Origin of the sequence: Microvirga zambiensis WSM3693 (assembly GCF_016735695.1) — a bacterium.
In the GTDB taxonomy this organism is placed as follows: Bacteria; Pseudomonadota; Alphaproteobacteria; order Rhizobiales; family Beijerinckiaceae; genus Microvirga; species Microvirga zambiensis.
Window position 1 is genome coordinate 112,240 of record NZ_JAERQD010000001.1, and the last position, 114,936, is coordinate 227,175.

Genomic DNA, 114,936 nt, shown 5'->3' on the forward strand with positions numbered 1-114,936 from the left:
CCTGTTCAGCAGACTCTTACCGTTTCCAGTTAACCCTCCAGATGCCCTCCAGTGTACTAAAGCCATCATCACTGTAGAGAAACTATGATTGTAGGTGATGAGGATACATGGTGATGATCATCATGATCCTTCTACTACCCACCCCTCAGGGAAATCTACAGTGACCCTTGGCTCGATCTTGCAGGAGTACTTGTAATGATCGACCAGCAGGTTCCTGCACAGGCCAACCTTCGAGGCAGGTACCAGCAAGCTGTCGTGAACAGGGAGCGCGGGGATTTGGTAGGCCTTGATCAGGTGGACCATGGTCCCGATGACAGCCTCGCTCTCCCGGAACATCAGGTCGCCCCAGTCGATCTCAACCTGCCCCCACGCATCCAAGACCGGATAGTTAGCGATCATCGCCTCCCGGACAGCCTTGATCGAGTAGGTCTCGGACAGGCTCTGACCTGTCTCCTCGACGAAGTCAGCGGCCTTGTCCTTGGGCCACCGCTTCAGATGCCCCGCGTTGCTCAAGGTTGCGACCAGCCAGCCCTTCACAATGCTTCGGGGAATCCCTGGGACATTGTAGAGGTCGCCTTCGATCTTGAGCGGCTGTCCGAGTAGCCCATGGAGAGCGGTCAGATAACTGCCGCTGATGTCGATCTCAGCCACAGATTCTCCGTCCAGGGTCATCCCCAGGCGGTCCTTCTCCTTGAGCCGCTGGTAGTTGTCGATGCCGATGCTGTAGAGACGACCACCTTTGTTCCAGTCGAAGCCGGGATGGTCTCCAAGGTTGAAGACCCGGTAGAAGCCTTTGTGGATGCCTCCCTGGATGTCGATGCCGTCGAGGAACTCGTTGATCAGCCGGACCTGATCCATCAGTCGCTCGACGGTTGCGGTTGGTGACAACGACATGGGTCGCCCGGGGATCTTGTCTCGACCGAACCGTCGCGAGGAATCCTTGAGAACGATGAGCTTGGTGGGTGTTGTCTCCTGGAAGTGTCGCCCAACATCCTGCGCCTCCACACCCATGCCAACAGCTAGATCGAGGAGATTCTTGGAGGCTCTGTACCGTGCGGCTTTCCCTTGCTGGTATCGGCTGGTCTGTCCTCCCTCCCAGCTGATGGTCTTCATTGCATTGAAACCATCGACAACCTCGATCAGCCCGAGTGCCTCCATCGTCTCCGCGACAGCTATGAACTGGCGGTAGGTGACCTCGCCACCGGAGAACGACTTGGCGTGTCGGGAACGGAAGACCCAGCCACCACGACCGATCTTGGCTCCCAACAGGAGGTCACCCAGGAAGGCTTCAACAGCCCTCAGAAATGCCGTCTGAGCGGCCTCGGTTCGCTTGCGCTGGCGAATGCCTGTGCTGGTCTCATGGCCTTCCAGAAGCCTCACAGCAGCATCAACGAACGACTGGACTTCAACGGTCTTGGCCCGTCGAGTGAGTGTTGCCATGGGGGCAGTGAGGAGATCCTGCGGATCCGGGACGTTATCGGGTTCACGGTGAGCAAATGTGGCTGCACTCTCAGCGTCCACGCACCCGGTGTGTTGGTAGGCCTGCAATCGTCGACTCCATGCTTCGGATTACAGACGTACTAATACAGTAAATTCATGAATACATCGGCGCAATTTGTCACGAGCAAACGTCGGTTTGCTGGTTGTATGGCCAGATAAACAACTATCCAACCGCAATAATACTAATATCAACTAATTTACCGCATCAGGATTTGTCCGGATTCTCGCCCAAGACAACGTTGTCGTATTGCGGCCGGGTGTGCGTACTGTCCCGTTACCAACGGCTTGCGAACGACATCCGGGTTTGAGTGTTGTTCTAGAGGCACATAGGCTGTGCCAGACCCGGGAGGCTTCCCATGAACATGAGTGACATGGCTCATAGGGTCACCGACGCCATCAAGCGACTGACCGACAGGCTGACACATCGCAGAGACACGCGCTCCCAGCAGTCACCCAGGAACGACAATGTTTCTGGAACGAGAAACCGCAGCTGGCCGGATGACGAGATGAGTTGAGAAGCTGTGGTCCTCCAAGGCGTGTTTGTTACGACGCCAGGACTCTGAACACCGACCTCTCACCCAAGCCAAGTTTCTCAGCAATCTCTCTCTTGGAGATCCCCTGAGAGGCTAGGGCTTTGATCTCGTCGGCCTTGGCCCGTGCGGTCGGAGCGCGGCCCTTGTATTTCTTGTCTGCTTTGGCCTTGGCGATCCCTTCGCGCTGCCTCTCCAGCATCATCTCCCGTTCGAACTGGGCCACGCTGCCCAGGACGTTGAGCATGAGCTTTCCTGTCGGGGTGTTGGTGTCGATGCCCAGGCTGAGGATGTGAAGGCCAACCTTCTTCGCCTCCAGCTGCTGGATGATCTGACCCAGGTGGACCACGGATCGAGCAAGGCGATCAAGCTTGGTCACGATGAGGGTGTCCCCTTCACGGACGTAGTCGAGGGCGGCTTCCAAGGCTTCCCGGGGACCGACAGAGGACGTCTGCTCCAGGAAGATCTTGCCGCACCCGAGAGCCTGTAGATCCCGCTCCTGAGCCTCCAGGCCAGCCACCTGATCGAGGGTGCTTGTGCGCCCGTAGCCAACCAGCATCGTCATCTGCGTTCCTGCCATTGATGTCTTAGATATAGAGACAGGATGTCTGCCAAAACTCAAGAAGGACTTCAGTGGCAGGCGAAATTGTCCACACCAAGCTATGCCATACGGCCAGGGTTCAGTGGCAATGTCGGGATCATCAAATCTACACAGCGATTCCTGTGGCTCTGCTTGTCGTTGGGACACCTTCGCTACAAAGTCGCACAAACTGTCGTGGGGGGATTGTGATGAATGAGGCTTTGGAAGGCCTGTTTGCTGCTGACTTCGCTGTCAAAACTGAAGCTGAAGCCGAAAAAGTTATCCAGGAACAGCGAAACCACTGGATGAGCCTTCTGCAGATCGTGCGGAACTCGCTTAATTCCCTTGGGAGTGAGCAGTATGCGGTTTCCGCTCTTGACACATTGTACAATCAACTACCGACCTTGGTGGGCCTATTCCAACGCCCACACGACATCGACAGGGGCTTCGTTATTTCCGGTCGAATACCGTTGTTGATGCGCTATGGTACAGCTTTAGAAGAGTTCGCACGAAACCACCCTCACAGGATGCTTGGTGCAATTCTGGCCGAAGCAGGTGATGGACTGTCTGATATCCTGATCCAGGCACAGTACCCGAGCGACAGGCTTCCCCACTTGTTCAGCCCTCGTGTTCAAGCTGCAGCTACGCAGTACTCGATAGAAAAACACGATGAGGCGTTGAGAACGAAGATCAGTGGCGAAGTCGAACAAGGTCTGCGAGTCCACGCCAGTATCGTTAGCGACAATATAAAAATTACCAACAGGACCATTCGAGAGTTTGAAGAAAAGAGTGCGCAACTTTTTGAGCGGTTCAATAGCCTTGGCGCTGAACAGCAGCGCATCCTTGAAGCCCTCCAGGAGAAACACCGAACGGGGATGGAAACCGCATCGCACCAGTGGTCCGCAATGATGCAACAGGCGCATCAGGATATTGATGCAGCGAAGGCTCTCGCTTTCGAAGCCGCCACGTTCAAGGGCGCTAGAGAGATTTGGGTTGGCAAAAAAAGGAAGCATAGTTGGACGTTCGGTATCGGACTGACTGTCCTAGCAATTGTCATCGCATCGGCTATTGGGGTGTTGCTTTCGAACTGGCACACAGTTCTTGCAAGTGTGCCGAGGAATACCCAAGGAGAGTTCCAGGCCAGCTTCCTAGTGTTTATTGTCGTGCCTGTAGTCGCAGCGGCTTGGGTGCTGCGCATCTTCGCTCGATGGGTGACAAATGCCCTGACGCTTGGGGAGGATGCGGAGCAGCGGCGAGCCATGCTGGAAACGTACTTCAGCCTTGTGGGCAATAAAGACGCGAAGATGGAACCTTCGGATCGCATCCTGATTTTGAATGCCATCTTCCGCCCTCTCCCTGGACATCAATCGGAAGACGTCGCACCGCCGACACTGCTTGATCTCACCAAGGAGGCTCTCTCAACCAAGAAGGTTGGCTAAGGATGCGGGGCGAAGCGCCTGTTGGGTCCCATCTGGCTGATCAGATCCCCCGGGGTGCCACCCCGCCCCATGCTTTCAAAAAAACGCTAAAGGTCTTGTTGGTGTTGTTGGACCTGCGCGAGTGGTGTTGGTTCCCGAGATCTCCATGAGCCACATACTCCTGCCCCAATTTCCTGAGGAAATATATATTGTTTCGATGGACAGGGGTGCCTGTTTGCCAGGAGTTTGAGCCTCAAGGAGGCTGGGCCGCAACCCCAGGAGACCCATATGGCGAAAGCATTCTCGGAGATGTCACCCGCAGAGATCGAGGCTTGGAACGTCGAGAACGGCCTCACAGAAGACGATGACGACTATCGGTATCCTGAGAATGGCATGACCTCTGAGGAGATCTGGATCGCAACTGGGGGCGAGGATACCTCCGACGACAACCGGAACGGGTTCACGGAACTGACCCCAGACGAACTGGTCCAGGTGTTCACGATGATGCAGGGCATGGTCTCAACGAAGAACTAGAGGCCAGCTTCCTTGGGCTGGACAGATCCTGGAGGGGCGATGATCAACAGTGTACTAGCTCGGGTGTTCTATGCTGCGGGTCTATTCTATGCTGCCTCGATCCTCTTCGACGGTGATAGTGGTCTCATGCTGGGTACCTTCGCGGCAATTACCACTCTTGGCGACCTTCGGTAGGAACGCATCAAGACCTCCACATGAAGGTGACAATGCAACCTGAAGAGATCCACTGCGACCATCCGCACGGGGCCGTTCCCTTCATCATCCAACGGCTTGCCCTGGAGAATGTCGAACCTCGGCTGATCCGTCTCGAAGGGACTATGCTTGCTGGCAAATCGAGCCTAGCCCACCGCCTGACCGAGGCACTTGGGGCCACCCGAGTGGCTGCAGACCACTTCAATGCCCTGAGGGACAAGATCGGTTTGGGTCGTTATCGGGATGCCCTTCGGAGCGCCCTGGCGTCCAAGAGGTGGGTGGTCACAGACTCAGTGCGCCTTGGAGAGATTGCTCCAGAACAACAGTTCGGTCGTGGGTACCGTGTTTACATCAAGCGTCTGAGGATACTGCTCGGAGACCGAGGATGGCCATACGGGTTCGACATTGATGACGAGGAACACAGTCCCCCAGGGGAAAATCCTCTTGAGAGATCAATCCGTCTGTATCACCGCGAGTATCGACCCCACGAAGCTGCCGACCTGATCGTGAATGTTCCAGATGAGGAGCGTGGGTATCGTTGGCCGTAAATGTCTAGAGGTGATACACGGGGTGATACCTCGACTTCCATGCTCGGGAAAAATCTAGTAGGTTCAATAACGTAGAGCGCTGCCTACACGACCCTCATGCTTCTCCTGGGCACCATCTTTCATGGATGGTTTTCTTAGCACTCTCAACAGGTTCAGCGACATCATCGGGTGCTCGTGGTCCCACACGAGGTCGGTGTCAGTTCTAACCCTTCCCATATGGCCAGTGACAAGAGCGGCCTTGGAACGGTAAGGGAAAAGGAACCAAAGTACTTTATTGGATATTACATGAGGCCATTGGAGGTAATCCAATCCCATGATCCATGTTCTAGCGTTCCATCTCTTATGTCTGGCAATGATGGCTGACCTCATCGCGCAAGCGCCTGTAGTGCCTGACGATTTGGACTAAGTGAACAGGAAGCGGTTTCGTTGGCGCTCCCTCGAGGCCGAGGGGGCGCTTTTCTTTTGTGATCCCTGCTGTCTATCGCCCGCTGTCGAGGTGTGGTGGCACGAGGAGCCGATGACTGCCCTTCCTAAGAGAGCTAGCGCGCGGATTGTGTGACGAGCTTGGTGACGAGGTACGGTTCGACCGCGTCTGATCCGCCCTCGGAGCCATAGCCGGAATCCTTGATGCCGCCGAAGGGCAGTTCCGGCAGGGCAAGGCCGTTGTGGTTGATGGTCGTCATGCCAGCCTCGACGCGCGTCCCGAGCTGATGGGCCGTATCCGTCGAGCCGGTGAAGGCATAGGACGCCAGGCCGAAGGGCAGCCGGTTCGCTTCCGCGATGGCATCGTCCAGTGTCGAGAAGGGGTTGACGATGGCCACGGGCCCGAAGGGCTCCTCATTCATCAGGCGGGCATCCTTCGGCACATTCGCGAGGATTGTCGGCTCGAAGAAGTTCCCCTTGTTGCCGATGCGCCGGCCGCCGGCCTTCACCTGCGCTCCGCGCTCCACCGCATCCTGGATCAGGCTCTCTAGGGCCGGGATGCGGCGCTCGTTCGCGAGCGGGCCCATCTGCACGCCGTCCTCCAGGCCATTGCCGACCTTGATACCCTTGGCGGCCTCGGTGAAGGCGTCGAGGAAGGGCGCGAAGCTTGCATCCTGGATCAGGAACCGTGTCGGCGAGACGCAGACCTGGCCGGCATTGCGGAACTTGGAGGCAGCGAGAACTTTGACGGCCTTCTGCAGATCGGCGTCGTCGAAGACGATCGCGGGGGCGTGTCCTCCAAGCTCCATCGTGGAGCGCTTCATATGCAGCCCCGCCAGTGCGGCGAGCTGCTTGCCCACCGGGGTCGAGCCCGTGAAGGACATCTTGCGGATGACGGGATGGGCGATGAGATATTCGGATATCTCGGCCGGGTTGCCGTAGACGAGATTGACCACGCCTTCCGGCACGCCGGCCTCGACGAAGGCGCGGATCAGCTCCGCCGGCGAAGCAGGGGTCTCCTCGGGCGCCTTCACGATGATCGAGCAGCCGGTGGCCAAAGCCGCGGACAGCTTGCGCACGACCTGGTTGATGGGGAAGTTCCATGGCGTGAAGGCGGCGACGGGCCCGACCGGCAGCTTGACGGCCATCTGCATGACACCGGGCGCGCGGGCCGGAATGATCTGGCCGTAGGTGCGCCGGGCTTCTTCCGCAAACCAGTCGATGATGTCCGCGCCGGCGCCGATCTCGCCCTTGGCCTCCGCCAGGGGCTTGCCCTGTTCACGGGTCATGATCCAGGCGATCTGATCCTTGCGCGCGCGCAGAATATCGGCGGCTCGTCGCATGATCGTCGAGCGGTCATAGGCCGACAGGCCGCTCCAGGTTGCAAAACCTTTCTCGACGGCAATGAGCGCGGCATCGAGATCTTCGCGACTGGCGTGAGCGACCGTTCCGATGGTCTCGCCTGTTGCAGGATCGAGAACTGGAATGACGCCGCCTCGCGCGGCCGGGCGCCAGGTCCCGTCGATCAGGAGCTGCGTATCTGGATAAGCCTGATTCATCGCATTCATGGTCGGAAAGTCCCACGGATTGAACTGGAGGTCTCGAAGGGAGGCGTTCTTCGAGGATGGCTTGTATCAGACAGACATGCCTGCCGTGAACCTAACAAGCGGAGAAAGCTGCCTCGATAGTTTCTTCCAGAATGTCGAGCCCTTCCGCCGGCGACACCGTCGTGGCCTCTCCACCCCTCGTTATCACCCCTGCTGAGGTTGACGAGCTGATCGAAAAGCTCGGACGCACCCTGGACGAGACGGAGCACTACGTGCGCACTCTGTAGTCCTTGGGGGAAGGCGCTTAGCTGACCTCGATCAGAATTGAATGCAGCGATGCCTTTGCCTTCCTAAACCTGATCTTGATTCAACAGAGGCTCACGACGATGGCAGGAAAGCGCGTCGTCCGGCGGTCCGGAGTTCTTCCACCGGTATCCCGTAGAGTTCGGACAGGTGCCCGCCGGTCAAAACGGCATCGCTCGCGCCGTGGTGAAGCAACGCTCCCTGCCTTAACATCAGCGTGTCGTCGGCCCAGCGCAGGGCATGGTTCGGGTCGTGGGTCGTGAACAGGATTCCATACCCGGCCTCGCGCAGCCGCCATGTCTCGCGCAGCACCACGCCCTGGTTGGCGAAATCGAGATTCGCGGTCGGTGCGTCCAGCACGATGAACGGAGCCTCCTGCGCCAGGGCCCGGGCGAACAGCACCAGTTGCCGTTCGCCACCCGAGATCAGCGTATAGGGACGCTCGCTCAGATGCGTGAGCCCCAAACGATCGATGACCCGGTCGACCACGGCATGGTCGCAGGCCGATGGCGCCGACAGGATCCCGCCATGCGCGGCCCGCCCCATCATGACCACGTCGCGGGTCAGGAATCCGAACGTTCCGGCATGAACCTGCGGCACATAGGCGATGCGGCGGGCGCGCTCCGCCACCGGCAAGGCATCGATCCGCCGGCCATTCAAAAGAACCGCACCGGCCTTGGCCGGCAAAAGTCCGAGGACGGTCTTGAGCAGGGTGGTCTTGCCGCTGCCGTTCGGTCCCAGCAGCGCAAGCGCACGGCCTTCCATGAGGCTGAAGCTCAGGTCGCGTCCGATGACGTGGGAGCCATAGCCGATCGCCAGCCTCTGCACGTCGAGCATGCTCACCAGGCTCCCCGGGAACGGGCCAGCAGGCCGAGGAAAAACGGAGTGCCGATCACCGCCGTCAGAACGCCGAGGGGCACCTCGACTGGAGCGATCGAGCGCGCGAGCGTGTCGATGAGCAGCAGGTAGGCACCGCCGAGAAGGGCCGCGGTCGGCAGCAGGCGCGGGAAGCTGGGACCGACCAGCGCCCGCGCGAGATGCGGTGTGACGAGGCCGACCCAGCCGACGATGCCGGCGACCGAGACGCTGGCGGCCGTGATCAGAGTGGCGGCTGCCACGATGACGCACCGGATCGGCCCGGTCGCGATGCCGAGGGCTCTCGCCTCCTCGTCGGGGAGAGACATGACGTTCATCTTCCAGCGCAGGCCGATCAGCACCACGGTGCCGATCAGAACCGGGAGCGCTAGCGGGACGAGGTCGGCCGGGGTCGTCGCCGCAAGGCTGCCGAGGAGCCAGAAGGTGATCGCCGGAAGCTGGTTGTAGGGATCGGCCAAGGTCTTCACGAGGCCGATGCCTGCGCCGAGCAGTGAGCCGATGACCACGCCGGTCAGGACGAGCAGGACGATGCCGTCACCACCGCGCAGCAGCGAGCCGATTACGTAGACGGCGGTCACGGCTGTGAGCCCGCCCAGAAAGGCCAGGATCTGGATGGAGGCCACATCGAGGGACAGCAGAATGCCGAGCACGGCTCCGAGGGCCGCTCCCGACGAGGCGCCCAGGATGTCGGGAGACACCAGAGGATTGCGGAACAAGCCCTGAAAGGCCGTTCCGGCGCTCGCGAGCGCACTGCCGACCAGAAGTGCGGCCAGGATGCGCGGACCGCGGATGTTCAGGACGATGGCCTCGGTAGCCTGTGGCAATCCCGATGCCTGCCCTGTCAGGCGACGCATCAGGATCGTCGCGACATCGGTCAGCGTCAGGGGATACCGCCCGACGGCAAAGGCCAGCGCGACGCCGCCGACGATGACGGCTGCCGACACACCGAGCCCAAGCCAGAGAGGGCGATCGAAACCGAATCGGAAGCCTGCTGCCGGTTCAGGCTTCATGCGGTCTGCTCGTCGCCCGGCTGCGGCGGCGCCAACGGCGTGAAGGCGCAGCGATCCGGCTTGATATCGAGCAGAGGCGTGCCGTCGAGGCAATCGAGCCCCTGGACGAGGATGTTCGAGCCTTCGATCGCAACCCGTTTCACCAGAGCCGTGCCGATCGGGTTGGGCCGGACGGGCGAACGCAGCGAGAAGGTACCTCGCGTGATGCCGTCGTTGCGGGGGCTTTGCAGCACCAGATCGCGGCGGGATCGATGCAGCCAGTAGAGCACTTCCAGCCGCTCGTATTCCTCGATCCCCGCGAGGCCCTTGTGCCACGGCGCGAAAAGCTCGATGCGGCACACGGGCCCGTCGAGCCGGCCCTGGCGCGGACATTCGAGCCGCGAGGTCCAGGGCGTGTGGATGCGGCCGATGAAGATGACGCCGGCGTCGGTGCTGACCGGCCACTCGACCGCCACTTCACCGCTTCGAATCTCGTTTTCCCTGACCATGGCGCGGGCTCAGTCGTCGACGGCGATCATGACGTCCGAAGCCTTCACCACCGCATAGGCGTTCTGGCCGACCTTGAGCGCGAGCTCATCGACGGCCTCGTTGGTGATCGAGGCGGTGACGATCGTGCCGTTGGCGATTTCCAAACGGACATGGGCGGTGGTCTGGCCTTTGGTGACCTCGATCACCTTGCCTCTGATGACATTGCGGGCGCTGAGCTTCATGAGCGGCTCTCCTCGGGTAAGGATCTAGGGCTGCGGGCCGGTGGCGTCGGCCAGCAGCTCGTCGAGCTGTGCTGGACTGAGCGAGACATGATAGAACCGGCGGTAGAATTCGGCTGCAATGTCCCGCAGGTTTTCCGGGAAGAGGTCCGGGTAAAGCACCCTGGCGAGCCAGCGGATTCCGATCAGGCGATTGACGCCGGGCGGAGCGTCGAACCAGCCGAAGGGCAGCGCTGGAGCGCGGTAGATGCGGCCGTCCCGCACGGCCTGGATGGAACCCCAGGACGGATCGGTGCGGACGGATCGGGCAAAGGCGGAATCCTGTGTCAGGATCACATCCGGATTCCAAGCCAGCACCTGTTCGACCGAGACCGTCGCCAGGGATCCTGAGCCGGCGAGGGCTGCGACGTTCTCGGCCCCGACGAACGATAGGATCTCGGTGTTGATCGAACCCTTGAGGCCGGTCTCGAGCCCACGCGGCCCGCGTCCGTAATAGACGCGGGGGCGCTTTTCCGGCGGAACGGCCGCGATCCGTTCGGCCACGTCATCGAGAGTCTCTTTCGCGTATCGGGCCAACTCCTCGGCGCGCGTCTCGGCGCCGAGAATGCGCCCCAGGTCACGCAGCATCTCCGGGGTCCTGGCGAAGGCCCCGTCGAGCAGGATGTAGGGAATGCCGGTCTGGGCCTGCGTGCGGTCGGCAAGCGAGGCATAGGTTGGATCGACGCTGCCGATGTCGAGGATCAGGTCCGGCTTGGCCGCGAGGACGACTTCGAGATTGGCCGTGTTGCCCCGTCCCGTCAGCCGCCCATGCTCGGGCAGGGAGGCATAGGGTTTAGCGAGATAGGCCTTTTCCGCGACGGATGGCGCCCGGACCCAGCCGACGAGCTTTTCCGGTGCCACCATGTAGACCGCCACCGAGGCCGGCGGACCCGCCGTGAAGACACGATCGGCGGCGGCCGGCAACGGGACCGAACGGCCGGCCGCGTCGACAACCTCGCGGGGCTGAGCAGAGGCGGAGGCGAGGAGGCCGGACAGGCTCAGTGCCAGGGCGGCCATCCAGATCCTGGTCAACATGGATCCCTCCTTCAGCCCGCGCTTGAAACGCGGTCGTTCATGCCTATCATGCCTATCGTTATAGTCGATGAACTACATCGGTCGAGAGGGAATGAGGATGAGTGCCACACGACGTTTCTGGCTGTCGCTGATGGGAGCCGGCTGGCTCGCCTTCGGAGCGGGATCAATCCTGCCCAATTCGCCTGCGCTGGCTCAAAGCCAGGATCTGGTCGTGTTCGCCGCGGCAAGTCTCAAGAACGCTCTCGACGACGCGGCCGCCGGCTATGTCCGCGAGAGCGGCAAGCCGGCGCCGAAGATCTCCTATGCGGGCAGCAACGCCCTCGCCAAGCAGATCGAGGCAGGAGCACCGGCAGGCGTCTTTCTGTCGGCCGATCTCGACTGGATGGACTACATTGCGCAGAAAAATCTCATCCGGCCCGAGACCCGCGTGAATCTCTTGGCAAACCGTCTTGTCCTAGTCGCGCCGAAGGATGCGAGCCTCGCGGTGAACCTGACGCCGGGCCTCGACCTTGCCGGCGCCCTGAAGGGCGGAAAGCTGGCGATGGCCAATGTGGATGCGGTGCCGGCCGGCAAGTACGGCAAGACGGCACTGGAGAAGCTCGGCGCCTGGGACGCCGTGAAGGGCTCCGTGGCCCAGGCCGACAACGTGCGGGCAGCCCTGCTGCTGGTCTCGCGCGGAGAGGCTCCGCTCGGGATCGTCTATCAGACTGATGCCGCCTCCGATCCCAGTGTCAGCATCGTCGGAACCTTTCCGGAGGACAGCCATCCACCGATCGTCTATCCGGCAGCGGTCCTGAAGGAGAACAGCAATCCCGAGGCCGCCGCCTTCCTGAATTATCTGCGCTCCCCGGCCGCCAGACCGGCCTTCGAGAAGCAGGGCTTCACGGTTCTGAACCGGCCCGTTTCAGGCTCGTAGCCGACGGCTCCGGCGCCTCGCCTGGGCCGGATTGTTCGCCGTTCCGCGGTGCGGATGCGATCAGCGTTTCCAGGTAAGCGACGTCGTCGCGGATCGCATGGGCGACGTTTGCCTCCATGCGACGATAGGCGTTCAGGACGAGGTGACCGGTGGGCGTCAGGCTGGCGCCTCCGCCGGCCTTTCCTCCCTTGGCCGAGTGAACCAGAGGCTCGCTGAAATAGTGGTTGAGGGTGTCGACCAGATACCAGGCGCGTTTGTAGCTCATGCCCATGCGCCGGCCCGCAGCGGCGATGGAGCCGGTCTCGAGAATTCCTTGCAGCAGGTCGGCCTTGCCGGGGCCGAGCATCGTGTCGGCATCGAAATAGATGCGGAACTTGAACGCGGGATAGTCCGACACCTGATCTCTCACGGAGTGATGGGGCCGCGAGACTGGCGCCCGGGGCCTGATCGGTCAAGTTTCTCCGACTGATCAAACGTCTCAAACCGAAATCTGCTGCGGTTCAGCCTGCGGAACATGGCAAGCTCTGCGACAAGACAATCGCTCTGAGCCCGATGAGCGACATTACGGAAACATGGAACTCATCGAAGTAAGCGGAGCCTGAGATCCGCGCAGAAATATGCCTGACCTGATTTAGGTCAAGCTATGAGAGGTCGATTGCAAGTAACCTGCGCGCCGTTTTGTATCCGCCCGCGGTTGTTTGACACTGGAAATGTTCAAAATTACCCTATTTTTCGGAAGAGCAGTTGCTGCAGTGCAAAACCATAGGGAGGGTTACCATGAATATGGAACTCTCACGACGCGGCTTCCTTAAAGCCGCCGGCGTGGGTGTTGCCGGGTCCACGTTGGGAGCCTTCGGGTTTCCGGAGCTTGAGGCGGCAGAGGCCGCAGCCATCAGGCCTTTCAAGCTCACGAACACGATGGAGACGCGCAACACCTGCCCTTATTGCTCGGTGGCCTGCGGCATCATCATGTATTCGAAGGGCGATCTGCGGAAGGGCGAAACCGCCGAGATCGTTCACATCGAAGGTGATGCCGACCATCCGACGAACCGCGGCACGCTCTGCCCGAAGGGCGCGGCGCTGAAGGATTTCGTGAAGGCGGAAACCCGCCTGAAAACCCCGATGATGCGCAAACCCGGATCGGACAAGTTCGAACGGGTTTCGTGGGAGCAGGCACTCGATCGCATCGCCCGTCTGATGAAGGATGACCGCGACGCGAACTTCATCGCCACGAACCAGGCGGGCGTTCCCGTCAACCGTTGGACGACGGTCGGCTTCCTGGCGGCGTCGGCGACCACCAACGAGACCGCTTATCTGACCTACAAGGTCGTCCGCAGCACAGGAATCGTCGCATTCGACAATCAGGCGCGCGTTTGACACGGCCCTACGGTGTCCAGTTTGGGCCCAACATTCGGCCGTGGCGCGATGACCAACTCCTGGACGGATATCCGGAACACGGATCTCGTCGTCATCATGGGCGGCAATGCCGCCGAAGCGCATCCATGCGGTTTCAAATGGGTGACGGAGGCAAAAGCCAATCGCGGCGCTAAGCTCATCGTCGTCGATCCGCGCTTCACGCGCTCGGCCTCGGTGTCCGACTTCTACGCTCCGATCCGGCAGGGCACGGACATCGCGTTCCTGCTCGGCTTGATCAACTACTGCATCCTGAACGACAAAATTCAGTGGCAGTACGTGAAGGCCTTCACCAACGTGGCCTATATCGTGAAGGAGGGCTTTGCCTATAACGACGGCCTGTTCACGGGCTACGACGAAAGCAAGCGCGACTACGACCGCTCGACCTGGGAATACGAGATCGGACCCGACGGCTTTGCTGTTGTTGACGATACTCTGCAGAATCCGCGCTGCGTCTGGAACCTGCTCAAGGCCCATGTTGCGACCTATACGCCCGAGATGGTCGAGCGCATCTGCGGCACGCCGAAGGACAAGTTCCTGAAGGTTGCCGAGATGGTCTCCGAATGCTCGTCGCCGACCAAGACCATGACGTCGATGTATGCGCTCGGCTGGACGCAGCACTCCAAGGGGTCGCAGAACATCCGCGCCATGGCGATGCTGCAGCTCCTGCTCGGCAATATCGGCGTGCGCGGCGGCGGCATGAATGCTCTGCGCGGGCATTCGAACATCCAGGGCCTCACCGATATCGGCCTGATGTCGAACCTCCTTCCGGGCTACCTGAACATTCCGGTGGAACGGGAGGCGGACTTTACGACCTATATGTCGAGCCGTGCCTTCAAGCCGCTGCGGCCGAACCAGACCAGCTATTGGCAGAACTACAAGAAGTTCTTCGTCAGCTTCCAGAAGGCGATGTGGGGCGACGCGGCGACGGTGCAGAACGACTTCGCCTATCAATATCTGCCCAAGCTCGACGTGCCGGCCTATGACGTGCTGCGCACTTTCGAGATGATGCACCAGGGCAAGGTGAACGGCTATTTCTGCCAGGGCTTCAACCCGCTGCTCGCCTTCCCGAACCGGCAGAAGATCACGGAGTCGCTGTCGAAGCTGAAATGGCTCGTGACCATGGATCCGCTGGAAACGGAAACGGCGCGTTTCTGGGAGAACCACGGCGAATACAACAACGTCAACACCGCCTCGATTCAGACCGAGGTGATCCAGCTTCCCACCACCTGCTTTGCTGAGGAAGACGGCGCGCTCGTCAATTCGGGCCGCTGGCTGCAATGGCACTGGGCGGGCGGCACACCGCCGGGAGAGGCGAAGCACGACACCTGGATCATGGCGCAGATCCACCTGCGTCTGCGTGCGCTCTACGAGAAGGAGGGCGGGCCCTTCCCGGATCCGATGCTCAATCTCACCTGGAACTACAAGGACCGGAACGAGCCCTCCGCGGAGGAGCTCGCGAGGGAGCTCAACGGCTATGCGGTCGAGACGCTCTACGATCCGGCGGATGCGACCAAGGTGGTGCTCGAGAAGGGCAAGCAGGTCGTCAATTTCTCGGTTCTGCGCGACGACGGCACGACCGCGTGCGGCTGCTGGATTTTTTCCGGCTGCTTCAACGAGGCCGGCAACAACATGGCGCGCCGGGACAATTCCGATCCGGATGACACCGGCGCCTATCCGAACTGGACCTTCTCCTGGCCGCTCAACCGGCGCATCCTCTACAATCGTGCCTCGGCGGACCTGCAGGGCAACCCGTGGGATCCGTCCCGCAAGCTGATCGCGTGGGACGGCACGAAATGGGCAGGCTACGACGTTCCCGACATCGCGCCGAACGCGAAGCCGGACACGGTCGGACCCTTCATCATGAACCAGGAGGGCGTGTCGCGCCTCTTCGCCCGCGGTCTGATGCGGGACGGGCCCTTCCCGGTGCATTACGAGCCCTTCGAGGCTCCGATCGCCAACGTGATCGCGCCGAAGATTCGCGGCAATCCGGTGGCGCGCATCTTCCAGAGCGACGTGGCGCAGTTCGCCACCTCCGACGAGTTCCCCTATGCGGCGACCTCCTATCGCCTGACCGAGCATTTCCACTACTGGACGAAGCACAACCGCGTGAATGCGACGCTTCAACCGGAGTTCTTCGTGGAGATCTCGGAGCAGCTCGCGGCGGAGAAGGGCATCGCGCATGGAGGCTGGGTCAGGGTGTGGTCCAAGCGCGGCGAAGTGAAGGCCAAGGCCGTCGTGACGAAGCGCATCAAGCCGCTCATGTGCGACGGAAAGCCGGTGCATGTGGTCGGCATTCCGCTGCACTGGGGCTTTACCGGCGCTGCGCGTAAGGGCTGGGGGCCGAACTCCCTCACGCCGTTCGTGGGCGACGCCAATATCGAGACGCCCGAATACAAGGCGTTCCTGGTCAATATCGAGCCCACGACGGCACCCGTGGCGGTCTGAGGAGAGTTGGAATGGAACCCAGTCCCCATACCGCAACCAGCAACCCGCCGGTCGCCGCCACCGCCGCGAACCTGTCGGAGCGGGACCTCGTGCGCCGCTCCGCCTCGAGCGTCCCGCCCCCGGCGCGGCAGCTGGAGCCGGTCGCGAAACTCATCGATGTGTCCAAATGCATCGGCTGCAAGGCCTGCCAATCGGCCTGCATCGAGTGGAACGACACGAATCCGGCAATCGAGACCAATGTGGGAGTCTACGAGAACCCGCACGACCTGACGCCCGACATGTTCACCCTGATGCGGTTCACCGAATGGGACAATCCGCAGACCGGCAATCTCGAATGGCTGATCCGCAAGGACGGCTGCATGCATTGCGAGGATCCGGGCTGCCTGAAGGCCTGCCCGGCGCCGGGAGCCATCGTCCAGTATTCGAACGGCATCGTGGACTTCGTGCACGAGAACTGCATCGGCTGCGGCTATTGCATCAAGGGCTGCCCGTTCAACATCCCACGCATCTCGAAGGTCGATCACACGGCCTACAAATGCACCCTCTGCTCCGACCGCGTCTCTGTCGGGCAGGGACCCGCCTGCGCCAAGGCGTGCCCGACCCATGCGATCTCCTTCGGCACGAAGGAGGACATGAAGACGCTCGCAAACAGCCGGATCGAGGACCTCAAGTCACGCGGCTATGAGAATGCCGGCCTCTACGATCCGCCGGGCGTCGGTGGGACGCACGTGATGTACGTTCTGCACCACAACGACCAGCCGGAGATCTATTCGAACCTGCCCAGGGATCCGAGGATCAGCCCCGTCGTGAATGCCTGGAAGGGCATGGCGAAATATCTGGGCTTCGCGGCCATGGGTCTCGCCGCGGCAGCCGGCGTGCTTCATTCCGCTTTTGTCAGCCCCAACCGGGTGTCGAGCGAGGATGAAGAGAAAGCCGAAGATCTTGTGAAGGAGAAGACCTGATGGCGGACAGGGATATCGCGAAGGAAGATGCGATCCATCCTGGCAGGCCGGTCGTCGTCTCCCGGTATAACCTGGGTGCGCGGATCAACCATTGGATCACGGCCGCATCGCTCATTCTTCTCGCATTGTCGGGCCTTGCCTTCTTCCACCCGTCCCTGTTCTTCCTCACCGGGCTCTTCGGGGGCGGGCAGGATGCGCGCGCCATCCATCCATGGATCGGCGTCGTCCTGTTCTTCAGCTTCGCCGGTCTCTTCATCCGCTTCTGGCGCGCCAACCTGCCTGAGAAATCCGATAAGGCCTGGCTCGCGCATGCCAATGACATGATCACGGGAAACGAAGAGAAGATGCCCGAGGTCGGCCGCTACAACCCGATCCAGAAGTTCAATTTCTGGGTCATGGCGATCTTGATCATCGCTCTGATCGTCACCGGCTTCGCGATCTGGGATCAATACTTCTTCGACTGGACCACGATTCCGCAGAAACGGATTGCGGTGCTCATCCATTCCCTCGCAGCGGTCGCGCTCATCTGCATCTGGATCGTTCATGTCTATGCCGCGATCTGGGCCAGAGGGACGCTCAGCGCCATGACGCGCGGCTCGGTCACCGGAGGCTGGGCCTGGAAGCATCATCGCCGCTGGTTGAAGGAACTGGCGGAGCGCCATAGAGTGAAGAAACCGGCGGCGCCGGCCGAGTAGGCGCCTCGACACGTGACCCGTGCGGTTCGTGAGGTTGAATGACAGATCCAGGTTCCATCGCGCCCAACCCCGCCTCCATCGGCCGCATTCCGGCTCCGCCCTTCGCCAGGCTGCCGGACCCGCGACGGCTGTTCGAGGCAAGGCGGGAGCGGCTCGAATTCCTGGCGCAGACGAGCGCGCTCGCGCCCTATCTCCGTTTCATCGCAGGCATAGCGGCGGGCCAGAATGCGATTCAGGACGAACTGCCCGAGCCACAGCTTCCACCGGCAGATGAAATCGACCGCGCGCGCGAATTCGGCATGCCGCCGCTCGACCGCAACCGGATCGAGCTGGACGATATTTTAAGCGAAACCCTCAGCCGTCTGTTCGACGCGGTCCGTCCGCTTGCCAAGCCGGATGAGGCACAAGCGGCGTTGGATCGGGTCAGCGCCGCCGAGCCTGCACAGATGCGTGACTTCGTAAGAAGCGTGCTTGCCGATGAGATCCCGGCCGACGCCCTCGCGGAACATGTCTATGTCGCTGCCGGCCTGCAGGTTCATTTCGCCCGGTTGGCGGCCAAGCTCGACAAGGACAGGCTCCCCCGGATCGGCGACGGCACATGCCCCTGCTGCGGCGGCCCGCCGACCTCGTCCCTCGTGGTCGGCTGGATGGAGGCTGAGGGCACGCGCTATTGCTCCTGCTCCCTGTGCGGCACGCTCTGGAACGTCGTTCGCGTGAAATGCGTGCTGTGCAGTTCGGGGAAGGGGATCGGCTACAAGGAGATCGAAGGCGGGCCGGGCACAATCAAGGCGGAATGCTGCGACAATTGCCGGGCTTATGTCAAAATTTTCTACCAGCAAAAAGATATGGCTCTGGACCCGGTTGCGGACGACATCGCCAGTCTCGGCCTCGACCTTCTCCTGAAGGACAGCGAATATCGCCGCGGCAGCTTCAACCCCTTCCTGCTCGGGACTTGAGAATGGCGGAAGCGGCCCCGTCGCCCCTGCGCAATCTCCCTTCGGTCGACCGGTTGCTGCGCCATCCGGACATCGCGGTTCTCCTGGAGCGGCACGGCCGCCCCGAAGTCACGCGGGCCATTCGCGAGACACTTTCGGCTTTGCGCGAGGAGGCCCGGTCCGGGATCGACGAGGCGCTGATCGTCGCCTCCGTCCTGTCCCGTCTCACCGTCCGCGCGAGCACGCGGCTGAAGCCGCTGTTCAACCTCACCGGCACGGTCCTGCACACCAATCTGGGGCGCGCAATCCTCGCGGAGGAAGCCGTCGCAGCGGCAACGGCTGCCATGCGCCAGGCCATGTCGCTCGAATTCGATCTCGACAGCGGCAGGAGAGGCGAGCGCGACGATCATGTCCGTGACCTCGTCTGCGAACTCACCGGGGCCGAGGATGCGACGCTGGTCAACAACAATGCCGCCGCGGTGCTCCTCGTCCTCAACACGCTCTCACAAGGGCGGGAGGCGATCGTCTCGCGGGGAGAGCTCATCGAGATCGGCGGTGCGTTCCGCATGCCGGACATCATGGCGCGCGCAGGCGCGCGACTGCGCGAGATCGGCACGACGAACCGCACCCATGCCCGCGATTATGAGAGTGCATTGGGGTCGGAGACCGGCCTGATCCTCAAGGTTCACACCTCGAATTACCGGATCGAAGGTTTCACGGCCGAGGTCGGCGCTCGCGACCTCGCGACGATCGCGCGTCGGCACGACGTGCCGCTGGTCAACGATCTCGGCTCCGGAACGCTCATCGATCTCTCCCGCTTCGGATTGCGCAAGGAACCCACCGTCCGCGAGGCGGTGGAAGAAGGTGCGGATCTCGTGACCTTCTCCGGCGACAAGCTCCTCGGCGGGCCGCAGGCTGGCTTCATCGTCGGGCGCAAGGACCTCATTGCCGCCGTCAGCCGCAATCCCATGAAGCGCGCGCTGCGGGTGGACAAGATCCGTCTCGCGGCCTGCGAGGCGACCTTGAAGCTTTATCGCGATCCCGACCGGATCGCAGAGAAACTTCCCACCATGCGCTTTCTGGCAAGGCCCGTCAGCGAGATCAGGCAGCAGGCGGATCGTCTCGCATCCATTCTTGCCGACGCGCTCGGGCAGGATGTGGCTGTCGAGAGCGTGCCATGCCAGAGCCAGATCGGCTCAGGCGCGCTTCCGCTCGATACGATTCCCAGCTTCGGGCTGTCCTTGAAGCCGCAAGGCGGAGGACGCGCAGTCGAGGCGCTGAGCGCCGCTTTCCGGGGCCTGCCGATGCCCATGATCGGCCGCGTCGCGGAGGGCGCTCTCGTCTTCGATCTCAGATGCCTGGACGACGAAGACCTGTTCCGGCAGAACCTTGCGCCGCTCCGGTTCGGAGCCGCTTCATGATCGTCGGCACGGCCGGTCACATCGACCACGGCAAGACGGCACTCGTCAAGGCGCTGACCGGCATCGATGCAGACCGTCTCAAGGAGGAGAAGGCGCGCGGCATCACCATCGATCTGGGCTTCGCCTACTGGCCTCAAGCCAATGGCGACGTGATCGGCTTCGTGGACGTTCCCGGCCACGAGCGCTTCGTCCACACCATGGTCGCCGGCGCAAGCGGCGTCGACTTCGTCATGCTCGTGGTTGCGGCCGATGACGCCGTGAAGCCCCAGACCCTCGAACATCTGGCGATCATCGACATTCTCGGCATCGATCGGGGCGTCGTCGTGCTGAGCAAGGCCGATCTTGCCGACGACGATCGTCGTGCCGAAGCCTCCGCGCAGATCCGCGATGTTCTCGCTGGCACAGTGCTGGCCGAGTGTCCGATCATTCCCGTTTCCGTTGTCACGGGTGAAGGGATCGAGACGCTGAAGCAGCACCTGCGAATGGCAGCCGCAGCCCAGCGGGAGCGGGACGACGCCGGGCTCTTTCGCATGTCGGTCGATCGCAGCTTCACCCTTTCCGGCGCGGGCACCGTGGTGACGGGGACCGTTCTCTCCGGAACCGTATCCGTCGGCGATCAGGTTAACGTCAGTCCCTCAGGGCGCATGGCCCGCGTGCGGTCGATCCATGCCCAGAACCGCGCCGCGGAGCGCGGCGTCGCGGGTCAGCGCTGCGCGCTCAACCTGACGGGCGAGGGGATTTCCAGGGACAGCATCGCGCGAGGCGATATGGTGCTCGCTCCCGAGCTGCATGCGCCGACCGATCGGATCGATGCGAGCCTGCGCATTCTCGCGAGCGAGAGGAAGCCTGTCGGCCAGTGGTTTCCCGTCCGGCTGCATCATGCGGCGGTGGAGGTCGGAGCGCGGATCGTTCTGCTGGAGGACGGTCCCATCCAGCCTGGCGAAAGGACGATGGTCCAGCTTGTCCTCGACCGCCCCATCGCCGCTGCGGTCCAGGATGCTTTCGTCCTGCGCGATACCTCGGCCCAACGCACCATCGGCGGCGGCTTCTTCATCGACCTGCGCGCACCCGCGCGTCATCGGCGCGGGGACGAGCGTCGTGCGCAGCTTTCGGCCCTCGCAGAGGCCGATCCTGCCGATGCCATGCGCGGTCTCGCGAACGTGCACCCGTATTATTTCGACGTCTCGACTCTCGTCCGGGACAGGGCTATGTCGCTTGCGGCCGCAAGCGACATAGCCGACAGCCTCCACCTTGTACGCCTGACGGCAGGTCGAATGATCCTCGCGCTGGCAGAGCAACGCTGGCAGGCCTTCGAGGCCGGGCTTGTCGGCATTCTCAGCGCATTCCACATCGATAATCCCGATCTTCAGGGCATGGGGCTCGAGCGGCTGCGCCTTCAATGCGAGCCGCGCCTGCCCGCGCCGGCCTTCCGCGCCGCGCTGCTGGCTCTTGTCGCGATGGACCGGGTCAAGATCGACGGGTCATGGGTGCGGCTTCCAGGTCATGAAGTGCGCCTCGACGAGCACGAAGAGCATCTGTGGGATGCGGTTCGGCCGCTCCTTGGCGGCGAAGAGCGCTTTAGGCCTCCGCGCGTACGTGACATCGCGGGTCTGCTAGGCACCGAGGAGGGCGAGATCCGCTCTCTCTGCAAGCTGCTCGGCCGGATGGGGCGGCTCGACGAGGTGGCGCACGATCATTTTTTCATGCGAGACACCGTCGCGGAGATGGTCGGGATCGTACACGATCTCAGCCGGCAGGCGCCTGACAGGCAATTCACCGCTGCGCAATTTCGCGACTGCGTGCAAAACGGACGCAAGGTCGCGATCCAGATCCTCGAATTCTTCGACCGCCATGGCGTCACCTTGCGCCGCGGCGATCTTCGTCGCATCAATCCGCATCGGCTGGATCTCTTTCGCGCGATTCAGCCGTCCGGAGCATCGTGCGAAGAGGTGGGAACCGGTCCTTCGCGACCAACGATGCTCCATCAAGCAGATGGAGCAAGCATTCTGAGCCCGTCAGAATGTTTGCTCTAAAAACGATCATGGAGGAGAAGCGTCCCCGGTGGGGCGTCCGGACTTCAAATCCGGGTGGGGCCGCGAGCCGGTCTTAGGTGGGTTCGACTCCCACTCTCTTCCGCCATCATCGGCCGCTTCGGCGCAGACCCGAAGTTAGCCTCTTGTCAGCGTGGCGCGGTGCAGCCGCCGGATGACGCAGCAGGCGCTGCCGCCGCGCTCTTCATCGGATCGAGGCCGCTTGCCGTCTTGGGATGATCCGAGGGCGATTCCGGTGTGGGCCCCTTCGGCGCGGTACCGATGAAAGACCCGCCGAGACCGCCGGTCCAGCCGGTCGACCCCGCCGTCCCCGGCGATGTGCCGGAGGCGTGATTGCCCTGATCGGGTGCCGTGGCTGCCGTGGTCGCGGGCTCTTCCGGGCAAGGATTCTGTGCTGCCGTTTGCGCCCAGGAGGGCGTCGAAAGGCCGATGGCCGCGACGGCAAGGATCAGGGAAGCACGCATGCCTCGACCTCCACTAGCTTGAGTTCTCGGAGCAACGTGGCGACGCAAGGCGGGTTCCGGAAAATCCCTAAATCACCTTGATCTGCGAAGGCCCCGCCTCCGCCCGGCCGATGATCCGGGCGGATGGATAGCCGGCCTCGACGATGCGTCCCAGAATCTGCTCCGCCCGATCCGGCGCGCAGGCCAAAAGAAGCCCGCCCGATGTCTGGGGATCGGTCAGAATCTGCCTCTGCCACAGCTCGAATCCCTCGGGCAGCAGGACCGCATCCCCATAGCTGTCCCAGTTGCGGGTCGACGCTCCTGTGATATAGCCCGCTCGGGCAAGCGGCGCAGCTTCGCCGAACAGGGGAAGAGCGGCGTGATCGATGGTGACGGTCAAGCCCGACCCGCGCGCCATCTCCAAGCCATGGCCGAGAATGCCGAAGCCGGTGACGTCGGTGATGGCATGGATATCGGGATCCCGCGCAAGCTCGGTGCCGATCCTGTTCAGGAGAGTGACCGAGTTCAGCATCTCCGCATAAGCGTCCGTGGAGAGCGCGTCTTTCTTGAAGGCGGCCGAATAGATGCCGACGCCGAGAGCCTTCGTCAGGATCAGCGCATCTCCCACCTTGGCGCCGCTGTTGCGGCGGATGTCCCCGGGCTTCGCCGTCCCGATCACCGCAAGTCCATAGACCGGTTCGGGGCAGTCGATGGAATGGCCGCCGGCCACGGGAATTCCGGCCTCGGCGCAGATCGCCGCACCGCCTTTCAGGATCTCGCGAACGGTTGCGGGCGCAATCTTGCCGAGCGGCATGCCGAGGATCGCGAGCGCCATGATCGGACGCCCGCCCATCGCATAGACGTCGGAAATGGCGTTGGTTGCGGCGATGCGTCCGAAATCGAACGGATCGTCCACCATGGGCATGAAGAAATCCGTGGTCGCGATGATGCAGGTTTCGTCGTCCAGCTTCCAGACCGCCGCATCGTCCGCCGTTTCGGTGCCGACGAGGAGTTGCTGGAACGGCCCTGCAACCGGCTGCTCGGAGAGGAGTTGCTGGAGAACGGCCGGCGCCAGTTTGCAGCCGCAGCCGCCGCCATGGGACAAATGACTGAGCCGAACATTTTGCGTGTCCATCGAAGAGTCCTCCGGTCCATGTCCATGGTTCCAGACCCGCGCGGATTATGCAAACCGTTCGACGGCTCCGCTTCGCCGGGTTGGGTTCGGGGCCTTGCGTCCGGTGGGTGAATTGGCCCTAATACGGCGGCTGTCAGGCGCATTTCCATGAGGGCGTTCGAGCGGGTCAGTCGGGGAGGAATTTGTGGTGCCGGGTGATCGCAGCGAGTCCGGTGATACGATCGGCAGGTCGCGTGACGACGGGCTGCAGGGATCGCGCGACCAAAGCCATTTCCTCCCAGCTTCGCCGCTGGACGATCCGCGGAACCCCACGGCTGTGGAGGCACCGGCGACGGTGATCGCCTTCGAGGATGGCGAACCGCACCGAGGAACAAGAGCGATCCCCTCCGAAGTTCCGGTCAATCTGGTCTATGGCGGCGTTCCGTTCGCCGTGATGATGACGACGCCCTCGGATCTTGAGGACTTCGCATTTGGCTTCAGCCTGACCGAAGGCGTGATCCAGGATCCTGCCGATATCCGGGCCATGCGTATCGAGCCCGACGAGCGCGGCCTTCGCCTTGTCATCGAGCTGACGTCGAACAGGCTGCACGAACATCTGGCGCGAAAGCGCGCCCTGTCGGGACGAACGGGCTGCGGCTTGTGCGGCATCGACGACCTGAAGGCGCTGCCTCACGCTCGGCAGCCCGAAGGGAGCGCGCCGGGCATCGCGTTATCCGCCATCCGCTCCGCGCTGGCTGCCCTTGACCGTGAGCAGGCCCTGAACGAACTGACCCATGCCGTGCACGCGGCCGCCTGGGCCGATCTTAACGGAACGATCCGGTTCGTCCGCGAGGATGTCGGCCGGCACAATGCGCTCGACAAGCTGATCGGCGCGGCTTGTCGCGCAGGCACGAAGCCGGACAGCGGCTTCGTCATCGTCACCAGCCGCTGCTCCTTCGAGCTGGTGGAGAAGGTGGCCGCGTTCGGCGCGAGAACGCTCGTCGCAATCTCGGCACCGACCGCGCTTGCCCTGGAGCGGGCCCGGCTTCTCGACATCACGCTCGTCGGCATCGCCCGCCGCGATTCCGTGACCGTTTTCCACGGCCTCGAGCGGATCGGTGTCGGGAACGGCATGGACGATCAGGAAAGCCCGTAGAAGCGCTGCGCCGTCGCGCCGAAAACGGCGTCCTTCTCCTGTGCGGAGAGCGAGGCCGTGAGCTCGTTCGCCCATTGCCACCATGCGGCATAGGGGCTGCGCAGGGTGCAGACCGGCCAGTCGCTGCCGAACATGAGGCGCTGCGGCCCGAACATCTCGAGGAGAGCCTGAACGGCAGGCACAAGTGCTTCCTTCGAGACCTGACCCCGGCACTCCGTCACGAGGCCCGAGAGCTTGCAATGGACATGCGGGATCGCCGCCAGAGCCGCCATGTCCTTGTGCCAGGAATCCAGGCTCTCGCCGATATGCGGCTTGGCGCCGTGATCGATGACGATCGGCAGATCCGGATGGCGCTCAATCATGCGCAGGAGATTGGGCAGATGCCGGGGCAGGACCAGCGCGTCGAAGCGCAGGCCGAGATCGACGATCGCGCGATAGACGGGGCTAAGCTCGCGCTTCAGCATCCAATCGTCGTCGGGGATGTCCTGCAGCATGGGGCGGATGCCGCGAAGCGCCGTGTCGGTGGCGAGGCCTTCCAGCTCGTCGACGGCATCGGGCGCGAGCATGTCGATCCAGCCGACAACGCCTTTGACCCTCTTCTCGCTTTTCGCAACCGCCAGAAGATAGCGGGTTTCCGCCACGGTTGGAGCAGCCTGGACCAGGACGGCACCATCGATGCCGGCTGCATCCCAGGCGGCGCGCACGTCGTCGATGCCGAAATCGCGATAGAGGGGTTTTAGGTCCGGCGTCAGCCAGCCGTAATCCCCGCGCGACACTTGCCAGACATGCATATGGGAATCGATGCGCGGAGCGTGAGCCATCTGTCGCCTGTCCTGGCATTATGCCTGCGGGAATGTGCGGCCTGCAATTCGTGACAGAGATCGCAGGCCGTGTCGACGGGCGGAAGACGGGGCTTCTTCAGGTCCGGCGGCCGAGCACCATGTAGGCGGCGGCGGTCCAGGAGAAGGTGTCGCCGCCGAGGCCCTCGCCGGTGGTCGGATCGAAATACTCGCAGAAGCCGACCTTCTCGATCGCCTGCACGGTGCCGCTCTCGATGCGGTGGGCAAGGTCCTCGGCACCGTTCAGGCGCAGGCCGTCCGCGATGAGCCAGTTGACCACCGCCCAGACCGGGCCGCGCCAGTAGCGCTTCGGCTCGAAGGCGGGCGAGAAGGCGGGCGTCGAAGGAACGCCGACGACCATGTTTTTGAGCCAGCGCTCGATCTCCGCGGTGACGGCCGAGCGCTGCGCCTCGTCGAGCGTAATCGCCGCGAGCGGGATGAAGGCGGCCTGCGTCGGCGTGTCGATGTCCTGTCCCGAGATCAGGTCGCGATTGACGAAGCGCGACAGGTCCGGTCGCCATTGGCGGGAGAGTCCTGCAAGAAGCCTTTCATGCATGCCCTTCAGCTCGGCCTTCTCCGCGTCGCTGCCGAAGACTTTCGCGAGATGCATGAGATCGGCGGTCGAGCGCGCCAAGGTTCCGGTCATCTGCACGTCGGCGACCTTGAAGGGCGCCGCCGTCCATTGCCGCTTCGGATCCCAGCCGCACGCGCGATAGGTGTCGACGATATGGATGAAGCGCTGATAATCCTCGTCGCGCGGACGCATGGAGGCATCCACATGACCCGTATCCTTGCGGCGGATCGCTGTCGTCGTGGTCGTGGGCACGCGGGCGAGCGCTTCGTCCCAGGCCGGCGAGTTGTCGCTGCCGCTCTCCCAGGGGTGAAGGATTGCAACAACGCCGGTTCCGTCCGGATCGCGCGCCGAAAGCCACCAGCGATGTGAGCGCAGGGCGGCCTGGAACAGAGCCTTGGTGCGCTCCTTCGTGCCGTCCGTCCCGCTTGCGCGTGCAGCCTCGTGCACATGGCGCAGAGCCATGCCGAAGACCGGCGGCTGCGTGATGCCCGAGGTCGGGACGCGGTGCCGCGTGCCCCATACGTCCGGGCCGGGGAAATAGGTATCGCTCGGCGCGTGGAACACGATGTGCGGGATCATGCCGTCATCCCACTGGCCCTCGATCAGCCGCTCCAGCTCACGATAGGCGCGGTCCACATCGAAGAGGGCAAAGCCCATGGCGACGAAGGCGGAATCCCAGTTCCACTGGAACGGATAGAGCCTGTCGGTGGGAACGGTGTAGCCGCCGCGATCGTTGCGCGCGAGAATGGCGCGCGCGGCCTCTTCCTTCGGAAGCGTGGTCATCTCAAATATCCTTCAACTACTGAATTCAAGCCCGGGCGATGGCGCGTCCGGTCGAGCCGTCGATCCAGGTCACGCGGGACGGGTCGACGTTGAGGCCGACGCGTTCGCCGGCATTCACTTTTGCCGTCGGCGGCGCGACGATGCGGGCGAGTTGCCCGTCGATGGCACCCGTCAGCAGCAGGTGCGAACCCATCGGCTCGACCACGCGCACGTCGAAGGGGATGCCGGAGCCGTTGGGGCTGAGGGCCGCATCCTCGCCGCGCAAGCCGAGCTCCAGATCCTTGCCCGCCATGGGACATGGGAGCGCGGCCTCGCCGATCCGCGCCGTGCCGCCGCTGCACGCAACCTTGATGAAGTTCATCGGCGGCGAGCCGATGAAGCCGCCGACGAAGCGAGTGGCGGGCGTGGCGTAGATCTCGAGCGGCGAGCCGATCTGGTCGATCTTGCCGCCATACATCACGGCGATGCGGTCGGCGAGGCCCATGGCCTCGGTCTGGTCGTGGGTCACGTAGATCGTCGTCGTGCCGGCCTCGCGCAGAACCGCCTTCAGCTCCGTGCGCATCTCGAGCCGTAGCAGCGCATCGAGATTGGAGAGCGGTTCGTCCATGAGCAGCACGGCGGGCTCGACGGCGAGCGCGCGCGCCACCGCCACGCGCTGGCGCTGGCCGCCGGAGAGTTTCGCCGGGTAGCGGTCGAGATAGCTCTCGATATGGAGCAGGGCCGCCGCGCGCTCGACCTTGCGCTTCACATCGGCTTGAGAGGCTTTCTGCATCCTCAGGCCGAAGGCGACGTTCTCGAACACGGTCATGTGCGGGAAGACGGCGTAGTTCTGAAAGACCATCGCGAGGCCGCGCTTGCGCGGGGCAAGGTCGCTCACATCCTGCCCGCCGATGACGACGCGGCCCGAGGTCTGCGTCTCGAGGCCCGCGATGATGCGAAGCAACGTGGTCTTGCCGCAGCCCGAAGGGCCAAGCAGGGCGACGAACTCGCCGTCGTTCACGGTGAGAGACACTTCCTGCAGGGCGCGGAAGGAGCCGAATTCCTTGACCACGCGATCGATGACGATATCAGCCATGGGACGATCCGTTACTTGCTGGCAATGCCCCACACCGCGAACAAATATCTTCTGACGGCGAAGATGAAGAGCACGGAGGGGATGATGAGGATGAAGCCGCCGGCGAAGCGGTAATGGAGCGGGCTCTCGGCGAGGATGCGCAGCAGATACGCGGTGAGCGTCCGCTCGCGCACGGTGAGGATCGAGGCCGCAAAAACCTCGTTCCACGAGATCACGAAGGCGAAGATGGCGGTGGCTGCAAGGCCCGGGAGCGCAAGCGGCAGGATCACCTTGATGAAGGCCTGGAAGCGCGTGCAGCCGAAGACCCAGGCCGCCTCCTCGTATTCGCGCGGGATGCCCATGAACAGGCTCTGCGTGACGAGCGCCGCGAAGGGAAGCGCCAGCACCGTATGAATGAGCGAGACGCCGAAGGGCGTGTCGTAGAGACCCAGACGGATGAACGAAACCGTGAGCGGCAGCGCCAGGATGGCGAGCGGGAAGGCGCGGGTGAGCAGGACGAGCAGGCGATAGGCATTCTGCCCGCGGAAGGTGTAGCGCGCCAGGGCATAGCCGGCGGGCGCGCCGAGCGCGATGGAGAACACCACCGTCAGCCCCGCCGCGATGAGCGAGTTGAGCAGCGCATTGAACACGCCTTCGATGGCGAGGAACTGGCTCATCGCCGCGAAGGACAGGTCCGACGGCCAGATCGATTTCGGCCAGCGGAACACGCCGAGCCGGCCGCCGAAGGCGCCGAGCGCGACGAGATAAATCGGCACCAGCACCCAGGCGATCAGCACCGCAAGGCCGGTCCAGAGCAGCAGGCGGCGTGCGGAGGGAAGCGCCATGGCGCGGTTCTTCGCAGGCGAGGTGAGGTCGGCAGCCGTGGTCGTCATGGGAGCTGCTCCGGACGCGTTCTCAGCACGCGCAGGTAAACGGCGGTGGCGGCGAGCGAGATCGCCATGATGAGCACCGCGTAAGCCGCGGCGACGCCGTAATTCTGGTTGTCGTTCTGCCAGACATAAGCCTCGCCGGCGAGAACGGGGAAGTTGCGCCCGCCGAGCGCATAGACCACGGCGAAGACTTCGAAGGCGAGCACCGTGCGCAGGATCAGCGCCGATTGCAGGCTGGGCTTGAGGAGCGGCAGGGTGATCCGGGTGAAGCGCGTCCAGGGCCTGGCGCCGAAGATCTCGGCGGCCTCGGCGAATTCCTTCGGGATCAGCTGCAGGCCGGCGATCAGGATCACCAGCACGATGGCCGTGGCGCGCCAGAGCTCGGCGAGCACGATGGCGAAGAACAGGGCGACCGGCGTCTCCTGCGAGAGCCAGCCGACAGGCCCTTGGATGAGGCCTAGCGCATAGAGCGCGGAGTTGAGATAGCCGGTGTTCTGCAACAGCGCGAGCCAGGCGAGGCCTGCCGCGAGATCCGAGATGCCGAGCGGGATGGTGAGCACCCAGAGGACGAGATCGCGGCCCTTGTCGAGCTTCGTCACCATGGTGGCCATGGCGAGTGCCAGCACCACCTGGAGCGGCACGACCACGAGGGTGAGCAGGAACGTGTTCTTGACGGCGAGCGCGAAGTTCAGGTCGCCGGCCATGCGCCGGTAATTCTCCAGCGACAGGCCATCGCCCGCCGAGACCGACAGCCACACCGTCTGCACCAGCGGCACGAGAAACAAAGCCGCGAGAAAGATGACGGACGGCGCGATCAGCGCGTAGGGAATCCAGGATGTGCGCGCAGGCATGGAAAGCCGCTCCACTCGCGATGGATGGCCCGGCGAAACGTTTTTCGCCGGGCTTTTGCTGTCTTACTGAACGGCGCAGGCGCCCTGGCTCGGCTTGTCGGGCGCCCAGCACGGCGCGCCGGTTTCCTTCATGAGCGCATCGAGCACTTTTGCTTGAGCCTCGAGCACGTCCTTCACCGGCTCGTTGCGCAAAACGATGCGCTGGAACGAGTCCATGTAGACCTTGTTGAACTCGCCGCCCTTGGCGCCGAGGCCGACGGGCAGGAGCGAGACGAGCGCATCCTTCGCGTTCTGCGTCGCGGCGACGGCGCCGGCGAGTGCCTTGATGCCGGGCGCGAGATCCGGCGGCAGCTCGGCCTTCACGACCGGGAAGAAGCCGACTTCGGCGGCGGTCGCGAGCTGCGTCGCCGGCTTCGTCATGTGCTCGATCACCGCCACGGCACCGGCGCGGTTCGGCGCGTCCTTCGGAATCGCGAGGCCGGCGATCACCGGCATGTAGCCGCGCCCCTTCGGACCCGCTGGCGCCGGGAAGGCGACGAACTGGTCGGGCTGCAGGGTGAGCGCTTCCTTCACGCGGGCGATGTGATCCCACGCGACCCATACTTCGCCGGCAAGCAGCGGCTCCTGCATGAAGTTGTAGTTGGTGGAATTGGGATTCGACACCGCCCAGATCTCTTTCAGCGCGTTCCAGCCGACTTCCGCGTCGGGCGACTTGAAGGTCGTCACCACGCCGCCGGTGAAGGACGGGTAGAAATAGCCCTGGAAGAAGCGCGGCAGCAGGCCCGTGGGGCCGGCCGGGAAGCCGAGGCGGCGCTGGCCGGTCTTGTCGACGATGTTCTTGCCCCATTGCTGCAGCTGGGCATAGGTGAGGCTGTTGATGTCGGCGCCGGCGGGCAGGTATTGCAGCGCCTGCTTGTTGGCGACCATCACGTAGGTCGCCTGCATCCACGGGATGTATTGCTGCTGTCCCGTGCCGAGCTTGCCGAGCTCCATCAGGCCTGCGGGAATGCCGCGATCGGTCAACTTCGCGGCGACATCGTCGACGGGCTGGAGATCGGCCGGCACATGCGGCTGCAACTCGCCGTGCAGCGCGCCGACGACGCTCGCCGTGCGTTTTCCCGCCTGCGTTTCGGCCTTCATGCGCACCGCGAAGGCGGGCGGCTCGTCGACCACATAGGTGACCTTGCCGGGAATCCCTTTCAGCAGGACTTCACGGACTTTGGTCGCCTCCTCGATGGGGCGAAGCTGCGTCGAGTAGAAAATGGTTTCCTGCGCCTGCGCGACGGTCATCCCTCCCAAAAGGGCAGTCGCGGCGACAATGGCGCGAAGCGATACCGGATGCGTCATGTCCTTCCTCCATCGGTCCCTTTTTGGTGCCGCTCGATCCGGGGCCGGAAGATCGAGGGCATCATTCTCAGCTGGCCGGTCCGTGGGTTAACCGCGGAACCTGCCGAACCGGCAGAATTGTTTGCAGCTCGCCGGCCTCGCGGCCGCCAAGCCGTGCGATCAGCATCTCCGCCAATTGCCGGCCGACATCGGGGGCTGCGATCTCCATGCTCGAGAGCGGCGGATCGGTGAAGGCGGCGGAGGGCAGATTGTCGTGCCCGATCACGGCGATCTCGCGTCCGGCGACGAGGCCTCGCTCCTTCAGAGCGCTCAGCGCGCCGATGGCCATGCTGTCGGTGGCGCACAGAAGCGCGGTGGGCGGCGTGCTTTGCTGCAGCAGCCATTGCGCCGCCTCGTAGCCGCCTGATTCCGTCGGCTGCGCGGTATATTCGAGCCGCTCACCGGCGTCGGCTTCATCGAGCGCCTTCTGCCAGCCCTTACGGCGCAGATGGGCGAAGGTGAAATCCTGCGGCGCGGCGATGTGAGCGATGCGTCGATGGCCGAGCGATCCGAGCTGCCGCGCGGCATCGCGGAAGCCGGCCTCGCCGTCGCCGTCGATGAAGGCGTGCTCGTCGGATCGCGCAGTGCGGCCATGGGTGACGAAGGGGATGCCGCGCTCCTTCAGGAAGGCGACACGCTCGTCCTCTAGCCTTGTCCGCACCACGATCACCGCATCGGCGCGCCGTCCGTCGAGAAGCCGCCGGTAGGTGTCCATCTCGCCGGCGCGGCCGGCGGTCGGCAGCAGCATCAGGTCGAGGCCCTCCTCGGCGAGCCTCTGGCCGCAGGCGGCGAGCATGTTGAGGAAGATCGGCGGGCCGAACCGGCCCGGCTCCGTCGGCAGGGTCACCGCCACCGCCTCGGCCTTGCGCCGCCGCAGGCTGCGGGCGGCCGGGTTCGGCCGGTAATTCATGGCCTGGGCCGCCGCCTCGACGCGCTTGCGGGTCGCCGGCGCCACGTCCGAATAGCCGTCGAGCGCCCGCGACACCGTCGTGATCGACAGGCCGAGCGATTGCGCGAGCAGCTTCAGGTTCGACACAGGGCGGGCACCTTCCTTGTGTGCCAGCATCATTCTCCAAAACGTTTTGGGAAGTCAATATTCCCAGACTAGATCGTTGGTATAGAGTTGAAGGTCGTGGGATGCCTCCGGCGCAAGTGTCTTGAGCGGGAGGACGCTGCATGCGTGTCCATCATCCCCGGGCTTGTCCCGGGGACCCACGTCTTCGAGACCGGCATCCTCGCCCTCCCATGTCGTCACCTCCCCGGACTTGTTCCGGGGATCAGTGCCGGTGACCTCGACGCGGTGAGGCGCCGCGCCTCCCAAGACGTGGGTGGCCGGACCAAGTCCGGCCATGACGGCTGCGGGTGTTCGATCTGTTTTTGTCAAAGAGCCAGCACCTTTTGGCCCGCAGCGGGTGCTGCGAGCCGTCAAGGTCGAGGGAGGCGCGAATGGCAGCCCGGCTCGCTTTTGTGTGTGAAATGCTCAGAGCCGGCTTGCTCGTCGCACACGGTTTGTTTCAGCGGACCCGGATCAAGCCCGGGCCGGCCACCCGCGATCACCGGCTTGCGAGGCCTGCGGCGGGACCGCTCTCCGCCCCGTTCTTGCGACGCCTCGCGAGCGCGCCCCTCGCCGGGCGGGGATGGCGAATGATATAGCCGAGCTTGACCATTCCGCCAAGAACAAAGAGAGAACGTAACGTTGCTTGCGCTCACCCCGTCTCAACACCCTTCCGCGTCATGGCCGGGCTTGTCCCGGCCACCCACGTCTTGGACCCACAACGCTGCACAAGACGTGGATACCCGCGACAAGCGCGGGCATGACGGGAGAGGGGGCCGTGCGCGACCCTGACGCCCCCTCTCCCGGCTCACCGGCGTTCGCCACCCTCCCCCGCAGAGGGGGGGAGGGTTCGCGCGGTGCGTCATGGCCATCCCGATCGAACAAGCGCCTCACCTCACCGAATCGGGATCACCGGCACAAGGCCGGTGATGACGTGGGCGGGGCGTTCGATGGCCTCACGCCTTCCGCTGCCAGCGCCCGCGCTCGTCCTGCTGCCAATAGGTCGCGTCGTGCCCCCCCTCTTTCACCGCCCGCCACTGGTCGCGGGCGAAGGCGAGGGCCTGGACGTCGTTGCCGTCGAAGAGGATCGCCAGCCTCTCGTAGGATGCGATGTCCGCGGGCAGTTCGGCGCCCTCGACGAGGAAGCGGATGGAGGCGCCGTTGGGGTTTTCGCCCGACATGGCGATGAGGATCGGCTGGTCGGCCGCGTGAGCCTCGCGGTCGGTTCCATGCGGTACGAAGCTCTCGTCGGTGAAGGTCCACAGATGATCGTCGAGCGCCGACATGCGCTCCTCCGTGGTCACCTGCACCACCGCCCGCCAGCCCCGCTCCAGCGTCTTCTGCAGGAGCGTGGGCAGTACGGCCTCGAGCGGCTGATGCTGGAGATGATAGAAAAGGATTTCGGCCATTATTTCATCGTCATCCCGGACGGAGCGTAGCGCAGATCCGGGATCGCCAACAGGATCAGGCGCCATTCTCGTATAGCGATCCCGGGTTCCACTGACGCGGCCCCGGGATGACGCACTTTACGGTTCACGCCTCGTAGTGATCGCGCACGAGCCGGTCGAGGAGACGCACGCCCCAGCCCGAGCTCCAGCCCTTGTTGATCTCGGTCGCGGGCGAGCCCATGGCCGTGCCGGCGATGTCGAGATGGGCCCAGGGCACGTCGTTGACGAAGCGCTGGAGGAGCGCCGCCGCGGTGCTCGATCCGCCGAAGCGGCCGGCCGAGTTCTTCATGTCGGCGAACTTCGACTCGATCATCTTGTCGAATTCGGGCCCGAGCGGCATGCGCCACACGCGCTCGCCGGTCGCCTTGCCCGCAGCGGTGAGGCGCTCCGACAGTTCGTCGTTGTTCGAGAACAGGCCTGCATATTCCTGGGCGAGCGCCACGAGAATCGCACCGGTCAGGGTCGCGAGATCGATCATGAACTTGGGCTTGAACCGATCCTGCACGTACCAGAGCACGTCGGCGAGCACGAGGCGCCCCTCGGCATCGGTGTTGATGATCTCGATGGTCTGCCCGGACATGGTCGTCACGATGTCGCCCGGGCGCTGGGCGTTGCCGTCCGGCATGTTCTCGACGAGGCCGATGGCGCCGACGACGTTGGCCTTGGCCTTCCGGCTCGCCAGCGCATGCATGAGGCCGACGACGCAGGCCGCGCCCGCCATGTCGCCCTTCATGTCTTCCATGCCGGCGCCCGGCTTGATCGAGATGCCGCCCGAATCGAACACCACACCCTTGCCGATGAAGGCGATGGGCTGCTCGCCCGCCTTGCCGCCGTTCCAACGCATGATGGCGACCCGGCCGCCGCGCACAGAGCCCTGCGCCACGCCAAGAAGGGCCTGCATGCCCAGTTTCTTCATGGCCCTGTCGTCGAGGATCTCGACCTCGACGCCGAGCTTGGTGAGCGCCTGGGCGCGGGCGGCAAATTCCTGCGGCCCAAGCACGTTCGGCGGCTCGTTGACGAGATCGCGGGCGATGATCACGCCCTGCTGGACGCCCTCCCGCGCCTTGTAGACCTTCTTGACCGCGGCGGGATCGGCCACGCTGAAGACGAGGCGGCCGCCGGTCTTGGCGGTATCATCGTCCTTCTTCTTGGTCTTGTAGCGGTCGAAGCTGTAGCGGCGCAGCTGCGCGCCGAGCGCCATGTCGGCCACGGCGTCCGGCGTCACATTGGTGCCGGGCAGATCCAGGACGGCGGTCGCGAGCTTGCCGTTCAGCTTGCCCGCGATCAGGCCGCCGAGCTGGACGAAATCCAGGGCCGCCCGTTCCTTTTCGCCGCCGATTCCGACCACGATCAGCCGATCCACCGGCAGACCCGCCGGAACGACGATGGACATGGCCGACTTCGCCTTGCCCTTGAAATTCTCGGCCGCGGCAGCCTTCGCGATGAGATCGACCGCCTTCGCGCCGAGCTGTTTGGCGACGGTGGATGTCGGCTTGAGATCCTCCCCGACGAACACGATGAGATCGCCGGATTGGACCTTGCCGGGGCCCTGGAAGTCGATCTTGAAGCTATCGGCCATGAAATCCTCTTTGTTTCGATGCAGATTGCCGGTCTTCGGGCCGGCTGCGATGCGGACATGCCGTGCGGATGCCTGGGACATATATCATATTGCGAGCTTGGGCACGGGGAAGCTGCCGTCAAATCGGCGCAATCTCGGGCTGTTGAAAACGGCGATCTTGCCTGAGATCATGTGACACGATACCCAGGGCGTCACCGCCCGGGGGCGAAGGGCTTCATGACACTTCTCGAACGATACATCCTGAAAATCACCTTCAGTGCCTTCGCCGCGTGCCTGGTCGCCCTCACGGGGGTGATCTGGATCACGCAGGCCCTTCGCGAGCTCGATCTCCTGACCGGCAAGGGGCAGACCCTCTTCATCTTCCTCACCGTCACCGGCCTGTCCCTGCCGGCGCTGATCAGCGTGATCGCGCCCGTCGCCCTGTTCCTGGCGACCCTCTACACGCTGAACAGGCTGAACGGGGATTCGGAACTGATCGTCATGAGCGCCGGCGGGATGCCGCCGCAACGCCTGCTGCGGCCCTTCCTGGTCCTGGCGACCTTCGTCTGCCTCATCGTGGGGGTCATCTCGATTTATCTGATGCCGGCGAGCTTCCAGGAGCTGCGGCAGCTGTTCACGAAGATCAGGGCGGATTTCGTGGGGACCATGGCCAAGGAGGGCCAGTTCATTACGCTCGAGAACGGCTTCACCTTCCATTACCGGGAAAAATCCGGGGACGCGCTGCTCGGGATCTTCATGGAGGATCTCCGGGAGAAGGACAAAGCCATCGTCTATCTCGCCGAGCGGGGCCAGACGGTCGAGCAGAACGGAAACGCCTATCTCGTGCTGCAGAAGGGCAGCGTCCAGCGCAAGGAAGCGAACAGCCGAGATTCGTCCATCGTCGCCTTCGAGCGCTATGCGGTCGACCTGTCGGCCTTCAACAAGGAAGGCGGCGATGTGGTCTACAAGCCGCGCGAGCGCAGCACGACCCAGCTCCTGTTCCCGGACAAGGGTGAACTCATGTACCAGGAGCAGCGCGGGCGCTTCCGGGCCGAGTTGCACGACCGCCTGTCCTCCTGGCTCTATCCGCTGGCCATGATGATGATCGCGTTCGTCGGGCTCGGCGAGGCCCGCACCACGCGCCAGGGACGAGGCATCGCCATCGCCGGCGCCGTCGTGGCGATCGTGCTCATGAGAATCCTCGGCTTTGCCGCGTCGAGCGCCGTCGCGCGCACGCCGTTCGCAGTGGCGGCGATCTACGGCGTGCCCCTGGTCGCCATTTTCATCAGCCTGCTGCTGATCCTGAAAGGGCCCGCCATGCGCTCGGCCCAGGCCAGGATCCATGCGGCTTTCCGCAGCCTGATCCCATCGCGCTCGCCCGCACCCCAGAAGGCCTGACCATGCTGATCGGCCGCACCCTCGGTGCCTATTTCTCACGACAGTTTCTTAAGACTATTTTCCTGGTTTTCGCGACTGTCTTCACCCTCGTCTACACCCTCGACTTCGTGGAGCTCATGCGCCGGGCGGGCGACGCCCCCGGAGCGACGACCGGAGCGATCGCGCAGCTCGCCCTCTTCCGAACGCCGGCCATTGCCGAGCAGGTGATGCCCTTCGCCATCCTGTTCGGCAGCATGGCTGCCCTCCTCCAGCTCAGCCGAAAGCTCGAGCTGGTGGTGGCACGGGCGGCCGGAATCTCCGCCTGGCAGTTCCTGCAGCCCGGGCTCCTGATCGCCCTCCTGATCGGGATCCTCTCGGTCACGGTCTACAACCCGGTCTCGGCGAATCTGAAGCAGCGCGCATCGTCCCTGGAATCGGAGATCTTCTCGCGCAACGTCCAGACCCGGGAAAAGCCGATCTGGATCCGGCAGAGAAGCCAGGACGGGCAGGCCATCTTCCGCGCCAACGGCTCGGCGGTCGACTCGGCCACCCTTTTCGGGGTGACGGTCTATGCCTTCGACGATGCGGGAGCCTTCACGCACCGCGTCGAGGCCAAGGAAGCGACCCTGCATGACGGCTTCTGGGAGCTGAAGGAAGCAAGGATCCTCTCGGCCACCGAGGAGCCTCAAACTCACGACCGTTACCTGATCGCCTCCACGCTCCAGCCGTCGCAGGTTCGACAGAGCTTCGTCGACCCCGATGCGGTCCCCTTCTGGGACCTCAAGGAGACCATCGATCGGATGCAGAAGGCGGACCTCAATACCACCACCTATGCCCTTCATTATGATCTGCTTTTAGCCCGCCCGCTGCTGTTCATCGCCATGGTTTTCGTGGCCGCATCCGTATCGTTAAGATTCTTTAGATTTGGTGGTGTAGCGATGATGGTTCTGGGTGGCGTCGCAGCCGGGTTCGTGCTTTATGTCGCCACTGAGCTTATGGCGGAGCTTGGGGCCGCTGGAATCATCAGTTCGCTTGTTGCAGCCTGGTTCCCTGCTGTAGTAGGCAGTCTGCTGGGCACCTTGGCTTTGTTGTACCAAGAGGACGGCTGACCGTCCTCGACGAGAATGTGTTTTGAAGGAGTGGGGATGCGGCGGCTTAAGGCAACGATCGCAATGTCTGCGGTCGCAGCGGCTCTGTCAGCTGCTGGGTCTATGCCGGCCCTCGCTCAGGCGACCCTGAACGAGGCCATCGGCGCCCGCGCCCAATCCGGCTCGGGCCAGGACCGGCTTCTCGTCGACGCCAAGGAAATCGTCTACGACAACGACAAGAACACCATCGCCGCCACCGGCGACGTTCAGATGAACTACCAGGGCCGCACCCTGCAGGCGGAGCGGGTCACCTACGACCGCAACACCGGCCGCGTCTTCGCCGAGGGCAATGCCCGGCTGACCGACGCGAACGGCACGATCGCTACCGGCGACCGGTTCGAGCTGACCGACGACTTCAAGAACGGATTCATCGATTCCCTGAGGGTGGTTCAAACCACCGTCGAGCAGGGCCGCACCCTCACGACCCGTTTCTCCGCGCCCCGCGCCGAGCGGGCCGAGGGCGAGACCACGACGTTCGAGCGCGGCACCTACACGGCCTGCGAACCCTGCAAGGACAATCCGGAGCGGCCGCCCCTCTGGCAGGTCAAGGCCGCCAAGATCATTCACAACAACAGCGAGCGGACGATCTATTACGAGGACGCGACTCTCGAGCTCCTCGGCATCCCGGTCGCCTACCTGCCCTATTTCTGGACGCCCGATCCGACGGTCAAGCGCAAGACCGGCTTCCTGTCGCCGCGCTACGTCTACTCGTCCTCGATCGGCTATGGCGGATCCGTCCCGTTCTTCTGGGCGATCGCGCCGAACTACGATCTGACCATCACCCCGACCATCCTGAGCCGGCAGGGACTTCTGGGCCAGGCGGAGTGGCGCCATCGGCTCGAAAACGGCACCTATACCGTGCGGGCGGCCGGCATTTCCCAGCTTGAGCCCGAGGCCTTCATCGCCAGCCCCTATGGCGCAGGCAACCGCGACCTCCGGGGCTCGCTCGAGACGACCGGCCTCTTCTACATCAACCAGAACTGGCGCTGGGGCTGGGATATCGCCCTGCTCTCGGACAAGTGGTTCCTGTCGAACTACAAGATCCACAGCGAGAGCCTGAGCGCGTACTACATCAAGGAATCGATCTCGACCCTCTTCCTTCAGGGGCAGGGCGATCGCTCCTTCTTCGATGTGCGGGGCTATTACTTCCAGACCCTGTCGAGCAACGACTGGCAGAAGCAGCAGCCGATCGTCGCCCCGGTCCTCGATTACAACAAGCGCTACACCCCCGAGAGCATCGGCGGCGAGTTCGCCCTCGACGTGAACGTGACCAGCCTCAGCCGCGAGGCAACGCAGTACGATCCGCTGTCGGTGGCCAACACCACCTATTTCGCCACCTCCCAGACCTGCATCATCTTCGATCGCGCCTCCTGCCTCGTGCGCGGCATCAGCGGCTCCACCTCCCGGGCCTCGGTCACTGCGTCCTGGCGGCGCGAGTTCGTCGACCCGGTCGGGCAGGTCTGGACGCCCTTCGCCTATCTCAGGGCCGACAACTTCTGGATCGCTCCGGATTTCAACGGCTATCAGAACCCGCAGCTCGCGAACTTCATCGGCGGCGAGGACGATTATCTCTTCCGCGCCATGCCGGCCGTGGGCGTCGAGTATCGGTTCCCCTTCGTCGCCAGCCTGGGCACCTCCGGCCAGCAGGTCCTGGAGCCGATTGCGCAGCTGATCGCGCGTCCGAACGAGACCCGGGTTGGCCGCCTTCCCAACGAGGACGCCCAGAGCCTCGTGTTCGACGATACGTCCCTGTTCGACTGGGACAAGTTCTCCGGCTACGACCGGGTCGAGGGCGGCGTCCGCGCCAATGTCGGCGTGCAGTACACGGTCACCGGCGCCGACAATTTCTACGCCAATGTCCTGTTCGGCCAGTCCTATCAGGTTGCAGGCCGCAATTCGTTCCGGCAGCCCGACCTCGCCAATGTGGGTCTGGAATCGGGTCTCGACACGCGGGCCTCCGATTATGTCGGCCGGTTCCAGATCTCGCCCAATGCCAACTTTGCGGTCGTGACGCGCGCGCGCTTCGACGACGAGGACTTCGACCTCAACCGCTTCGAGGCCGGCGTGCGGGCGAACTTCAACCCCTATGTGCCTGTCTCGACCTCGCTGACCTATGCGCGCTACGAGGCTCAACCCGCCATCGGCTTCCCCCTCCGCCGTGAAGGCCTGCTCGGCACGGCTCGCTGGGACATCTCGCCCAATTGGTATGTCTCGGGCTCTCTCCTGCTCGACCTCGACCGCTACCTGCTGGCTCGTCAGACTTTCGCCACGCAATATGCCGCGAATCCGGCGACCGCCGTCTATGACCGCCAGAACATCGCCTATGTCAGCGGCATGTCCTTCGGCGTGGGCTATATGGACGAGTGCACGACGTTCTCGCTCATCTACAGCGTGACTCCTCGCGAAGTGACGCGTACTTCGGGCGAGAAGGACCAGAACCACACGATTGCCTTCAGCCTCGAGTTCCGCTCGCTGGGTGAAGTGGGATATAGTCAGAACCTCAGCGGCACCACCAGTGAATGATGGGGTTACGGCCCGGTGGCAGGCTTGAATCCGCGCCCTCTCCTGTTGACGCAAGGTGATCCCGCAGGGATCGGCCCCGAACTGACCCTGAGAGCCTGGCTTCAGCGCGAGGACGCAGCGCTGCCGCCCTTCGCGCTCCTGAGCGACCCCGCCCACATCGCCCGGGTCGCACAGAGCTACGGCTGGAGCGTTCCCATCGCTCCCGTGGAACCGTCTCAGATCGAAGCGGTGTTTTCGAACGCCCTCCCTGTCATCCCTCTGAACTCTCGCGTTCTAGCGGAGCCGGGACAGCCTCACGCGGCCGGCGCGCCCTCCGTGATCGAATCCATCGAAAGGGCCGTGAGCTTGGTCCAATCGGGTTCAGTCGCCGCTGTCGTGACCAATCCTATCGCCAAGCACGTGCTCTATGACGCCGGTTTTCGCCATCCCGGCCATACGGAGTTCCTCGCGGCCCTGGCCTCCGAAGGGACCGGAGAAACCTATCATCCGGTCATGATGCTCTGGAGCGAGGCTTTGGCCGTCGTTCCCGTGACCGTGCACATCGCCCTCGCGGACGTGCCCGCCGCCCTGACCACGGACCTGATCGTCCTGACCGGCCGGATCGTCGCCCGGGAGCTGCGGGAGCGCTTCGGCATCGCGAAACCACGGCTCGCCGTGGCGGGTCTCAACCCCCATGCCGGCGAGAACGGCGCAATGGGAACGGAGGATGCCCGCATCATCGCGCCGGCCATCGAGATCCTGCGCCAGGACGGGATCGAAATCTCCGGTCCCCTGCCCGCGGACACCATGTTCCATGCCCGGGCCCGCAGCCGCTACGATGCAGCGCTCGCCATGTATCACGATCAGGCGCTGATCCCGATCAAGACCATCGCCTTCGACGAGGCGGTCAACGTGACTCTCGGGCTCCCCTTCGTTCGCACCTCGCCGGATCACGGCACGGCCTTCGACATCGCGGGCAAGGGCGTCGCCCGGCCCGACAGCCTCATCGCGGCCCTCAAGCTCGCTGCGCGGCTGAGTGCAGAAACACCGAGCCCATGAGCCAGATCGACGACCTTCCCCCCTTGCGCGAAGTGGTCCGCACCCATGGGCTGATGGCCAAGAAATCGCTCGGCCAGAACTTCCTGTTCGATCTCAACCTCACCAGCCGCATCGCCCGCTCCGCCGGCTCCCTGGAGGAGGCGACTGTCATCGAGGTCGGCCCGGGACCGGGGGGTCTGACCCGGGCGATCCTGGCGGCCGGCGCGCGAAAGGTCATCGCCATCGAGCGCGACACCCGCTGCCTGCCCGCGCTCGCCGAGATCGCAGCGCGCTATCCGGGCCGGCTCGAGGTGATCGAGGCCGACGCCCTGGAGTTCGATCCGCGCCCCCTCGTCGGCGACGGCCTCGTCCGGATCATCGCAAACCTTCCCTACAATGTGGGCACCGCCCTGCTCACCGGGTGGCTCACCGGCGAGGCCTGGCCGCCCTGGTGGGCTTCGCTCACGCTCATGTTCCAGCGCGAGGTCGCCGAGCGCATCGTCGCGGACGAGAGCGACCCGAAGGATTACGGCCGTCTCGGCGTTCTCTGCGGCTGGCGGACGGAGGCGCGCATTCTCTTCGACGTCCCGCCATCGGCCTTCGTGCCTCCGCCCAAGATCACGTCGAGCATCGTCCACCTGACCCCGCGCGCCCAGCCGCTGCCCTGCCGCGTCGGCGCATTGGAGGCCGTGACCCGCGCCGCTTTCGGGCAGCGCCGCAAGATGCTGCGCCAGAGTCTGAAATCCATCGCTCCGGATCCGGCCGGAATCATTCAGGCGGCCGGTCTCGACGAAACGATCCGCGCGGAGAACGTTTCCGTGGAGGGCTATGTGGCGCTTGCGAATGCGTGGGATGCCTGGCGCAACCAATAGCGAGGGTGATGGGACCGGCACCACGTCCTGCGCGATCACCCCCTAATGTCATCCAACCCTCCAACGTCATCCCCGGGCTCGTCCCGGGGACCCACGTCTTTGCGCGGTTGTGGTTCCAAGACGTGGGTGGCCGCAACAAGTGCGGCCATGACGGCGGAGGGGATCATCCCAGACGCGCTCTGCTGGCTTGCGGTTCGCAGTCCCTTTTCATGAGACCTTAACCGCGCTTATCCCATGATTGCCGTGCATGAACGGCCCCTGTTCGGGCCCTAGAGGAGAAGGCGGGCATGTCGCAGCCGCGCAAGAGAATCGGGCTTCTGTTCGGCGGACGCTCTGCCGAGCATGAGGTCTCGAAGCTGTCGGCCGCAAACGTCCTGCGCGCGCTCGATCCGGACCGCTACGACATCGTCCCCATCGGCATCGGACGCGATGGACGCTGGCTCCTGTGCGACAGCGGCAATGGCGGCGGGCGTGGCGCCACGTCTCTCGAAATCCCGGAAGGTGCGCCACAGGTCGCTCTGCTTCCTGGTGGCGATGGAGAGATGATCGTGATGGATCGCGGCGCGAGTCCCCGCTCGCTCCGCCTCGATGCCGTCGTGCCGGTCCTGCATGGGCCGAACGGCGAGGACGGTACCGTTCAGGGCTTCCTCGAGGTCGCGAACGTTCCTTATGTCGGCTCCGGCGTCATGGGCTCCGCCGCCGGCATGGACAAGGACATTGCCAAGCGCCTTTTGCGCGACAGCGGCCTGCCGGTCGTTCCATTCCTCACACTGACGCCCCGCAGCCGGGTCGACTACCGGGCAGCAATCGACGCGCTCGGGACGCCCGACCTCTTCGTCAAGCCTGCCAATATGGGCTCGTCCGTCGGCGTCTCCCGCGCCCAATCCGCCGAGGAATTCGAGCAGGCCTGCGAACGTGCCTTCCGCTACGACGGCAAGCTTCTCGTGGAGCGCAGCGTCGCCGGCGCGCGGGAGATCGAATGCTCCGTGCTGGAGAACGCGGCGGGCGAGGTGCGAGCATCCCCGCTCGGCGAGATCGTCCCGGCCGAAAGCCACGGCTTCTACAGCTACGACGCCAAATATATCGATGCGGACGGCGCGCTTCTGCGCATCCCCGCAGAACTGCCCGCCGACCGCGCGCAGCGCGTCCAGTTGCTTGCGGTCGAAACCTTCCGAGTCCTCGCCTGCGAGGGCCTGGCGCGTGTCGACTTCTTCGTCGATCCGAAGAATGAGGATGGCCTCTTCGTCAACGAAGTGAACACACTTCCCGGCTTCACGGCGATCAGCATGTATCCCAAGCTCTGGGAGGCCGGCGGCCTGCCGCAGAGCGAATTGATGGAGGTGCTGATCGGCCACGCCATCGCGCGCCATCAGCGCCGCAACGCGCTGGCGTTGGTTTAAGATCTCTCAGTCGATCTTCTCGGCGAGCAATCCTTCGACGAAGTCCGAGAGGCCGACGAGGCGTTCGCGCTTCAGGCGCTCGGCGGCCTGGATCGCCTTCAGGCTCTGGAAGGAGCGGCCGAGATCCTCGTTGACGATCACGTAATCGTACTCGACCCAGCGCTCCATCTCGACGCGGGCATTGGCGAGGCGCTTCGCGATGACCTCGGGCGAGTCCTCCGCCCGGCGCTCGAGACGCGCCTTCAGCTCCTTGAAGCTCGGCGGCAACACGAACACGGTCACCACGTCGTCGGGCAGCTTCTGCCGCACCTGGCGGGTGCCCTGGTAATCGATGTCGAAGACCATGTCCTGGCCGGCGGCAAGCGTCCGCTCGACCGGCTTGCGAGGAGTGCCGTAGAAATTGCCGTGCACCTCGGCCCATTCGAGGAGCTCGTCGCGATCGCGCATCGCCTTGAATTCTTCCTCGTCGATGAAGTGATAATGCTTGCCTTCGATCTCGGACGGACGCTTCGGGCGCGTGGTGACGGAGACCGAAAGCACGCCCGCGTGCTCCTCCACGAGGCTGCGCGTCAGTGTGGTCTTTCCGGCACCCGACGGCGAGGACAGGATGAGGATGAGGCCGCGACGGCCGACAAGGGGCTTCGGATCCTGGCTCACCGCATTACTCCACATTCTGAACCTGCTCGCGGAATTGCTCGATCACGGCCTTCAATTCAAGCCCAATCCGCGACAGGGACACGTCATTCGCCTTCGCGCACAGGGTATTCGCCTCGCGTCCGAATTCCTGAGCCAGGAAATCGAGCCGGCGGCCCACCGGGCCTCCCTCGCGCAGCAATTCCCGCGCCGAATCCACATGCGCCCGCAGCCGGTCGAGCTCCTCGCGGATATCGGCGCGGGCGGCGATGAGAACCGCCTCCTGATGCAGGCGTGCCGGATCGAGGGTCGACTTGCCGTCGACAAGCTCGGCGATCTGAGCCGCAAGGCGCGTCCGGATCGCCTCCGGCTGACGCGAGGGCGAAGCCTCGGCTTCGTCGACGAAGCGCGCGATCACGTCGAGTTGCTGTCCGAGGACGCCGGATAATGCCTGACCTTCCTTCAGCCGCGCAGTTTTAAGAGCCTCGATCAGCGCGCCGATACCGGCCTTGAGGGCTGCCACCAGAGCGTCGTCCTGGGCCGGATCGGCAGCATCGTCTTCCAGCTCGACGACGCCGCGCACGGAAAGAAGTCCATCGAGGGAAGCCGGCTTCACGTTGTCCGGAAGCTTGAGGTCGCCTAGGGCCGAGAGCAGCGATTGCAGCACGTCCTGGTTCACGCGCAGCTTGGGCGCGGAGGAGGACCGGCTGAGCGCCAGGTTGAGCTGGCCCTGCCCTCGTGTCAGCGCCTTGAGAATCTGGCTGCGCGCCTCCTCGCCCACCGCATCGAGGCCTGAGGGTGTCCGCACGCGGACTTCGAGCCCGCGTCCGTTGACGGTCTTGAGTTCCCAGGCCCATTGATAGGCCCCGGTGACGCCGGCCTCGCGGGCAAAGCCGGTCATGCTCGCGATGGACATGCGCTAACCTCGAACGGAATGAAAAATCGGCGCGACCATAATGCGCGCCGATGCAAGAGTCGATTGCAGGGATGAGAGCCCGATCCTGGAGTTGTCATCCCCTGTCCAACACCGGATCTGTCACGGCTGGCGCAGGGTGCTGGGAACGTTTTTGGGATTGTTCAGATCGAAGGTCTTGTTCTTGAGCGGATCCCTGTTCGTGCCCTCGCTGGCGTCGAAGCCGCGTCCCATCGGCCCGGTCGGCCGCGCCCCGGTTGCGGGGAGTGCATTGGCCGCACCGGCCGGCGTCGTCGTCGACGCGCCATCCGGCACGACCCGGTCGACCTCGTCGGCCTCCGGCGCGGGACGGCTCTTCTCGATCTGCCGCCAACGGGCCACGTTGCGCTGGTGCTGATCGTAGCTCTCCGCGAAAGCGTGACCGCCGGAACCGTCGGCGACGAAATAGAGGTCCTTGGTCCGCGACGGATTGGCCACCGCCTCGAGCGCCGCGCGGCCGGGATTGGCGATGGGGCCGGGAGGCAAACCTTCGACCACGTAGGTGTTGTAGGGCGTCGCCGCCTCGATCTCGCTACGCAGGATCCCGCGGCCGAGGGTGCCCTTTCCGCCGACGAGCCCGTAGACGATGGTCGGGTCGGACTGGAGCTTCATGCGCTTCATGAGGCGGTTGATGAAGACGCCCGCGACGCGGGTGCGCTCGTCGGCCCGGCCCGTCTCCTTCTCCACGATGGAGGCGAGGATGACGAGTTCCTGCGGCGACTTGATCGGCAATTCCGCCGAGCGGCGCTGCCAGATCTGCTCGATCGCCTGGCGCTGGGCGGTCTGCATGGTGCTGATGATCTGCTGGCGGGTGGTGCCGCGCTCGAACTTGTAGGTATCCGGAAGGAGCGATCCCTCCCGCGGGGTCTCTGTTACGTCGCCGGTGAGGATCTCATGCTCGTAGAGACGCCCGATGATCTGCTCACTGGTGAGCCCTTCGGGAACAGTGACCGCGTGCAGGATGGCTTTGCCCTGGATGAGGGTGTCGATGGCATCCTCAACGCTGGTTCCGGCCTTGAACTGGAACTCGCCGGCCTTCAGCTGGCCGCGCTGGCGGTTCATGTAGGCATAGGCCTGGAACAGGAGCGGCTGCTCGACGACGCCCTCCTGCTTGAGGATCTGGGCGATCTCGCCGGTGCCCGTGTTGCGGGGAATGACCACGACCTTGTCGCTCTGCAGCGGCCCCTTGGCGGTCACCTCGTGCTGCAGCATGGAGAAGCCGAAGATGCCAGCGATGGCCAGGGCGACGAACAGGGTCAGCAGGCCGCTGAACAGCGAGAGCATGCCCCTGCGGCGGCGGCGCAGCTTGGGCGGCGGCGGGGGGGCCATCGCGGGTTTGATGGCCTCGCTCGGGGACCGGGGTGCCAGGCGCGGCTGAGCCGATCCGTGGTCGGAATCGTCTGCGGGGGGTAAGAGAATCTTTTTCTTTCGTCCGAACATCACGCCGCTTTTCTGGTGTCGACCGACGGTCCTGCCGGTCCGCCGACACCCTAGCAGGGATTATGGCGAAAAACCGTAACAGGCCTTTCTCGCCCTCAGGATACGCGACGAAGAATGAGCGAAGCGTTAGTGCCGCCGAAGCCGAAGGAGTTCGACAAAGCCACGTTGACCTCCTTGCGCTTGGCCTGCTTGGGCACGAGATCGATGGCCGTCTCGACGGACGGGTTGTCGAGGTTGATGGTCGGCGGAATGACGCCGTCGCGCATGGCGAGGATCGAGAAGATCGCCTCGACCGCACCGGCCGCCCCGAGCAGGTGGCCGATCGCCGACTTCGTCGAGGACATCGAGAGCTTGCCCGCCGCGTTGCCCATGATGCGCTCGACCGCCTTCAGCTCGAGCTCGTCGCCGAGCGGGGTCGAGGTGCCGTGGGCGTTGACGTAGTCGATCTCGGACACGTCGATATCGGCGCGCTTGAGGGCCGCGGCCATGCAGCGATAGGCCCCGTCGCCGTCCTCGGAGGGCGAGGTGATGTGATAGGCATCGCCCGATAGGCCGTAGCCGATGACCTCGGCATAGATCTTCGCGCCGCGGGCCTTGGCGTGCTCGTATTCCTCGAGCACCACCACGCCGGCACCCTCGCCCATGACGAAGCCGTCACGGTCCTTGTCGTAGGGGCGCGAGGCGCGGGTCGGGTCGTCGTTGAAATTCGTGGACAGGGCGCGGCAGGCGGCAAAGCCGGCAATGGACAGCCGATTGATGGGCGATTCCGTGCCGCCGGCCACCATCACCTCCGCATCGCCGAGCGCGATGAGGCGGGCGGCGTCGCCGATGGCGTGGGAGCCGGTGGAGCAGGCCGTCACCACCGCGTGGTTCGGGCCCTTCAGGCCGTGCTCGATGGACACGTAGCCGCCGGCGAGATTGATGAGACGGCCGGGGATGAAGAAGGGCGAGATGCGGCGCGGGCCGCGCTCGATCAGGGTGGCGGAAGCCTCGTAGATGCCGCCGATGCCGCCGATGCCGGAGCCGATCAGCACGCCGGTGGCGCACTGGTCCTCGTATGATTTCGGCTCCCAGCCGGAATCGCGCAGGGCCATGGTGGAAGCAGCCATGGCATAGACGATGAACGGATCGACCTTGCGCTGTTCCTTCGGCTCCATCCACTCATCGGCATTGAAGGTGCCGTTGGTGCCGTCGCCGCGCGGGATCTGGCAGGCGATCTGGCAGGCGAGATCGTCGATCTCGAAACCGCTGATCCTGCCGGCGCCGCTCTGGCCTTCGACGAGGCGGGACCATGTGGCATCGACCCCGCTGCCCAGCGGAGTGACCATGCCAAGACCTGTGACAACTACCCGTCGCATGAATTCCTGCCCTATCGATCCATAAAATTCGGGCGTCGGATGAATCACCCGACGCCCGTACGTAGCCTTTTAGGCTGCGTTCTTCTCGAGGAAGCGGATGGCGTCGCCGACCGTGACGATGGTCTCAGCCGCGTCGTCCGGGATTTCGACGTTGAACTCCTCCTCGAACGCCATCACCAGCTCGACCGTATCCAGGCTGTCGGCGCCCAGGTCGTCGATGAAGTTGGCATTGTCGGTCACCTTGTCGGCTTCGACGCCGAGATGCTCGACAACAATCTTCTTCACGCGATCAGCGACGTCACTCATCGTTCTTTCCTCAGTGGCTGCCGCCTCAGGAATTGGGCGGATTAAGAAATCAATTTAGATCAGCTGTTCAGCTGACAACGCTGAAACGGCTACCCTGCGCCGTGCAAAGCCGCATTTTTGAGCGCCGGTCAACCCCTTTGACGTGATCGGGATCATGCTTAACACAGGCTTATCCTCTCTGGCGAGGGGAGAACGGTCCCTGCAAACAGATTCCGGAAACGGCAATAAGTTCCTTTAGAACATGGCCATTCCGCCGTTGACGTGCAGGGTCTGGCCCGTCACGTAGGCGGCTTCCGTGGAGGCGAGATAGACCACCGAGGAGGCGATTTCGCCGCCCTGGCCGAGCCGCCCCATGGGGATCGTGCCCAAAATTCCCTCACGCTGCTTGTCGTTCAGCACGTCGGTCATCGGCGACTCGATGAAGCCCGGAGCAACAAGATTCACGGTGATGTTGCGGCTCGCGACCTCGGCGGCAAGGGCCTTGGTCATGCCGATCAGGCCAGCCTTGGACGCAGCGTAATTGCCCTGGCCGGGATTGCCGGTCGAGCCCACCACGGAACCGATATTGACGATGCGGCCGTAGCGGCGGCGCATCATGCCCTTGACGGCGGCCCGCGACAGGCGGAAGGCGGCCGTGAGGTTCACGGCGATCACCGTGTCCCATTCCTCGTCCTTCATGCGCATGAACAGGTTGTCTTTGGTCACGCCGGCGTTGTTGACCAGGATGTCGAGGCCTTCCATCGCCGCCTCTGCCGCCGGTACGAGAGCCTCGACGGAATCCTTGTCGGACAGGTTCGCCTCGACCACATGGACCCGCTCGCCGAGCGAGGAGGCCAGCTCGTCGAGGGCAGCGCGGCGGGTTCCGGAGATCGCGACGGTCGCGCCCTGGGCGTGGAGAGCGCGGGCAATGGCGCCGCCGATGCCGCCGGTGGCGCCGGTGACGAGAGCCTTGCGGCCAGAAAGATCGAACATGCAGGGCTCCTTGATTTTTAAGCGTTCAGGGATGGCTTGAAGGCGGCCACATCCTCTGGTGTTCCAATGGCCACGGCCGAGGCCCCGGCGGCGATGCGCTTCGCGAGGCCCGTCAGCACCTTGCCCGAGCCGACCTCGTAAAAGGACTCAACGCCCTGGGCGGCCATATAGGCCACGCATTCGCGCCAGCGCACTGTGCCTGTCACCTGGCGGACCAGGGCATCGCGGATCGCCGCCGGATCGGTGATGGGGGCGGCCTCGACATTGGCGACCACCGGCACGGCCGGGATGTTCACGGTCACGTCGGCGAGGGCCGCGCGCATGGCGTCAGCCGCAGGCTGCATGAGGGCGCAATGGAAGGGAGCGGACACGGCCAGCATCACGGCGCGCTTGGCGCCTTTGGTCTGTGCGATGGCAACCGCCCGCTCGACGGCGGATTTGTGGCCCGAGACCACGACCTGAGCGCCGCCATTGTCGTTGGCGGCATCGCAGACCTCGCCTTGAGCCGCCTCGCGGGCGACTTCGAGAGCCGCCTCGAATTCGAGGCCGAGAAGCGCGGCCATGGCGCCCCGCCCCACCGGAACGGCGTTCTGCATGGCATTGCCGCGGATCCGCAGAAGCCGGGCCGTATCGGATACGGACAGGCTGCCGGCGGCAGCGAGCGCCGAATATTCGCCGAGCGAATGCCCAGCGACGAAGGCAGCGTGTTTCTTGAGATCGAGGCCGGCCTCGGCCTCCAGCACCCGGATCGCGGCCAGGCTCACGGCCATCAGTGCGGGCTGGGTATTGGCCGTCAGGGTCAGCTCCTCGGCAGGCCCTTCCCACATGAGGCTGGAGAGCTTCTGAGAGAGGGCCTCATCCACTTCGTCGAATACGGCCTTGGCCTGCGGAAAGGCATCGGCAAGGGCCTTGCCCATCCCGACCGACTGGCTTCCCTGGCCCGGGAAAACGAATGCGCGCTTCATCAGGAACGGTTCCCTCGATTATCGAATTCGCGCGGGACTCGCACCGAGAGGGCAAGGAGTCAAGGCGAAGAGCATGTTGCTCCGCACCGAATATGGTCCTCAGATGAGGCGGCGCCAGCCTCTGAGCATGCTCCGGTCGACCGCCGTCCGCCGCAGCGCGATCCGGCCGAGCATCCGGCCGGCAAGGCACGCAAGAGCCCACAGAGAAACGCTCAAGGTTCGCAAAAGCCGATCCCCCAAGGCTTGATCCTAGGACAGACTACCTAGGCCTGATGATCCCGGGCGTGTGCGGTCACACCTTCCGGCGAGCTTCCGCACAGGGGGAGTGACTTAAGTTTGCTCCTGTGCCGTCATTCCGGGGCCGCACAGCGGAACCCGGAACCCATAACCACGACATCCCAGGAAGGGGCGAGCCGCGTTGCGCTTCTTTCGGGAGTGTTAGCGGCTATGGGTTCCGAGCTCGCCTGCGGCGCCCCGGAATGACAGGACGAAGCCAAAGTTAAGTCACTACCGTTCCTCTTGTTTTCTTGGGGCAATCGGTGTATCCGGTCCCACTTCCGATATTCCCCATGATTGTAGAAGGAGCCCCCGCATGGCTCGCGTGACCGTCGAAGACTGCATCGACAAGGTCGACAACCGGTTCGAGCTCGTGCTGCTGGCCAGCCACCGGGCCCGCCTCATTTCCTCGGGCTCGCCGCTCACGATCGACCGCGACCGCGACAAGAACCCCGTCGTGGCTCTGCGCGAAATCGCCGACGAGACGATCGCTCCGGACGACCTGAAGGAACAGCTCATCCACTCGATGCAGAAATATGTCGAGGTGGACGAGCCGGAGGCCGAAGCCGTTCCGATGCTGAGCAACACCGCCGCGGCCCCCTCCACGGGCAGCGACAACGACGCGGACGTCCAGTTCGACCGCATGAGCGAGGACGACCTGCTCCGCGGCCTGGAGGGCCTCGTGCCCCCGAGCAGCAGCGCGGACGACGACGACCGCGAATAATCCGCGACAGGATCTTCGAAAGCCCGGCTCTTCAGCCGGGCTTTTTCGTTGCCGGCTTAACCAAGGTCCCGCATGGGTGGCATGCGGCAAGCTATTCGGCTTGCGGTCGGAAGACGTTGTACAATATCTTCAATAGCTTCGTGATTTCAGCCAGATAACCGGGCCAAATGGAGACGACGGCCGCATGATGCGCCAATATGAACTCGTCGAGCGGGTCAAGCGCTACAACCCCTCGGCCAATGAGGCGCTGCTCAACCAGGCTTACGTGTATGCCATGATGGCGCATGGCAACCAGAAGCGGGCATCCGGCGACCTGTTCTTCGGCCATCCGCTGGAAGTCGCGGCCATCCTCACGGATCTCAAGCTCGACGATGCGACCATTGCCGCAGCGGTACTCCACGACACGGTGGAGGACACGCAGGCCACGCTGGAGGAGATCAACCGGACCTTCGGGCCCCAGATCGGTTCCCTCGTCGACGGCCTGACCAAGATCAAGCGCCTCGACCTGGTGTCGAAGCGCGCCGCCCAGGGCGAGAACTTCCGCAAGCTCCTGCTCGCGATCGCGGACGACGTGCGCGTGCTGCTGGTCAAGCTCGCCGACCGCCTGCACAACATGCGCACCCTGCAGTTCATGCCGGCGGACAAGCGCAGGCGCATCGCCGAAGAGACCCTCGACATCTACGCGCCGCTCGCCGGCCGCATGGGCATCCAGGAAATGCGCGAGGAGCTCGAGGAGCTCTCGTTCCAGAATCTCGACCCTGAAGCCTACGAGGCGATCAAGCGCCACCTGCACGAGCTTTCCACGAAGAACGTGAAGCTCGTGGAAGAGATCGAGCGGACCTTGACGACCAAGCTGCGCGCGCAGGGCATCGAGGCGGACGTGTCGGGACGGCAGAAGCGCCCTTATTCCATCTGGCGCAAGATGGAACGCAAATCCGTCGCCTTCGAGCAATTGTCGGACATCTTCGCCTTCCGCATCATCGTCGGCACCATCGACGAATGCTATCGCGCGCTCGGTGTCGTTCACACGAGCTGGCCGATGGTGCCGGGGCGCTACAAGGACTACATCTCGACACCGAAACAGAACGATTACCGTTCGATCCACACCACCGTGATCGGCCCCGGCAGCCAGCGCGTCGAGCTGCAGATCCGCACGGAGGACATGGACGAGGTGGCGGAATACGGCATCGCGGCGCACGCCCTCTACAAGGAAGGCGTGAACGACAACTCCCACCTCGCCAAGGAAAGCCGCGCCTATCAGTGGCTGCGGCGGACCATCGATCTTCTTGCCGAGGGCGACAACCCGGAGGAGTTTCTCGAGCATACGAAGCTCGAACTCTTCCACGACCAGGTCTTCTGCTTCACGCCGAAGGGCCGCCTCATCGCGCTCCCCCGCGGCGCCACGCCCATCGACTTCGCTTATGCCGTTCACACGGATGTCGGCAACACGGCGGTGGGCTGCAAGATCAACGGCCGCATGTCGCCGCTGCTGACCGAATTGCAGAACGGCGACGAGGTGGAAATCGTCCGCGCCGAAGGCCAGACGCCGCCTGCGGCTTGGGAGTCCCTGGTGGTGACCGGCAAGGCGCGCGCCTCGATTCGCCGCGCGACCCGTGCCGCCGTGCGCCGCCAATATACCGGCCTCGGCCACCAGATCCTGGAGCGCGCCTTCGAGCGCGCCGCCCGCCCCTTCTCCGACGAGAAGCTGAAGGGTGCTCTGCCGCGTCTGGCCCGGGTTTCCGTGGAAGACGTTCTGGCTGCCGTGGGACGCGGCGAAATGTTCTCCGGCGACGTGGTGCGGGCGGTCTATCCCGACTACCTGGACGAGCGGCGCGCCAGTGCGGACGGCAAGGGCGCCGGAAAGCCGGACGGTGCGGGCAAAAGCGATCAGCCGGACGGCATTCCGATCCGCGGGCTCAACACGGACATGCCGATCCGCTTCGCTCCCGAAGGCGGCGCGGTGCCCGGCGACCGCATCGTCGGCATCCTGACGCCGGGCGAAGGCGTGACGATCTATCCGATCCAGTCGCCGTCGCTCGCCGCCTTCGACAACGAGCCGGACCGCTGGATCGACGTGCGCTGGGATCTCGAATCAGGCTCCGCGCAGCGCTTCCCGGCGCGCATCAAGCTGCAGTCGATCAACGAGCCCGGCTCGCTGGCGCAGATCACCCAGGTGATCGCCGATCATGACGGCAATATCGACAACGTTTCCATGAAGCGGCGCACGCAGGACTTCACGGACATGACCATCGACCTGACCGTGTGGGACCTGAAGCACCTCAACGCCATCATCGCGGAACTGCGCGCCAAGCGCGTCGTGAGCCGCGTCGACCGTATCACCGGATAAAGCCCATGCCCCGCAAGCCCCGCATCGCCGTTATCATGGACGAGAACACCAGCGTCGACGGCACGCGCTACGACATGACGAAGAACTACTTCATCGGCGTCCAGCGAGCCGGCGGCCTGCCCTACGGCATTCCCTATTTCGCCGAAATGGTCGAGACGGTGGCCGATGAGTTCGACGGCTTTCTCAGCACCGGCGGCCGCTTCGCCTTTCCCGATTCCTGGTTCCTGGAAGGTCAGACCTCGAAGGCTCCGGAATCCGAGCGGCTGGACGTAGAGGTGGCTCTGATGCGCGCCTTCCTCAACCGCGACAAGCCCGTGCTCGGCATCTGCAACGGCATGCAGGTTCTCTCCGCGCTCCACGGCTGCCGTCTGTCGCCGGACGTGCGCTCGCTCGGATCGCACATCATCGAGCACGACAAGCGCGGATCGCTGCATCCCGTCGAGATCCGGCGGGACACCATGCTTCACCGCCTCGTCGGCCGGACGCAGATCACCGTGAACACCTTCCATCGCGAAGCCGTGGTGGAACTGTCCGACAAGGTGGTGGCCAGCGCCTTCGCCGAGGATGGAATCGTCGAGGCGGTGGAGATCCCGACGCAGCGCTTCGCCCTCGGCGTGCAATGGCATCAGGAATTGTTCGCCCTGCAGGATCATCCCGGCAACAGGCTCTTCGAGGCATTCGTCGAGACCGCCGGAAAGCCGCAATAGGACGAGTGCGAAACGAGAGCGAGTCGTCGCGATGCCCATCACCGTACTCGGTCTCGATGCCGACGATACGCTCTGGCACAACGAGACCTTCTACCAGATGACGCGCCAGCGCTTCAACGAGCTGCTTGCCGACTTCGTCGATGCGCAGACGCTCGAAGCGGAGATCGAGGCGACGGAGAGGCGCAACCTCGGCCTCTACGGCTATGGTGCGAAAGGCTTCACCCTCTGCATGCTGGAGACCGCGCTCGCGGTCAGCGAGGGACAGGTCTCCGCCAAGGCGCTCACCGAGATCCTCTCGGCAGGCCGCGAGATGATGCGGCATCCGGTGGAGCCGCTTCCCGGCGTGCACGACGCCCTCGAGACCCTGTCCGAGCAATACAAGCTCGTCCTGATCACCAAGGGCGATCTCTTCCATCAGGAAGCGAAGCTCGCCGCATCGGGCCTCGGCAACTTCTTCTCCGGCGTCGAGATCGTGAGCGAGAAGAAGGCCGATACCTATACCCGCATCTTCTCGCGCCACGGCGCCGGCCCCGAACATGCCGCCATGGCCGGCAACTCCATGCGCTCGGATGTTCTGCCGGCGCTGGAAGCGGGCGCCTATGCCGCCCTCATCCCCTATCACCTCGTCTGGGCCCACGAGGACGCGCCGCCCCCGACCGCCCATCCGCGCTTCGCAGAATTGCCGTCCCTTGCAGATCTCTCCCGGTGGCTTGCAAGCAAGGCGTGACCTGCAAGCTGCTTGAGTTCAGCGCTGAGGCTGCCGCAGGCGTCACCTCTCCCCGGATCTCGAATGTTTCCGAGATCCGGGGAGAGGTGACGCCCACCGAACCTTGATAAGCTATCGCCCACACCCCCACCCCAGCCCTCCCCACAAGGGGGGAGAATGCACCTGCGCCTCAGAATGAATGACGAGCCAGACTCTAAGAACGAGAACGAATGTCCCGCTAGATCACGAAGAAGTCGTTGTGGGTCATCTTCAAGTTCTTGGACAATGTCGCGACCTTGACCTGCGCCTTGGAGCCGGTGCCATCCGGGTCGTAATAGAGCGAACCTGTCTTCTTGTCGTAGATGATCCGGTCCTCCGCATCCTGGGCCTTTTTACCCTTCACGAACATGTCGGCCTTGAACTTCTTCGGCTTCAACTCCGTGCCCGAGCCCAGCTTGGTGAACACTGCATTGTCGAGCCAGATCGTATCGTCCTTCACTTTGAAGTCGACGATCTTGTCCACGTTCGTACGCTTGTTCGCCTTGGTGTCGAACACGAACATGTCCTTGCCCTCGCCTCCCGTGAGCAGGTCCTTGCCGAGCCCGCCTGACAGCGTGTCGTTGCCGAGCCCGGCTTCGATCCAGTCGTCGCCCTGCATGCTGGCGAAGTAATCCTGGCCGGCGCCGCCGCGCATTCCGTCCGCCTCGGGGCTGCCGATGGCCCGCTCGTTCAACACATCCTGCACCAGGATCGTGACGTTCTTGTCGACACTGGCGCCGGAAGCATCCGTCACCCGCACCGCGATCGTGTGCCGGTCGGCCTGCTCATAATCGAGCTTGACCCCATTCGCCACCTTGAGCCTGCCGGTCGCCGCATCGATCTGGAAGCGACCTTCTGCGTTAGTGACGAGTTCGTAGCGGAGCGGACCGCCGGTCTTTGCGGAGGCCAGGAACTCACCGATGTCGATCCCGACGGCGCTGTTCTCGGCCACCACGTCACCGCTCAGCAAGCTCTGATCCACGACTCCGGCCAAACTCAACTTGCTGTCGGCGAATTGAAAGATCTCGATGTTGTGGATCACATCGGTCCCGTCCCCGTTCGCCCGTTTGTCGGCGAGCGTGACGGAACCGTCTTTGTTGAGGGTCACAGTGTAGTCGGAGCGCTTGCCAGTCAGCACGACGGTGTCATTGCCGCCGCCGCCGTCGACGCGATTGGCGCTCCTGTTGCCATGGAAGACGTTGCCGATACCATTGCCGGTAAGGTCGATGCTGCCGGCCGTTTCCCCGGCCTTCAGGATCTCCACGTCAGCCTGTGAGGCCAGGATGTAGGACGCGCTCGCAATCAGCGTGTCGGTCCCTTCACCCGCCTTTTCGACGATCACGTCCGCCGCATCGACCATGTAGGTGTCGCTGCCCTCGTTCCCGTGGAGCTCGTCCCTGCCGGCACCGCCCTCGAGAAGGTCGTCGCCCGCGCCACCCTTGAGGATGTCATCGCCTGAATGGCCCCTGAGGATGTCCTCTCCGGCGGCGCCCCAGAAGGCATCGTTGTCACCGGCTCCCTCGAGCGTATCCTTCTGAAAGGTACCATCGATCACTTCGATGCCGTCGTAGCTGTCGCCGGCGGCCGCATTGGTGTTGTCTTGCGTGTGGCCGAGATAGACGGCGACACCCTTGTCGGCCAGAAAGTAGCTGACCGTATCCGTGCCGTTGCCGCCGTAGAATTTATCGTCACCACCGGCTGCGCCGCTCAGGAAGTCGCTGCCGTTGTCGCCGTAGAGCGTGTCGTTGCCGGAGCCGCCATCGAGAATGTCGTTGCCGTCGCCGGCCGAAAGCGTGTCGTTGCCGGAAAAGCCCTTGAGATCGTCGTTGCCGTTGGCGCCCCAGAAGCCGTTGTCGTCGTTGTTGCCTTCGAGCGTGTCGTTGTAGTTGGTGGCGTCGATCACATCGATCGATATGTAGGTATCGCCCTCTGCAGCACCGCGATTGGCTTTCCCGCCATGCATGTAGACCTCGATGCCGTTACCGTCGTCGACTGCATAATAGCTGACGGTGTCATGGCCGATGCTGCCGTCGAAGGTATCCTTGCCGCCTTTCAGATCGATGAGGGTATCGTCACCGGCTGCCCCGAACAGGCTGTCATCACCGACGCCGCCGCGAATGACGTTGCGGCCCATATTGCCGAGAAGGACATGAGAGAGGTCATTGCCGGTGAGATCGATATCGGCGTCTCCGTCAACGGCGCGCATTTCCTCGATCGACACGCCGTCGGCCAGGACATAGCTGCGGGAGGCCCTGACCATGTCATAGCCGCCATCCGCCAACTCCACGATCATGTCGTCCGTGGCATCGCTGATATAATAGGTATCGTCGCCGGAACCGCCTTCGAGCCGGTCGATGCCGCCGGCGCCATCGAGCGTGTCGTCGCCTTCGCCGCCGATCAGGTGGTTGACGTCATCACTGCCGGTGATCTCGTCATATCCGCTGCCGCCAATGACGTTCTCGATCCCCTTGATCGTGTCCGTGCCGTCACCGTTTTCGTACGGGGTATCCCTCCCGAGATTGAGGTACAGGTCTTGTTCCGTCACGAACTGGAGCGTGTCGATCCCCCCGCCGCCATCGATGCTGTCATCGCCCAGGCCGGCGACGATGGTTTCATTACCGCTGCCGCCGTACACGGTGTCGTCACCAACGCCCATGTCGATGATGCCGACGGCGGTGCCGGCCTTGCCGTCATAGAGATCGTCTCCATAGCCCAATGCGATGGCGCGGCCGCTCAGGCCCTCGATCATCCCGCTGTTCTGGATCTTGTCATCGCCATCCGAACCCTGGATCGCCAGGGACCCGCCTCTGATATCTCCTGAATTCACGAGATCGAGCATGTCCCTTCCCGTGCTGTTTGCCGCAAGGTTGATACCGATATTGGCTCCCGCGATGACGGCCCTGTTCGCGCCGTCGTTGAGGTTCTCGATCTTGATGAGGCCATCGCCCAAAATGGCTGTGCCCCCGGAGATGATATTGCCGCCGTGATTGACGATCGATCTGACCGTATTCGTGCTGGACGTTATCGATACAGCTATGGTTTTCCCAGAGACAGATCCCCATAAGTCAAATTGAGATGGATCCTTCAGATCGATCGCCATGCCATCGGTAGACGATACAGTGCCGCGGACAGAAATAGTATTGTTGCCGCGCGCCAAAACACTGATACCTGATGTCGTTATAGCACCAGAATATGTCACTTCCAAATCATCGCCAGAATTCAAGCTGACCTGATTATTTATTGAGCTGTCTATAACATGATCAGGCATATTACATTCTCCTCTTTATAGTTACGAACAGTAACGATACTAGATCGGATATGTAATATTGTTTTATAATTCAAGTGCGTTTTGTCACATCACTGCATTCCACTCCTTTTGTAATCTTCCTCTAGGAAAGTTTAATCCTTGTCTTCCACCCCGATGCTCCTTGCCAAACAGCCCGCATCGGGGAGACGGGGCCATGACCCTGTCCGCAGGATCTCAGCAAGCCGCCTCCACCTCCTCGGCCGGGCCGTCGTCCGGCGGCAGGTGGCGCATGCCCCAGACGGCCGCCTGCGTCTGGTTCTTCACGCAGATCTTGCGCAGGATCGCCCTGAGGTGAACCTTGACGGTCGTCTCGGCGATGTCGAGCTTGCGGGCGATGAGCTTGTTGGGGTCGCCGGCCACGATACAGCGGATGATCGCTCGTTCGCGCTCGGACAGGACATCCGCACTCCCGATGCCGATGGCGAGTCCCTTGTTGCGCAGGGTTCCGAGGGTCTTGGCGGGGAAAACCGTCTCTCCCAGCAGAACAAGGTCCAGCGTTTTCAGAAGAACCTCGCAGGAGACCGACTTCAACAGGTAAGCGTCGGCGCCGGCGTCGAAGGCCGCGAGAACCTGCCGGGCGCTGTAGGCCTCGACCAGCATGAGGACGCGGGCTTCCGGGTTCCGGTCTTTCAGGATCCCGGTCTGCCTGCAACTCTCGTCGTGATCGTGATCGGCATCCATGATGTAGACCGGCATGCCGCCTTCATGCGTGTGAACCGAAGCGATCTCATCCATGCACGAGGCCAGGGCTATCGGGTGATAGACCGTCTCGGCCTGGATCCTCCGCAATCCCTCGCGCGTCAGCGCATTGGCCGCGATCAGGAATGTCACGGCCGAGGCCCTCTGAGGGGTCGTCTCCGGCAGGCCTGCTGGTTCGTCGATACCGGCCCGATCTGCGGCCGCTTCAGCAGATTGGCGCCCTGGGACATGCTCCGGAGACTGAAGATCTTCGGTCACTCTTGCTTCCTCCAAGCTTAACGAGGCTCTTCCGTCGAAGATGCCGTCACAGCCACAATCATCATGGTCCAATCGTTGATGGAGCCAAGACAATTGCTGACGCGAGCTGTAGAAACGCCCTACGGTACTGCAATTGCAGCGTCAGAAAACCTTGCAGCCGCGCGTATATTTTCCCGTTTCAGCTGCGGATTAGGCCTGATGCAAAAAATTTACTCTAAGGCATCTTCGCCTGAAGCTGGGAGTATAAATGCAACGTAATTTTATAATTCAAGTGCGAATTCGCACATCGGAGGCAATCGACCCCTCCGGGTAAAGTTTCTCTACGACACGTGGATAGCCCTTGCCTCGCGCCCTGCCCCCTGCCAAACAGCGCCTCAGCAGGAGATCGACCCATGACCCAGAATGAAGTTCTCGAAGAATTCCGCTCCGCCGGCGCGCTGCTGGAGGGTCACTTCATTCTCTCGTCCGGGCTGCACAGCCCCGTCTTCCTGCAGAAGATGTTCGTGTTCCAGGACCCGGCGCGCACCGAGCGGGTCTGCCGGGCGCTGGCCGAGAAGATCCGGGAGAGGTTCGGCGCCGTCGACTACGTGGTCTCGCCGGCCGTCGGCGGCATCGTTCCGGGCTATGAGACGGCGCGGCATCTCGGGGCCAAGGCGATCTTCGTGGAGCGGGAGAACGGAGCCTTCGCCCTGCGTCGCGGGTTCGCCATTCCGGAGAATGCGCGGGTCGTGATGGTGGAAGACATCGTGACGACCGGCCTTTCCTCTCGGGAATGCCTGGCTGCCCTGCGCGAGCATCCCGGCATGATCCTCGGAGCCGCCTGCCTCATCGACCGCTCCGGCGGCAAGGCGGACCTCGGCGTACCGCTGGTTTCCCTCGTCCAGCTCGACATTCCCGCCTATGCACCGGACCAAATTCCTGCGGAATTGGCAGCCCTTCCGGCGATCAAGCCGGGCAGCCGAAGCCTCAAATCATAATAGCTGTGTATTTATCACAGAGAGGCTTGACTGCCTTGGTTCCGACAACTTGACTCTTGGAATTTGCACGCCATTAAGTAGTTTGCATTGTCGTTTTTACTCGGCCGAAGGGTTAATAACCGCCTGATCCAAGGCACGTCGTAATTTTCTCGCGCAATTTTATTGCCTGCGTAAATAATAGATGTCTCTTGAATAATGAAGGTTATTTTGCCGCTTCGACTGAATCCAACAGAGAATACTTATGTCAGGCCAGCAGCGGATCGCTCTTTTCATTGATGGAGCCAACCTCTACGCTACCACCAAAACTCTCGGCTTCGATATCGATTACAAGCGCTTGCTGAAGGAATTCCAGGGTCGCGGCACTCTGGTTCGCGCCTTTTACTACACGGCGCTCGTGGAAGATCAGGAATATTCTTCCATCCGCCCGTTGATCGATTGGCTCGACTACAACGGCTACCGGGTAGTGACGAAGCCGACCAAGGAATTCGTCGATTCCGCCGGCCGCCGCAAGGTGAAGGGCAACATGGATATCGAGCTCGCGATCGATGCCCTGGAGCTTTCTCCCTACATCGACCACATGGTCCTGTTCTCCGGTGACGGCGACTTCCGTTCCCTGGTCGAGGCCATGCAGCGCCGTGGCGTACGGGTTTCCGTCGTCTCCACGGTCACGACCCAGCCGCCGATGGTGGCGGATGAGCTGCGCCGGCAGGCCGATGAATTCCTCGATCTGTCGCAGCTCGCCTCCCGCATCGGGCGCGATCCTTCGGAACGCCCGCAGCGCCCGGGCAACGAGAACGGCGAGCGCAACCGCCCGCAGCCGCGCAATGGCGCCCTCGAGAGCCGCTACGGCATCCGGCAGCCGCAGGACGACGATTTCGAGGCGTAAAAGCCGATTTTCCGTTACGGGATATTTTCATGGCCGGGTTCGCCCCGGCCATTTCCTTGTCCAGTACCTAGAGCCGTTTCCACTTGCGTGGAATCAGCTCTCTTCTTTGCTTGCCGCATTTTTGGACGGCGAACCGGATCCACCTCGCCGAAAAATGCTCTTAAAGCGAGCTTTCCTCGACACGACAGTCGAGGCTGAGTGACCCGGCCGTGTTGCTGACCGTCGCCAGGCATAGATCCGTCTGCCCCGCAGGGATCGAAACGGCAAACCGCGTGACGTAGAGGCCGCCCTCGGTATCAGGCAGCTTGCGCGCCTCGAGGCGCACGATATTGGCGCCGTATTGCTTGAAGACCTCGGCGAGACGGGCGACGAGGCCGAGCTGATCGCCGCCGCTGATGGCGATGCGGTGGGTGATCTTGCCGGACGGCCCCGGGCTCGGGTCGAAGGCATAGGGGACGGCGCGGATCTCGGCCCCGTCCAGTTCCGGCAACCGCTTGAGGCCCTCCTCGATCGCTGCGGCCGTCAGGTCCTGAGGAAGCTCGCAGAGGGCAACGAATTCGGCGCCGGTTCCGAGAGCGGCGAAGGTCGTGTCCCTCAGGTTCACACCGACATCGAACAGGTGCTCCGCAATCGCGGCGACGAGGCCGACCCGATCGGGACCCAGGACCGAAACGAGAGCAACGGACGCCATGTCTTCCCTCCAAAAAACTTGAGAGGGAAACTAGCGCATCGTGCGGAAAAGTGGACCCGGTTTTCAGCGCTCAACGATGCGCCGCCAATGGATCGAGCATCGAATTGGATCCCAAAAGTGGGTCCACTTTTGGGTCCGATGCTCTAGCGCGCAAAGCCGCAGCGTCAGCCCTTGTCGCGCATGAGACGAGCCTTCTCCCGGTTCCAGGAGCGCTCCTTCTCCGTCTCGCGCTTGTCGTGCAGCTTCTTGCCCCGGCCGAGGCCGAGCTCCACCTTCGCCCGCCCGCGATCGTTGAAATAGATCTTGAGCGGAATCACGGTGAAGCCCTCGCGCTGCGTCGCGCCGATCAGCTTGTCGATCTGGCGCTTGTGCAGCAGCAGGCGGCGCGGCCGCTTCGTCTCGTGGTTGAAGCGGTTCGCCTGGAGGTATTCCGGGATATAGGCGTTGAAGAGAAAGAACTCCTCGCCCGACGGCCCGGCATAGGCCTCGCCGATGGTCGCCTTGCCCTGACGCAGGGATTTCACCTCCGTGCCGGTCAGTGCGATTCCTGCCTCGTAGGTGTCGAGGATCTCGTAATTGAACCGCGCCTTCCGGTTGTCGGCGACGACGCGGTTGGGACTCTTGGGGTCTTTTGACATGAGCTCTTAAGAATTGATCAGGCCCGCATGGACCATGGCCGCGCGCACGGCCTGCTTTGCATTGTCGGAGGCTGGCACCAGCGGCAGGCGCACATTGTCCTCCATCAGGCCGAGCAGGGATGCACCATATTTAACGGGCGTCGGGTTGGTTTCAACGAACAGGCTGGTGTGCAGAGGCATGAGGCGATCCTGCACCTTCAGAGCGGAGGCGTAATCTCCGTTCAGGCAGGCATTCTGCAATTCGGCGCAGAGGCGCGGCGCGACATTCGAGGTCACGGAAATGCAGCCATGGCCGCCATGGGCCATGAAGCCGAGAGCCGTGGCATCCTCGCCGGAGAGCTGGATGAAATCAGGGCCCAAAACCTGCCGCTGCTGGCTCGCGCGCGCCATGTTGGCGGTCGCGTCCTTCACGCCGGCGATGTTCTTCAGCTCGTAGAGCCGCGCCATCGTCTCCACCGACATGTCGATGATCGAGCGGCCGGGGATGTTGTAGATGATGATCGGGATGCCGACGGCGTCGTTGATCGCCTTGAAGTGCTGATACAGGCCTTCCTGGGTCGGCTTGTTGTAATAGGGCGTCACGATCAGCACCGCATCGGCGCCGACCTTTTCCGCGTGCTTGGAGAAGGCCACCGCCTCCGCCGTGCTGTTGGAACCGGCGCCGGCGATGACGGGCACCCTGCCCTTCGTCTCGTCGACGCAGATCTCGACGACCCGTTCGTGCTCCTTGTGGCTCAGTGTCGGGCTCTCGCCGGTCGTCCCGACGGGGACGAGGCCGTTCGTGCCCTCCTGGATCTGCCAGTTGATGAAGGACCGGAACGCGGCCTCATCCACGGCCCCTTCCTTGAACGGGGTCACCAGAGCGGTGATGGAGCCTTTGAATTGGGTCATGGGTCATCCTCGAAATTTGCGTCGGTCTTCTCTAGAGGTGTTTCCACTTGCGTGGAATTACCTCTCTTCTTTGCTCTGCCGCATTTCTTAACGGCGAACCGGGTCCACTTCGCCGAAAAATGCTCTTGGGCCAAAAGGCTCTTACACATAGGGGGTGCGGCGCATGCGCGCAAACGTTCCCCTGAGGAGTTGTCCTAGCTCGGCTCTTAGTGTTTCCTCAAGAGAAACGTCGTCACAATGAGATACAGACGATAGCAAAAGGGGTTTGCGGGTGAGCCTCAACATGCGTCCTCTCATACGGCTTCTGGCGTCGGTCGCGCTCGTCCAGTTGTCCGTTCTCACCGTTCAGGCAACAGAATCTCCTCCCGATCAGCCCCGGCAGAACGCCCTCGAAGGCTTCGTGCCAGCCGCTCCGGTGCCGGGAGACCCGGAACTTCTCCAGGGGATCCTGAAGGCCTACCGGGACAACGATCTCCCCGAGGCCCAGATCCTCAGGACCAAGCTGACCCAGCCGGCCTCTCAGGCCCTGGTCGAATGGTTCACCATCCGCAGCGGTTTCACGATAGGCCTCGACCGGATCGTCGGCTTCCAGAAGGATTATCCGGACTGGCCGGTCACCAGCCAGCTCCGCCGACGCGGCGAGGACGCGCTGCTGGCGGAGCGCAGGCCGCCATCCCAGGTGCGCGCCTATTTCGCCAAGCAGCCTCCTGGCACTCCTGCCGGCCGGACCGCCCTCGCCTTCGCCCTGAAGGCGGACGGCGCCGACCAGGAGGCCAACGACAAGATCCGTCACGTCTGGCGCGAGGACAATTTCGGCCCGGACATGGAGAGGCGCATCCTCGACCGGTTCCCGGACCTCCTCTCCGAGGCCGATCACCGCTTCCGGATGGAGCGGCTTCTCCTGAAGGAGAACTGGGGCGGCGCGCAGCGCGCCGCAGGTTACGCGGGCAAGGATTACGGCCTGCTCGTCAAGGCGCGCATGGCGGTCTTCCAGGGCAAGAAGAAGGCCGAGAAGGCGTTCGGCGCAGTCCCGGGCTCGTTGCGTGGCGACCCTTCCTATCTCTTCTCGAAGGCCCTGCTCCAGCGCCGCAGCAACAACCTGGTCGAAGCTGCCAACATCATCATGCAGGCGCCCCGCGATCCGGAGCTGCGGGTCGATGGCGACGAATGGTGGGCCGAGCAGCGCCGGATCACCCGCGAGCTGCTCGACAAGGGCAATCCCAAGGTGGCCTATGAGGTGGCGAGCCACCATGCCGCCGAGTCGCCGGTGCAGCAGATCGAAGCCGAGTTCCATGCCGGCTGGATCGCCCTGCGGTTCCTCGACGATCCGGCGACGGCCGCCAGGCATTTCGCCACCGTCGCCAAGACCGCTTCGACACCGATCTCCATCTCCCGCGTCGCCTATTGGCAGGGCCGCGCCGCCGAGGCGGGCGGCCAGGGCCAGGACGCCAGAATCTTCTACGAGCGCGCCGCGGAGCAGCCGACGACCTATTACGGACAACTGGCCAAGGCGAAGCTGGGTCAGACCATCAGCTTGAGAAAAGTCGATCCGCTGACGGAGGAGGAGCGCAGGGCTTTCGATGCTCTCATCCCCGTGCAAGCGGTGAAACTCCTGCAGCAGCTCGACGAGCCCGATCTTGCCCTCGGCCTGTATTCCGACCTCGCCCAGACCTTGAGCGATCCGGGGCAGCTCGACGCTCTCGCCAGCATGGCGACGGCGCAACAGAACCCCCGCGCCGTGCTGTCTGTCGGCAAGATCGCTCTGCAGCGGGGCTTTCCCCTCGACCAGCATGCCTATCCCCTTGCGGCGATCCCCGATTTCCAGCCGGTCGGAGACGAGGTCGAGCCCGCCATGGTCTATGCCATCGCCCGGCAGGAAAGCGCCTTCAATCCCCGCGCCATCTCCAGCGCCGGCGCGCGCGGCCTCATGCAGCTCATGCCGGAGACGGCGAAACGGACGGCGAAGCGCTTCGGCGTCGGCTTCGACCTGAAGCGGCTGATCGAGGACCCGTCCTACAACGCCAAGATCGGCTCGGCCCATCTCGGCGAGCTGATGGAGGATTGGAAAGGATCCTACATTCTCGCTTTCGCCTCGTACAATGCCGGCGGCGGCAACGTCATCAAATGGGTCCGCTCCTACGGCGATCCCCGCAAGCCCGACGTGGACGAGGTCGATTGGGTCGAGCGGATCCCGTTTTACGAGACGCGCAACTACGTTCAGCGGGTGCTCGAGAATTTGAGGGTCTACCGGGCGCGGCTGAACGAGAAGGCCGCTCCCGCCGCCCCAGCCACGGCGGATGCGACGGGCACGAACTGATCGTGTAGAATGGGTCTCGTCAAACCCGCCGAAGCCGGATTGAGATGAGCCACTCCTACCGCGATCTGTTCGTCTCCGCAGGCGATGGCCTGCGCCTCTATGCCCGCGACTATGGCCCGGAAACGGGCGGTGGCCTGCCCGTCATATGCCTGCCGGGCCTTGCCAGAAACTCCGAGGATTTCCACGAGCTGGCCGAAGCCTTGAGCCGCGATCCCTTAACTCCTCGCCGGGTTCTGGCGCTCGATTATCGCGGGCGGGGACGCTCTGACTGGGACAAGGACTGGCATCACTACGATCTCAAGATCGAACTCGATGACTGCCTGAAGGTTCTGGCGGCGGCCGGGATCGGAAAGGCGGTCTTCGTCGGCACGTCGCGGGGTGGGCTGATCACCATGGCTCTTGGCGCCGCTCACCCCGAACTTCTTGCAGGCGCCGTTCTGAACGATATCGGACCGGTCATCGAAGCCAGGGGATTGCTGCGGATCCGCAGCTATGTCGGCAAGCTTCCGACACCGCGAACCCTCCAGGAGGGCGCCGATATCCTTCGGCGAATGTCGGGCGAGCAATTTCCCGCCTTCACGGACGAGCAGTGGCGGAGACTGGCTCGAGGGACGTGGCACGAGACGGCGGAAGGCCTCGCTCTCAGTTATGATTCCAGCCTGATCAAGACCCTCGAAGCGCTCGATCCCGAGGCGCCGCTTCCGGATCTGTGGCCGCTCTTCGAGCGCCTGAAGCCAGTCCCGCTCCTCGTGATCAGGGGCGGCATGTCCGACCTGCTGTCCGACGAAACCCTGCGCCTCATGGCGGAAAGGCATCCCGGTCTCACGGCGATCACGGTGCCGGGCCAGGGCCATGCCCCTGCGCTGGATGGCGACCTCCTTCAGACCATCGCCCGATTTGCCGCGGGCATAGACACCTGAAGTCTCTCCTGAGGATCAGTCCAGCCCAGGCTCTGTCTAGCCCAGGCCGACGATGCGCCTCGTCATGTCCATCAGACAGGAAGCGCAAACGCTGAGAAACCTTGCCCTTGGCTCATGCCACAGGCTCGGCACAAAAAGAAAACCCCGGTGTTGCCACCGGGGTCTCCTTAACAATCAGGTCAAGCCGATTAGAAGTCGCGCTGAACGCGCAGACGGCCTTCCCAGATGTTGTTGTTCACGCCGATCGGCTCCGGAGCGCTGGTGTCGATGTTGGCGTAGAGAACTTCCACGCCGATATCGAGACCGGAGACCGGCGACCAGAAGACGTTCGTGCCGAGGCGCCACTCGTTGAAGTCGAGGTCAAACGGACCAACGAAGCCAGCCGGAGGGGTGTTCGGGTATTCGACGCGAGCGTACGAACCGAAGACGTTCTGACGGATGGTGGGGGTCCAGTAGTGACGCAGACCACCGGCAACCGACCAGCCAGCGCCCGTTTCGATGTCGCCATTGACGCCGATGTAGGCGTCGGTCAGGAAGCCGCGGACCTGGCCAACCGTGACGTTCGAGCCGGCACCGAGGTAGCCGAGAGCGCCGTCAGCGTAGGTGGCAGCGATCCAGAGAGCGTCGCCGGCGCCGAGCATCGGCAGGTTGACGTAACCCGAACCGTAGATCGCCCAGCCGAGCTCTGCATCCGGATAGTCGAAGAGGCCGAGACCAACCGGAACAAGGTCAGCGCTGCGGATCTGGTGCAGAGCACCGGAGAGCTGCACGCCACCCCAGGTACCAGCGTACTTCAGGTTACCGACGAGGTCAGGAGCGGTCTGGCCGGCTTCGGTGAAGAACGGGGTCGTGCCGAAGTTCGTGCCAGCGAAGCGGCCTTCTTCAGCCGAGATCGTGGCCGAGAAGCCGTTGCCGAACGAGAAGGTGTAGGCGAACAGGTTCACGTTCGGGGCGTCCGAGAAGCGGAGCGTTCCCATGTGGCCGGTCGGCAGGTCGGCGTTGTCGAACATCGACACGACACGACCGGCGGTCAGACCACCGAACTGGATGAAGGCCTGGTCGACGTTCGGGGTCGAGGTGCTGAAGCCGTACGAACCGGTGTCACGGGTGATCTCGAAACGCACGAAGGTGCGCAGGAGGCCGTAAGCGGTCGCCGTACGAGCGTCGAGCTGGATACGGCCACGAGCACGGAAGCCGATCGAGTCGTCGAGACGGGTCTGCGGCTCGAGATAACGGAACTCGGCGCGAACACGGCCGCCGACGCGGAGGCAGGTTTCGGTGCCGGGGATGTAGAAGAAGCCTGCGCCGTAGGTGGAGCAGACGCGAACGTATTCAACAGCAGCAGCCTTCTTCGCGGGAAGGTCGGCAGCTTGAGCTCCGGCAACAGCCGCGAGACCCGCGACCGATCCGAGGAAGAGGCTCTTAGCGAGCTTCATGGTTAAACCTCCAAAGTTTCGAGACCCTGGGGGGCCGGGTTTTAGTGCCTCGATGACTTCAACGAAGCATCAAACACGTCCCTTTTCCCCTAGTACCCGGCGGCCCACCTTTTCGGTTGAACTCACCAGGATCACGACTGGGGTGCCCCCGTCGCTGCAGCCACATTATCCAGGACAGGGCCGCAAGCAACCGAATGAAGGCACAAAATGGGCAACTGCCAGGGCTTTTCATCGCCATGTTGCACAAAGGCAACGTTCAGACCTGATCCCTTTACTATTCGTTAAGAAATGGGGCTGGATTTTTATAAACCATTAAGGAACAAGGACTTCGCCGATAGGCAAGGGCGCCATCAAGTCTGCGTGAGGGCCCGCGGCGGCCATGGAATGGCCCTGGGCTGTGAATAACGCCTCGTGCAATTGGGGCACCGTCCCCTTGCCGGACGGCATGAAAAAAGGCCGGGGCGACCCCGGCCTTTCCGAATCGTCGATTGGAACGGCTTCAGGCGACCTTCGGGCCGATCACGCCGCGGCGGATCTGGTCCTCCTCGATGGATTCGAAGAGGGCCTTGAAGTTGCCCTCCCCGAATCCGTCATCGCCCTTGCGCTGGATGTATTCGAAGAAGATCGGCCCGATGGCGGTCTTGCCGAACCGCTGGAGCAGGACCTTCGTGAAGCCTCCTTCGACGACCCCCTCTCCGTCGATCAGGATGCCGTTTTTCCGCAGGCGCTCCAGAGGCTCCTCATGGCTGGGGAGGCGCTTGTCGACGCGGGAATAATAGATCTCGTTCGGCGCCGGCATGAATTCGAGACCCGTCGCGATGAGGGCCTCGATTGATTCGTAGAGTTCGTGCGAGCCCAGCGCCACATGCTGGATGCCCTCGCCCTTGTACTCCTGAAGGTACTCCTCGATCTGCCCGGTCTCGCCCGCATCCTCGTTGATCGGGATGCGGATCTTTCCGTCCGGGCTCGTCATGGCGCGGGAGTGCAGACCCGTCAGCTTTCCTTCGATGTCGAAATAGCGGATCTGGCGGAAGTTGAAGAGGCGCTCGTAGAAGGCGGCCCACTCGTTCAGGCGGCCGCGATAGACGTTGTGCGTCAGGTGATCGATGTAATAGAGGCCGACGCCCTTCGGCTTCGGGTCGGGCTCGCCCAGCCATTCGAAATCGACGTCGTAGATCGATCCCTTCGCGCCGTAGCGGTCGACAAAATAGATCTGCAGGCCTCCGATTCCCTCGATCCCGAGGATTTCGAGTTCATTCGGGCCGACCTGCGTCTCGATGGGCTTGGCGCCCATGGAAAGGGCACGGTCAAAAGCGTATTTCGCATCGGCCACCCGGAACGCCATGGCCGGCGCGGACGGGCCGTGCGCCGCCGCGAAGCGCTCGGCGAAGGAGCCGGGCTGCGCGTTTAAGATGAAGTTGATGTCGCCCTGGCGATAGAGCGTGACGTTCTTCGACCGGTGCTTCGCGACCGCGCTGAAGCCCATGACCTTGAAAAGGCGGTCCAGCGCTTGCGGTTCGGGATGGCAGTATTCCACGAACTCAAAGCCGTCGGTGCCCATGGGGTTCTCTTCCGAGATCGTGGCGGGCGGTGCGTCGTGCGGGAACGGTCCCATGGTTTTCCTCCTGTTTTGCCTCTGCGGATCGCGAGGCCATCGCTGTGGGGACAACGCACCCGGCCTTCGGGCGGATGCGGGTTTTCGTCAAACGGCGTCGGGCTGCCTCGCAGGCGCAGCATCCTGGAAGGCCTTGTGCCCGGCACAGGCGGCATCGACCGCCGCGATCTTCGGATAGGCATCGAGCGAGACTTTGAAGCGCCGTGCGTTGAAGACCTGCGGAACGAGATAGACGTCGGCGAGCGAAATCCGGGAGCCGAAGGCATAGGGTCCGGGCTCGATCAGCCTTTCGATGGCATCGAAGCCCTCATGCACCCAATGGGCGTACCATTGGTCGGCTTCAGCCTGATCGTGTCCGAGGCGCTTCTTGAGATAGGCGATCGTGCCTGAATTGTTGAGCGGATGGATATCGCAGCCGATCAGGCTGGCGATGGCCCGGACCTTGGCCCGGTTGACCGCGCCGACCGGCAGCAGGGGCGGCTCCGGATAGCACTCGTCGAGATATTCGAGGATCGCCGGCGACTGGATCAGGGTCGCGCTGCCGACATCGAGCGAGGGAACGCGGCCCTGGGGATTGACCGCGCGATAGGTTTCTTCGCGCTGTTCCCCGGTCAGCAGGTTGATCGGAATCGAGTCGTAGGCAACGCCCTTGAGGTTGAGCGCAATCCGAACGCGATAGGCCGCGGAGGAGCGGAAATAGGTATAGAGCTTCACGTCTGCGCCTCCACGCCATCCTGGGGTGCCAGCAGCCGGGCCTGCCTGGTGAGCCTGTCGATCAGGGCCGCGAGGGTCGCCTGTTCCTGCGGTGTCAGAACCGAGAGGAGGCGCTCCTCGACGGCGAGCGCTTCAGGGGCCACAGCCTCGTAGATCGCGCGGCCTTCCGGCGTGAGTGCGAGCCATTCCTCACGGCGGTCGTCGAGATTGGGCCGGCGCACAACCAGCCCCCGCTTCTCGAGCGCGGCAACGGCGCGGGAGACGGTCGATTTGTGCATCACCCCGTCCGGCGCCATGTCCCTGGCGGTCCGGTTCTCGTACTGACCAAGGGTAACGATGACCCGCCATGCCGGAATCGAAAGGCCGTAGCGATCGGCATAGATCTGAGCGAGCGCGCTCGAGGTCAGGCCCGCCAGCACGTTGATCCGATAAGGCAGGAACTGCTCCAGAACCACCAGGGGTTCGGGTGCCTGCTTCTTTGCTGCCGATCCAGTCGCCATCGTCCCGCCAATCGTTGCCTGTGCAACCAATACCACAATTCGTTGCACAGGCAACTAGATTGACATGACGCAAGGTCAAGATCCTGCCTTGGGACCTCGGCCAAACAAAAACAGCGTGGCTGGAATGGCCAGCCACGCTGTCGTTTGCTCGACTTCCTGGGATCGAAGCGGAATTCCGCCCCGGTTTATGCCCGGCCGCGGGTGCGGATCATGAAGGTGTCGAAGGCGTATTCGTTGAGCTGGAACCAGGGCAGCACGTCGGTGCGATAGGCGACCATCGAATCGTAGGCCTTCTTGAAGTCGGCGTTCTTGGCCGAGAGCTCGGCATAGAGCTCGTTGGCGGCCTTGAGCGAGGCTTCCAGGATCGCCGGGGAGAAGGTGCGCAGCTCCGCGCCGGCGCCGACCATGCGGCGCAGGGCCTGGCCGTTGACCGCGTCGTACTTGGCGAGCATCCAGTTGTTCGCGGCTTCCGTCGCCTGGGACAGGATGGCCTGGTAGTTCTTCGGCAGCTCGTTCCACTTCTGCTGGTTGACGACGAGGTGCAGCATGGCGCCGCCCTCCCACCAGCCGGGAGCGTAGTAGTATTTGGCCACTTTCAGGAAGCCGAGCTTCTCGTCGTCATAGGGACCGACGAACTCGGCCGCATCGAGGGTGCCGCGCTCGAGCGCCGGATAGACGTCGCCGGGGGCGATCTGCTGCGGCACGACGCCGAGCTTCGCCAAAACCTGACCGCCGAGTCCGCCGATGCGGAACTTCAGGCCCTTCAGGTCATCGACGCTGTTGATCTCCTTCCGGAAGAAGCCGCCCATCTGGGCGCCGGAATTGCCGCAGACGAAGGAGGTGCAGTTATACCGCGCCATCACCTCGTTGATGATCTCCTTGCCGCCGGCGAAGTGCCACCAGGAATGGAGCTGGCGCGCATTGAGGCTGAACGGCAGACCCGTGCCCATGCCGAGCGCCGGCTCCTTGCCGATGTAGTAGTAGAGCGGGGTATGGGCGCATTCGACCACCCCGTTCTGGACCGCATCCATGGCCTGCAGACCGCCGACGATCTCGCCGGGAGCGAAGACCTGAATCTGGAACTTTCCGTCGGTCGCATCCGCCATGTACTTGGCGAAGGTCTGTGCGGTGCCGAAGATCGTGTCGAGGTTTTTCGGGAAGCTCGAGGTCAGGCGCCAGCGGATTTCCGGCTGCGTCTGTGCGATGGCCGGCATGGCCACCGTTCCGGCTGCAGCGGCAAGCCCTGCCCCTTTCAGAAAGTTTCTTCTCTTCATCGTCGTCATTGGCGTTTCCCCGGAAAGCATTCTGTTGCAAGTTGAGTGGACCATAACAACCCGGTCGGTGACAATGAAGCTCTCCTCCCTGAACCAAGGCCGTGACGGCCGCCTCGTCATCGTCTCGAAAGACCTGACCCGCGCGACTGACGCTTTTTTCATTGTTCCGACGCTTCAGCAAGCCCTGGACAATTGGGAAAAAGTCGAGCCTCAACTGCGCGATCTGGCAGGGCAGCTCGAACATGGCTCCGTCCCCGCCTTCCGCTTCCACGAGCACGATTGCGCCTCTCCCCTGCCCCGGGCCTATCAATGGGCGGACGGCTCGGCCTATGTGAACCATGTTGAGCTGGTGCGCAAAGCGCGCGGCGCCGAGATGCCTGCCTCCTTCTGGACCGATCCGCTCATGTATCAGGGCGGCTCCGATTCCTTCCTCGGTCCGCGAGACGAGATCCTGGCCGTCGACGAAGGACATGGGATCGACCTCGAGGCGGAAGTGGCGGTGATCACAGGCGACGTGCCGATGGGCGCGAGCCGGGAACAAGCCGCTGCAGCCATCCGCCTGATCGTGCTGGTCAACGACGTCTCGCTCAGAAACCTGATTCCGGCGGAGCTCGCCAAAGGCTTCGGCTTCTTCCAGTCCAAGCCCTCCTCCACGCTCTCGCCCGTGGCGGTCACGCCCGACGAGCTGGGCGAGGCCTGGGACGGCGGCAAGCTCCACCTGCCCCTCCTCACCAGCCTCAACGGCAAGCCCTTCGGCAAGCCGAATGCGGGCGTCGACATGACCTTCGACTTCCCGACCCTGATTGCCCATGCCGCCAAGACGAGACCTCTCGGCGCCGGCGCGATCATCGGCTCGGGCACGGTCTCCAACAAGGATCGGGACGGCGGCCCGGGCAAGCCGATCGCCGATGGAGGCCTCGGCTATTCCTGCCTCGCGGAACTGCGGACCGTGGAGACGATCCTGCACGGCGAAGCCAGGACGCCGTTCCTGCGCTTCGGCGATACGGTGCGCGTCGAGATGAAGGACAAGCAGGGCCACTCGATCTTCGGCGCCATCGAGCAGGAGGTCAAAGCCTATCGCGGCGAGGCTTGACTTTGCTGCGCATCGATCGCGTGCAGCTCGCGATTCCGGAACTGGAAGACCGAACAAACTGCAAAAGGCCGCCGGAGGATGTCCGGCGGCCTGAATCGATGCGCTTACATGGCGCGGGCCGTACCGCCGCCGAGCGCCTGGACGTGCTCTAGGTGCATTTCCAGAGTGGGAAGAGTCGCGCCGGCGAACTGGGCAAGCTGCGGCACGTCCCCGTTCTGCGAGTAGGACGTGAACAAGGCCACTGCCTCCTGATGCGCCATGAGCTGGGCGTTCACGTAGGCCGCGTCGAAGTCGGGTGCGGCCTGAACCGTCGCCAGAATCTGCTGGTGCTTCGCATTCATCGCCGGCGGCGACGTCGGCACGCCGGCACGGCGAACCGTTGACGTCATGCGCCGGCCAGCGGCGTTGTGGTCGCGGATCATCTGCTGGGCGAAGCGGCGAACCTCGGGGTCGCGCGAGCGCTGCAGGGCCAGGCGGCTCGACTCGATCTCGAACAGGTTCGAGGACGTCGCCGTCGGCACGAACTCCGCTGCGCTCGTGACGGCAACAGGGGCAGGAGCGGGAGCCGTGGCCATCGGCGTCATGCAGCCGGCAACGCCAAGCGCCAAGGCGCTCGAAACAAACAATACCTTGAAGTTCATTACAGAAGTCCTTCCTTCGCCCGATCCTAAGGCCGAGCCGACGGCCCCCAACGATGGGGCCTCGTCCTATGTTCCTGGGTGCCGGATTTTTTCCGCGGCGAAGCTGCAACCGCTTGAGAACGGGCTCCGCGGTGGGCGATTTCGCCATGCGCCCTAGTTAGGTTCTGCGATGGAGATGGAGCGCCTCATGGATGACCATGTCTACAAGATCGTGGAACTCGTCGGATCCTCGGAAACCAGCATCGAGGACGCGATTCAGACCGCCGTTCGACGGGCGAACCATACTTTGAGGAATCTGCGTTGGTTCGAGGTGATCCAGACCCGCGGCCATATCGAGGACGGCGAGGTGCGCCACTACCAGGTGGTGATCAAGGCTGGCTTCACGCTCGAAGGCGAGTAGCCGAGACTGGAGCGCGGTCACGGCGCTCAGAGCGGGATGACGCCAGGCCTTGCTCATTCGGTCCGTGCGGCCATGCAAATGCCCGGTTCCACCTGTTAGGTTTCCCGATCTTGTTGAAGCGGCGTGTGTCCTGCGCCCTTTTTCCGAGCGCTGCTGAGAACACGCCCTCATGGAGGTAACGCCATGGCTGACGGGTTGTGCGACATCTGCGGAGTGAGGCCTGCAACCGTTCGGGCACAGGTCGTCAGCAACGGCCAGCGCCAGACGATGGAGCTGTGCGATTACGACTACCGGCGCCTGACCCGGCAGCAGCGATCGAGCTCGCCGCTGGAATCGCTCTTCGGCCAGCGCGACAGCCTGTTCGACGATTTCTTCAACGACGATTTCTTCGGCGGCCGCGGCGGCCGGCGGGACGCCCTCGACGAGCGTTCGGTCAGCGATATGCCCCCTGCGAATGCGGCCCGAAGCGCTGGCAGCCGGAGGCCCGCGGCCGGCGGTGCGGAGCGCCTCTCGGAACACGTGGAGGAAATCCTCCAGGCAGCCGCCCGGCGGGCCGCCGATTTCGGCCGCAGGGAGGTCGACACCGAGCACCTGTTGCTTGCTCTGACGGAGAGCGATGTCATCCGCACCATTCTCGACCAGTTCAAGGTCTCCCTCGACGACCTGCGCAACCAGATCGTTCAGGAGAGCCCGCGCGGCGATGCCGAGCCGCAGGAAGGCGGCGAGATCGGCGTGTCGCCCCGGGTGAAGGACGCGCTCTCCCGCGCCTTCCGAGCCTCGGCGGAACTCGGTCATTCCTATGTCGGGCCCGAGCACCTGCTTATCGGCCTTGCCGAGGAGGGCGAAGGCCTCGCCGCCGACATGCTGCGCCGCTACGGCCTGACCCCGCAGGCCATCCGCCAGCAGGTCACCAAGGTCGTCGGCCGAGGCGCTGAAGGCGGCAGCGTCGACGCGCCGACCAACACGCCCAATCTCGACAAGTACTCACGCGACCTGACCAAGCTCGCCCGCGAAGGCAAGCTCGATCCGGTGATCGGCCGGGCTCAGGAGATCGAGACCACCATCGAGGTGCTGGCCCGGCGCAAGAAGAACAACCCGGTGCTGATCGGCGAGCCCGGCGTCGGCAAGACAGCCATCGTCGAGGGGCTTGCCCAGCGCATCGTCGGCGGCGAGGTGCCGGAAGGCCTGCGCGAGAAGCGCCTCGTCGAACTCTCGATCAATTCCATGGTCGCCGGCTCCAAGTACCGCGGCGAGTTCGAGGAGCGCGTGCAGCAGATCCTCAAGGAGGTCACAGAGCGCGAGGACGAGCTGATCCTGTTCATCGACGAGCTCCACACCATCGTCGGCGCAGGCCAGGGCGGTGGCGAAGGCGGGCTCGACATCGCCAACGTCTTCAAGCCGGCGCTCGCCCGCGGCGAGCTCAACCTGATCGGCGCGACGACCCTCAACGAATACCAGAAGCACATCGAGAAGGATGCGGCGCTCGAACGCCGCTTCCAGCCGGTCTTCGTGCCGGAGCCGACCATCGCTCAGACCATCATGATCCTGCGCGGCCTGCGCGACACCCTTGAGGCGCACCACAAGGTCGCGATCACGGACGATGCCATCGTCTCAGCGGCAGAGCTCTCGGACCGCTACATCACGGGACGCTTCCTGCCCGACAAGGCCATCGACCTGATCGATCAGGCGGCAGCACGCGTGAAGCTCTCGGCCACCGCGCGGCCGGTCGAGGTGCAGGAACTCGAAGCCGAAGTGCGCCAGCTCAAGCGCGAGCAGGATTATGCCGCCTCGCGCAAGCAGTTCGACCGCGCGTCGCAGCTCCAGGCCCAGCACGACGCCCGCGACAAGGAACTGCAGGAGGCAACCGAGCGCTGGCGCCGCGGGCGCGGATCGGCTTCAGCGGAAGTGCGCACGGAGCATATCGCGCAGGTGGTCTCGAAGCTCACCGGCGTGCCCGTCAACGAACTCACGACGGAAGAACGCCAGCGCCTCGTGAAGATGGAGGAGCGCCTGCACAAGCGCGTGATCGGCCAGGAGGAGGCGGTGAGAGCGGTCAGCGATGCGGTGCGCCTGGCGCGGGCCGGCCTTAGGGAGGGACGCCGCCCCATCGCGACCTTCCTGTTTCTCGGCCCCACCGGCGTAGGCAAGACCGAACTCGCGAAGGCGCTCGCGGAAACCGTCTTCGGCGACGAGGACGCCATGATCCGCCTCGACATGTCGGAATACATGGAGCGCCACGCAGTCGCCCGCCTCATCGGCGCGCCGCCCGGCTATGTCGGCTACGATGAGGGCGGACAGCTCACCGAGCGGGTGCGGCGCCGGCCCTATTCCGTCGTGCTGTTCGACGAGATCGAGAAGGCGCATCCGGACGTCTACAACGTGCTGCTCCAGGTCTTCGACGACGGGCGCCTCACCGACGGCAAGGGTCGTGTGGTCGATTTCACCAACACGGTCCTCATCGCCACATCGAATCTCGGCTCGGACATCATCCAGCGCCACCTCAACCTGCGTGGTACGGGCGAAGACGATCAGACCAAGCTCAAGCGCGAGCTGATGGAGGTGCTGCGCAGCCATTTCCGGCCCGAATTCCTCAACCGCATCGACGAGATCATTGTCTTCCATGCGCTGACGCGAAACGAGATCCGCTCCATCGTCGAGCTGCAGCTGGAACGGGTGAAGCGCACCGCCCATGCGCAGGGCGTCGAGCTCGATATCGACATGAGCCTCGTGGACCATCTCGCAGCAGCCGGCTTCCGTCCGGAATTCGGTGCCCGCGAGCTGCGGCGCCTGATCCGCTCGGAACTCGAAACGCAGCTCGCCCGCGCGATGCTCTCCGACGAGGTGCACGAGGGCGATCGGGTGCGCGTGCGCTGGGACGGCGAACGGCAGAAGGTCGTTCTGGAACCCCAGGCGAAGCCGGAGACCGCAGAGCAGGCCACTCCAAAGAAAGCGGACAAGCAGCGGAACGCCGTGGAGGTGGAGCGGGAGACCGGCAAAGAGACAGGCGACCGAAGTCAATCAGCGGCTGAATAGGTTCGCTTATCAACGCCGCGGCGCTTGTCCCTCTCCGGGTTAGGAGAGGGTCGGGGTGAGGGTATCATGTGAGGTTATCTCGACGTCATCACCTCCCCGGACTTGATCCGGGGATCGGTGCCGGTGATCCCGATTAATAAAAGCGCTGCGCTTTTCGGTATCGGGAGGGCCGGCACGAGCCCGGCCATGACGGGCAAGTCACCACACCGCATCACCGCTGCCCCTCTCCCACCCGGGAGAGGGGATACACGGTCGCAGTCCTCCGACTTTCCGCCCGCCGGTTGCACCGTCGGCCCATCTCGTACGACACTCGGCCCGCGAAGCTGGGCGGCAAGCGCATCCTGCGCCATGTCGATCAGCCGATTGGAACAGCCGGTCATGAAGGAAATCCTCATCGCGGGTCTGTCTTTCTTCTGTCTGACGGCGGCCGGGATCGGCGCCATGGTGATGCATGGCCGGCTCCCTGAGAAGCACCTTCAGGAGGACACCAATGCGACCGTCCGGCTGGTCGCCAACATCTTCGTCGTCATGACGTCCCTCGTTCTCGGCCTGATGATGAACTCGGCCAGGAACACCTACGAATCCATCGATCACAACATCCACACGTTCGCCACCGACCTCGTTCTCCTCGATCGCGCCGTGCGCGCCCTCGGTCCGGATGGCGAGGAGACCCGCCGCCGTCTGGTCGCCTATGTGCAGCGGGCCGTTGGCGACATGCCCGTCGTCGAAAGCGACCGGAGCGCGGAGCTCCTGCTCGACGAGGTCGGGACCACGTTGCGGGCGATCAAGCCGGCCGACGATCAGAAGGCGGCGATCTGGAACGATGCCCGCCAGATCTACCGCGAGGTCGTGCATCAGCGCTGGATCATCGTCGAGCAATCGGAGGGCGCGCTTCCGATGCCGCTCGTCGGGCTGGTGATCGCGTGGCTGATCGTGATCTTTGCGAGCTTCGGTTATCGTGCGCCGAAAAATGCGGTCGTCACCACGACATTGGTGGTCGCCGCATTACTCATGGCGGGGTCGATCTATCTCATGCTCGACATGGACGTGCCCTCTTCGGGCCTGATACAGGCGTCGAACCGGTCCCTGCAGCGCGTCCTTGCGGATCTGCAGCAATGAGCCGGCCCGACGCCCCAAAGCGCTTTTCGGCGAAGTGGATCCGGTTCGCCGCCAAAAAGCGCGGCAACAAAAGATAGTGAACTATTTCACTTCCGCCTCGTAGATGTAGAGCGTGGACTTGTCGTCCTCTGGCATGAAGTAGCCGCGGATGCCTGCATCGCTCGCTTCCATCCAGACCGGGTTGTGGGTCATGTCCATTCCGGCTGCGCTCCAGAGCAGAACCGGCGTCTGGAAGATCGGGCGGCCGTCGGTGAGGTTGATGAGATCGAGCCCGCCGAGGCGGAACGGGGCGGCTTCCGGCGTCACCCGCATCTCGGTCACGCCGGAGCACAGCATGCGGCTCTTGCCGGCATATTTGCAGTCCTGATAATCGAGATAATGCGACGTGTTGAGCGTGCGCAGCTTCTCGGGCGTTTCGCTGGCATTCGTGGGTTTCGCATTCGCGTCGAGCGGCCAGCGGTAGAACCGGCGCGAGCCCCAGCTCACCCCGTGCAGGGACTTCTCGTCGGGATTGTAGACCACGCCGCCGACATGGTCGGCGAAGCGGAACATCTCTTCCGCCTTCATGGTTTCAGGGTCGACGCGATAGACGATGGCGCGGCTGTTCGGCCGGTACTCGGCCACAGGCACCCAGATGTATTTCCCGTCGTAATCGATGCCGCCCGGATGATAGATCGACCCCTCCCCGAGGGTGATGTCGGCGATCAGGTTGCCCTTCATGTCGATCTTGAAGAGATGCCCGACGCCCGCGCCCGTGTCGCGATCGTAGCCGTCCACCGGCTGCGGAAACCGCTTGGTCGGCTGCTGGATCTCGACCGAGGACACGAACAGCGTATCGCCGATCTTCACCATGCCCTGCGGGTGATGGGTGAGGAAGTTGATCGGAACGGCGGAGACGGGCTTCCACTGCGTGGAGCGCGAAAGCTTCGTCACGCGCTCCGCCAGCGCATCCCGGTCGGGTTCCGCAGCCTGAAGCGTCGCGGGCAAGGCTCCGAGGCAGAGCATCGTCAGAACAGTCGTCAGGCAACGTCTCGAAAGGCAATCCATCGCGTTCCTCCTTCAATGACGAACCGCTACTTGTTCCGGGCATCGGATCGTTCCCGAAAGTGCCTTCCACTTTTGGGTCCGATGCTCTTAGCGAGCGGGTGATGTCATTTTAGTGAAGTGAACGATCCTGTCAGCCTCCCAATCACGTCATCACCTCCCCGGACCTGATCCGGAGATCGGTGCCGGTGATTCCGATAGATTGAAGCGCCGCGCTTCACCGATCGGGATGGCCGGGACACGCCCGGCCATGACGTGGAGAGGTCATGAAGCGTCGTCGAGCATATCGTGCGCCATCGAGGGGTCGCGCCAAGCGCTCTACCCCTCCAGCTCCTCGCGCAGCATTTCCAGCTCGAGCCAGCGCTCCTCCGCCGCGTGCAGCTCGCTCTGCAGCGTCGTCAGCGCATCCATGGCCTTCTGGAATCGGGCGGGATCGCGGGAATAGAGCTCGGGATCCGCGAGGATCTCCTGCACCTTGACGATCTTGGCTCCGATCTCGTCCATGCGCTTCGGCAACGTCTTGAGGTCGTGCTGCTCGTTGAAGGAAAGCTTGCGCTTCCCCGGTGCTGCAGCAGGGGCGGCGGCCGGCTTGTCGGCGCTCTTCGGCTTCGCTTCCTTCTCGACGATTCGGGCCTGCACGCCGCGCCCGCGCTGGGCGACCATGTCGGTATAGCCGCCCGCATATTCGAGCCAGCGCCCCTCGCCTTCCGAGAAGAGGACGGAGCTGACCGTGCGGTCGAGGAAGTCGCGGTCGTGGCTGACCAGGATCGCCGTGCCCGAATAATCCTGGATCATCTCCTCCAGCAGATCGAGGGTTTCGAGGTCGAGATCGTTGGTGGGCTCGTCGAGCACCAGCAGGTTGGACGGCTGCGCAAGCGCGCGCGCCAGCATGAGCCGGTTGCGCTCGCCGCCGGAGAGCACGCCCACGGGGGTACGGGCCTGTTCGGGCGCGAACAGGAAATCCTTCATGTAGCCGATGACGTGTTTCGTCTGGCCGCCGATGGTGACGGTGTCGCCGCGCCCGCCGGTGAGCGTCTCCGCCACCGTGGCATCGGGATCGAGGCTCGCGCGGCGCTGGTCGAGGGTGACCATCTGCAGGTTGGCGCCGAGACGCACCCGGCCGGCATCGGGCGCGAGAACGCCGGTGAGCAGATTGATGAGAGTGGTCTTGCCGGCCCCGTTCGGTCCGATGATGCCGAGCCGGTCGCCGCGCAGCACCCGCAGGGACAGGTTCGAGACGATGGCGCGGTCGCCGAAGGACTTCGAGACGCCCTCCGCCTCGACCACGAGGGTGCCGGACTGCTCGGCCTCGGCCATGGTCATGCTGACCGTGCCGACGGCGCGCTGGCGCTCGCGGTATTGCTGGCGCATGGCGTGGAGATTGCCCAGCCGCCGCACGTTGCGCTTGCGCCTCGCCGTCACGCCGTAGCGCAGCCAGTCGGCCTCGGCCACGAGCTTGCGGCCGAGCTTGTGATGCTCGGCCTCCTCCTGCTCCAGAACCTGGTCGCGCCATTCCTCGAAATGGGCGAAACCGCGGTCCATGCGGCGGGTCCGGCCGCGGTCGAGCCAGATCGTCGCCTGCGACAGGCTTTCCAGGAAGCGCCGGTCGTGGCTGATGAGGACGAGCGCCGAGCGCAGGCCCTTCAGCTCGCCTTCGAGCCATTCGATCACCGGCAGGTCGAGATGGTTCGTCGGCTCGTCGAGGAGCAGGATGTCGGGCTGCGGCGCGAGCACATGGGCAAGCGCCGCCCGGCGGGCCTCGCCGCCGGAAAGGTCGGCGGGCTTCTCCTCGCCGGTGAGCCCGAGCTGCTCCAGCAGGTAGCGCGCCCGGTACGGGTCGTCTCCCGGCCCGAGCCCCGCCTCCACATAGGCCAGGGTGCTGGGATAGGCGGCGAGATCCGGCTCCTGGGCCAGATAGCGCACGGTGGCGCCCGGCTGCACGAAGCGCTTGCCGCGGTCGGCCTCGATGAGGCCTGCGGCGATTTTGAGCAGGGTCGACTTGCCCGAGCCGTTGCGGCCCACGAGGCACGCGCGCTCGCCGGGTGAAACGGAAAGCTCGGCGCTCTCGATCAGCGGCGTGCCGCCGAAGGTGAGAGCGATGTCCTGGAGGAGAAGCAGAGGAGGAGGAGCCATTCCTGGTCCCCTGACACCTCTTGGTCGCAGATGCAAGGCCGCGCCGACTTGTTACAGCATCGGGCCCAAAAGTGGGGCCACTATTGGAACCCACCCGATGCTTCTTTTCTTGGCTAGCGCGTCGTGTGGTCCGGAAAACCGGGTCCACTTTTCCGCACGATGCGCTAGGGGTGGACGGTCACCGAACTTTGTGATCACCTTCCGACGTTAAGCTGAGCGTTTGCATGACACTGACGAGGCGTCTGCTACTTCTTGCTCTGATCTCGGTGCTGCCGGCGATCGTCATCTGGACTTACACAGAGGTCTCCCTGCGGCGTGCCCGGGAAACCGAGGTCAACGACCTCGTGATCCGCCAGGCTCAGCTGGTCGGTGCGGAACTGCAGCGTATCTTCGACGGTATCCATAGCCTTCTGCTCGCCATCGACGAAATCCCCTCCATCCGCACCTTCGATACGCCGAGCTGCAGCCCCTACCTGAAGGCTCTGCAAGAAAAGGTGCCCTATATCCTGTCCTTCGTGGCGATGGATATCAGCGGGCATATCCGCTGCCGTCCGAGCGGCACGGTCGATACGCAGCATTATTTCGCCGACCGCCCCTATTTCCACCACGCCCTGGATGAGAAGGGCCTCGTCGTCGGCGAACTCACGCCGGTCTTCGAGGAGGGCGAACTCCCGCCCCATCCGGTCCTTCCCCTCGCCCTGCCGATCTGGAACGACCGGGGCGACGTGGTCGGGGTCCTGGCGGCCGCCCTGGACCTGCGCTGGCTCGCCGACAACCTGAAAGAACGCACCACGCCCGACAGCGGATCTCTGACGGTCGCGGACCGGAGAGGCATCGTGATCGTCCAGCACCCGGAGCCGGAGCGCATGATCGGACGGCTGCTGCCTCAGGAATATATGGATCAGGCCAAGGGCTCAACAGTCGGGACCGCGCAGACGGTCAGCATCGACGGGATGCGGCGCATCGTCGGCTACATCCCGCTCTCCCTTCCCCCCGAGGAGGTCTACATCAATGTCGGCCTGTCGACGCGGGAAGCCTTCGCCTCGATCAATCAGGCGGCCCGGCGCGGCTTCATGCTGATCGGCGCGGCGCTCATCCTCGCGCTGTCCCTCTCCGGCCTGCTCAGTCGCGCCTTCATCACCCGCCCCTTCCAGATCGTCACGGACGGCATCCAGGCCTGGCGCCGGGGCGATTACCAGGCGCGGATCTCGCTGCCGCGGAAATCGGGCGAGTTCAGCATCCTGGCCAAGGCCTTCAACGACCTGATGGACGATGTCGCGACACGCCAGCAGGCGCTCCAGGCGAGCGAGGAGCGCGCCCGCCTCGCCCTGGAGGCGGGACATATGGGAACCTGGTGGTACGACCCCAACAAGAGCGTCGGCGGCTGGTCGAGCCAGGCCACCGCCATGCTCGGCCTTCCCCATGCCACCGCCGCAATGGATCATCAGTACTGGCTGCAGATCCTCCATCCCGAGGATCTGGATCGCGTGGTGCAGAAATGGCGGGATGCCGTCAAAGACCAGGGGGATTACCAGGACGAATATCGCATCCGGCTCTCGGACGGCAGCCTCCGCTGGATCAACTCGAAGGGCCGGGTATTCTTCGACATGGAGAAGCAGCCGGTCTATTTCGTCGGCATCTTCCAGGACATCACCGAGCAGAAGCATGCCGAGGAGCAGCAGCGCTTCTTCCTCGACGAGCTCAATCACCGAGTGAAGAACACCCTGACCACCGTGCAGTCCATCGCCTCGCAGACGCTGCGCACCACCGAGACTTCGGCGCAGTTCAAGGATGCATTCGAGGGCCGTCTGCTCGCCCTGTCGAAGACGCACAACCTGCTGACGCGCAAATCCTGGCGCGAGGCCGAGCTGCGCGACGTGGCGGAACAGGAGCTGGCGCCCTACCGCAAGCCGGGCGACGAGCGGGTCGTTCTGTGCGGCCCGGACGTGAAGCTTCCCGCCCGCTACGCCATCAATCTCGGCCTTGTCCTGCATGAGCTGGTGACCAATGCCGCCAAGTACGGCGCGCTCTCGACCAATGCGGGCCTGCTCGAAATGACCTGGTCGATCATCCAGAGCGACGACCGTCCCGATCAGCTGCGAATCCATTGGACCGAGAGCGGCGGGCCGCCGGTGGCGCCGCCGAAACGCCAGGGCTTCGGATCGCGCCTGATCCGCCGCAGCATCGAGGGCGAGCTCGGCGGCTACATGGTGCTCAACTTCGCCGAAGGCGGCGTCGCCTACGACATCTCCGTGCCGCTGGCGCACGGCCCGAGAATGGCGGAAACGAAGGTGGAAGTGGCGTCCATCGTCGATCCGACGCACCGGTCATAAGAAGCTGGCTCATGAATAGATCGGAGCGCGACCGAAACCTCTCCCCAGTGGGGAGAGGTCGAGCGCAGCGAGGGTGAGGGGGTACGCCCTATCCGGATAAACCTGCAACCCCTCACCCGCGCCTCGGGCGCGACCTCTCCCTCAGGGAGAGGTGAAACAGCGCCATGCCCTCTCAGGCTATCGATCACCGGCATTCCGTGGCGAACCGCCAATCAATTATGAGCCAGCCTCTCAGGATGAGTGCAGGTGATGATATGGCGAAGCGAAAGCCGTTCTCACCATGGCGTCGAAGGTGGATTGACGAAGCGGTTGAGATCGCAAGGATGGCTGCTCGACCCTTCAAGCTGGAGTCACATGGTGAGCAGCCCCTCCCCCGTGCTGTCGATCGAGAACCTGTCCATCGGGCTGCCCGCCCTCGCCGACCGCAAGCACGCGATCAGGGACCTTTCACTGGCGATCGCTCCGGGCGAGACGCTCTGCGTCGTGGGGGAATCGGGCTCGGGCAAGTCGATGACCGCCATGGCCACCATCGGCCTCCTGCCGGGAGGCGTCGAGGTTCTGTCGGGCTCGATCCGGCTCGCCGGCCGCGACCTGCTGAGCCTCGACGAAGACGGCTGGTGCGACCTGCGCGGGCGCGAAGTCGGTATGGTGTTCCAGGAACCGATGACCTCGCTGAACCCGGTGATGCGGGTCGCGGACCAGATCGCGGAGACGTTTCGCACACACGGCCTCCTCACCCCGGCCGAGCGCGAGCGCCGGGTGCTCGACCTCCTCGCCGAGGTGAACCTGCCGCACCCCGAACTGATCGCCAGGGCCTATCCGCACGAATTGTCCGGCGGGCAGCGCCAGCGGGTGATGATCGCCATGGCCCTTGCGCTCGAGCCGAAGCTTCTCATCGCCGACGAGCCGACGACAGCGCTCGACGTCACCACGCAGGCGCAGGTGCTCAAGCTGATCGACAACCTGCGCCGCAAGAAGGGAACCGCGGTCCTGTTCATCACCCACGATTTCGGCGTGGTGGCCGAGATCGCGGACCGGGTCGCCGTGCTCCAGCAGGGCGAGGTCGTGGAACAGGGACCGACGGACGAGGTTCTGACCCGACCGCAGCACCCCTACACCAAGCGCCTTCTCGCCGCCGTGCCGTCCCTGACGCCGCCGGCGCCCAAGCAGCTGACGGGCGAGCCCATCGCGCTCAAGGTCGACGCGCTGACCAAGTTCTACGGCGGGCGCGGGTTCTTCCGCAAAAGCCGCGAGGTCCAGGCGGCGGATGCGGTGAGCTTCGACATCAGGCGCGGCGAGACCCTGGGCCTCGTCGGCGAATCCGGATCCGGCAAGTCGACGGTCGGGCGCTGCGTGCTGCGCCTGATCGAGCCGGATGGGGGCGCCATCGCCATCGGCGATCTGCAGTTCGGCACCCTGTCCCAGCGCGAATTGCGACCGCATCGGCGGCGGATCCAGATGGTGTTCCAGGATCCCTTCGCCTCCCTCAATCCGCGCCGCACGGTGGGGCGCATCATCGCCGAGGGGCCGATCACGCAGGGCGCGGACCCGGCCAAGGCTCTCGACGATGCCCGCATCCTTCTGGAGAAGGTCGGGCTTCCGGCCCAGGCCGTCGAACGCTATCCGCACGAATTCTCCGGCGGCCAGCGCCAGCGCATCGGGATCGCGCGTGCGCTCGCCATGAAGCCCGACGTGCTGGTGGCGGACGAGGCCGTCTCCGCCCTCGACGTCTCGGTGCAGGCCGAAATTCTCAAGCTGATCCGCGGCCTTCAGGAGGAACTCGGTCTCGCCATTCTCTTCATCACCCACGATCTGCGCGTGGCCGCCCAGATCTGCGACCGCGTGGCAGTTATGCAAAAAGGGCGGATTGTGGAATTGGCGGAAACCGCGCAACTCTTCGCGCACCCGCGGGACGCCTATACCCGCCAGCTCCTGGCCGCGGTGCCGGGCATGAACAAGATCATCTAGGGAGACGACACCCATGAACGATCAGATCGGCGCGCGTCTCGCGCCCAACATGGTGTTCCAGAATCTCATCGGCGGACAGGATCGTCCGGCCTCTGACGGCATGATGCTCGACGTGTTCTCGCCCGTCGACGGTTCGCTCCTCGCCCAGATCGCCGCCGGAACGGCGCAGGACATCGACGAGGCTGTCGCAGCCGCTCGCGCCGCCTTCGACGGCGCCTGGGGCAGGCTCACCGCCACGGAGCGTGGCCGCCTGCTCATGAAGCTTAGTCTCGCCGTCGAAGCCCATGCGGACGAACTCGCGATCCTGGAGAGCCGCGACAACGGCAAGCCGCTGCGCCAGTCGCGCGCAGATGCCATCGCGCTCGCCCGCTATTTCGAATTCTACGGCAGCGCCGCCGACAAGCTGCACGGCGACGTGATTCCCTATCTCAACACCCATTTCATCGGCGTCGAGCGCGTGCCGCACGGCGTGACCGGGCATATCGTGCCCTGGAACTACCCGATGCAGATTCTCGGCCGCTCGGTCGGTGCGGCGCTCGCCGCCGGCAACGCCACGGTGGTCAAGCCGGCGGAGGATGCCTCGCTCACGATCCTGCGCGTCGCTGGCCTCGCGCGCGAGGTCGGCTTCCCGGACGGCGCCCTCAACATCGTGACCGGCCTCGGCCGCACGGCTGGCGCTGCGCTCGCCGCCCATCCCGGCATCGATTTCATCTCCTTCACCGGCAGCCCCGAGACCGGCACAGCCGTTCAGACCGCGGCGGCGAAGAACCATGTCGGCGTCACCCTCGAGCTCGGCGGCAAGTCGGCCCAGGTGGTGTTCGATGATGCCGATCTCAAGCGGGCACTGCCGACGCTCGTCAACGCCATCATCCAGAACGGCGGCCAGACCTGCTCTGCCGGCAGCCGCCTGCTGATCCAGCGCGGCATCTTCCAAGACGTGGTCGACGCGGTGGCCGAGCGCTTCGGCAAGCTCCGCGCCGGGCATCCCGAGCGCGAGCCCGATCTCGGCCCGATGATCAACCAGGCCCAGCAGCGCCGCGTCCTCGGCTATCTCGAGCGTGGCCGCAACGAAGGGCTCACCGTCATCGGCGAAGGCGCGGTCGCACCCGACGCGCCCGAGGGCGGCTATTACGTGACACCGGCCTTCCTGGCGCCCGTGCCGCACGAGAGCATCCTCTCGCAGGAGGAGGTCTTTGGCCCTGTCCTGGTCGCGACGCCCTTCGACGGCGAGGCCGAGGCGATCCGGCTCGCGAACGGCACGCCTTTCGGGCTTGCGGCAGGCGTGTGGACCAAGGACGCCATGCGCTCCACCCGCGTCGCGCGCTCCATGCGCGCCGGCCAGGTCTTCGTGAACTGCTACGGCGCCGGCGGCGGCATCGAACTGCCCTTCGGCGGCTTCGGCCGCTCGGGCCACGGCCGCGAGAAGGGTTTCGAGGGCCTGGTCGAGTTCACCACGACCAAGACGCTCGTCATCGCGCACGGGTAGGGAAAGCGCGCGATTGTTCCCTCCCCCTTGCGGGGAGGGATGAAGGGTGGGGGTCGGAAAGTCAGAACGTTTCATCGACCGCGTAAACCACACGACCTATAGAGCGCTTGACTCGCAGCTCTCTCACCCGGTCATACCACCCCCACCCCTAACCCCTCCCCGCAAGGGGGAGGGAAAAGAGCCAAACTCCTCAGGATGAGATCGAGGATGAAGCAAGCTGACTATTTGAAAAGGGAAGAAACATGAATCGCCTTGAAGGCAAGGTAGCGCTTATCACGGGCGCCGGCTCCGGTTTCGGTCTGGGCATCGCGGAAACATTCGCCCGCGAAGGCGCCAAGGTCGCCATCATCGACATCAACGGGGAAGCGGCCAAGAGCGCTGCCGAGAAGATCGGCTCCTCCGCCATCGGACTTGCCGCCGACGTGTCCAAGGCCGCCGACGTGAACGCGGCGGTGGAGAAGACGGTTGCCGCCTTCGGCAAGCTCGACATCGTCGTCAACAATGCCGGCATCAGCCACCGCAACCGGCCGATGCTGGAGGTCGAGGAAGACGAATTCGACCGGGTCTTCGCGGTCAACGTGAAGTCGATCTACCTCTTCGCCAAGGCCGCCGTGCCGCTGATGCAGAGCCAGGGTGGCGGCGCGATCATCAATGTCGGCTCGACCGCCGGCCTTCGCCCCCGCCCCGGCCTCACCTGGTACAACAGCACCAAGGGCGCTGTGCACACCATGACCAAGTCCATGGCGGTGGAGCTCGCCCCGAGCAAGATCCGCGTCTGCGCGCTCGCCCCCGTCGCCGGCGAGACGCCGCTGCTCGCCACCTTCATGGGCGAGGATACCCCCCAGAAGCGCGAGCTTTTCGTCAACTCGATCCCCCTCGGCCGCTTCTCCACCCCCCAGGACATCGCCAACGCCGCCCTCTACCTCGCCTCCGACGAGGCCAGCATGATCACCGGCGTGGTGCTGGAGGTCGACGGGGGGCGGTGTATTTAGCTAAGTAGAGGTCATGAGCTGAGGCTTGATGATCTCGCTATTTACCCTTAGGAGGAGACGAATGCGTCCGACCAATGTGGGCAGAGCATTGGTTGACCGTATTCGCGTGGCGAAGATTCAACTTGGAAACGAGATTGAGGGATATTGCCTTAAGAGAACTTGGTGAGGACTAATCCGTTCAGAAAATGGATTAATCCGCCGCCGAGTTCAGGTCTGCTGGCAAAGCTAGCACAGGTACGCAACGATGCAGCATAAACAATCCGAGACATTGAATATCCCCTCTCCTATAGTTCTCAAGAAGCGCGAATCCATAGCGATATCTATCGTTATTCCGGTTTATTCCGGGGAAAATTACTTAGAAAAACTTTGCGCAGAATTGGCGAATTTACGTGATCGCTGGAACTAGGAGAGTGCTCCCTTCACCTTGGCAGAGGCAATCTTTGTCGACGACGCTGCTGTGGATGGCTCTCCGGCATTAATTGACAAACTTGCGCAGTCGTACCCGTGGGTAACAGCTATACATATGGCCCGGAATTTTGGCCAGCATCCAGCAACTATCGCAGGGATCCTTCATACCTCGGGCGATTGGGTGGTCACTTTAGACGAAGATCTTCAGCACCCGCCAGCGCGCATCGAGGACCTCCTTCAAGAGGCGGCAAGATCAGGACATGATATTGTCTATGCAAAGGCGACTGCTTCTGTACATCAGAACTATGTTCGCGATCTCGGCTCTATACTTTATAAACGCTTGATAGAAAAGCTCAGCGGCAATTCCAACATTAGACACTTTAATAGCTTTCGCCTCATTCGCGGATCCGTTGCTCGGGCAGCGAGTAGTGTGTGCGGCCATGACACATACTTCGACGTTGCGCTCTCCTGGTTCACCCAACGAGTTGGCTCAGTCGTCATGGATTTGAAGGATGAGCGCTTCATCAATGAGCGGAAAAGTGGATATAAGCTATCAAAGCTGCTTTCCCACGCTCGGCGTATGCTGATGTCGAGCGGCGCAAAAGTAATTCGCGTTGGCGGAGCTATAGGATTGCTTACGATGGTAGGCAGCGCAGCAAGCGCCCTGGTACTGTTCGCACAGAAGATATTCCTTCCGGAGACAATCGCCGTCGGAGGATGGACATCCCTTATACTCACATTAATCTTCTTCGGCGGCGTAATTACTTTTCTCGTTGGCATAGCCCTCGAATATTTATCGCTACTTGTTATGAATGCCAATGGTAAACCCATCTTTTTTACTGTAGATCGCCATACAGATCAGCTAATAAGGAACTATTTCTCGCCGGATAAGCTATGATCATTCTCGAAAGGCTCTATAGCGATAACGGAAATCATCGCCTACATTTGGCGCCCTTATTTGGAATAGGTCTTATCGGACGAGCAATTGCTGCGTATGCGATGCGTACGCTCGGGTTCACAGCTCGTGAATTTGCTTTTGATTGGAGCAATACAAGTCAACGTGCCCGTGACGCAGACGCGATCAAAGCCTACATATTGGAAAGGCGCTCCACCGAGCTGCCAGCGAAGTTAGGGCGGCTCGATATTCTCTGGGCAGCGGGCAAGGCTGGCTTTGGTTCGTCTACGGCTGAAATTGAGCTTGAGCTTGCCGCATTCGACGACGTTCTAGCTTTGGGTCGTCGATTATTCGAGGGAGTTCCAAGCAAGCAGCGCAATTTTCATCTGCTAAGTTCAGCAGGAGGATTGTTCGAAGGTCAAAGGCAGGTTTCCGGCGCAAGTACGCCTGCGCCACTTCGACCCTACGGTTGTTTGAAGCTGGAGCAGGAGCAGCGCCTTGCAGATCTGGCAGAAACAAAAGCATTCATTTATCGCCCCAGTTCGGTTTATGGCTTTTCGGGAAGCGGTGTCCGTTTGGGGCTCATGAATGCGCTGATCCAAAATGCCGTAAGACATCGCGTATCGACTATCTATGGGGAGCCGCATTCCGTTCGAGATTACATTCTAGCATCGGATGTTGGCCATTTCATTTCGCGACAACTGGTATCGGAGAGCGCATCAAATACTTTTCTCCTTGCTAGCGCGAAGCCGAGTTCAATCTTCGAGCTATTGCGTAAGATCGAGCTTATCGTCGGGAGAAAGATTTTTATTCATTTTGACACACGTCCATCGAACAGTAGCAATATGAGCTTTTGTCAAAGCTCGTTGCCACCAGATTGGCGCCCCACAGATCTCGACTCGGGAATTCGCATGACAGCGAGGCAACTTATGAATTCGCTGGCACGCGCTAACTGAATCGGCCGATAAGCAACTAGACCACGACTATCCTTTCTGATCCTTGACCAGATTGAGGATGGCGCCATACGAATTGAGGAGCTTTTGATGGATCCTGACCAAAAAGCCATCGCGGAAGAGTTTGACCGCTACAACGCAAACTACTCTGACACCGTCAACGCTTCATTAGTCCTGCCGGGCATGAACGTGGACTACTTTACCCGCGTCAAAGCCGGACACCTGCTTGACCTCATGAATAGCGAGTTGGGAGCCACACATAACCTCAATGTTCTAGATGTTGGATGCGGGATTGGAAACTACCACGGCCTCATTAAAGGTGAGATCGGAAGGCTTGAGGGCTGTGACATTTCGCAGGAAAGCATCGAGCATGCGAGGCAGCGACATCCCGAGGTCTCCTATAGCAGCTATAGCGGCGACCGCTTGCCATATACCGACGGAGCCTTTGACGTCGTGTTCACAATTTGCGTCATGCATCACGTGCCTCCCGCGCGATGGGTGAATTTTGTTCATGAGATCCGCAGAGTATTGCGCAAGGACGGACTGGCGCTCGTCTTTGAGCACAACCCATTTAATCCTTTAACCAATAAGGTGGTTAATCGCTGTCCCTTCGATGCGGACGCAGTTCTCCTCAAACCGTCGGTTACACGCGAGCTATTTAGTGAAGCAGGTTTTCGTCAAGTTCAGTCACGCTCAGTGTTGAACATTCCGTCTGCCGGCAAATTTACGAGATGGCTCGATCGCTGCTTGGGAGTGCTGCCCACGGGCGCTCAGTACTTTTTAATAGCTAGAACCTAAGTATTTCTTCGGGGCTTCACTTATGACATGCGGCTTGAAAAATAGATTCATTAGGCAAGAGAAATTTTTGCAATTTGTTAGATTTTTAGCATCTGGCTTTCTCGCTACGGCGTTGTATTTTTTGATATTTGCAATTTTCACTTTGGCTTACCCTGCTAATCCAACTGCGAATTCGGCAGTGTCATACTCGATATGCATCTTCGCGTCATATCTTCTGCAAAGCCGTTACACTTTTAAAGCCAGAGAGAGATCAGCACTAATATTTTTAAAATTTGTCCTGACGTCCATGCTAGGATTTTTACTATCGATCGGAGTGATGGCATGGACGGTACGCCACCAAAGCCTATCCTATTGGATTGGAGCTCTTGCTGTCGGCATTATAATACCAATAGTAAACTTCTTTGTCCTTTCATTGTGGGTGTTTGTCGAACGCGGTACACGTACGTCAAGTTAGAGCGAAAGGTATCATTGAATTGATAGCAGGTACTTTTTCCCAATTTTTCCGCGCTAGGACTGTTTCCATTTGCATGAAATCATCTCTATTCGTTGACCCGCCGCATTTCTAGCGGCAGACCGGGATCCATCGCGCCGAAAAATGCTCCAGCTAAGCCTGCCCGCAAGTGCAGACTTGCGTGTCTTGTACGCGATTGTGGGGCGGGAACGCCTAGCGCTTGTTACTGGGGCTTGGGGATTGCCCCACAACGGTATCATCTAGGACCAAGAGACTAACCCCATTTGAGAGCTCAGCTTTGCAGCCTGCTCGGCAACTCAAAGCCCCCCCCAGTTTTCGCCCTTGACTCCGAGCAGGAGATTGCTTCGAGCTATGAGGCTGGCTTCGTAAGGCACACGATGCCTAGAGTATCAACAACTTTGATGGCTCCTGCATCGGGCCAGACGTTCGCAGTTGCGCAATAACTCTGCGCGCTATCCATTTCCTTCGGGCTCGGCTGAACAAATCGATAGCCGGTAGCCTGTTCTATTATCCCAAGCTTCGCCCAACTTGCCGCAAATGCAGATATGTTCATGTCTCCCCATGTTGTCCGCAATCTTGAAGATCTTGCCCAAGAACCGCCGACAATCGCAAGCGAGCTAATTCGCCGAAACTCGGGCTGTCGCTCAAGTGCTGCGAGGATCCTGTTAGCCTGCTGGGTGTCCCAAAGATTCACGCGTCGCTGATCAAACAAAATCTGATTGGAGGCGCCAACATAGCTAATCAGCAGAACACAAATGCCCCCTCCGATAATGCCTTTGGCAGGCAACCTCGCCCCGTGCCAGGCGATGACAGTCAAGCCCGCGACAAATACGGAAAAAGGCGAAAGCACGCGGGGCACCAGCCATATAACACCACCTAATACCGATGCCCCTAGAGACCACGTCAGTGCGGCAATCAGAATCACGGAGAGGAACACGCCAATCGCAAAGTCTCCCCTACGCAGCACCCTCCAAATAACGAGACCCGAGCAAAGCACAAGCAACCCGAGCAGCAACGCTGATGTGACGGGAGCAATGACTTCGATCTTTGGCCAAAGTGTGTGTGCAAAAGCGTCACGAAGGGCCTGAAGCTTCTCCTGGACATTTATAAGTTTCGACAAGTCGGTTCTGGCGTCAAATCGTACCCCAATAAGACGCGTTAAGAGCGGAAGACTCACCAAGTAGGTCGCCAAGCTCAAAGATATTAATACAAGACTCCTAAGACCATTCGATAGATTTTCTTTGTATTCGATCGCATCGCTGCGGTCTTTTAGTAGCACATAAGCAGCGTAAAGCAACCAAACGGCTCCAATATGCACCAATGCGAGCTGATATATACTTATTGATAGAAAGATCAGAAGGCAGGATACGGCAGCGCCTCCAAGCCCCGATTTACGCAACGCCAACACAATTCCCAGAGCACCAAGAAATATCGCAAGCGCAATATTGAAAGTTGCATCTGAAAAATGGAAAAACTCGGTACTATACGGATGAAGTGTAAACAACGCAGAGAGAATAAAAGTCTCTGCAGCAGTAGGCCTCTTAAGTACGGCAATAGAAAATAAGAACCCAGAAGCTGCAAAAAGAATTATTGATATAATAAGGGTCGCGGAGGCAACCTCGATACCATAAAACCCTATCGCGTCACGCAACCACCATAATGCAGCTAAGCCGTAACGTCCCTGTGTCAACAAGAACCCATAAATGGCATCAGGCTCTCCTCGATAAGCGGTATCGTACGAATCAATAGAATACAAAGGCGCAAATATCGCCTGCCCCCGGGCTAGAAGGCCTAAAAACAAAACGCCTATAAAGGAGACTACATACCCTCGAGGTAATGAGGTGTGATTACCAATTATCATTAAATTACTTCTGTTTGCGGCAACACATCCTCAGTGGCCGAGCCATCTATCTCGATGGACCGCCCGGGAAATGTCAATTTAGGGATTGCGATATCAGCCATATAACTGTGCCAGTCAAGCTATAGTATTCCGTTCAGCAGTTGAAGCCCGCGAAAAAGTAGGCTTGCGCTATCTTCCATCCGGCGCCGACCTGCGTAAGCTTACGGCCTCCGCGACCTGTCGCGATCCACGACCCTGATGGAGTTTCCGCCTGATGACGAAGCGTTTACTGACTGCTGCTCTTCTCCTCTCCGTCAGCGTCATCCCGGCCTTTGCCGCCAAGACCTCCCTCGTGGTGGGCATGCCCATCGAGCCGCCGGGGCTCGATCCGACGGTTGCGGCCCCGGTCGCGATCCGCGAGGTCACCTGGGTCAATCTCTACGAGGGCCTGGTGCGTATCGACCGGGCTGGCAAAGTGCAGCCGCTGCTGGCCAAGAGCTGGGAGGTATCGCCGGACGGGCTGACCTATACCTTCCGCCTCCAGGAGGGCGTGAAGTTCCATGACGGCTCGGCCTTCGATTCGGCGGACGTGAAATTCGCCTTCGACCGCGCCCGCGATCCGAAATCGACCAACGCCCAGAAGCAGATCTTCGCGCCGATCGCCTCCATCGAGACGCCGGATCCGGCCACGGTGGTGATCAAGCTGAAGGAAACCTCCGGCAATTTCCTCTACTATCTCGGCTGGGGTGATGCGGTGATCGTGGCCCCGGAAACGGCGGCGACGAATGCGGCAAATCCTGTCGGCACCGGACCGTTCAAGTTCAAGTCCTGGACCCGCGGCGACCGGGTCGAGCTCACCCGCAACGCGGACTACTGGCAGAAGGACAAGATCAAGCTCGACAGCGTCACCTTCCGCTTCATCAACGATGCGCAGGCGCAGGTTGCGGCGCTCAAGGCCGGCGACGTCGATGCCTTCCCCAATCTCGGTGCGCCCGAACTCTTCGCCGAATTCCAGAAGGATCAGCGCTTCAAGGCAGTTGCAGGCAACACGGAGGGCGAGATCGTCGCCGGCATGAACAATGCCAAGAAGCCCTTCGACGACGTGCGCGTGCGCCGCGCGCTCATGCATGCGATCGACCGCAAGGCTCTGGTCGAGGGTGCCTATTCTGGCTTCGGAAAGCCCATCGGCAGCTTCTTCTCGCCCAACAGCCCGGCCTTCGTCGACATGACGAGCGTCATTCCCTACGACGTGGAGAAGGCCAAGGCGCTGCTGAAGGAAGCGGGCTACGGCAACGGGCTGTCGATCACCATCAAGTCGCCGCAGATGGCCTATGCGAGCCGCTCGGCGGAACTCATCTCCGCCATGCTGTCGGAGGTCGGCGTCGAGATGAAGATCATCCCGACCGAGTTCCCGGCCAAATGGATCGAGGAGGTGTTCAAGAACAAGGATTACGACGTCACCATCGTCGCTCACACCGAGCCGCTCGACATCGATATCTTTGCTCGCGACAGCTACTACTTCAACTACAAGAACGACAAGTTCAAGGCGGCGGTGGCCGAGGCCGCCAAGACCACGGACGAGAAGGCGCGCTACGCCAAATACGCCGAGGCGCAGAAGATCCTCGCCGAGGACGTGCCCGCCCTCTTCCTGTTCCAGCTGCCGAAGCTCGGCGTGTGGAACGCGAAGGTGCAGGGGTTGTGGGAGAACTCGCCGATCCCGTCGAACGACGTGACGGAAGTGTCTTGGAGCGAGTGAGGCGCAACGCGTTGCGCCTCTTGTGACAGCCCTCCACACGTCATGGCCGGGCTTGTCCCGGCCACCCACGTCTTCGAACCGAACGGCTGCAAAAGACGTGGGTCCCCGGGACAAGCCCGGGGATGACGTGGAGAATGGGATGAAAGGCAGTGTCATTCCCGGCCGGAGCGCAGCGAAGGGGAAGGGAATCCACTTGCACGCTTAGCGCTATGGATCCCCTTCCCTCGCTTCGCTCGCCGGGGATGACATTCGTGCCCACATCCCTCCCCGCAAGGGAGAGAAAAGATACCCTGTGAACCGAGGCTCATGATCCGTCTCATCCTCACCCGCCTCGTCTCGCTCGCAGTGACCCTGCTGTGCGTCTCACTGGCGATCTTTCTCATTCTCGAGGTCCTGCCCGGCGATCCTGCGGCCATCATGCTCGGCACCGCCGCGCGGGAGGACACGCTTGCGGCCTTGCGGCAGGAGCTCGGGCTCGATCAGCCGGCGCTCGTGCGCTACCTGCACTGGATCGGCGGGATTTTGCATGGCGATCTCGGGCAGTCGATCACGTACAAGATGCCGGTCTCGACGCTTGTCGCCGAGCGTCTGAACGTGACGCTGCCGTTGAGCCTGCTCGCCATCCTCATCTCGACCGCGCTCGCCCTGCCCCTCGGCGTGGCGGCGGCCGCACGCCGCAACGGTGCGGTGGATCGGGCCGTGCTCGTGTTCAGCCAGCTCGGCGTCGCCGTGCCTAATTTCTGGATCGGCCTTCTCTTCATCCTGTTCTTCTCGACCTGGCTCGGATGGTTCCCCGCAGGCGGTTTTCCCGGCTGGAGCGCCGGCATCTGGCCGGCCTTCCAGGCGCTGCTGTTGCCGGCCGTCGCGCTCGCCCTGCCCCAGGCCGCCGTGCTCACCCGCGTGACGCGCTCCGCGACGCTCGAAGTGATCGGCGCCGATTTCGTGCGCACGGCGCGGGCGAAGGGTGTCGACAGGGGCGCGACGCTGCGCCGGCACGTGGTGCCGAACGCGCTCATTCCCGTCACCACGATTCTCGGCTTGCAACTCTCGTTCTTCTTCGGCGGCGCGATCCTGGTCGAGAACGTGTTCAATCTTCCCGGCCTCGGACGGCTGGCCTATCAGGCGCTCAACCAGCGCGACCTCGTGGTGATCAAGGACATCGTGCTGATCTTTTCCGGACTTGTGATCGTCGTGAATTTCCTCGTCGATATCGGCTACGCCCTTCTCGATCCGCGCCTGAGGGGCCGGTCATGAGCAGGCGCTCGCGCATTCCGCTGAACGCCGCCCTCGTCGTCGGCGGCATCCTCACCGCACTCCTCATCGTCACGGCGCTCGTGTCGCTGGTGTGGACCCCGGAAGTGCCCACACGCGTGCGCGTCGCCATGCGCCTCAAAGGCCCGGGCGAGGTCGGCCTTCTCGGCACGGATCATTTCGGCCGCGACGTCGCCTCCATGCTCATGGCGGGCGCGTGGAACTCGCTCGCCATCGCCTGGCCCGCAGTGCTGCTGGGCGCGGCCATCGGCACCGCCATCGGCTGCGCTGCCGCCGCGTGGAAGGGCCTTGCGGACGAGATCGCCATGCGCGTGTCGGACGTTGTCTTCGCCTTTCCGGCCGTGCTTTCGGCGATCATGATCGGTGCGCTCGTGGGCTCGGGCCCGCTCGCAGCGATTCTCGCCATCGCAGTGTTCAACATCCCCGTCTTCGCGAGAGTCACCCGCGGCGTCGCGCTGCAGATCTGGACGCTCGACTACATCGCCGCGGCGCGCGCCATCGGCAAGCATCCCCTGCGCATCACCTGGGAAGACGTGATGCCGAACATCGCCGGCGCATTGATCGTGCAGGTGACGATCCAGCTCGCGCTCGCCATCCTCACCGAGGCCGGCCTGAGCTATCTCGGCCTCGGCGTGCGCCCGCCCAATCCGAGTTGGGGCCGTATGCTCAGCGATGCGCAGACCTATCTCTCGCAGGCCCCACATCTTGCCATCGCGCCGGGCATCGCCATCGCCCTCTCGGTGCTTGGCCTGAACCTTCTGGGCGACGGATTGCGCGATGCGCTCGATCCAACATTGAAGGGGCGCGGCGCGACTGCTTGAGAGCCCATGAGGACGACGCTCGACTTCCTCGGAGGCTTGCTCAACAAGGCATGGCGCGTCTTTCCCTCCCCCTTGCGGGGAGGGATGAAGGGTGGGGGTTGGAAAGTCCGAACACGGCGACTCATCCATGAGGCACCAAGGCGGCTACAGCATCACACGACAAGTGCTCACCCGGTCGAACCACCCCCACCCCTGCCCCTCCCCGCAAGGGGGAGGGAAGGCGCGTCTAAGCTGCGTCGCTCATCGCCTTGTGCACCTTGCTCAGGATCTCATACGAGCGCAGCCGCTTGCCGTGATCGTAGATCGCGGCCGCGACCATCACCTCGTCGGCGCCGGTCTCGGCGATGAAGCCTTCGAGTCCCTCGCGGACGGTCTTTGCCGAACCGACGAAGGAGCATGAGAGCATGTTCATCGCCTGTGCCTTCTCGTTCGGCGTCCAATAGCTTTCGATATCGTCGATAGGCGGCTGGAGCTTGCCGCGGGCGCCGCGGAAAATGTTGGTGAAGGATTGCTGCGGCGAGGTGAAGAGATGGCGCGCTTCCTCGTCCGTATCGGCGGCGATCACGTTGACGCCGACCATGGCGTAGGGCCGGTCGAGCTGGGCGGAGGGCTGGAAGCGTTCGCGATAGACCTGCAGCGCCTGCATCAGCGCGCCCGGCGCGAAATGCGAGGCGAAGGCGTAAGGCAGGCCGAGCATTGCCGCGAGCTGCGCGCCGAACAGGCTCGAGCCAAGAATCCAGATCGGCACGTTGGAGCCGGCGCCCGGCACGGCGCGGATCGCTTGGTCCGGCTGCACGGGCGCGAGCAGCGACTGCAATTCGAGCACGTCCTGCGGAAAAGTGTCCGCCGCCATCGGATCGCGGCGCAGAGCCCGCAAAGTGCGCTGGTCGGTGCCCGGAGCGCGGCCGACGCCGAGATCGATGCGTCCGGGATAGAGGGCGTCGAGCGTGCCGAACTGCTCGGCGATCACGAGCGGCGAATGGTTCGGCAGCATGATGCCGCCGGCGCCGACACGCAGGGTCTTCGTGCCGCCGGCCACGTGACCGATGACGACGCTCGTCGCGGCGCTCGCGATGCCGATCATGTTGTGATGCTCGGCGAGCCAGTAGCGGTTGTAGACCCATCGCTCGGCATGCTGTGCCAGATCGAGCGTGTTGCGAAGGGCATCGGAGGGCTCGAAGCCTTCGGGAACGGGCGCGAGATCGAGAACCGAAAAGGGTGGCATGGCGCAGCTTCTTTCGCGTGCAATGGACGGACGGCGTTGCCCTATCAAATCAGGTCTGCATTCCCAGGATGCAAGCCTGCGCTCATCCCGGCCCTAGCAAGCGGGGCATGCGTGGAATGCAACCAAAACAAGGCCCGGTGCCGAAAAGGCTGCGCGGAGCGGCCAGATGAAACGATACAAGATATAAGCCTATAGTCTTTTGTATTGGAGTAATTTTCGGATTCATTACGATAATAATCGCTGATCAAGTCGCTTCGGAACAATAAGCATCGGTGAAATATACCTCCAAGGAGCCACTTCAAACGTTACTTTACGCCCCAAAGTCGTCACATTCATTAACTGAGCTTTGAGACGAACGAGGGGAAGGGCCAACGTGCCCTTATAGGCCATGCGCAAGACGTTTACTTTGCTTGGAGCCTCAGTCGTTGTCTTCGGATTCATGAACGGCGCCAGCGAGGCGCGGCTCGTCCGGTACGAGATCAACGGCAAGCAATACTCATACAGCACCAACAACATCGCGCAGACGGCGGAGGCCAAGAAGCGGATCGCGGCGGCCAAAGCGGCGGAGGCTGCCAAATCCAAGGCCGATGCGGAAAAGTCGAAAAATCCCTTGGCCGCGGCATTCGGCTCGAAGGCACAGAAAGAGGCGGAGGAGACCGAAAAGCAGCTTCAGCAGATCCTGGCCGACAAGACACCGGCGGACGAGGCCGAAAAGCCGGCCGTCAAATTCTCGTCCGAGCGCAATGTCAAGATAGCTGACAAGATATCGGACAAGACACCGGAGAAGCCGGCCCGTCAGATTATCGTCACCAAGCCTCCGCCGAAGGCCGTTGCGCCGATCCTTGCCCAGGCGGTGGCCACGCCTCGGATCGTTCCCGTCGTTGCCGAGCCGCTCAACACCGAGGCTGCTGCGAAGCTCAAATCCATCACTTTCAACGTCGAGAGCGGCATCAGGACGATCATCAAGGTCGACGGGACGATCGAGGAGGAACCGTTCGACAGCCGTGTCTTGTCCTATCTCATGCCCGAACTGGAAAACGCGAACAGTCTCGTCGCCTTCGTGAAACAGCTGCGCAGGCTCTCGCAGGAAGAGGCGACCGGCTCGATCAGGACCAGCGTCGCGGAGCCGGAACTCGCAAGGGACCGTTGAGAGGGTTTTTCGGCCTCAACGGCCGGTCACTCCCGCTTCCAGGACGCGCAGGCGTGACGCCTCGCAGTCGATTTCCGCCATGACGCCGTAGGGCAGCGTGGCAATGGGATCCGTGTGACCGAAATCGAGCTCCGCCAGAACCGGCAGGCTGTCGAGCCCCGCCTCGTCGAGAGCGCGGACGATCGCCGCCTCCTGGTCCGTCCGGTATGCATCGTCCCCCTGCCCGCCCGGACGGCCGAGAACAATGCCCGACAGGCGCGCGAGAATGCCCTGCGCGGCGAAGTTGCGCAGCCAGCGGATCACCTGACTTGCCGCGGGGCCTTCTTCCGACGTCTCGTAAAACAGGATCGCCCCGTCCCAGTAATCCAAGGGCGGCCACCAGTCGGAGCCTTTCAGCATCTCCAGGACCTCGGCGCAGCCGCCGATGAGATGGCCCCGGACGGTACCGGTTCCCTGGAGAATCCGCGGGCCGGTCGAAGGCCGCAGCGTGCGGCGGCGGCTTTGATTGTCCGGGTCGGACCAGGGCAGATGCTCGACGGTCCACCCCTCCCCGTTCCGTTCGATCTCGCCGATGGGATCTATCTCGAAGACGGACTTTCGCAGGGAATTCTCGGCATAGGCGTGCATGCCGCCGTTCTCGGCGAAGCCCGCCATGATGGTGGGGCCGTAGAACGAGCCGAGGCCGGCCTTGAGGCAGCCGAAATGCAGCACGGTCGGATCGGAATAGCCGAGAAACACCTTTGGGTTCGCGGCGATCACGTTGAGATTCATATGCGGGATCAGGCGGATCGCGTCGTCGCCGCCGATGCTGGCGATGACGCCCTTGATCGAGGGATCGGCGAAAGCCGCGTGGATGTCGTCGGCCCGCGCTTGCGGGTTACGGGCGATCCAGGCCGCATCGCGAAGGGCATGGGGCATCGCGATGGGCTCGAGCCCGAACGCCTCGGCGAGATAGCGCCTTCCGGCCTCGTAGCGATGCGGAAAGACGGCCGGCCCGCCCCAGCTCGTCGAGACCATGGCGACGCGATCCCCGGCCCGAAGCGCCCGAGGCTTGACGAGAGGCCTTTGCCACCAGCTTTGCACGACGTCTCCCGCGAAACAGATGATTGAACCATTGAACCATACGAGCCTCATCCTGAGGAGCAGCGAAGCTGCGTCTCGAAGGAGGATCCAGCGCCCTCTGGATCCTCCTTCGAGACGGTCGCTTTGCGACCTCCTCAGGATGAGGGTTTAGGGGAAGCTCAGCCTTGGATTTGGCTCGTGGAAATCACTTAGGGCGTCGTGCGGACCGACGCGCCGGCTCAGTAATGCGGCGGAGGCCGGTCGGGCGCGGATCCGCCCGCATTGTCCTCGACCTCCTGGACGCGGTCGAGCAATTCGTTCAGCTGTCGCTTGAGAGCGTCGATCTGCTTCCACTGGGCGATGATCGTCTGGTTCAGATCCTCGATGGTCTGATCCTGGTATGCGACGCGCATCTCCAGGGCATCGATGCGGGCCACGGGATCACTCATCGGTTTGCCCCATCTCGTTCGGCCGCTCGACGAGGCCGTGGCCGAGGGCGACGCGCTCGTCGAAAACGAAGCATCCGCCGTTCCAGCGGCTCTCCGTCTCAGGAACATCCTCGAGGTATTTCAGGATGCCGCCCTTCAGGTGGAAGACCTCCTCGAAGCCCTGGGCGAGCATGTAGGAGCTCGCCTTCTCGCACCGGATGCCGCCGGTGCAGAACATGGCGACGCGCTTGTGTTTGCCCGGATCGAGCTCGCCCTGCACGAAATCCTTGAACTCGCTGAAGCGCTTGATGCGCGGATCGACGGCGCCTTCGAAGGTGCCCATCTCGACCTCGAAATCGTTGCGCGTGTCGAGAAGGATGATCTCGGGATCGTCCATGAGCCGGTTCCACTCCGCCGGCGACACATAGGTTCCGACGCGGCGCAGGGGATCGGTCTGCGGATCGCCCAGGGTCACGATCTCCTTCTTGAGACGGACCTTCATGCGCTTGAACGGCATCTCGTCGGCAGTCGAGAACTTCAGCTCGAGATTGTCCAGGCGCCCATCGAAAAGCGCGCCGGCCTGCAGCTCGGCCATGAGGGCATCGATCGCCCCGTCGCGCCCGGCGAGCGTGCCGTTGATCCCTTCCTGGGCGAGCAGGAGCGTGCCGCGGATCTCGAGATCCAGGCAGAGCCTGTGCAGCGGGTCCTTCAGCGCGCGGAAATCGGGCAGCGGGACGAATTGATAGAGGGCGGCAACCTTGTACGTCATGGCGGCTGTTTATCAGGAGGAGCCCGGGCGGGAAACCCGCCTCCGCCGGTCGTCGGTGTCGCCCTTCCTCGTCATGGGCGGGCTCGTCCCGGCCATCTCCTGTGTTGCTTGTCAAAGTGTGAGGCATTTCGGTCGTGACTTAAGTTTGGCTCCGCCCCGTCATTCCGGGGCGCCGCAGGCGAACCCGGAACCCATAGCCGCCATCTTTGCAGAAAGTGGCGCAACGCCGCTCATCTCTCTTGAGCCGTCGTGGCTATGGGTTCCGGGTTCCGCTGCGCGGCCCCGGAATGACACCCGCGACGTCATGGCCAGGCATGTCCCGGCTATCCCGATCAGGAAGAGAACTGGGCCTTTTAATCAGGATCACCGGCACGAGGCCGGTGATGACGTAGGGAGGTGCCTGCTCACAGCTTCGGCCAGGGCCGCCTGTCCTCACACATCGCTTCCCACGCCTGGGAGAGCCGCAGCACGCCGACATCGTCGAAGCGGCGGCCGATGATCTGGAGGCCGATGGGCAGGCCGGCCTTGGTGAAGCCGGCATTGACGGAGGCGGCCGGCTGGTCGGACATGTTGAAGGCGACCGTGTAGCCGATATGCTCGAAGGGCTCTTCCGGGTTGTGGATGGGCGATGCCAGCTCCGCCGGATAGGCGACGCAGGGCGCCACCGGCGCGATGACGAAATCGAAGCGATGGGTGGCGGCGACCGCCGCATGGCGCATCGTCAGCATCTGGTTCATGCCGCTGTAGACTTCCGCGCCGGTCAGGTCCTTGCCGCCTTCCGCCCATTGCAGGATGTAGGGCAGGATTTTTCCGCGCTCCGCATCGCTTAAAGGAGCGATGTCCATCCAGGCGCGCTGGCGCCAGAAATCGTCGAGGCCGTCGAGCATCTCGCGGGTGATGAAGGCGGGCATCTCCTCGACGATGGCGCCTGCCGCGGCAAGGGCCTTCGCCGCATTCTCCACGCTGGCGCGAATTTCGGGATCGAGCGGCAGCCCGACGCCGGCATCCATCATCACGCCGATCTTCAAACCCTTGATCTCGATGTCGAGATCAAGCCAGGGCAGATCCTCATAAGGCAAGCTCATCGGATCGCGGTGGTCCGGGCGCACGAGGCTTCGCATCATGAGCGCAGCATCGCGCACCGTGCGGGTCATCGGGCCGGCGACGCGGCCGTAATAGGCCGGCTCGATGGGGATGCGGCCGAAGCTCGGCTTCAAACCGAATACGCCGCACCAGGCAGCCGGCAGGCGGATCGAGCCGCCGATATCGGTGCCGATATGAAACGGCCCGTAGCCCGCCGCTGCAGCGGCCCCGGCCCCGGCCGAGCTGCCGCCGGGATTCTTCGAAAGATCCCAGGGATTGCGGGCGAGCGGGTGGAATGACGAAAGCCCAGACGAGAGCATGCCGTAATCCGGCATGGTGGTCTTGGCGAGGATGACGACGCCATCCTCCCGCAGCCGCGCCGCCGATGGCGCATCCTCCGGCGCCGGAACGAGCGGGCGCGCGGCCGTGCCGAGCGGCACCGGCGTGCCCTTCGTTGCGATGTTTTCCTTGATCGTCGCAGGAATGCCGTCTAGGGCCCTCGCCTCGCCTTTCATCCAGCGCTGCTCGGACGAGGCGGCGTCACGAAGCGCAGCATCCGGGTCGAAGGCATAGAGCGCCTGAAGCTGTGGCTCATAGGACTCGATGCGGGCAATGACGGCCTTCGTGACATCGACGGGCGAAGCCGTCTTCCGGGCAAAGGCATCGAGAAGAGCCGAGGCGGACCAATCGGCAAGATCGGCCGCGGTATCTTGGCTGGCCCGGTACGATGGCGACTGCGTGTTCAAAGCGAAACTCTCCTGACGGATTCGATTGGACGCCATGCTGAAACGATCCCGGCGAGGGGTAAACCGGTTTTGTGTCTGCGGCTGCGCATAGGCCCATGAAGCTGGCGCAGGGGATCGCCCACCACTCCGCAGGGAAGTGCCAATTGGCACGCTCGGATGTCTTCAAGTCGTGCTATTGTCATCTCGTCGAAGCCCCGATGCCCTGCGGCGAGCATCGCGGACCAAGCGGTGACACTTGGCCATAAGGAACTTGGCCATGAAGAATGGTAAGGCGTCCATTCACCGGAGCAATCGGCTCCTCGCCGCACTGGAGCCCGAAGACTTCCTGTGGCTCGAACCGCATCTCGAGATCGTCGAACTGCCGCGGGGCCGGATTATCTATCATGCCGGCGAGACCATCCGGCATACGTACTTTCTCCACGACGCCATCGTCTCCCTTGTGACCGACCTGCAGCACGGCGGCTCCGTCGAGATGGCCGTGTTCGGCCGGGAATCGGCGCTCGGATTCGCAAGTGCGCTTGTGACGCGCCAATCCTACGGACGATACGTCACCCAAATAGCAGGCTCGGCCTCGCGCGCGCCCCTGGATCGCCTCACCGCGGCGATCGGCGAGCGACCCCGATTGCGTCAGGTCATATCCCGCTACATGGAGGCTCTTCTCACCCAGACCCTGCAGGGCGTTGCCTGCAACGCTGTTCACAGTGTCGAGGCTCGATGCTGCCGCGCGATCCTGAGCACACGCGACAGAACCGACAGGGACGACATTCCCCTGACCCATGAGACGCTCGCCGAGATGTTGGGCGTGCAGCGCTCGACCGTGAGCAGCGTCGCCAGCACGCTGCAGCGGGCGGACCTGATCGTCCAGGGGCGAGGAACGATTCGTATCACCGATCGGGATGGATTGGAGGCAACGGCATGCGAGTGCTACCGCACGATCCGCGAGAGCTTCGAGCGGCTGCTGCCGGGAGCGTTCCGGAGCGACGCGGGGCGCTGACGATGCAAGCCCACGTTGAACACGGCAAGTTGATGGAGAAAGATTTCTTCACCTCTGTCGGCTTCCCAACAGACGAGGTATCTCTACCTTACTATCCTTAAGCTCCATTAACTCTAGTTTAGTTAGAGGAACGAGATGGACGAAATTAAGTTTCAAAAGGATAAAACTGATAACGGGGCTAGCCTACCGAGAATATACTCACCCATGTTCCAACCCCTGCTGCAATCTCTCCTTGCAACCTTGGCGGATATCGACTTCGACTATGAGCAGGAGCGCGAGAAGTTGTGCAGCACCTCACCCAACTCCAACCTCAAGATCCGCGCACTCGAGAAACTCAAAGCCCGCCATCGCGAGCGGCGCGAACCCTACATTCAACAACTCGCCGTCCTGCAGCAACGTATGATGGATCTTCACGCGTCGTAAAACCTACTCATCTCCAGTGCAATTCATAAGACCAAGCACGGAGAACGACAAAACTTCCCGGGGCACAAGCACGCGATGCACCAGGTCGCATCGGTGCGGTCACAAGACCTGAGCATACTCAAACTGCTCTCGAGGAATCGATCTCATGACCGAGGAAGAAATTGAAGTCGTTGCGGAAGAATTGGCCAAGATCGGCGGCGTGGCCTGGTATCCGGGCCGGGAGAAAGGAAACCTCATCAGAGTCGTCTGCGACCGATATCGCGACCGGGCCCGACTGGCGATCGAAGCGCTCGAACGTTACCGAGCCGCCCGCGAGGCGTCACCGATCCAGGACAACGAGAGAGTCCCGGACGTCGCCGTCCAGCGCAGCACATACAATGAGGATATCAAGCCCGGATCGACCGTGATCTACCGTCCGCCGGGAGACCGCAGAGCCTATCCCTGCCGCGTTGTCGAGATCGAGGGCAACCGCGCCTATCTCGCCCCCATCCTCAGGGCCTGCACGGACTGGGTCTCCATCGAGCACCTTGTCCCGTCCCGGGAAGCGGACAAGGCCGTGGCGCACGAATGAACGAACCGGGCGGCTAAAGCATCGTCTGGTGCGGAAGCCGCCCTCCCCGTCTCACCGAGACCGTCTATTGCGGCAGCTTGGTGTAGGTCCCGCCCTTCCAGACATTGATGTCGTATTTCGGATCCTTGATGTCGCCCTTCTGGTCGAAGCTCAAGGGGCCGATCACCGTGTCGACCGTGTTGCTGCGAAGCGCCTTGGCCACCGCTTTCGGATCGGCGCTGCCGGCCTTCGCCATGCCGCCCGCCAGCGCCTGGACGGTGGCGTAGGAGAACAGCGTAAAGCCCTCCGGCTCGAAGCCGATCTGCTTGAACTGGGCGAGCGCTTCCTTCGCGGTGTCGCTGCCGCGGGCATCCGGCGGGAAGGTGAACAGGGTTCCCTCGGCGCCGGGACCCGCGACGGCTCCGAATTCCGGCGTCGCGATGCTGTCGCCCATCATCAGCTGGACCTTGTAATTCTGGTCCGCGGCCTGGCGCATGATGAGACCGCCCTCGGTGTGATAGCCGCCGAAATACAGGAACTCGACGCCCTGGCTCTTGAGGCGGTTGACCACGGCCGTGTAGTCCTTCTCGCCCGGGTTGATGCCCTCGTAGAGCACCTCCTTGACGCCCGCGGCGTTCAGGGACGCCCTCACCACATCGGCAAGACCTTTGCCGTAGGCGCTCTTGTCGTGAAGGATGGCGATCTTCTTCGATCCGAAGTTCTGCTTGATCCAGGGCCCGATGAATTTGCCCTGGGCATCGTCGCGGCCATAGAGGCGCATGATGGTGCTCCACCCCTGCTCCGCCGCCTTGTCGGTCATGGCCGGATTGCTGGAGGCCGGGCTCATCATCAGCACGTCGGCCTCCGAATAGACCTCCGAGGCCGGGATCGACGATCCGGAGCAGGCATGGCCGTCGACGAACTTGATGCCCTCCGCGACGATGCGGTTTGCGATCGCGACTGCCTGCTTCGGATCGCAGGCATCGTCATAGACGACGATCTTCACGTTCCTGCCGTTGACGCCGCCCGCCTTGTTGACGGCCTGCGCCGCGAGCTCCGCGCCTTTCTTGAGCTGCTCGCCGATGGTGGCCACCGACCCGGTCATCGGGCCGGCGACCGCAATGGTGATATCCTGGGCTTGGGCGAAACCCATCGAGGCCAGCAGGGCCAGGACGGAGAGCTGACAGGCGTTCCCTGGGTTCATGATCTGCCTCCCTTGCCGCTTCAGGCGGTTCGGGTCCGGAAGCGGTCGATCTGGAAGCGGGAAATATCGTTTGCCGGCGTTTTGCCAAGGGCGAGATCGGCCAGTATCTCGCCGATCACGCTCGCGAACTTGAAGCCATGGCCCGAGCAGGGCGAAGCCAGGATGATCCTTGGATCGACGGGCGACCGGTCGATCACGAAATCCTCGTCGGGCGTTCGGGTATAGATGCAGGTGCGCATCGCCCTGAGAGGCCCGTTCGCGTCGGGCATCGCGAGGGCGAGCATCCGCCTGATCTGCGCCTCGTCGGCCACGTCCCCGTCCTGCGACAGCGCATCGGCGTTCGCAAGCACGGCTCCCTTGCGGTGGGACGCTGTCTTGACGCCCGTGCCGGCGAAGTCCGGAAACCCGTAGCAGGCATCGTTCTCGGATTCGAGCATGAAGACCGGGCAATTCTCCGGCGTGTAATGGTCGGGCCGAAGCGGCGAGAACCAGCCGAGCACCTGTCTCGTCAAAGTGAGATGCGGCCTCAAGTCGGGCGCGAAATCGCCGATCCAGGCTCCGGTCGAAACGATCACCGATCCGGCCTCGATCGTGCCGGCATCGGTTCGCACGCGGACGCCTGCACTGAGCGGCTCGATGGCGAGAACCCGCGTCCCGGTCCTGACCTCGGCGCCGTGGCGCTCGGCCTGCGCGACGAATTGCTGGATGGCGAGTTCAGGCCGCAGGAATCCGGCATCCGGCTGAAACAGGCCGGTCCAATGGGACGGAACGCGAAAGGCGGGGAAACGCCGGTTGATCTCTGCCGCACCGAGAATCTCGTGTTCGAGCTGGTGCTGCCGCGAGGCCTCAAGCGAGCCCTCGACCACGGGGCAGCCCGGATAGCCCGCTTCGAGCATTCCGGTCATCGTCAGGATCGTCCGTCCGCAGAGCTGTTCCAGCTCGCGCCATTTCTCCAGCGCGCGGCGTGCCAGCGGAACGTAGGACGGATGCTCGAAATAGGAGAGCCGGATGATCCTGCTCTCGCCATGGGACGAGCCCTTGTCATGCCCGGGCTCGAACTGCTCGATGCCGATTGCACGCTTTCCCTGGCGAGCAAGTTCGAAAAGAGCAGCGCTCCCCATCGCCCCGAGCCCGATCACCGCCACATCGAACGCCGCCATCGACCGATCCCTTAACTTCGACACTATCAAGCGTCACATTCCGTAGCGGTTGATCGCACGTCAATGCGATCCACCGCGAAGAGACGCAGCGGACAATCGTTCAAGCCGCCGACCGCCGCAAGACCGACGAACACATGGCTGCCCCGAAGCGACAGCCGGCTTGTGGAACCGTTTCGGCTCGGCTGCGGTTCTTGTGCATTACACACAGGGAGGATCGACATGAGCCGTGGTTTTCCATCCATGACTGCACTTCTCGGGCTGCTTGCCGTCGCCGGCTACCAGAACCGTGACAAGATCGCCGAAATGCTCGGCGGCCTCACCAACCCACAGGGCGGACAGGGCGGTTCGAGTCAACCGCAAGGCGGACTCGGCAATCTCGGCGGCTTGGGCGGCCTTCTCGGCGGTCTCGCGGGAGCGGGCGCGGCCCAGGGTCAGGGCTCCGGCGGCTTCCTGAACGGCGGGTTGGGCGAGCTTCTCGAAAGCTTCAAGCAGAACGGCCAGGGCGACGTCGCCGATTCCTGGATCGGCACCGGTCCCAACAAGGAGGTTGCCCCGCCGCAGCTCGAACAGGCCATCGGGCCCGATGTACTGGACACCCTGGCGCAGCAGACCGGCCTGTCCCGCGAGGAGATCCTCGCCCGCCTGTCGCGTGAGCTGCCGCGGGCGGTGGACCAATATACGCCGGAAGGCCGCATTCCGACGGCTTGAGTGCAGTCCAAAAGAGGGACAACGCAAGGGGACGGGGCGCTTACCGCTTTCGTCCCCTGAAACTTTATCCTTAAGGACCGGGCGCCTACCTCTATCGCTTCCCGCCAGACCTTTCGCATTCGGTTAGCCTGTTCAAGCCCGGTGGGGGAACCGGGCATGGAGGGGTTGATGCATACAGACCGCTTCGTGGTCTTCAAGCTGCAGGACGAGTGGCTGGTTACCTATTCCGACCGGAAGCAATCGGCATTCGCGACGCGCGAGGATGCGGAACGCTCGGCCTTCGGTGCGGCGGATTCGCTCGCATCTCACGGCCGCACCGTCTCCGTTCTCATCATCCCGGAAGAATCGGACCCGGCATCCGGGCCTGCCGCACAGGGGAAGGAGGCCGAGCGAAAGCGGAACCTGAACTGACGTGCCCCTGCCCGCACTTCCTTGAATTCCAATGGCTCGCTTGTCGGCGGCCCTTGAGTTAGAGTTTTGGGACCGATGCGCACTCACCGGCGGGATGTCTGCGATGCTCTGGGCCAGGAAGGCAATCGACCCCGCCGAATGGGGGCCGACACAGGATCAGTTCGAGGAACTCTTCGTGAAGCTCGGAAGCCCGAAGCAGATGATGCTGGTTGCCTCCTTCGACGTCGCCTCCGGCAGTTCGACGCTTCTGATGAGCCTGCCCAGCACGACCTTCCTCGGCTCCTTCACCGGCTTTGAAATGGTGCTGGAGAGCGAGCTCCCTTCCGAGGCGGCACTCCTCGTCGGTCGTTCCGACGAGGTCGAGAAGCACTTCCGCTATCCGGCCCGAAAGCCCAGCCTCTAGCGCCGTCAAGAAGGAGCATCGAATGAATCCCAAAAGTGCAATCCACTTTTGGGTCCGATGCTCTAGAGCCGGCTTCGTCCCCAAAACATTCTCCGAGAGGCCAGCCAGCGGCAAGCTTGGGCATTGGTTTGCCACAATTCCCCGCCAATAGCCTAGGTCGTTCGCACCATCGGCCAGGGAGAGAAGTGTGACCGCAGCCCACGATTTCGATGAGATGGTGGATCTTCTCGCGCTGAGCCGCCCGTTCGAGCGGACAGCCGGCTCGGCGATGGCCTGCAAGATCGCCACCCTGCCGCTGCGGGATGCGGTCGCTCTCGTGGTCGAGGACTGGGCGGACGACAAGTTCCGGCAATTGAGCGCGGTGATCGTTCGCCGCTCCGGCCCGGCTATCCGCAGCCTGGAGGAGATCCAGCACCTCTACGCGGCCGCCGAGCCGACGCTGGCCTGAACACGGCGCAGGGCAAGGATTCCCGCGCCGCCTCCCCGGACGACATAGTGCCCGCCATTTGGGCGCATCGATTCATATTTCACCAGTGCCATCCCTTTCCTCTCCGGAGCGATCGGGGTCTTATGACCGCGGTTCGAACGGCTGAAAGGAAACCGGGGTGGAACTCGACGAAGCACACAGCGTATGCCCGAAATGGTTTCCCGTCTTCCTGTCCGGCATCGGGCTGGCTAGCCTCGCCCTCTCCCATCTGTTCTGGTAACGCGGTGCAGCGGATCCGGGCGATTTTCGACCTTGACGAAAGGACCCCGTTCGCGTCTATTGCGCCACCTGCGAAGCAGGGTCCAATCCTGCACCATTCGCCTGGAGACGTGGCCGAGCGGCTGAAGGCACTCGTTTGCTAAATGAGCATACCCCAAAAGGGTATCGAGGGTTCGAATCCCTCCGTCTCCGCCATTTTCAACAATAAGCACCTGAAAATATTCAACTTTCTTCAATCCGGCGCCTGAAGGCGGTAGCCGACGCCGGTCTCGGTGTGAATGAGGGAAGGCTGCTCGGGATCGTCCTCGATCTTCTGACGCAGTTGCCGGATATGGACGCGCAGGTTCTGGGCCTCGGCAATGCCGCCCCAGACCGCGTGGATGATGAAGCGATGGGTCAGGACCTTGCCGGCATGCTGAACCAGGACGCGGAGAATCTCGTATTCGCGCGGCGACAGCTTCACCTCCTGGTCACGGACGGTCACGATCCGCCGCACGAGATCCATTTTCAGGCCACCGACCTGGAAAATCGGCCGCTCGCCCTGCTGCTGCAGGCGGTGCCGGATGGCGACGCGAAGGCGGGCGATCACCTCCTTCATGCCGAACGGCTTGGTGATGTAGTCGTCCGCGCCCAGTTCCAGGGCCTGGACGATGCCCGCCTCGTCGGTGCGGCTCGACAGGATCAGGATCGGGAAGGTCGAGCCCGTTGCCTGAAGTTCGGCCAGCAAATCCATCCCGTTGCGGCCGGGCAGGCCCAGATCAAGCAGCATGACGTCGGGCGCGGACGCTTTGATGGCTTCCAGCGCCTCCTCAGCGCTGCCGGCCTCGTGAACCTGATAGTCCTGCGTCGCCAGTCCCGCGCGCAGGAGGCGCCGGATGGGCGGTTCGTCGTCGACGACGAGGACCTTGATGCCGGGTGCCGTCATGCCAATTCATCCCCTGAGCGAGCCTGTTCGACGACAGGCAATCTGACCGTAAACACGGCGCCGCTGCGGTCCGTTCGGTTTCCCGCCACGACAGTACCGCCCATGGCCTCGATGAACCCGCGGCAGATCGGCAGGCCCAGACCCGTTCCCGCGCGGACCCGATCGCCCTTCCGGGCGCGATAGAACTTGTCGAAGATCCGCTCCAGATCCTCTTCCGGAATCCCGTCGCCTTCGTCCAGCACCTGAAGCACCACGGTGCTCTCCTCCTCCCAGGCCTGTATGAGAATGGTCGAGTTCGGCGGAGAATACTTGGCGGCGTTGTCGAGCAGGTTGAAGAGCACCTGCTCGAACAGCACGGGATCGACAGCGACCATGGGCAGATTGGCGGCAAGGTCGATTTGGACACGGTCGTTCGACAGAACCTTGCGCGCACGCTGGAGAGCAGCACCCAGCACGTCGCTCAGGTCATTGAGCGCGATGTTGGGAGCAATCGCTCCCGATTCCAGGCGCGTCATGTCGAGCAGATTGGCGATGAAGCGGTTCAGCCGTTCCGCCTCGTCCTGCACGGTCGCAAGCAGATCCTCCTTCGAATCCTCGTCCAGATTCGCCGAGTAGGCCTTCAACGTTCCCGCCGCTCCGATGATCGCCGCCAAGGGGGTCTTGAGATCATGCGAGATCGAGGTCAGGAGCGCCGAGCGCAAGCGGTCGGATTCCGCCATGAGGCGGGCGCGGTCGATGTCCTCGACGAGACGGATGCGTTCCGCCGCCTGCGCCGCCTGATCGGCCAGGGCGTGGAACAGGCGGCGCTGCTCGGGGGTGAGAAGGATCCCCGGCCTGTCGCGGTCGATGCCGATCACGCCCACCGTGCCACGGCTCGTCCGCATGGGGATGAACAGCCGCTTCGCACCCGGCAATGTGTCCGAGCCGCGCCCCGTCTCCCGATCATGCTCGAAGGCCCATTTTGCTGCGGCGAGGTCGGCCTCATCGAGCAGATCCTCCGGTGGATATCCGGACTTCAATTCCAATTGATCCTGCTCCGGCATCAGGACGACGACACGCACCTTGAGCATCGACGCGATCTGGAACGAGGTCGCCCACAGGAGATCGTCCAGGGTGCCGACCGTCGAGAGCTTGCGACTGAAGAGATAGAGATCGTCGGTGGTCTTGGCGCGCTGGCGCGCGACGATCGCCTGGCTGCGTACCCGCGCGGTCAGATTGCTGGCGATCAGGGCAACGAGCAGGAAGAAGAAGAACGCGATGACGTTCTCGGGGTCCGCGATGGTGAAGGTCTGGACCGGCGGCAGGAAGAAGAAGTTGAAGGCAAGCACGCTCAGCGCGCTGGCATATAGGCCGGGCCACAGGCCGAAGGTGACGGATGCACCGAGAATCGCAGTGAGGAAGACCAGGGCGATGTTCTGGACGTCCAGGAAGCGGTCGAGGACGATGCCCAGCGCCAGCGCCCCGAGCACGAAGGCCGTGCTCGCGAGATAGGAGCGTGCGTCGCGCTCCGCATGCGCGGGCAGAACCCGCCGCCACGTGGACTCTTTCTTCTCGTCGCGAAGCGCAATGACATGAACGCTGATGTCGCCGGCTTGCCGGATGATGTCGTGGGCGACGGATCCCCGGATCATCTCCTGCAGGCGCGACTTGGCGGGCTTGCCGATGATGATATGCGTCGCGTTGTGGGTCTCGGCGTAACGGACGGCCTCGCTGGCGACGTCGCGGCCCGGGATCGTAACGGCTTCGCCGCCGAGGCGCTCGGCCAAGCGAAGAGTCTCGTTGATCCGGTCATTCGCAGGCTCGGAGCGGCGCAGCGATTCCGCCGTCTCCACGTGCAGCACCGTCCAGGGTGCCTGAAGCCTTTCGGTCATGCGGCGGGCATAGCGGACCAGTGCCTCGCTTCCGAGGGCATCGTCGATGCAGACCAGGATCCGCTCACCCGCGGCCCAGGGGCCGGGGATCGCGTTGGCCTGCATGTGGTTCAGGAGCTGCGCATCCACGCGCTGGGCGGTGCGCCGAAGCGCGAGTTCCCTCAGAGCCGTCAGGTTGCCCGGCGAGAAGTAGTGAGCCACGGCGCGCTGCGCCGTTTGAGGGACATAGACCTTGCCCTCGTTCAGCCTCTGGATGAGGTCCTGAGGCGTGATGTCGATCACCTCGATATCGTCCGCGCGCTCGAGGATCTCATCCGGCACGGTCTCGCGCACGCGGATGCGGGTGATCTGCGCCACCACGTCGTTCAGGCTCTCGACATGCTGCACGTTCATCGTGGTGAACACGTCGATCCCTGCCGCGAGAAGCTCCTCCACGTCCATGTAGCGCTTCGGGTGGCGGCTGCCCTCGGCATTGGTGTGGGCCAGCTCGTCGACGAGGGCAAGCGCAGGCCTGCGCTTCAGGATCGCATCGAGATCCATTTCCTCAAGGCGGTGGCCCTTGTAGTCAAGGACACGTCTCGGCACGAGCTCGAGCCCCTCGAGCAGGGCCTGCGTTTCCCGGCGGCCGTGGGTCTCGACGATACCGACGACGACATCGACGCCCTCGCGCCGCTTGGCGGCAGCCTCCGTGAGCATCTCGTAAGTCTTGCCCACACCCGGGGCAGCACCCAGGAAGACCTTGAGGTGCCCCCTGCCCTCCCGCCTTGCAGCATGAAGCAGGGCATCCGGGGAAGGCCTCAGGTCGGAGGACAGGCGGGGCTCGGGCATGGTCTCAAACGTCTCGCAGGCAGCCCGCGCGGGGCCGCCCTTTCTCGCATTACCCGTTGGCGCGGTCGAGGGCGAGGTTGAGCTTGAGAACGTTCACACGCGGCTCGCCGAGAAGGCCGAGCATCCGCTCCTCGGTGTGCTCGGCCACGAGCCGCCGGACCCTGTCCTCGGGCAGGCCGCGGGCCGTGGCCACCCGCGGCACCTGGAATAGCGCCGCCTCCGGCGAGATGTGGGGATCGAGACCGCTGCCTGAGGTCGTCACGAGATCGATGGGCACGGCCTGGTTCGGGCTCTCGCGCCTGCGGGCCTCCACATCGCCTTTGATGCGGTCGATCAGGGCCTGGTTGGTGGGTGCGAGGTTCGAGCCGCCTGAATTCGCCGCGTTGTAGGGCGACGAGGTCGTCTTGCTCGGGTCGGCCGGATCGGAGCCGACCGTCGCCGAGGGGCGGCCGTGGAAGTAGCGGTCGCCCGTGAAGCTCTGGCCGATGAGTTCGGACCCGATCACATGGCCGTTGACCGTGACGAGGCTGCCATTGGCTTTGTCCGGCAGCACCGCCTGCGCGATGCCGGTCATGCCGAGAGGATAGAGAAGGCCCGTGATCGCCGTCATGGCGACGATCATGACGAGGGCGGGACGAAGTTGACGAAGCATGGTGATTTCCTTTTCAGGCGAGGCCGATGGCGCTGATCGCGAGATCGATCGCCTTGATGCCGA

102 protein-coding genes and 2 tRNA genes (1 of these 104 only partly in view) are annotated in these 114,936 nt (G+C 63.2%); 51 read left to right on the top strand and 53 right to left on the bottom strand.

Annotated features, from left to right (window positions below):
* Positions 1–120 precede the first annotated feature (120 nt).
* Positions 121–1,440 carry a hypothetical protein gene (locus tag JKL46_RS00570; protein ID WP_201829215.1) on the bottom strand — a complete coding sequence of 440 codons (1,320 nt, stop codon included), beginning with the start codon at positions 1,438–1,440 and terminating at the stop codon, positions 121–123.
* A 603-nt stretch (positions 1,441–2,043) separates the two neighbouring features.
* Entirely contained in the window at positions 2,044–2,589 is a 546-nt protein-coding gene (locus JKL46_RS00575) for a recombinase family protein (protein WP_201829736.1), read from the bottom strand.
* A 230-nt stretch (positions 2,590–2,819) separates the two neighbouring features.
* Here JKL46_RS00575 and JKL46_RS00580 point away from each other — a divergent pair, with 230 nt between their 5' ends.
* The 3 genes from JKL46_RS00580 (at position 2,820) to JKL46_RS00590 (ending at position 5,302) form a co-directional block, all read left to right on the top strand.
* Positions 2,820–4,049, top strand: coding sequence for a DUF6161 domain-containing protein (locus tag JKL46_RS00580; protein WP_201829217.1), 1,230 nt, complete (start codon positions 2,820–2,822; stop codon positions 4,047–4,049).
* 267 nt (positions 4,050–4,316) lie between these two features.
* Positions 4,317–4,562 carry a hypothetical protein gene (locus JKL46_RS00585; protein WP_201829219.1) on the top strand — a complete coding sequence of 82 codons (246 nt, stop codon included), beginning with the start codon at positions 4,317–4,319 and terminating at the stop codon, positions 4,560–4,562.
* Between the two features lie 194 nt (positions 4,563–4,756).
* A complete protein-coding gene (locus tag JKL46_RS00590) occupies positions 4,757–5,302 on the top strand; it encodes a hypothetical protein (RefSeq protein WP_201829221.1) in 546 nt (181 codons plus the stop codon).
* A 539-nt stretch (positions 5,303–5,841) separates the two neighbouring features.
* Here the strand turns inward: JKL46_RS00590 and JKL46_RS00595 are convergent.
* Positions 5,842–7,284, bottom strand: a complete 1,443-nt coding sequence (locus tag JKL46_RS00595; protein WP_201829737.1) for an NAD-dependent succinate-semialdehyde dehydrogenase — start codon at positions 7,282–7,284, stop codon at positions 5,842–5,844.
* A gap of 140 nt (positions 7,285–7,424) precedes the next feature.
* Here JKL46_RS00595 and JKL46_RS36215 point away from each other — a divergent pair, with 140 nt between their 5' ends.
* Positions 7,425–7,559, top strand: coding sequence for a hypothetical protein (locus JKL46_RS36215; RefSeq protein WP_281399817.1), 135 nt, complete (start codon positions 7,425–7,427; stop codon positions 7,557–7,559).
* A 91-nt stretch (positions 7,560–7,650) separates the two neighbouring features.
* On the opposite strand, the gene JKL46_RS00600 is transcribed toward JKL46_RS36215, so the two are convergent.
* Genes JKL46_RS00600 through JKL46_RS00620 form a run of 5 tightly spaced genes read right to left on the bottom strand, consistent with a single transcriptional unit; the run spans position 7,651 to position 11,242 of the window.
* The gene (locus tag JKL46_RS00600) at positions 7,651–8,412 is read right to left on the bottom strand and encodes an ABC transporter ATP-binding protein (RefSeq protein ID WP_210381176.1); all 762 of its coding nucleotides are present in this window, start codon (positions 8,410–8,412) and stop codon (positions 7,651–7,653) included.
* A 2-nt stretch (positions 8,413–8,414) separates the two neighbouring features.
* Complete coding sequence (locus JKL46_RS00605) at positions 8,415–9,461, bottom strand: FecCD family ABC transporter permease (RefSeq protein WP_201829225.1); 1,047 nt, start codon at positions 9,459–9,461, stop codon at positions 8,415–8,417.
* Positions 9,458–9,949 (bottom strand): tRNA (N6-threonylcarbamoyladenosine(37)-N6)-methyltransferase TrmO, encoded by a 492-nt coding sequence (gene tsaA, locus JKL46_RS00610; RefSeq protein WP_201829227.1) that lies wholly within the window; start codon positions 9,947–9,949, stop codon positions 9,458–9,460. Before tsaA ends, JKL46_RS00605 begins: the two co-directional genes overlap by 4 nt.
* 9 nt (positions 9,950–9,958) lie before the next feature.
* The gene (locus JKL46_RS00615) at positions 9,959–10,171 is read right to left on the bottom strand and encodes a TOBE domain-containing protein (protein ID WP_201829229.1); all 213 of its coding nucleotides are present in this window, start codon (positions 10,169–10,171) and stop codon (positions 9,959–9,961) included.
* A 24-nt stretch (positions 10,172–10,195) separates the two neighbouring features.
* Positions 10,196–11,242, bottom strand: a complete 1,047-nt coding sequence (locus JKL46_RS00620; RefSeq protein ID WP_201829231.1) for an iron ABC transporter substrate-binding protein — start codon at positions 11,240–11,242, stop codon at positions 10,196–10,198.
* 97 nt (positions 11,243–11,339) lie between these two features.
* Between JKL46_RS00620 and modA the strand changes: the two genes are divergently transcribed.
* On the top strand, positions 11,340–12,158 hold the full coding sequence (gene modA, locus JKL46_RS00625; protein ID WP_201829233.1) for a molybdate ABC transporter substrate-binding protein: 819 nt from the start codon (positions 11,340–11,342) through the stop codon (positions 12,156–12,158).
* On the opposite strand, the gene JKL46_RS00630 is transcribed toward modA, so the two are convergent.
* The gene (locus JKL46_RS00630; protein WP_343073993.1) at positions 12,124–12,555 is read right to left on the bottom strand and encodes a winged helix-turn-helix domain-containing protein; all 432 of its coding nucleotides are present in this window, start codon (positions 12,553–12,555) and stop codon (positions 12,124–12,126) included. The two genes, modA and JKL46_RS00630, sit on opposite strands and share 35 nt — an antisense overlap.
* Before the next feature lie 380 nt (positions 12,556–12,935).
* On the opposite strand from JKL46_RS00630, the gene fdnG reads away from it, so the two are divergent.
* The 7 genes from fdnG to JKL46_RS00665 all read left to right on the top strand — a co-directional run bounded on the left by fdnG (position 12,936) and on the right by JKL46_RS00665 (position 22,171).
* Complete coding sequence (gene fdnG, locus JKL46_RS00635; RefSeq protein ID WP_201829235.1) at positions 12,936–16,019, top strand: formate dehydrogenase-N subunit alpha; 3,084 nt, start codon at positions 12,936–12,938, stop codon at positions 16,017–16,019.
* Positions 16,020–16,030: 11 nt separating this feature from the next.
* A complete protein-coding gene (fdxH, locus tag JKL46_RS00640) occupies positions 16,031–16,981 on the top strand; it encodes a formate dehydrogenase subunit beta (protein ID WP_246529076.1) in 951 nt (316 codons plus the stop codon).
* The gene (locus tag JKL46_RS00645; protein ID WP_201829237.1) at positions 16,981–17,676 is read left to right on the top strand and encodes a formate dehydrogenase subunit gamma; all 696 of its coding nucleotides are present in this window, start codon (positions 16,981–16,983) and stop codon (positions 17,674–17,676) included. The genes fdxH and JKL46_RS00645 overlap by 1 nt, the downstream gene beginning before the upstream one ends.
* A 38-nt stretch (positions 17,677–17,714) precedes the next feature.
* Positions 17,715–18,632: a formate dehydrogenase accessory protein FdhE gene (fdhE, locus tag JKL46_RS00650; protein WP_201829239.1), complete on the top strand. Its 918-nt coding sequence runs from the start codon at positions 17,715–17,717 to the stop codon at positions 18,630–18,632.
* Between the two features lie 2 nt (positions 18,633–18,634).
* Entirely contained in the window at positions 18,635–20,032 is a 1,398-nt protein-coding gene (gene selA, locus JKL46_RS00655; protein WP_201829241.1) for an L-seryl-tRNA(Sec) selenium transferase, read from the top strand.
* On the top strand, positions 20,029–22,065 hold the full coding sequence (gene selB / locus JKL46_RS00660; protein WP_201829243.1) for a selenocysteine-specific translation elongation factor: 2,037 nt from the start codon (positions 20,029–20,031) through the stop codon (positions 22,063–22,065). Before selA ends, selB begins: the two co-directional genes overlap by 4 nt.
* A 10-nt stretch (positions 22,066–22,075) precedes the next feature.
* Positions 22,076–22,171 (top strand) — tRNA-Sec (locus JKL46_RS00665).
* A gap of 40 nt (positions 22,172–22,211) precedes the next feature.
* On the opposite strand, the gene JKL46_RS00670 is transcribed toward JKL46_RS00665, so the two are convergent.
* Positions 22,212–22,547 (bottom strand): hypothetical protein, encoded by a 336-nt coding sequence (locus JKL46_RS00670; protein ID WP_201829245.1) that lies wholly within the window; start codon positions 22,545–22,547, stop codon positions 22,212–22,214.
* A gap of 67 nt (positions 22,548–22,614) precedes the next feature.
* A complete protein-coding gene (gene selD / locus JKL46_RS00675) occupies positions 22,615–23,661 on the bottom strand; it encodes a selenide, water dikinase SelD (RefSeq protein WP_201829247.1) in 1,047 nt (348 codons plus the stop codon).
* Positions 23,662–23,950: 289 nt separating this feature from the next.
* Between selD and fdhD the strand changes: the two genes are divergently transcribed.
* Complete coding sequence (gene fdhD, locus JKL46_RS00680) at positions 23,951–24,796, top strand: formate dehydrogenase accessory sulfurtransferase FdhD (protein WP_246529087.1); 846 nt, start codon at positions 23,951–23,953, stop codon at positions 24,794–24,796.
* Here fdhD and JKL46_RS00685 read toward each other — a convergent pair.
* From JKL46_RS00685 to JKL46_RS00730, 10 genes are all read right to left on the bottom strand, one after another.
* Positions 24,781–25,617: an amidohydrolase family protein gene (locus JKL46_RS00685; protein ID WP_201829249.1), complete on the bottom strand. Its 837-nt coding sequence runs from the start codon at positions 25,615–25,617 to the stop codon at positions 24,781–24,783. The genes fdhD and JKL46_RS00685 overlap by 16 nt on opposite strands.
* 97 nt (positions 25,618–25,714) lie before the next feature.
* The gene (locus tag JKL46_RS00690) at positions 25,715–26,992 is read right to left on the bottom strand and encodes an MGH1-like glycoside hydrolase domain-containing protein (RefSeq protein WP_201829252.1); all 1,278 of its coding nucleotides are present in this window, start codon (positions 26,990–26,992) and stop codon (positions 25,715–25,717) included.
* 25 nt (positions 26,993–27,017) lie between these two features.
* Entirely contained in the window at positions 27,018–28,067 is a 1,050-nt protein-coding gene (locus JKL46_RS00695; protein WP_201829254.1) for an ABC transporter ATP-binding protein, read from the bottom strand.
* 11 nt (positions 28,068–28,078) lie between these two features.
* Complete coding sequence (locus JKL46_RS00700; protein ID WP_201829741.1) at positions 28,079–28,891, bottom strand: carbohydrate ABC transporter permease; 813 nt, start codon at positions 28,889–28,891, stop codon at positions 28,079–28,081.
* 44 nt (positions 28,892–28,935) lie between these two features.
* Positions 28,936–29,787 carry a carbohydrate ABC transporter permease gene (locus JKL46_RS00705; protein ID WP_201829255.1) on the bottom strand — a complete coding sequence of 284 codons (852 nt, stop codon included), beginning with the start codon at positions 29,785–29,787 and terminating at the stop codon, positions 28,936–28,938.
* 63 nt (positions 29,788–29,850) lie between these two features.
* Entirely contained in the window at positions 29,851–31,134 is a 1,284-nt protein-coding gene (locus JKL46_RS00710) for an extracellular solute-binding protein (protein ID WP_201829257.1), read from the bottom strand.
* A 67-nt stretch (positions 31,135–31,201) separates the two neighbouring features.
* Positions 31,202–32,209, bottom strand: coding sequence for a substrate-binding domain-containing protein (locus JKL46_RS00715; RefSeq protein WP_201829742.1), 1,008 nt, complete (start codon positions 32,207–32,209; stop codon positions 31,202–31,204).
* Between the two features lie 54 nt (positions 32,210–32,263).
* The gene (locus JKL46_RS00720; RefSeq protein WP_201829259.1) at positions 32,264–32,524 is read right to left on the bottom strand and encodes a hypothetical protein; all 261 of its coding nucleotides are present in this window, start codon (positions 32,522–32,524) and stop codon (positions 32,264–32,266) included.
* A gap of 659 nt (positions 32,525–33,183) precedes the next feature.
* Positions 33,184–33,636, bottom strand: coding sequence for a DNA polymerase III subunit chi (locus JKL46_RS00725; RefSeq protein WP_201829261.1), 453 nt, complete (start codon positions 33,634–33,636; stop codon positions 33,184–33,186).
* A 124-nt stretch (positions 33,637–33,760) separates the two neighbouring features.
* Positions 33,761–35,254, bottom strand: a complete 1,494-nt coding sequence (locus JKL46_RS00730; protein WP_201829264.1) for a leucyl aminopeptidase — start codon at positions 35,252–35,254, stop codon at positions 33,761–33,763.
* Positions 35,255–35,470: 216 nt separating this feature from the next.
* Between JKL46_RS00730 and lptF the strand changes: the two genes are divergently transcribed.
* The 6 genes from lptF to JKL46_RS00760 all read left to right on the top strand — a co-directional run bounded on the left by lptF (position 35,471) and on the right by JKL46_RS00760 (position 43,570).
* Positions 35,471–36,631: an LPS export ABC transporter permease LptF gene (gene lptF, locus JKL46_RS00735; protein ID WP_201829265.1), complete on the top strand. Its 1,161-nt coding sequence runs from the start codon at positions 35,471–35,473 to the stop codon at positions 36,629–36,631.
* A gap of 2 nt (positions 36,632–36,633) precedes the next feature.
* Positions 36,634–37,719, top strand: a complete 1,086-nt coding sequence (gene lptG, locus JKL46_RS00740; protein WP_201829267.1) for an LPS export ABC transporter permease LptG — start codon at positions 36,634–36,636, stop codon at positions 37,717–37,719.
* A 36-nt stretch (positions 37,720–37,755) separates the two neighbouring features.
* Entirely contained in the window at positions 37,756–40,281 is a 2,526-nt protein-coding gene (locus tag JKL46_RS00745; RefSeq protein ID WP_201829269.1) for an LPS-assembly protein LptD, read from the top strand.
* Between the two features lie 24 nt (positions 40,282–40,305).
* Positions 40,306–41,319: a 4-hydroxythreonine-4-phosphate dehydrogenase PdxA gene (gene pdxA / locus JKL46_RS00750; protein WP_210381137.1), complete on the top strand. Its 1,014-nt coding sequence runs from the start codon at positions 40,306–40,308 to the stop codon at positions 41,317–41,319.
* Positions 41,316–42,170: a 16S rRNA (adenine(1518)-N(6)/adenine(1519)-N(6))-dimethyltransferase RsmA gene (rsmA, locus tag JKL46_RS00755; RefSeq protein WP_201829273.1), complete on the top strand. Its 855-nt coding sequence runs from the start codon at positions 41,316–41,318 to the stop codon at positions 42,168–42,170. Before pdxA ends, rsmA begins: the two co-directional genes overlap by 4 nt.
* 287 nt (positions 42,171–42,457) lie before the next feature.
* Entirely contained in the window at positions 42,458–43,570 is a 1,113-nt protein-coding gene (locus JKL46_RS00760; protein WP_201829275.1) for a D-alanine--D-alanine ligase family protein, read from the top strand.
* 6 nt (positions 43,571–43,576) lie between these two features.
* Here the strand turns inward: JKL46_RS00760 and gmk are convergent, their stop codons facing one another.
* From gmk to fabD, 7 genes are all read right to left on the bottom strand, one after another.
* The gene (gene gmk, locus JKL46_RS00765; RefSeq protein ID WP_201829277.1) at positions 43,577–44,242 is read right to left on the bottom strand and encodes a guanylate kinase; all 666 of its coding nucleotides are present in this window, start codon (positions 44,240–44,242) and stop codon (positions 43,577–43,579) included.
* Positions 44,232–45,119, bottom strand: coding sequence for a YicC/YloC family endoribonuclease (locus JKL46_RS00770; protein ID WP_201829279.1), 888 nt, complete (start codon positions 45,117–45,119; stop codon positions 44,232–44,234). Before JKL46_RS00770 ends, gmk begins: the two co-directional genes overlap by 11 nt.
* Before the next feature lie 120 nt (positions 45,120–45,239).
* The gene (mltG, locus tag JKL46_RS00775) at positions 45,240–46,595 is read right to left on the bottom strand and encodes an endolytic transglycosylase MltG (protein ID WP_201829743.1); all 1,356 of its coding nucleotides are present in this window, start codon (positions 46,593–46,595) and stop codon (positions 45,240–45,242) included.
* 95 nt (positions 46,596–46,690) lie between these two features.
* Positions 46,691–47,953 (bottom strand): beta-ketoacyl-ACP synthase II, encoded by a 1,263-nt coding sequence (gene fabF / locus JKL46_RS00780; RefSeq protein ID WP_201829281.1) that lies wholly within the window; start codon positions 47,951–47,953, stop codon positions 46,691–46,693.
* Positions 47,954–48,022: 69 nt separating this feature from the next.
* A complete protein-coding gene (locus tag JKL46_RS00785; protein WP_009764365.1) occupies positions 48,023–48,259 on the bottom strand; it encodes an acyl carrier protein in 237 nt (78 codons plus the stop codon).
* A gap of 234 nt (positions 48,260–48,493) precedes the next feature.
* Entirely contained in the window at positions 48,494–49,231 is a 738-nt protein-coding gene (fabG, locus tag JKL46_RS00790; RefSeq protein WP_201829283.1) for a 3-oxoacyl-[acyl-carrier-protein] reductase, read from the bottom strand.
* A gap of 17 nt (positions 49,232–49,248) precedes the next feature.
* On the bottom strand, positions 49,249–50,196 hold the full coding sequence (fabD, locus tag JKL46_RS00795; protein ID WP_201829285.1) for an ACP S-malonyltransferase: 948 nt from the start codon (positions 50,194–50,196) through the stop codon (positions 49,249–49,251).
* A gap of 592 nt (positions 50,197–50,788) precedes the next feature.
* On the opposite strand from fabD, the gene rpoZ reads away from it, so the two are divergent.
* From rpoZ to JKL46_RS00815, 4 genes are all read left to right on the top strand, one after another.
* Positions 50,789–51,196 carry a DNA-directed RNA polymerase subunit omega gene (gene rpoZ, locus JKL46_RS00800; protein WP_190847473.1) on the top strand — a complete coding sequence of 136 codons (408 nt, stop codon included), beginning with the start codon at positions 50,789–50,791 and terminating at the stop codon, positions 51,194–51,196.
* A gap of 184 nt (positions 51,197–51,380) precedes the next feature.
* On the top strand, positions 51,381–53,543 hold the full coding sequence (locus JKL46_RS00805; RefSeq protein ID WP_201829287.1) for a RelA/SpoT family protein: 2,163 nt from the start codon (positions 51,381–51,383) through the stop codon (positions 53,541–53,543).
* Between the two features lie 5 nt (positions 53,544–53,548).
* Complete coding sequence (locus JKL46_RS00810) at positions 53,549–54,250, top strand: gamma-glutamyl-gamma-aminobutyrate hydrolase family protein (RefSeq protein WP_201829289.1); 702 nt, start codon at positions 53,549–53,551, stop codon at positions 54,248–54,250.
* Between the two features lie 31 nt (positions 54,251–54,281).
* Positions 54,282–54,977 (top strand): HAD family hydrolase, encoded by a 696-nt coding sequence (locus JKL46_RS00815; protein ID WP_201829292.1) that lies wholly within the window; start codon positions 54,282–54,284, stop codon positions 54,975–54,977.
* Between the two features lie 217 nt (positions 54,978–55,194).
* Here JKL46_RS00815 and JKL46_RS00820 read toward each other — a convergent pair whose 3' ends face one another.
* Positions 55,195–57,945, bottom strand: coding sequence for a calcium-binding protein (locus JKL46_RS00820; protein ID WP_201829294.1), 2,751 nt, complete (start codon positions 57,943–57,945; stop codon positions 55,195–55,197).
* 531 nt (positions 57,946–58,476) lie between these two features.
* Entirely contained in the window at positions 58,477–59,259 is a 783-nt protein-coding gene (locus JKL46_RS36530; protein ID WP_201829296.1) for a LuxR C-terminal-related transcriptional regulator, read from the bottom strand.
* 392 nt (positions 59,260–59,651) lie between these two features.
* Here JKL46_RS36530 and pyrE point away from each other — a divergent pair, with 392 nt between their 5' ends.
* Together pyrE and JKL46_RS00835 are read left to right on the top strand one after the other, a co-directional pair.
* On the top strand, positions 59,652–60,236 hold the full coding sequence (pyrE, locus tag JKL46_RS00830; RefSeq protein ID WP_201829298.1) for an orotate phosphoribosyltransferase: 585 nt from the start codon (positions 59,652–59,654) through the stop codon (positions 60,234–60,236).
* Positions 60,237–60,477: 241 nt separating this feature from the next.
* Complete coding sequence (locus JKL46_RS00835) at positions 60,478–61,122, top strand: LabA-like NYN domain-containing protein (protein ID WP_201829300.1); 645 nt, start codon at positions 60,478–60,480, stop codon at positions 61,120–61,122.
* A 160-nt stretch (positions 61,123–61,282) separates the two neighbouring features.
* Here the strand turns inward: JKL46_RS00835 and JKL46_RS00840 are convergent, their stop codons facing one another.
* From JKL46_RS00840 to dapA, 3 genes are all read right to left on the bottom strand, one after another.
* A complete protein-coding gene (locus JKL46_RS00840; protein ID WP_201829302.1) occupies positions 61,283–61,813 on the bottom strand; it encodes a glycine cleavage system transcriptional repressor in 531 nt (176 codons plus the stop codon).
* A gap of 164 nt (positions 61,814–61,977) precedes the next feature.
* Positions 61,978–62,451, bottom strand: coding sequence for an SsrA-binding protein SmpB (gene smpB / locus JKL46_RS00845; RefSeq protein WP_201829304.1), 474 nt, complete (start codon positions 62,449–62,451; stop codon positions 61,978–61,980).
* A gap of 6 nt (positions 62,452–62,457) precedes the next feature.
* Complete coding sequence (gene dapA / locus JKL46_RS00850) at positions 62,458–63,342, bottom strand: 4-hydroxy-tetrahydrodipicolinate synthase (protein ID WP_201829306.1); 885 nt, start codon at positions 63,340–63,342, stop codon at positions 62,458–62,460.
* A gap of 283 nt (positions 63,343–63,625) precedes the next feature.
* Here dapA and JKL46_RS00855 point away from each other — a divergent pair, with 283 nt between their 5' ends.
* Positions 63,626–65,659, top strand: coding sequence for a lytic transglycosylase domain-containing protein (locus tag JKL46_RS00855; protein ID WP_201829308.1), 2,034 nt, complete (start codon positions 63,626–63,628; stop codon positions 65,657–65,659).
* 44 nt (positions 65,660–65,703) lie between these two features.
* Positions 65,704–66,579, top strand: a complete 876-nt coding sequence (locus tag JKL46_RS00860; RefSeq protein WP_201829310.1) for an alpha/beta fold hydrolase — start codon at positions 65,704–65,706, stop codon at positions 66,577–66,579.
* Positions 66,580–66,767: 188 nt separating this feature from the next.
* Here JKL46_RS00860 and JKL46_RS00865 read toward each other — a convergent pair whose 3' ends face one another.
* The 5 genes from JKL46_RS00865 to JKL46_RS00885 all read right to left on the bottom strand — a co-directional run bounded on the left by JKL46_RS00865 (position 66,768) and on the right by JKL46_RS00885 (position 72,118).
* Positions 66,768–68,015: a porin gene (locus JKL46_RS00865; RefSeq protein ID WP_201829312.1), complete on the bottom strand. Its 1,248-nt coding sequence runs from the start codon at positions 68,013–68,015 to the stop codon at positions 66,768–66,770.
* A 499-nt stretch (positions 68,016–68,514) separates the two neighbouring features.
* Positions 68,515–69,630, bottom strand: coding sequence for a 4-hydroxyphenylpyruvate dioxygenase (gene hppD / locus JKL46_RS00870; RefSeq protein ID WP_201829314.1), 1,116 nt, complete (start codon positions 69,628–69,630; stop codon positions 68,515–68,517).
* A gap of 87 nt (positions 69,631–69,717) precedes the next feature.
* Positions 69,718–70,344: a maleylacetoacetate isomerase gene (gene maiA, locus JKL46_RS00875; protein WP_201829316.1), complete on the bottom strand. Its 627-nt coding sequence runs from the start codon at positions 70,342–70,344 to the stop codon at positions 69,718–69,720.
* Positions 70,341–70,844, bottom strand: a complete 504-nt coding sequence (locus tag JKL46_RS00880) for a MarR family winged helix-turn-helix transcriptional regulator (RefSeq protein ID WP_201829318.1) — start codon at positions 70,842–70,844, stop codon at positions 70,341–70,343. The genes maiA and JKL46_RS00880 overlap by 4 nt, the downstream gene beginning before the upstream one ends.
* Before the next feature lie 185 nt (positions 70,845–71,029).
* Positions 71,030–72,118, bottom strand: coding sequence for a TRAP transporter substrate-binding protein (locus JKL46_RS00885; protein ID WP_201829744.1), 1,089 nt, complete (start codon positions 72,116–72,118; stop codon positions 71,030–71,032).
* 73 nt (positions 72,119–72,191) lie between these two features.
* Here JKL46_RS00885 and JKL46_RS00890 point away from each other — a divergent pair, with 73 nt between their 5' ends.
* Positions 72,192–73,211 carry a fumarylacetoacetate hydrolase family protein gene (locus tag JKL46_RS00890; RefSeq protein ID WP_201829321.1) on the top strand — a complete coding sequence of 340 codons (1,020 nt, stop codon included), beginning with the start codon at positions 72,192–72,194 and terminating at the stop codon, positions 73,209–73,211.
* A gap of 104 nt (positions 73,212–73,315) precedes the next feature.
* On the opposite strand, the gene JKL46_RS00895 is transcribed toward JKL46_RS00890, so the two are convergent.
* Positions 73,316–73,852, bottom strand: coding sequence for a DUF4142 domain-containing protein (locus JKL46_RS00895; RefSeq protein WP_201829323.1), 537 nt, complete (start codon positions 73,850–73,852; stop codon positions 73,316–73,318).
* Between the two features lie 187 nt (positions 73,853–74,039).
* On the opposite strand from JKL46_RS00895, the gene JKL46_RS00900 reads away from it, so the two are divergent.
* From JKL46_RS00900 to JKL46_RS00910, 3 genes are all read left to right on the top strand, one after another.
* A complete protein-coding gene (locus JKL46_RS00900) occupies positions 74,040–74,252 on the top strand; it encodes a dodecin (protein ID WP_201829325.1) in 213 nt (70 codons plus the stop codon).
* 183 nt (positions 74,253–74,435) lie between these two features.
* Positions 74,436–77,285, top strand: a complete 2,850-nt coding sequence (locus tag JKL46_RS00905) for an ATP-dependent Clp protease ATP-binding subunit (RefSeq protein WP_201829327.1) — start codon at positions 74,436–74,438, stop codon at positions 77,283–77,285.
* A 378-nt stretch (positions 77,286–77,663) separates the two neighbouring features.
* A complete protein-coding gene (locus JKL46_RS00910) occupies positions 77,664–78,404 on the top strand; it encodes a bestrophin-like domain (protein WP_201829329.1) in 741 nt (246 codons plus the stop codon).
* An 81-nt stretch (positions 78,405–78,485) separates the two neighbouring features.
* On the opposite strand, the gene JKL46_RS00915 is transcribed toward JKL46_RS00910, so the two are convergent.
* Positions 78,486–79,451 (bottom strand): DUF6454 family protein, encoded by a 966-nt coding sequence (locus JKL46_RS00915; RefSeq protein WP_201829331.1) that lies wholly within the window; start codon positions 79,449–79,451, stop codon positions 78,486–78,488.
* Between the two features lie 315 nt (positions 79,452–79,766).
* Entirely contained in the window at positions 79,767–81,581 is a 1,815-nt protein-coding gene (locus tag JKL46_RS00920; protein ID WP_201829333.1) for an ABC-F family ATP-binding cassette domain-containing protein, read from the bottom strand.
* Between the two features lie 224 nt (positions 81,582–81,805).
* Between JKL46_RS00920 and JKL46_RS00925 the strand changes: the two genes are divergently transcribed.
* From JKL46_RS00925 to JKL46_RS36790, 8 genes are all read left to right on the top strand, one after another.
* Positions 81,806–83,914, top strand: coding sequence for a sensor histidine kinase (locus tag JKL46_RS00925; protein ID WP_201829335.1), 2,109 nt, complete (start codon positions 81,806–81,808; stop codon positions 83,912–83,914).
* Between the two features lie 354 nt (positions 83,915–84,268).
* Positions 84,269–85,882: an ABC transporter ATP-binding protein gene (locus JKL46_RS00930; RefSeq protein WP_201829337.1), complete on the top strand. Its 1,614-nt coding sequence runs from the start codon at positions 84,269–84,271 to the stop codon at positions 85,880–85,882.
* A gap of 13 nt (positions 85,883–85,895) precedes the next feature.
* The gene (locus tag JKL46_RS00935) at positions 85,896–87,368 is read left to right on the top strand and encodes an aldehyde dehydrogenase family protein (RefSeq protein WP_425493226.1); all 1,473 of its coding nucleotides are present in this window, start codon (positions 85,896–85,898) and stop codon (positions 87,366–87,368) included.
* Positions 87,369–87,610: 242 nt separating this feature from the next.
* Positions 87,611–88,360: an SDR family oxidoreductase gene (locus JKL46_RS00940; protein WP_201829339.1), complete on the top strand. Its 750-nt coding sequence runs from the start codon at positions 87,611–87,613 to the stop codon at positions 88,358–88,360.
* 424 nt (positions 88,361–88,784) lie between these two features.
* Complete coding sequence (locus JKL46_RS00945; RefSeq protein WP_201829341.1) at positions 88,785–89,666, top strand: glycosyltransferase; 882 nt, start codon at positions 88,785–88,787, stop codon at positions 89,664–89,666.
* Positions 89,663–90,619 (top strand): NAD-dependent epimerase/dehydratase family protein, encoded by a 957-nt coding sequence (locus JKL46_RS00950; protein WP_201829343.1) that lies wholly within the window; start codon positions 89,663–89,665, stop codon positions 90,617–90,619. The genes JKL46_RS00945 and JKL46_RS00950 overlap by 4 nt, the downstream gene beginning before the upstream one ends.
* 87 nt (positions 90,620–90,706) lie before the next feature.
* Positions 90,707–91,414, top strand: a complete 708-nt coding sequence (locus tag JKL46_RS00955; RefSeq protein WP_201829345.1) for a class I SAM-dependent methyltransferase — start codon at positions 90,707–90,709, stop codon at positions 91,412–91,414.
* A gap of 22 nt (positions 91,415–91,436) precedes the next feature.
* Positions 91,437–91,868, top strand: coding sequence for a GtrA family protein (locus JKL46_RS36790; RefSeq protein WP_425493227.1), 432 nt, complete (start codon positions 91,437–91,439; stop codon positions 91,866–91,868).
* Positions 91,869–92,235: 367 nt separating this feature from the next.
* On the opposite strand, the gene JKL46_RS00965 is transcribed toward JKL46_RS36790, so the two are convergent.
* Entirely contained in the window at positions 92,236–93,747 is a 1,512-nt protein-coding gene (locus JKL46_RS00965) for a glucosyltransferase domain-containing protein (RefSeq protein ID WP_201829349.1), read from the bottom strand.
* A 253-nt stretch (positions 93,748–94,000) separates the two neighbouring features.
* On the opposite strand from JKL46_RS00965, the gene JKL46_RS00970 reads away from it, so the two are divergent.
* The 3 genes from JKL46_RS00970 (at position 94,001) to JKL46_RS00980 (ending at position 97,575) form a co-directional block, all read left to right on the top strand.
* Positions 94,001–95,482, top strand: a complete 1,482-nt coding sequence (locus JKL46_RS00970; RefSeq protein ID WP_201829351.1) for an ABC transporter substrate-binding protein — start codon at positions 94,001–94,003, stop codon at positions 95,480–95,482.
* A 306-nt stretch (positions 95,483–95,788) separates the two neighbouring features.
* A complete protein-coding gene (locus JKL46_RS00975; RefSeq protein ID WP_201829353.1) occupies positions 95,789–96,736 on the top strand; it encodes an ABC transporter permease in 948 nt (315 codons plus the stop codon).
* On the top strand, positions 96,733–97,575 hold the full coding sequence (locus JKL46_RS00980; RefSeq protein ID WP_201829355.1) for an ABC transporter permease: 843 nt from the start codon (positions 96,733–96,735) through the stop codon (positions 97,573–97,575). Before JKL46_RS00975 ends, JKL46_RS00980 begins: the two co-directional genes overlap by 4 nt.
* 226 nt (positions 97,576–97,801) lie before the next feature.
* Here the strand turns inward: JKL46_RS00980 and JKL46_RS00985 are convergent, their stop codons facing one another.
* On the bottom strand, positions 97,802–98,800 hold the full coding sequence (locus JKL46_RS00985; RefSeq protein ID WP_201829357.1) for an LLM class flavin-dependent oxidoreductase: 999 nt from the start codon (positions 98,798–98,800) through the stop codon (positions 97,802–97,804).
* A gap of 439 nt (positions 98,801–99,239) precedes the next feature.
* Here JKL46_RS00985 and JKL46_RS00990 point away from each other — a divergent pair, with 439 nt between their 5' ends.
* Positions 99,240–99,950, top strand: a complete 711-nt coding sequence (locus JKL46_RS00990; protein ID WP_201829360.1) for a hypothetical protein — start codon at positions 99,240–99,242, stop codon at positions 99,948–99,950.
* A gap of 15 nt (positions 99,951–99,965) precedes the next feature.
* On the opposite strand, the gene JKL46_RS00995 is transcribed toward JKL46_RS00990, so the two are convergent.
* The 4 genes from JKL46_RS00995 to JKL46_RS01010 form a co-directional block, all read right to left on the bottom strand.
* On the bottom strand, positions 99,966–101,033 hold the full coding sequence (locus tag JKL46_RS00995) for a S66 family peptidase (RefSeq protein ID WP_343073995.1): 1,068 nt from the start codon (positions 101,031–101,033) through the stop codon (positions 99,966–99,968).
* A 218-nt stretch (positions 101,034–101,251) separates the two neighbouring features.
* Complete coding sequence (locus JKL46_RS01000; RefSeq protein ID WP_201829364.1) at positions 101,252–101,461, bottom strand: SlyX family protein; 210 nt, start codon at positions 101,459–101,461, stop codon at positions 101,252–101,254.
* The gene (gene trhO / locus JKL46_RS01005; RefSeq protein ID WP_201829366.1) at positions 101,454–102,209 is read right to left on the bottom strand and encodes an oxygen-dependent tRNA uridine(34) hydroxylase TrhO; all 756 of its coding nucleotides are present in this window, start codon (positions 102,207–102,209) and stop codon (positions 101,454–101,456) included. Before trhO ends, JKL46_RS01000 begins: the two co-directional genes overlap by 8 nt.
* Before the next feature lie 404 nt (positions 102,210–102,613).
* Positions 102,614–104,074 (bottom strand): amidase, encoded by a 1,461-nt coding sequence (locus JKL46_RS01010; protein ID WP_201829368.1) that lies wholly within the window; start codon positions 104,072–104,074, stop codon positions 102,614–102,616.
* Positions 104,075–104,294: 220 nt separating this feature from the next.
* On the opposite strand from JKL46_RS01010, the gene JKL46_RS01015 reads away from it, so the two are divergent.
* The 3 genes from JKL46_RS01015 to JKL46_RS01025 all read left to right on the top strand — a co-directional run bounded on the left by JKL46_RS01015 (position 104,295) and on the right by JKL46_RS01025 (position 106,026).
* Positions 104,295–105,032 carry a Crp/Fnr family transcriptional regulator gene (locus JKL46_RS01015; RefSeq protein WP_201829371.1) on the top strand — a complete coding sequence of 246 codons (738 nt, stop codon included), beginning with the start codon at positions 104,295–104,297 and terminating at the stop codon, positions 105,030–105,032.
* A gap of 204 nt (positions 105,033–105,236) precedes the next feature.
* Complete coding sequence (locus JKL46_RS01020; protein ID WP_201829372.1) at positions 105,237–105,455, top strand: hypothetical protein; 219 nt, start codon at positions 105,237–105,239, stop codon at positions 105,453–105,455.
* A gap of 145 nt (positions 105,456–105,600) precedes the next feature.
* On the top strand, positions 105,601–106,026 hold the full coding sequence (locus JKL46_RS01025; protein WP_201829374.1) for a hypothetical protein: 426 nt from the start codon (positions 105,601–105,603) through the stop codon (positions 106,024–106,026).
* A 64-nt stretch (positions 106,027–106,090) separates the two neighbouring features.
* Here JKL46_RS01025 and JKL46_RS01030 read toward each other — a convergent pair whose 3' ends face one another.
* Entirely contained in the window at positions 106,091–107,209 is a 1,119-nt protein-coding gene (locus tag JKL46_RS01030; protein ID WP_201829376.1) for a branched-chain amino acid ABC transporter substrate-binding protein, read from the bottom strand.
* A 20-nt stretch (positions 107,210–107,229) separates the two neighbouring features.
* Entirely contained in the window at positions 107,230–108,369 is a 1,140-nt protein-coding gene (gene solA / locus JKL46_RS01035; protein ID WP_201829378.1) for an N-methyl-L-tryptophan oxidase, read from the bottom strand.
* Positions 108,370–108,588: 219 nt separating this feature from the next.
* On the opposite strand from solA, the gene JKL46_RS01040 reads away from it, so the two are divergent.
* The 5 genes from JKL46_RS01040 (at position 108,589) to JKL46_RS01060 (ending at position 110,792) form a co-directional block, all read left to right on the top strand.
* Positions 108,589–109,077, top strand: coding sequence for a YidB family protein (locus JKL46_RS01040; protein ID WP_201829380.1), 489 nt, complete (start codon positions 108,589–108,591; stop codon positions 109,075–109,077).
* Between the two features lie 168 nt (positions 109,078–109,245).
* Complete coding sequence (locus JKL46_RS01045; RefSeq protein WP_201829382.1) at positions 109,246–109,488, top strand: hypothetical protein; 243 nt, start codon at positions 109,246–109,248, stop codon at positions 109,486–109,488.
* Positions 109,489–109,591: 103 nt separating this feature from the next.
* A complete protein-coding gene (locus JKL46_RS01050; RefSeq protein WP_201829384.1) occupies positions 109,592–109,891 on the top strand; it encodes a hypothetical protein in 300 nt (99 codons plus the stop codon).
* A gap of 187 nt (positions 109,892–110,078) precedes the next feature.
* A complete protein-coding gene (locus JKL46_RS01055; protein WP_201829386.1) occupies positions 110,079–110,339 on the top strand; it encodes a hypothetical protein in 261 nt (86 codons plus the stop codon).
* A gap of 362 nt (positions 110,340–110,701) precedes the next feature.
* Positions 110,702–110,792, top strand: a tRNA-Ser gene (locus JKL46_RS01060).
* Positions 110,793–110,829: 37 nt separating this feature from the next.
* On the opposite strand, the gene JKL46_RS01065 is transcribed toward JKL46_RS01060, so the two are convergent.
* The 4 genes in view from JKL46_RS01065 to kdpB are tightly spaced (at most 49 nt apart) and all read right to left on the bottom strand, a layout consistent with a single transcriptional unit that may run on beyond the window.
* Positions 110,830–111,522 carry a response regulator transcription factor gene (locus JKL46_RS01065; RefSeq protein WP_201829388.1) on the bottom strand — a complete coding sequence of 231 codons (693 nt, stop codon included), beginning with the start codon at positions 111,520–111,522 and terminating at the stop codon, positions 110,830–110,832.
* Complete coding sequence (locus tag JKL46_RS01070; RefSeq protein WP_201829390.1) at positions 111,519–114,221, bottom strand: sensor histidine kinase; 2,703 nt, start codon at positions 114,219–114,221, stop codon at positions 111,519–111,521. The genes JKL46_RS01065 and JKL46_RS01070 overlap by 4 nt, the downstream gene beginning before the upstream one ends.
* A 49-nt stretch (positions 114,222–114,270) precedes the next feature.
* Complete coding sequence (locus JKL46_RS01075; protein ID WP_201829392.1) at positions 114,271–114,873, bottom strand: K(+)-transporting ATPase subunit C; 603 nt, start codon at positions 114,871–114,873, stop codon at positions 114,271–114,273.
* Positions 114,874–114,886: 13 nt separating this feature from the next.
* Positions 114,887–114,936, bottom strand: the end of a protein-coding gene (gene kdpB, locus JKL46_RS01080; protein ID WP_201829395.1) for a potassium-transporting ATPase subunit KdpB. Its footprint extends 2,062 nt past the window's final position; 50 of the gene's 2,112 nt are visible here — the last part of the coding sequence; its start codon lies off the right edge, out of view; the stop codon is at positions 114,887–114,889.

Bases quoted from the DNA above. Each gene is read 5' to 3' on its own strand.
- JKL46_RS00570 (WP_201829215.1), bottom strand. From the start codon at position 1,440: ATGGCAACACTCACTCGACGGGCCAAGACCGTTGAAGTCCAGTCGTTC.
- JKL46_RS00575 (WP_201829736.1), bottom strand. From the start codon at position 2,589: ATGCTGGTTGGCTACGGGCGCACAAGCACCCTCGATCAGGTGGCTGGC.
- JKL46_RS00580 (WP_201829217.1), top strand. From the start codon at position 2,820: ATGAATGAGGCTTTGGAAGGCCTGTTTGCTGCTGACTTCGCTGTCAAA.
- JKL46_RS00585 (WP_201829219.1), top strand. From the start codon at position 4,317: ATGGCGAAAGCATTCTCGGAGATGTCACCCGCAGAGATCGAGGCTTGG.
- JKL46_RS00590 (WP_201829221.1), top strand. From the start codon at position 4,757: ATGAAGGTGACAATGCAACCTGAAGAGATCCACTGCGACCATCCGCAC.
- JKL46_RS00595 (WP_201829737.1), bottom strand. From the start codon at position 7,284: ATGAATCAGGCTTATCCAGATACGCAGCTCCTGATCGACGGGACCTGG.
- JKL46_RS36215 (WP_281399817.1), top strand. From the start codon at position 7,425: ATGTCGAGCCCTTCCGCCGGCGACACCGTCGTGGCCTCTCCACCCCTC.
- JKL46_RS00600 (WP_210381176.1), bottom strand. From the start codon at position 8,412: ATGCTCGACGTGCAGAGGCTGGCGATCGGCTATGGCTCCCACGTCATC.
- JKL46_RS00605 (WP_201829225.1), bottom strand. From the start codon at position 9,461: ATGAAGCCTGAACCGGCAGCAGGCTTCCGATTCGGTTTCGATCGCCCT.
- tsaA (WP_201829227.1), bottom strand. From the start codon at position 9,949: ATGGTCAGGGAAAACGAGATTCGAAGCGGTGAAGTGGCGGTCGAGTGG.
- JKL46_RS00615 (WP_201829229.1), bottom strand. From the start codon at position 10,171: ATGAAGCTCAGCGCCCGCAATGTCATCAGAGGCAAGGTGATCGAGGTC.
- JKL46_RS00620 (WP_201829231.1), bottom strand. From the start codon at position 11,242: ATGTTGACCAGGATCTGGATGGCCGCCCTGGCACTGAGCCTGTCCGGC.
- modA (WP_201829233.1), top strand. From the start codon at position 11,340: ATGAGTGCCACACGACGTTTCTGGCTGTCGCTGATGGGAGCCGGCTGG.
- fdxH (WP_246529076.1), top strand. From the start codon at position 16,031: ATGGAACCCAGTCCCCATACCGCAACCAGCAACCCGCCGGTCGCCGCC.
- JKL46_RS00645 (WP_201829237.1), top strand. From the start codon at position 16,981: ATGGCGGACAGGGATATCGCGAAGGAAGATGCGATCCATCCTGGCAGG.
- fdhE (WP_201829239.1), top strand. From the start codon at position 17,715: ATGACAGATCCAGGTTCCATCGCGCCCAACCCCGCCTCCATCGGCCGC.
- selA (WP_201829241.1), top strand. From the start codon at position 18,635: ATGGCGGAAGCGGCCCCGTCGCCCCTGCGCAATCTCCCTTCGGTCGAC.
- selB (WP_201829243.1), top strand. From the start codon at position 20,029: ATGATCGTCGGCACGGCCGGTCACATCGACCACGGCAAGACGGCACTC.
- JKL46_RS00670 (WP_201829245.1), bottom strand. From the start codon at position 22,547: ATGCGTGCTTCCCTGATCCTTGCCGTCGCGGCCATCGGCCTTTCGACG.
- selD (WP_201829247.1), bottom strand. From the start codon at position 23,661: ATGGACACGCAAAATGTTCGGCTCAGTCATTTGTCCCATGGCGGCGGC.
- JKL46_RS00685 (WP_201829249.1), bottom strand. From the start codon at position 25,617: ATGGCTCACGCTCCGCGCATCGATTCCCATATGCATGTCTGGCAAGTG.
- JKL46_RS00690 (WP_201829252.1), bottom strand. From the start codon at position 26,992: ATGACCACGCTTCCGAAGGAAGAGGCCGCGCGCGCCATTCTCGCGCGC.
- JKL46_RS00695 (WP_201829254.1), bottom strand. From the start codon at position 28,067: ATGGCTGATATCGTCATCGATCGCGTGGTCAAGGAATTCGGCTCCTTC.
- JKL46_RS00700 (WP_201829741.1), bottom strand. From the start codon at position 28,891: ATGGCGCTTCCCTCCGCACGCCGCCTGCTGCTCTGGACCGGCCTTGCG.
- JKL46_RS00705 (WP_201829255.1), bottom strand. From the start codon at position 29,787: ATGCCTGCGCGCACATCCTGGATTCCCTACGCGCTGATCGCGCCGTCC.
- JKL46_RS00710 (WP_201829257.1), bottom strand. From the start codon at position 31,134: ATGACGCATCCGGTATCGCTTCGCGCCATTGTCGCCGCGACTGCCCTT.
- JKL46_RS00720 (WP_201829259.1), bottom strand. From the start codon at position 32,524: ATGGCCGGACTTGGTCCGGCCACCCACGTCTTGGGAGGCGCGGCGCCT.
- JKL46_RS00725 (WP_201829261.1), bottom strand. From the start codon at position 33,636: ATGGCCGAAATCCTTTTCTATCATCTCCAGCATCAGCCGCTCGAGGCC.
- JKL46_RS00730 (WP_201829264.1), bottom strand. From the start codon at position 35,254: ATGGCCGATAGCTTCAAGATCGACTTCCAGGGCCCCGGCAAGGTCCAA.
- lptF (WP_201829265.1), top strand. From the start codon at position 35,471: ATGACACTTCTCGAACGATACATCCTGAAAATCACCTTCAGTGCCTTC.
- lptG (WP_201829267.1), top strand. From the start codon at position 36,634: ATGCTGATCGGCCGCACCCTCGGTGCCTATTTCTCACGACAGTTTCTT.
- JKL46_RS00745 (WP_201829269.1), top strand. From the start codon at position 37,756: ATGCGGCGGCTTAAGGCAACGATCGCAATGTCTGCGGTCGCAGCGGCT.
- rsmA (WP_201829273.1), top strand. From the start codon at position 41,316: ATGAGCCAGATCGACGACCTTCCCCCCTTGCGCGAAGTGGTCCGCACC.
- JKL46_RS00760 (WP_201829275.1), top strand. From the start codon at position 42,458: ATGTCGCAGCCGCGCAAGAGAATCGGGCTTCTGTTCGGCGGACGCTCT.
- gmk (WP_201829277.1), bottom strand. From the start codon at position 44,242: ATGTGGAGTAATGCGGTGAGCCAGGATCCGAAGCCCCTTGTCGGCCGT.
- JKL46_RS00770 (WP_201829279.1), bottom strand. From the start codon at position 45,119: ATGTCCATCGCGAGCATGACCGGCTTTGCCCGCGAGGCCGGCGTCACC.
- mltG (WP_201829743.1), bottom strand. From the start codon at position 46,595: ATGTTCGGACGAAAGAAAAAGATTCTCTTACCCCCCGCAGACGATTCC.
- fabF (WP_201829281.1), bottom strand. From the start codon at position 47,953: ATGCGACGGGTAGTTGTCACAGGTCTTGGCATGGTCACTCCGCTGGGC.
- JKL46_RS00785 (WP_009764365.1), bottom strand. From the start codon at position 48,259: ATGAGTGACGTCGCTGATCGCGTGAAGAAGATTGTTGTCGAGCATCTC.
- fabG (WP_201829283.1), bottom strand. From the start codon at position 49,231: ATGTTCGATCTTTCTGGCCGCAAGGCTCTCGTCACCGGCGCCACCGGC.
- fabD (WP_201829285.1), bottom strand. From the start codon at position 50,196: ATGAAGCGCGCATTCGTTTTCCCGGGCCAGGGAAGCCAGTCGGTCGGG.
- rpoZ (WP_190847473.1), top strand. From the start codon at position 50,789: ATGGCTCGCGTGACCGTCGAAGACTGCATCGACAAGGTCGACAACCGG.
- JKL46_RS00805 (WP_201829287.1), top strand. From the start codon at position 51,381: ATGATGCGCCAATATGAACTCGTCGAGCGGGTCAAGCGCTACAACCCC.
- JKL46_RS00810 (WP_201829289.1), top strand. From the start codon at position 53,549: ATGCCCCGCAAGCCCCGCATCGCCGTTATCATGGACGAGAACACCAGC.
- JKL46_RS00815 (WP_201829292.1), top strand. From the start codon at position 54,282: ATGCCCATCACCGTACTCGGTCTCGATGCCGACGATACGCTCTGGCAC.
- pyrE (WP_201829298.1), top strand. From the start codon at position 59,652: ATGACCCAGAATGAAGTTCTCGAAGAATTCCGCTCCGCCGGCGCGCTG.
- JKL46_RS00835 (WP_201829300.1), top strand. From the start codon at position 60,478: ATGTCAGGCCAGCAGCGGATCGCTCTTTTCATTGATGGAGCCAACCTC.
- JKL46_RS00840 (WP_201829302.1), bottom strand. From the start codon at position 61,813: ATGGCGTCCGTTGCTCTCGTTTCGGTCCTGGGTCCCGATCGGGTCGGC.
- smpB (WP_201829304.1), bottom strand. From the start codon at position 62,451: ATGTCAAAAGACCCCAAGAGTCCCAACCGCGTCGTCGCCGACAACCGG.
- dapA (WP_201829306.1), bottom strand. From the start codon at position 63,342: ATGACCCAATTCAAAGGCTCCATCACCGCTCTGGTGACCCCGTTCAAG.
- JKL46_RS00855 (WP_201829308.1), top strand. From the start codon at position 63,626: ATGCGTCCTCTCATACGGCTTCTGGCGTCGGTCGCGCTCGTCCAGTTG.
- JKL46_RS00860 (WP_201829310.1), top strand. From the start codon at position 65,704: ATGAGCCACTCCTACCGCGATCTGTTCGTCTCCGCAGGCGATGGCCTG.
- JKL46_RS00865 (WP_201829312.1), bottom strand. From the start codon at position 68,015: ATGAAGCTCGCTAAGAGCCTCTTCCTCGGATCGGTCGCGGGTCTCGCG.
- hppD (WP_201829314.1), bottom strand. From the start codon at position 69,630: ATGGGACCGTTCCCGCACGACGCACCGCCCGCCACGATCTCGGAAGAG.
- JKL46_RS00880 (WP_201829318.1), bottom strand. From the start codon at position 70,844: ATGGCGACTGGATCGGCAGCAAAGAAGCAGGCACCCGAACCCCTGGTG.
- JKL46_RS00885 (WP_201829744.1), bottom strand. From the start codon at position 72,118: ATGAAGAGAAGAAACTTTCTGAAAGGGGCAGGGCTTGCCGCTGCAGCC.
- JKL46_RS00890 (WP_201829321.1), top strand. From the start codon at position 72,192: ATGAAGCTCTCCTCCCTGAACCAAGGCCGTGACGGCCGCCTCGTCATC.
- JKL46_RS00895 (WP_201829323.1), bottom strand. From the start codon at position 73,852: ATGAACTTCAAGGTATTGTTTGTTTCGAGCGCCTTGGCGCTTGGCGTT.
- JKL46_RS00900 (WP_201829325.1), top strand. From the start codon at position 74,040: ATGGATGACCATGTCTACAAGATCGTGGAACTCGTCGGATCCTCGGAA.
- JKL46_RS00905 (WP_201829327.1), top strand. From the start codon at position 74,436: ATGGCTGACGGGTTGTGCGACATCTGCGGAGTGAGGCCTGCAACCGTT.
- JKL46_RS00910 (WP_201829329.1), top strand. From the start codon at position 77,664: ATGAAGGAAATCCTCATCGCGGGTCTGTCTTTCTTCTGTCTGACGGCG.
- JKL46_RS00915 (WP_201829331.1), bottom strand. From the start codon at position 79,451: ATGGATTGCCTTTCGAGACGTTGCCTGACGACTGTTCTGACGATGCTC.
- JKL46_RS00920 (WP_201829333.1), bottom strand. From the start codon at position 81,581: ATGGCTCCTCCTCCTCTGCTTCTCCTCCAGGACATCGCTCTCACCTTC.
- JKL46_RS00925 (WP_201829335.1), top strand. From the start codon at position 81,806: ATGACACTGACGAGGCGTCTGCTACTTCTTGCTCTGATCTCGGTGCTG.
- JKL46_RS00930 (WP_201829337.1), top strand. From the start codon at position 84,269: ATGGTGAGCAGCCCCTCCCCCGTGCTGTCGATCGAGAACCTGTCCATC.
- JKL46_RS00935 (WP_425493226.1), top strand. From the start codon at position 85,896: ATGAACGATCAGATCGGCGCGCGTCTCGCGCCCAACATGGTGTTCCAG.
- JKL46_RS00940 (WP_201829339.1), top strand. From the start codon at position 87,611: ATGAATCGCCTTGAAGGCAAGGTAGCGCTTATCACGGGCGCCGGCTCC.
- JKL46_RS00950 (WP_201829343.1), top strand. From the start codon at position 89,663: ATGATCATTCTCGAAAGGCTCTATAGCGATAACGGAAATCATCGCCTA.
- JKL46_RS00955 (WP_201829345.1), top strand. From the start codon at position 90,707: ATGGATCCTGACCAAAAAGCCATCGCGGAAGAGTTTGACCGCTACAAC.
- JKL46_RS36790 (WP_425493227.1), top strand. From the start codon at position 91,437: ATGACATGCGGCTTGAAAAATAGATTCATTAGGCAAGAGAAATTTTTG.
- JKL46_RS00965 (WP_201829349.1), bottom strand. From the start codon at position 93,747: ATGATAATTGGTAATCACACCTCATTACCTCGAGGGTATGTAGTCTCC.
- JKL46_RS00970 (WP_201829351.1), top strand. From the start codon at position 94,001: ATGACGAAGCGTTTACTGACTGCTGCTCTTCTCCTCTCCGTCAGCGTC.
- JKL46_RS00975 (WP_201829353.1), top strand. From the start codon at position 95,789: ATGATCCGTCTCATCCTCACCCGCCTCGTCTCGCTCGCAGTGACCCTG.
- JKL46_RS00980 (WP_201829355.1), top strand. From the start codon at position 96,733: ATGAGCAGGCGCTCGCGCATTCCGCTGAACGCCGCCCTCGTCGTCGGC.
- JKL46_RS00985 (WP_201829357.1), bottom strand. From the start codon at position 98,800: ATGCCACCCTTTTCGGTTCTCGATCTCGCGCCCGTTCCCGAAGGCTTC.
- JKL46_RS00990 (WP_201829360.1), top strand. From the start codon at position 99,240: ATGAACGGCGCCAGCGAGGCGCGGCTCGTCCGGTACGAGATCAACGGC.
- JKL46_RS01000 (WP_201829364.1), bottom strand. From the start codon at position 101,461: ATGAGTGATCCCGTGGCCCGCATCGATGCCCTGGAGATGCGCGTCGCA.
- trhO (WP_201829366.1), bottom strand. From the start codon at position 102,209: ATGACGTACAAGGTTGCCGCCCTCTATCAATTCGTCCCGCTGCCCGAT.
- JKL46_RS01010 (WP_201829368.1), bottom strand. From the start codon at position 104,074: ATGGCGTCCAATCGAATCCGTCAGGAGAGTTTCGCTTTGAACACGCAG.
- JKL46_RS01015 (WP_201829371.1), top strand. From the start codon at position 104,295: ATGAAGAATGGTAAGGCGTCCATTCACCGGAGCAATCGGCTCCTCGCC.
- JKL46_RS01020 (WP_201829372.1), top strand. From the start codon at position 105,237: ATGTTCCAACCCCTGCTGCAATCTCTCCTTGCAACCTTGGCGGATATC.
- JKL46_RS01025 (WP_201829374.1), top strand. From the start codon at position 105,601: ATGACCGAGGAAGAAATTGAAGTCGTTGCGGAAGAATTGGCCAAGATC.
- JKL46_RS01030 (WP_201829376.1), bottom strand. From the start codon at position 107,209: ATGAACCCAGGGAACGCCTGTCAGCTCTCCGTCCTGGCCCTGCTGGCC.
- solA (WP_201829378.1), bottom strand. From the start codon at position 108,369: ATGGCGGCGTTCGATGTGGCGGTGATCGGGCTCGGGGCGATGGGGAGC.
- JKL46_RS01040 (WP_201829380.1), top strand. From the start codon at position 108,589: ATGAGCCGTGGTTTTCCATCCATGACTGCACTTCTCGGGCTGCTTGCC.
- JKL46_RS01045 (WP_201829382.1), top strand. From the start codon at position 109,246: ATGCATACAGACCGCTTCGTGGTCTTCAAGCTGCAGGACGAGTGGCTG.
- JKL46_RS01050 (WP_201829384.1), top strand. From the start codon at position 109,592: ATGCTCTGGGCCAGGAAGGCAATCGACCCCGCCGAATGGGGGCCGACA.
- JKL46_RS01065 (WP_201829388.1), bottom strand. From the start codon at position 111,522: ATGACGGCACCCGGCATCAAGGTCCTCGTCGTCGACGACGAACCGCCC.
- JKL46_RS01070 (WP_201829390.1), bottom strand. From the start codon at position 114,221: ATGCCCGAGCCCCGCCTGTCCTCCGACCTGAGGCCTTCCCCGGATGCC.
- JKL46_RS01075 (WP_201829392.1), bottom strand. From the start codon at position 114,873: ATGCTTCGTCAACTTCGTCCCGCCCTCGTCATGATCGTCGCCATGACG.